The 113,597-nt window shown below is 67.0% G+C and carries 107 protein-coding genes, 1 tRNA gene, 1 pseudogene and 1 riboswitch (2 of these 110 only partly in view); of the genes and pseudogenes, 39 read left to right on the top strand and 70 right to left on the bottom strand.

The features are described from left to right. Window positions 1-497: the 5' portion of an isochorismatase family protein gene (locus tag NF681_14915; protein ID UST53589.1), read on the bottom strand. The gene continues 103 nt to the left of window position 1, outside the view; 497 of the gene's 600 nt are visible here — the first part of the coding sequence; its start codon is at window positions 495-497; its stop codon lies beyond the left edge, outside the window. Between the two features lie 116 nt (window positions 498-613). Between NF681_14915 and NF681_14920 the strand changes: the two genes are divergently transcribed. Next, window positions 614-1,393, top strand: coding sequence for a lysophospholipase (locus NF681_14920; protein ID UST53590.1), 780 nt, complete (start codon window positions 614-616; stop codon window positions 1,391-1,393). A gap of 54 nt (window positions 1,394-1,447) precedes the next feature. Here the strand turns inward: NF681_14920 and NF681_14925 are convergent, their stop codons facing one another. Next, a complete protein-coding gene (locus NF681_14925; protein ID UST53591.1) occupies window positions 1,448-2,524 on the bottom strand; it encodes a PQQ-dependent sugar dehydrogenase in 1,077 nt (358 codons plus the stop codon). Between the two features lie 294 nt (window positions 2,525-2,818). On the opposite strand from NF681_14925, the gene NF681_14930 reads away from it, so the two are divergent. Continuing rightward, the gene (locus tag NF681_14930) at window positions 2,819-3,406 is read left to right on the top strand and encodes a C40 family peptidase (protein ID UST53592.1); all 588 of its coding nucleotides are present in this window, start codon (window positions 2,819-2,821) and stop codon (window positions 3,404-3,406) included. A gap of 129 nt (window positions 3,407-3,535) precedes the next feature. Here the strand turns inward: NF681_14930 and lpdA are convergent, their stop codons facing one another. From lpdA to aceE, 3 genes are read right to left on the bottom strand one after another with little or no spacing between them, the layout of a single operon-like run. Beyond that, entirely contained in the window at window positions 3,536-5,395 is a 1,860-nt protein-coding gene (gene lpdA / locus NF681_14935) for a dihydrolipoyl dehydrogenase (GenBank protein ID UST53593.1), read from the bottom strand. Window positions 5,396-5,416: 21 nt separating this feature from the next. Beyond that, a complete protein-coding gene (gene aceF, locus NF681_14940) occupies window positions 5,417-7,111 on the bottom strand; it encodes a dihydrolipoyllysine-residue acetyltransferase (GenBank protein ID UST53594.1) in 1,695 nt (564 codons plus the stop codon). A gap of 48 nt (window positions 7,112-7,159) precedes the next feature. Continuing rightward, a complete protein-coding gene (aceE, locus tag NF681_14945; protein UST53595.1) occupies window positions 7,160-9,889 on the bottom strand; it encodes a pyruvate dehydrogenase (acetyl-transferring), homodimeric type in 2,730 nt (909 codons plus the stop codon). Window positions 9,890-10,108: 219 nt separating this feature from the next. Between aceE and NF681_14950 the strand changes: the two genes are divergently transcribed. From NF681_14950 to NF681_14970, 5 genes are all read left to right on the top strand, one after another. Beyond that, window positions 10,109-12,649 carry a PAS domain-containing sensor histidine kinase gene (locus NF681_14950; GenBank protein UST53596.1) on the top strand — a complete coding sequence of 847 codons (2,541 nt, stop codon included), beginning with the start codon at window positions 10,109-10,111 and terminating at the stop codon, window positions 12,647-12,649. Beyond that, window positions 12,646-13,281, top strand: a complete 636-nt coding sequence (locus tag NF681_14955; GenBank protein UST55795.1) for a response regulator transcription factor — start codon at window positions 12,646-12,648, stop codon at window positions 13,279-13,281. The genes NF681_14950 and NF681_14955 overlap by 4 nt, the downstream gene beginning before the upstream one ends. Before the next feature lie 88 nt (window positions 13,282-13,369). After that, window positions 13,370-14,227, top strand: coding sequence for a bifunctional methylenetetrahydrofolate dehydrogenase/methenyltetrahydrofolate cyclohydrolase FolD (folD, locus tag NF681_14960; GenBank protein UST53597.1), 858 nt, complete (start codon window positions 13,370-13,372; stop codon window positions 14,225-14,227). 31 nt (window positions 14,228-14,258) lie between these two features. Further along, complete coding sequence (locus NF681_14965; GenBank protein ID UST53598.1) at window positions 14,259-16,325, top strand: M3 family metallopeptidase; 2,067 nt, start codon at window positions 14,259-14,261, stop codon at window positions 16,323-16,325. A 98-nt stretch (window positions 16,326-16,423) separates the two neighbouring features. After that, the gene (locus tag NF681_14970) at window positions 16,424-17,083 is read left to right on the top strand and encodes a glutaredoxin family protein (protein ID UST53599.1); all 660 of its coding nucleotides are present in this window, start codon (window positions 16,424-16,426) and stop codon (window positions 17,081-17,083) included. On the opposite strand, the gene rpiA is transcribed toward NF681_14970, so the two are convergent. After that, window positions 17,084-17,785, bottom strand: coding sequence for a ribose-5-phosphate isomerase RpiA (gene rpiA / locus NF681_14975; protein UST53600.1), 702 nt, complete (start codon window positions 17,783-17,785; stop codon window positions 17,084-17,086). It abuts the gene before it with no gap. A gap of 55 nt (window positions 17,786-17,840) precedes the next feature. Here rpiA and NF681_14980 point away from each other — a divergent pair, with 55 nt between their 5' ends. Next, entirely contained in the window at window positions 17,841-18,902 is a 1,062-nt protein-coding gene (locus NF681_14980; GenBank protein ID UST55796.1) for a quinone-dependent dihydroorotate dehydrogenase, read from the top strand. 50 nt (window positions 18,903-18,952) lie between these two features. Here NF681_14980 and NF681_14985 read toward each other — a convergent pair whose 3' ends face one another. The 14 genes and pseudogenes from NF681_14985 to aceA form a co-directional block, all read right to left on the bottom strand. After that, on the bottom strand, window positions 18,953-19,264 hold the full coding sequence (locus tag NF681_14985; GenBank protein UST53601.1) for a DUF883 domain-containing protein: 312 nt from the start codon (window positions 19,262-19,264) through the stop codon (window positions 18,953-18,955). 89 nt (window positions 19,265-19,353) lie between these two features. Then, entirely contained in the window at window positions 19,354-20,457 is a 1,104-nt protein-coding gene (locus NF681_14990) for an NAD(P)/FAD-dependent oxidoreductase (GenBank protein ID UST53602.1), read from the bottom strand. 41 nt (window positions 20,458-20,498) lie between these two features. Continuing rightward, entirely contained in the window at window positions 20,499-20,789 is a 291-nt protein-coding gene (locus tag NF681_14995) for a hypothetical protein (GenBank protein UST53603.1), read from the bottom strand. Window positions 20,790-20,928: 139 nt separating this feature from the next. After that, window positions 20,929-21,075 (bottom strand): DUF2256 domain-containing protein, encoded by a 147-nt coding sequence (locus tag NF681_15000; GenBank protein UST53604.1) that lies wholly within the window; start codon window positions 21,073-21,075, stop codon window positions 20,929-20,931. Between the two features lie 227 nt (window positions 21,076-21,302). Further along, a tRNA-Pro gene (locus tag NF681_15005) sits at window positions 21,303-21,379 on the bottom strand. A 310-nt stretch (window positions 21,380-21,689) separates the two neighbouring features. Beyond that, window positions 21,690-21,968, bottom strand: a pseudogene (locus NF681_15010) (MerR family transcriptional regulator). 65 nt (window positions 21,969-22,033) lie between these two features. Beyond that, window positions 22,034-22,429: an integration host factor subunit alpha gene (locus NF681_15015; protein ID UST53605.1), complete on the bottom strand. Its 396-nt coding sequence runs from the start codon at window positions 22,427-22,429 to the stop codon at window positions 22,034-22,036. Then, the gene (gene pheT / locus NF681_15020; GenBank protein ID UST53606.1) at window positions 22,426-24,864 is read right to left on the bottom strand and encodes a phenylalanine--tRNA ligase subunit beta; all 2,439 of its coding nucleotides are present in this window, start codon (window positions 24,862-24,864) and stop codon (window positions 22,426-22,428) included. Before pheT ends, NF681_15015 begins: the two co-directional genes overlap by 4 nt. 52 nt (window positions 24,865-24,916) lie before the next feature. Continuing rightward, a complete protein-coding gene (gene pheS, locus NF681_15025) occupies window positions 24,917-25,993 on the bottom strand; it encodes a phenylalanine--tRNA ligase subunit alpha (protein ID UST55797.1) in 1,077 nt (358 codons plus the stop codon). A 110-nt stretch (window positions 25,994-26,103) separates the two neighbouring features. Continuing rightward, window positions 26,104-26,463, bottom strand: coding sequence for a 50S ribosomal protein L20 (rplT, locus tag NF681_15030; protein UST53607.1), 360 nt, complete (start codon window positions 26,461-26,463; stop codon window positions 26,104-26,106). Window positions 26,464-26,487: 24 nt separating this feature from the next. Next, a complete protein-coding gene (rpmI, locus tag NF681_15035; GenBank protein UST53608.1) occupies window positions 26,488-26,691 on the bottom strand; it encodes a 50S ribosomal protein L35 in 204 nt (67 codons plus the stop codon). A gap of 157 nt (window positions 26,692-26,848) precedes the next feature. Next, the gene (gene infC / locus NF681_15040; GenBank protein ID UST55798.1) at window positions 26,849-27,460 is read right to left on the bottom strand and encodes a translation initiation factor IF-3; all 612 of its coding nucleotides are present in this window, start codon (window positions 27,458-27,460) and stop codon (window positions 26,849-26,851) included. Window positions 27,461-27,537: 77 nt separating this feature from the next. After that, window positions 27,538-29,445, bottom strand: coding sequence for a threonine--tRNA ligase (gene thrS / locus NF681_15045; GenBank protein UST53609.1), 1,908 nt, complete (start codon window positions 29,443-29,445; stop codon window positions 27,538-27,540). Between the two features lie 242 nt (window positions 29,446-29,687). Then, window positions 29,688-31,007: an isocitrate lyase gene (aceA, locus tag NF681_15050; GenBank protein ID UST53610.1), complete on the bottom strand. Its 1,320-nt coding sequence runs from the start codon at window positions 31,005-31,007 to the stop codon at window positions 29,688-29,690. Between the two features lie 407 nt (window positions 31,008-31,414). On the opposite strand from aceA, the gene NF681_15055 reads away from it, so the two are divergent. From NF681_15055 to NF681_15070, 4 genes are all read left to right on the top strand, one after another. Then, window positions 31,415-32,311 (top strand): DMT family transporter, encoded by an 897-nt coding sequence (locus tag NF681_15055; GenBank protein UST55799.1) that lies wholly within the window; start codon window positions 31,415-31,417, stop codon window positions 32,309-32,311. Between the two features lie 193 nt (window positions 32,312-32,504). After that, on the top strand, window positions 32,505-32,882 hold the full coding sequence (locus NF681_15060; protein UST53611.1) for an SWIB/MDM2 domain-containing protein: 378 nt from the start codon (window positions 32,505-32,507) through the stop codon (window positions 32,880-32,882). A 178-nt stretch (window positions 32,883-33,060) separates the two neighbouring features. Next, window positions 33,061-33,217: riboswitch (FMN riboswitch) on the top strand. 98 nt (window positions 33,218-33,315) lie between these two features. Then, on the top strand, window positions 33,316-33,837 hold the full coding sequence (locus NF681_15065) for a 6,7-dimethyl-8-ribityllumazine synthase (protein ID UST53612.1): 522 nt from the start codon (window positions 33,316-33,318) through the stop codon (window positions 33,835-33,837). A 72-nt stretch (window positions 33,838-33,909) separates the two neighbouring features. Beyond that, window positions 33,910-34,968 (top strand): metal-dependent hydrolase, encoded by a 1,059-nt coding sequence (locus tag NF681_15070; GenBank protein UST53613.1) that lies wholly within the window; start codon window positions 33,910-33,912, stop codon window positions 34,966-34,968. Window positions 34,969-34,981: 13 nt separating this feature from the next. Here NF681_15070 and NF681_15075 read toward each other — a convergent pair whose 3' ends face one another. Both NF681_15075 and NF681_15080 read right to left on the bottom strand, forming a co-directional pair. Next, complete coding sequence (locus NF681_15075) at window positions 34,982-35,743, bottom strand: sulfite exporter TauE/SafE family protein (protein UST53614.1); 762 nt, start codon at window positions 35,741-35,743, stop codon at window positions 34,982-34,984. Further along, window positions 35,740-37,014 carry an MFS transporter gene (locus NF681_15080; protein UST53615.1) on the bottom strand — a complete coding sequence of 425 codons (1,275 nt, stop codon included), beginning with the start codon at window positions 37,012-37,014 and terminating at the stop codon, window positions 35,740-35,742. Before NF681_15080 ends, NF681_15075 begins: the two co-directional genes overlap by 4 nt. A gap of 92 nt (window positions 37,015-37,106) precedes the next feature. Between NF681_15080 and NF681_15085 the strand changes: the two genes are divergently transcribed. Then, window positions 37,107-38,039, top strand: a complete 933-nt coding sequence (locus tag NF681_15085; GenBank protein ID UST53616.1) for a helix-turn-helix transcriptional regulator — start codon at window positions 37,107-37,109, stop codon at window positions 38,037-38,039. Continuing rightward, complete coding sequence (locus tag NF681_15090) at window positions 38,036-39,814, top strand: SulP family inorganic anion transporter (protein ID UST53617.1); 1,779 nt, start codon at window positions 38,036-38,038, stop codon at window positions 39,812-39,814. Before NF681_15085 ends, NF681_15090 begins: the two co-directional genes overlap by 4 nt. On the opposite strand, the gene arfB is transcribed toward NF681_15090, so the two are convergent. From arfB to clpB, 11 genes are all read right to left on the bottom strand, one after another. Continuing rightward, on the bottom strand, window positions 39,783-40,196 hold the full coding sequence (arfB, locus tag NF681_15095) for an aminoacyl-tRNA hydrolase (protein UST53618.1): 414 nt from the start codon (window positions 40,194-40,196) through the stop codon (window positions 39,783-39,785). The two genes, NF681_15090 and arfB, sit on opposite strands and share 32 nt — an antisense overlap. Window positions 40,197-40,250: 54 nt before the next feature. After that, the gene (locus tag NF681_15100; GenBank protein ID UST53619.1) at window positions 40,251-41,603 is read right to left on the bottom strand and encodes an amidase; all 1,353 of its coding nucleotides are present in this window, start codon (window positions 41,601-41,603) and stop codon (window positions 40,251-40,253) included. Then, on the bottom strand, window positions 41,600-42,328 hold the full coding sequence (locus NF681_15105) for a DUF2848 domain-containing protein (protein ID UST53620.1): 729 nt from the start codon (window positions 42,326-42,328) through the stop codon (window positions 41,600-41,602). The genes NF681_15100 and NF681_15105 overlap by 4 nt, the downstream gene beginning before the upstream one ends. Before the next feature lie 23 nt (window positions 42,329-42,351). After that, the gene (locus tag NF681_15110; GenBank protein UST53621.1) at window positions 42,352-43,752 is read right to left on the bottom strand and encodes a TRAP transporter large permease; all 1,401 of its coding nucleotides are present in this window, start codon (window positions 43,750-43,752) and stop codon (window positions 42,352-42,354) included. Beyond that, the gene (locus NF681_15115; protein UST53622.1) at window positions 43,749-44,369 is read right to left on the bottom strand and encodes a TRAP transporter small permease subunit; all 621 of its coding nucleotides are present in this window, start codon (window positions 44,367-44,369) and stop codon (window positions 43,749-43,751) included. Before NF681_15115 ends, NF681_15110 begins: the two co-directional genes overlap by 4 nt. Next, window positions 44,369-45,454: a TRAP transporter substrate-binding protein gene (locus tag NF681_15120; GenBank protein ID UST53623.1), complete on the bottom strand. Its 1,086-nt coding sequence runs from the start codon at window positions 45,452-45,454 to the stop codon at window positions 44,369-44,371. Before NF681_15120 ends, NF681_15115 begins: the two co-directional genes overlap by 1 nt. Before the next feature lie 86 nt (window positions 45,455-45,540). Further along, complete coding sequence (locus NF681_15125) at window positions 45,541-46,287, bottom strand: putative hydro-lyase (GenBank protein UST55800.1); 747 nt, start codon at window positions 46,285-46,287, stop codon at window positions 45,541-45,543. A 71-nt stretch (window positions 46,288-46,358) separates the two neighbouring features. Then, window positions 46,359-46,751 carry a cupin gene (locus NF681_15130; GenBank protein UST53624.1) on the bottom strand — a complete coding sequence of 131 codons (393 nt, stop codon included), beginning with the start codon at window positions 46,749-46,751 and terminating at the stop codon, window positions 46,359-46,361. Between the two features lie 126 nt (window positions 46,752-46,877). Beyond that, a complete protein-coding gene (locus NF681_15135; GenBank protein UST53625.1) occupies window positions 46,878-47,795 on the bottom strand; it encodes a LysR family transcriptional regulator in 918 nt (305 codons plus the stop codon). Between the two features lie 69 nt (window positions 47,796-47,864). After that, window positions 47,865-48,203 carry a hypothetical protein gene (locus NF681_15140; GenBank protein ID UST53626.1) on the bottom strand — a complete coding sequence of 113 codons (339 nt, stop codon included), beginning with the start codon at window positions 48,201-48,203 and terminating at the stop codon, window positions 47,865-47,867. A gap of 8 nt (window positions 48,204-48,211) precedes the next feature. Beyond that, on the bottom strand, window positions 48,212-50,833 hold the full coding sequence (clpB, locus tag NF681_15145) for an ATP-dependent chaperone ClpB (GenBank protein ID UST53627.1): 2,622 nt from the start codon (window positions 50,831-50,833) through the stop codon (window positions 48,212-48,214). Between the two features lie 164 nt (window positions 50,834-50,997). On the opposite strand from clpB, the gene NF681_15150 reads away from it, so the two are divergent. Further along, on the top strand, window positions 50,998-52,017 hold the full coding sequence (locus NF681_15150) for a Bug family tripartite tricarboxylate transporter substrate binding protein (GenBank protein ID UST55801.1): 1,020 nt from the start codon (window positions 50,998-51,000) through the stop codon (window positions 52,015-52,017). A gap of 26 nt (window positions 52,018-52,043) precedes the next feature. Here the strand turns inward: NF681_15150 and NF681_15155 are convergent, their stop codons facing one another. The 7 genes from NF681_15155 to NF681_15185 all read right to left on the bottom strand — a co-directional run bounded on the left by NF681_15155 (window position 52,044) and on the right by NF681_15185 (window position 58,778). After that, on the bottom strand, window positions 52,044-52,532 hold the full coding sequence (locus NF681_15155) for a molybdenum cofactor biosynthesis protein MoaE (protein ID UST53628.1): 489 nt from the start codon (window positions 52,530-52,532) through the stop codon (window positions 52,044-52,046). 2 nt (window positions 52,533-52,534) lie between these two features. Beyond that, entirely contained in the window at window positions 52,535-52,786 is a 252-nt protein-coding gene (locus NF681_15160; GenBank protein UST53629.1) for a MoaD/ThiS family protein, read from the bottom strand. Window positions 52,787-52,836: 50 nt separating this feature from the next. Further along, window positions 52,837-54,099, bottom strand: coding sequence for a molybdopterin molybdotransferase MoeA (locus tag NF681_15165; GenBank protein ID UST53630.1), 1,263 nt, complete (start codon window positions 54,097-54,099; stop codon window positions 52,837-52,839). Continuing rightward, the gene (mobB, locus tag NF681_15170; protein UST53631.1) at window positions 54,092-54,637 is read right to left on the bottom strand and encodes a molybdopterin-guanine dinucleotide biosynthesis protein B; all 546 of its coding nucleotides are present in this window, start codon (window positions 54,635-54,637) and stop codon (window positions 54,092-54,094) included. Before mobB ends, NF681_15165 begins: the two co-directional genes overlap by 8 nt. A gap of 31 nt (window positions 54,638-54,668) precedes the next feature. Continuing rightward, window positions 54,669-56,096 (bottom strand): threonine synthase, encoded by a 1,428-nt coding sequence (thrC, locus tag NF681_15175; protein UST53632.1) that lies wholly within the window; start codon window positions 56,094-56,096, stop codon window positions 54,669-54,671. Further along, window positions 56,096-57,421, bottom strand: coding sequence for a homoserine dehydrogenase (locus NF681_15180; protein ID UST53633.1), 1,326 nt, complete (start codon window positions 57,419-57,421; stop codon window positions 56,096-56,098). The genes thrC and NF681_15180 overlap by 1 nt, the downstream gene beginning before the upstream one ends. Before the next feature lie 118 nt (window positions 57,422-57,539). Beyond that, window positions 57,540-58,778, bottom strand: coding sequence for a pyridoxal phosphate-dependent aminotransferase (locus NF681_15185; GenBank protein ID UST53634.1), 1,239 nt, complete (start codon window positions 58,776-58,778; stop codon window positions 57,540-57,542). A gap of 66 nt (window positions 58,779-58,844) precedes the next feature. Here NF681_15185 and NF681_15190 point away from each other — a divergent pair, with 66 nt between their 5' ends. The 3 genes from NF681_15190 (at window position 58,845) to NF681_15200 (ending at window position 62,015) form a co-directional block, all read left to right on the top strand. After that, a complete protein-coding gene (locus tag NF681_15190; protein ID UST53635.1) occupies window positions 58,845-59,231 on the top strand; it encodes an Mth938-like domain-containing protein in 387 nt (128 codons plus the stop codon). A 141-nt stretch (window positions 59,232-59,372) separates the two neighbouring features. Next, a complete protein-coding gene (locus NF681_15195; GenBank protein ID UST53636.1) occupies window positions 59,373-59,849 on the top strand; it encodes a peroxiredoxin in 477 nt (158 codons plus the stop codon). 147 nt (window positions 59,850-59,996) lie between these two features. After that, window positions 59,997-62,015 (top strand): PhoH family protein, encoded by a 2,019-nt coding sequence (locus NF681_15200; GenBank protein UST53637.1) that lies wholly within the window; start codon window positions 59,997-59,999, stop codon window positions 62,013-62,015. Between the two features lie 109 nt (window positions 62,016-62,124). Here the strand turns inward: NF681_15200 and dnaB are convergent, their stop codons facing one another. The 6 genes from dnaB to ppsA all read right to left on the bottom strand — a co-directional run bounded on the left by dnaB (window position 62,125) and on the right by ppsA (window position 67,738). Further along, on the bottom strand, window positions 62,125-63,534 hold the full coding sequence (gene dnaB / locus NF681_15205; GenBank protein ID UST53638.1) for a replicative DNA helicase: 1,410 nt from the start codon (window positions 63,532-63,534) through the stop codon (window positions 62,125-62,127). Between the two features lie 226 nt (window positions 63,535-63,760). Continuing rightward, window positions 63,761-64,213, bottom strand: a complete 453-nt coding sequence (gene rplI / locus NF681_15210; protein UST53639.1) for a 50S ribosomal protein L9 — start codon at window positions 64,211-64,213, stop codon at window positions 63,761-63,763. Between the two features lie 16 nt (window positions 64,214-64,229). Further along, window positions 64,230-64,511 carry a 30S ribosomal protein S18 gene (gene rpsR / locus NF681_15215; GenBank protein UST53640.1) on the bottom strand — a complete coding sequence of 94 codons (282 nt, stop codon included), beginning with the start codon at window positions 64,509-64,511 and terminating at the stop codon, window positions 64,230-64,232. A 21-nt stretch (window positions 64,512-64,532) separates the two neighbouring features. Beyond that, a complete protein-coding gene (gene priB, locus NF681_15220; GenBank protein ID UST53641.1) occupies window positions 64,533-64,847 on the bottom strand; it encodes a primosomal replication protein N in 315 nt (104 codons plus the stop codon). A 4-nt stretch (window positions 64,848-64,851) separates the two neighbouring features. Then, a complete protein-coding gene (gene rpsF, locus NF681_15225; protein ID UST53642.1) occupies window positions 64,852-65,235 on the bottom strand; it encodes a 30S ribosomal protein S6 in 384 nt (127 codons plus the stop codon). A 109-nt stretch (window positions 65,236-65,344) separates the two neighbouring features. Next, window positions 65,345-67,738: a phosphoenolpyruvate synthase gene (gene ppsA, locus NF681_15230; GenBank protein ID UST53643.1), complete on the bottom strand. Its 2,394-nt coding sequence runs from the start codon at window positions 67,736-67,738 to the stop codon at window positions 65,345-65,347. Window positions 67,739-67,973: 235 nt separating this feature from the next. Here ppsA and NF681_15235 point away from each other — a divergent pair, with 235 nt between their 5' ends. Then, entirely contained in the window at window positions 67,974-68,795 is an 822-nt protein-coding gene (locus NF681_15235) for a kinase/pyrophosphorylase (GenBank protein ID UST53644.1), read from the top strand. Window positions 68,796-68,882: 87 nt separating this feature from the next. Here NF681_15235 and ahpF read toward each other — a convergent pair whose 3' ends face one another. Together ahpF and ahpC are read right to left on the bottom strand one after the other, a co-directional pair. Next, window positions 68,883-70,472, bottom strand: a complete 1,590-nt coding sequence (gene ahpF, locus NF681_15240; protein UST53645.1) for an alkyl hydroperoxide reductase subunit F — start codon at window positions 70,470-70,472, stop codon at window positions 68,883-68,885. A gap of 87 nt (window positions 70,473-70,559) precedes the next feature. Beyond that, on the bottom strand, window positions 70,560-71,123 hold the full coding sequence (gene ahpC / locus NF681_15245) for an alkyl hydroperoxide reductase subunit C (GenBank protein UST53646.1): 564 nt from the start codon (window positions 71,121-71,123) through the stop codon (window positions 70,560-70,562). A 209-nt stretch (window positions 71,124-71,332) separates the two neighbouring features. Here ahpC and bfr point away from each other — a divergent pair, with 209 nt between their 5' ends. From bfr to NF681_15275, 6 genes are all read left to right on the top strand, one after another. Continuing rightward, window positions 71,333-71,812 carry a bacterioferritin gene (gene bfr, locus NF681_15250; protein ID UST53647.1) on the top strand — a complete coding sequence of 160 codons (480 nt, stop codon included), beginning with the start codon at window positions 71,333-71,335 and terminating at the stop codon, window positions 71,810-71,812. Between the two features lie 224 nt (window positions 71,813-72,036). Next, window positions 72,037-72,309, top strand: a complete 273-nt coding sequence (locus NF681_15255; protein ID UST55802.1) for a (2Fe-2S)-binding protein — start codon at window positions 72,037-72,039, stop codon at window positions 72,307-72,309. A 104-nt stretch (window positions 72,310-72,413) separates the two neighbouring features. Further along, window positions 72,414-73,115 (top strand): energy transducer TonB, encoded by a 702-nt coding sequence (locus NF681_15260; GenBank protein ID UST53648.1) that lies wholly within the window; start codon window positions 72,414-72,416, stop codon window positions 73,113-73,115. 23 nt (window positions 73,116-73,138) lie between these two features. Further along, complete coding sequence (locus tag NF681_15265) at window positions 73,139-73,849, top strand: MotA/TolQ/ExbB proton channel family protein (protein ID UST53649.1); 711 nt, start codon at window positions 73,139-73,141, stop codon at window positions 73,847-73,849. A 4-nt stretch (window positions 73,850-73,853) separates the two neighbouring features. Beyond that, window positions 73,854-74,270, top strand: a complete 417-nt coding sequence (locus NF681_15270) for a biopolymer transporter ExbD (GenBank protein ID UST53650.1) — start codon at window positions 73,854-73,856, stop codon at window positions 74,268-74,270. Window positions 74,271-74,381: 111 nt separating this feature from the next. Then, a complete protein-coding gene (locus NF681_15275) occupies window positions 74,382-74,600 on the top strand; it encodes a hemin uptake protein HemP (GenBank protein UST53651.1) in 219 nt (72 codons plus the stop codon). 204 nt (window positions 74,601-74,804) lie between these two features. Here the strand turns inward: NF681_15275 and NF681_15280 are convergent, their stop codons facing one another. Next, window positions 74,805-75,212: a heme-binding protein gene (locus tag NF681_15280; GenBank protein UST55803.1), complete on the bottom strand. Its 408-nt coding sequence runs from the start codon at window positions 75,210-75,212 to the stop codon at window positions 74,805-74,807. Window positions 75,213-75,372: 160 nt separating this feature from the next. Between NF681_15280 and NF681_15285 the strand changes: the two genes are divergently transcribed. Continuing rightward, window positions 75,373-76,074, top strand: coding sequence for a Bax inhibitor-1/YccA family protein (locus tag NF681_15285; protein UST53652.1), 702 nt, complete (start codon window positions 75,373-75,375; stop codon window positions 76,072-76,074). 135 nt (window positions 76,075-76,209) lie between these two features. On the opposite strand, the gene rlmD is transcribed toward NF681_15285, so the two are convergent. The 4 genes from rlmD to surE all read right to left on the bottom strand — a co-directional run bounded on the left by rlmD (window position 76,210) and on the right by surE (window position 80,242). Continuing rightward, the gene (rlmD, locus tag NF681_15290; protein UST53653.1) at window positions 76,210-77,715 is read right to left on the bottom strand and encodes a 23S rRNA (uracil(1939)-C(5))-methyltransferase RlmD; all 1,506 of its coding nucleotides are present in this window, start codon (window positions 77,713-77,715) and stop codon (window positions 76,210-76,212) included. Window positions 77,716-77,782: 67 nt separating this feature from the next. Further along, a complete protein-coding gene (locus NF681_15295) occupies window positions 77,783-78,697 on the bottom strand; it encodes a peptidoglycan DD-metalloendopeptidase family protein (GenBank protein UST53654.1) in 915 nt (304 codons plus the stop codon). Between the two features lie 13 nt (window positions 78,698-78,710). Continuing rightward, complete coding sequence (locus NF681_15300; protein UST55804.1) at window positions 78,711-79,427, bottom strand: protein-L-isoaspartate(D-aspartate) O-methyltransferase; 717 nt, start codon at window positions 79,425-79,427, stop codon at window positions 78,711-78,713. 56 nt (window positions 79,428-79,483) lie between these two features. Further along, complete coding sequence (gene surE, locus NF681_15305) at window positions 79,484-80,242, bottom strand: 5'/3'-nucleotidase SurE (GenBank protein UST53655.1); 759 nt, start codon at window positions 80,240-80,242, stop codon at window positions 79,484-79,486. Window positions 80,243-80,368: 126 nt separating this feature from the next. On the opposite strand from surE, the gene NF681_15310 reads away from it, so the two are divergent. Beyond that, a complete protein-coding gene (locus NF681_15310) occupies window positions 80,369-81,355 on the top strand; it encodes an NADPH:quinone oxidoreductase family protein (protein ID UST53656.1) in 987 nt (328 codons plus the stop codon). A 70-nt stretch (window positions 81,356-81,425) separates the two neighbouring features. On the opposite strand, the gene NF681_15315 is transcribed toward NF681_15310, so the two are convergent. The 5 genes from NF681_15315 to NF681_15335 all read right to left on the bottom strand — a co-directional run bounded on the left by NF681_15315 (window position 81,426) and on the right by NF681_15335 (window position 87,529). Beyond that, complete coding sequence (locus NF681_15315; GenBank protein ID UST53657.1) at window positions 81,426-81,782, bottom strand: H-NS histone family protein; 357 nt, start codon at window positions 81,780-81,782, stop codon at window positions 81,426-81,428. A gap of 327 nt (window positions 81,783-82,109) precedes the next feature. After that, on the bottom strand, window positions 82,110-83,768 hold the full coding sequence (locus NF681_15320) for a bifunctional diguanylate cyclase/phosphodiesterase (protein UST53658.1): 1,659 nt from the start codon (window positions 83,766-83,768) through the stop codon (window positions 82,110-82,112). Window positions 83,769-83,775: 7 nt separating this feature from the next. Next, window positions 83,776-85,227 carry a GGDEF domain-containing protein gene (locus tag NF681_15325; GenBank protein ID UST53659.1) on the bottom strand — a complete coding sequence of 484 codons (1,452 nt, stop codon included), beginning with the start codon at window positions 85,225-85,227 and terminating at the stop codon, window positions 83,776-83,778. A gap of 23 nt (window positions 85,228-85,250) precedes the next feature. Beyond that, on the bottom strand, window positions 85,251-86,507 hold the full coding sequence (locus NF681_15330) for a cation:proton antiporter (protein ID UST53660.1): 1,257 nt from the start codon (window positions 86,505-86,507) through the stop codon (window positions 85,251-85,253). A gap of 86 nt (window positions 86,508-86,593) precedes the next feature. Continuing rightward, window positions 86,594-87,529, bottom strand: coding sequence for a sugar nucleotide-binding protein (locus NF681_15335; GenBank protein ID UST53661.1), 936 nt, complete (start codon window positions 87,527-87,529; stop codon window positions 86,594-86,596). A 41-nt stretch (window positions 87,530-87,570) separates the two neighbouring features. On the opposite strand from NF681_15335, the gene NF681_15340 reads away from it, so the two are divergent. Together NF681_15340 and NF681_15345 are read left to right on the top strand one after the other, a co-directional pair. Continuing rightward, window positions 87,571-88,635 (top strand): CDP-6-deoxy-delta-3,4-glucoseen reductase, encoded by a 1,065-nt coding sequence (locus NF681_15340; protein ID UST53662.1) that lies wholly within the window; start codon window positions 87,571-87,573, stop codon window positions 88,633-88,635. An 11-nt stretch (window positions 88,636-88,646) separates the two neighbouring features. Further along, window positions 88,647-89,624 carry a tripartite tricarboxylate transporter substrate binding protein gene (locus NF681_15345; GenBank protein ID UST53663.1) on the top strand — a complete coding sequence of 326 codons (978 nt, stop codon included), beginning with the start codon at window positions 88,647-88,649 and terminating at the stop codon, window positions 89,622-89,624. A gap of 51 nt (window positions 89,625-89,675) precedes the next feature. On the opposite strand, the gene NF681_15350 is transcribed toward NF681_15345, so the two are convergent. The 8 genes from NF681_15350 to NF681_15385 form a co-directional block, all read right to left on the bottom strand. Continuing rightward, window positions 89,676-90,392, bottom strand: coding sequence for an ABC transporter ATP-binding protein (locus tag NF681_15350; protein ID UST53664.1), 717 nt, complete (start codon window positions 90,390-90,392; stop codon window positions 89,676-89,678). Window positions 90,393-90,394: 2 nt separating this feature from the next. Further along, window positions 90,395-91,165 (bottom strand): ABC transporter ATP-binding protein, encoded by a 771-nt coding sequence (locus tag NF681_15355; protein UST53665.1) that lies wholly within the window; start codon window positions 91,163-91,165, stop codon window positions 90,395-90,397. 34 nt (window positions 91,166-91,199) lie between these two features. Next, window positions 91,200-92,387: an ABC transporter ATP-binding protein gene (locus NF681_15360; protein UST53666.1), complete on the bottom strand. Its 1,188-nt coding sequence runs from the start codon at window positions 92,385-92,387 to the stop codon at window positions 91,200-91,202. 13 nt (window positions 92,388-92,400) lie between these two features. Beyond that, window positions 92,401-93,330, bottom strand: coding sequence for a branched-chain amino acid ABC transporter permease (locus NF681_15365; protein ID UST53667.1), 930 nt, complete (start codon window positions 93,328-93,330; stop codon window positions 92,401-92,403). Between the two features lie 214 nt (window positions 93,331-93,544). Beyond that, a complete protein-coding gene (locus NF681_15370; protein UST53668.1) occupies window positions 93,545-94,849 on the bottom strand; it encodes a replication-associated recombination protein A in 1,305 nt (434 codons plus the stop codon). A gap of 92 nt (window positions 94,850-94,941) precedes the next feature. Next, window positions 94,942-95,574, bottom strand: coding sequence for an outer membrane lipoprotein chaperone LolA (gene lolA / locus NF681_15375; GenBank protein ID UST53669.1), 633 nt, complete (start codon window positions 95,572-95,574; stop codon window positions 94,942-94,944). Between the two features lie 19 nt (window positions 95,575-95,593). Continuing rightward, the gene (locus NF681_15380) at window positions 95,594-98,047 is read right to left on the bottom strand and encodes a DNA translocase FtsK 4TM domain-containing protein (protein UST53670.1); all 2,454 of its coding nucleotides are present in this window, start codon (window positions 98,045-98,047) and stop codon (window positions 95,594-95,596) included. 98 nt (window positions 98,048-98,145) lie between these two features. Then, on the bottom strand, window positions 98,146-98,820 hold the full coding sequence (locus NF681_15385; GenBank protein UST53671.1) for a Crp/Fnr family transcriptional regulator: 675 nt from the start codon (window positions 98,818-98,820) through the stop codon (window positions 98,146-98,148). Between the two features lie 160 nt (window positions 98,821-98,980). Between NF681_15385 and trxB the strand changes: the two genes are divergently transcribed. From trxB to rpmG, 3 genes are all read left to right on the top strand, one after another. Then, window positions 98,981-99,940, top strand: a complete 960-nt coding sequence (gene trxB, locus NF681_15390; GenBank protein ID UST53672.1) for a thioredoxin-disulfide reductase — start codon at window positions 98,981-98,983, stop codon at window positions 99,938-99,940. 147 nt (window positions 99,941-100,087) lie between these two features. Then, entirely contained in the window at window positions 100,088-100,321 is a 234-nt protein-coding gene (rpmB, locus tag NF681_15395) for a 50S ribosomal protein L28 (protein ID UST53673.1), read from the top strand. Between the two features lie 11 nt (window positions 100,322-100,332). Continuing rightward, window positions 100,333-100,506, top strand: coding sequence for a 50S ribosomal protein L33 (gene rpmG, locus NF681_15400; protein UST53674.1), 174 nt, complete (start codon window positions 100,333-100,335; stop codon window positions 100,504-100,506). A 182-nt stretch (window positions 100,507-100,688) separates the two neighbouring features. On the opposite strand, the gene NF681_15405 is transcribed toward rpmG, so the two are convergent. Together NF681_15405 and NF681_15410 are read right to left on the bottom strand one after the other, a co-directional pair. Continuing rightward, complete coding sequence (locus NF681_15405; protein ID UST53675.1) at window positions 100,689-101,903, bottom strand: fatty acid desaturase; 1,215 nt, start codon at window positions 101,901-101,903, stop codon at window positions 100,689-100,691. A gap of 130 nt (window positions 101,904-102,033) precedes the next feature. After that, window positions 102,034-103,305 carry an RsmB/NOP family class I SAM-dependent RNA methyltransferase gene (locus tag NF681_15410; GenBank protein UST53676.1) on the bottom strand — a complete coding sequence of 424 codons (1,272 nt, stop codon included), beginning with the start codon at window positions 103,303-103,305 and terminating at the stop codon, window positions 102,034-102,036. A gap of 102 nt (window positions 103,306-103,407) precedes the next feature. Between NF681_15410 and NF681_15415 the strand changes: the two genes are divergently transcribed. Continuing rightward, complete coding sequence (locus tag NF681_15415; GenBank protein ID UST53677.1) at window positions 103,408-103,644, top strand: DUF1653 domain-containing protein; 237 nt, start codon at window positions 103,408-103,410, stop codon at window positions 103,642-103,644. 13 nt (window positions 103,645-103,657) lie between these two features. Here NF681_15415 and purN read toward each other — a convergent pair whose 3' ends face one another. After that, complete coding sequence (gene purN, locus NF681_15420) at window positions 103,658-104,245, bottom strand: phosphoribosylglycinamide formyltransferase (protein ID UST53678.1); 588 nt, start codon at window positions 104,243-104,245, stop codon at window positions 103,658-103,660. A 130-nt stretch (window positions 104,246-104,375) separates the two neighbouring features. Between purN and NF681_15425 the strand changes: the two genes are divergently transcribed. Together NF681_15425 and NF681_15430 are read left to right on the top strand one after the other, a co-directional pair. Further along, the gene (locus NF681_15425) at window positions 104,376-105,557 is read left to right on the top strand and encodes an acyl-CoA dehydrogenase family protein (GenBank protein UST53679.1); all 1,182 of its coding nucleotides are present in this window, start codon (window positions 104,376-104,378) and stop codon (window positions 105,555-105,557) included. 10 nt (window positions 105,558-105,567) lie between these two features. Continuing rightward, entirely contained in the window at window positions 105,568-106,680 is a 1,113-nt protein-coding gene (locus NF681_15430; protein UST53680.1) for an acyl-CoA dehydrogenase family protein, read from the top strand. A gap of 36 nt (window positions 106,681-106,716) precedes the next feature. On the opposite strand, the gene NF681_15435 is transcribed toward NF681_15430, so the two are convergent. Beyond that, complete coding sequence (locus NF681_15435; protein UST53681.1) at window positions 106,717-107,274, bottom strand: HNH endonuclease; 558 nt, start codon at window positions 107,272-107,274, stop codon at window positions 106,717-106,719. A 176-nt stretch (window positions 107,275-107,450) separates the two neighbouring features. On the opposite strand from NF681_15435, the gene NF681_15440 reads away from it, so the two are divergent. From NF681_15440 to NF681_15455, 4 genes are all read left to right on the top strand, one after another. Further along, entirely contained in the window at window positions 107,451-108,500 is a 1,050-nt protein-coding gene (locus NF681_15440) for a bifunctional riboflavin kinase/FAD synthetase (protein ID UST53682.1), read from the top strand. Between the two features lie 144 nt (window positions 108,501-108,644). After that, window positions 108,645-111,512 (top strand): isoleucine--tRNA ligase, encoded by a 2,868-nt coding sequence (gene ileS / locus NF681_15445; protein ID UST53683.1) that lies wholly within the window; start codon window positions 108,645-108,647, stop codon window positions 111,510-111,512. 80 nt (window positions 111,513-111,592) lie between these two features. After that, complete coding sequence (gene lspA, locus NF681_15450) at window positions 111,593-112,054, top strand: signal peptidase II (protein ID UST55805.1); 462 nt, start codon at window positions 111,593-111,595, stop codon at window positions 112,052-112,054. A 91-nt stretch (window positions 112,055-112,145) separates the two neighbouring features. Beyond that, window positions 112,146-113,597: the 5' portion of a Na/Pi cotransporter family protein gene (locus tag NF681_15455; protein UST53684.1), read on the top strand. The gene runs 210 nt beyond the window's last position; 1,452 of the gene's 1,662 nt are visible here — the first part of the coding sequence; it begins with the start codon at window positions 112,146-112,148; its stop codon lies off the right edge, out of view.

The following is a 113,597-nucleotide window of genomic DNA, read 5'->3' on the forward strand; positions in this document are numbered from 1 at the left end:
GCCAGACGGTCGAACGCGGCGTCGCGGTTGCGTTCGGTGCGCGAGCTGCAGGCGTCGGTCACGACCCACACTTCGAACTCGTCCTCCAACAGGTCGAGGGCCGTCTGCAGCAGGCAGACGTGCGCCTCGCACCCGGCGATGACGATGGTGTTGCGCTCGTCGCCGCCCGTCGGCTTCTGCAGGTGCTTGGGCAGGCTCCTCGCGTTGCCCTGGGGCGCCTTCGCCGGCGCGCGCAGCCATTCGCCCAGGCCTTCCTCGACACCACTGAAATGCATCTTGGCCAAGGTGCGACGGCACAGGGATCGCAGTTCGGCGGGGTTCTCGCCGAGCTTCGAAGGATTCTGTTCGGTGCCCCACACGGGCACGTCGACCAGCGCGGCGATCTTCGCCAACCGCACCGCGTTGGCCGCCGCGGCGTCGCCCTCGAAGATGGCGGGCATCAGGCGGGACTGGTAGTCGACCAGCACGAGTTGGGATTGGGAGGCGTCGAGCAGCATGGGATCGGAGGGATTTGAAGGAAAGGGAAGGAAGGACGACCGGCACTGCGTTCCGGCCCGCAGGCCGAACCGTACCACCGCGCCGGCGCGGCGCGTGCCGCGCATAGACTGGACCGATGTTCAAGCGAGCCGCCATCCTGACCGTGTCGTGTGCCCTGTTCGGTGCCGGTTGCGCCTCGCGTCCGGCCACCGCCCCGATGCCCACGCGCTTCGACGCCGGAGCGTGTCCGGCGGCGACCGACACCCTCCTCGTGCTCCTGCCCGGCGCCCGCTCGCCGATCGACGAGTTCGAGCGTGAAGGCTTCGTCGACGCGGTGCGCGAGCGTGGGCTGGCGGTGGACGTGGTGCGCGCCGACGCGCATCGCGGCTACTACGACGCGTCGCTCGCCGTCGTGCAGCGGCTGCGCGAGGACGTGATCGCGCCGGCACAGGCACGCGGGTATCGCTCGATCTGGATCGCGGGCATTTCCCTGGGCGGCCTTGGCGGCGCGCTCTATGCGCAGGCGCACCCCGCCGATGTCGCGGGGCTGGTGCTCATCGCGCCCTATCTGGGCGAACGCGCGACGGCCACCGAGATCGACAACGCGGGCGGCCTCGTCAACTGGCAGGCACCGACCGGGCCGCTGCAACCACCACAGCAAGCAGCGCGCGAATTCCGTGACCCGGCGCTCTGGCGATGGCTCCAGACCCGTGCGGCGCAACCGCAGGATGCGGGTTCGCCACCGCTCTATCTGGGCTATGGACGAGAGGATCGCTTCGCCTTCAACCATCGCCTGCTCGGAGCCGCCCTGCCCGCCGCTCGCGTGGCGACCACCGCAGGCGGTCACGACTGGCCGGCGTGGCGGCGTCTGTGGCAATCCCTGCTGTCGACGCTTCCCTTGCCGCGCTGCGGCTGAACGAGGCCCCGACACAGGGCATGCCCCGGCCGGATTCGCCTCGACAGGTCGAATCTACTCGGGCCGCAGCCGGATGAGCTGGCCGCCGCGCGACGCGTCGGTCAGCACGTAGAGCAGGCCGTCGGGCCCCTGCTTCACATCGCGGACGCGGGCCCGACCGTCCTCGAGCAGCTTGTGCTCGGCGATCACCTTGCCGTCCTTCAGTTCGATGCGGTCGAGGTAGCCGAATTTGAGCGAGCCCACGAACAGGTTGCCCTTCCAGCCCGGATCGTAACGATCGCTGGTGAGGAAGGCCATGCCCGAGGTCGCGATCGAAGGCACCCAGTGATGCACCGGCTGCGCCATGCCGTCCTTGGCGGTGAGGCCGTCGCCGATCCTGCCGCCACCGTAGTTCTCGCCGTGGGTGATCACGGGCCAGCCATGGTTGACGCCGGCTTCGGGCACGTTGATCTCGTCACCCCCCTGCGGCCCGTGTTCGGTCATCCACAGCCGACCGTCGGGCGCGAGCGTCGCGCCCTGGCCGTTGCGATGGCCGTAGCTCCAGATCTCGGGCAGGGCACCGGCGCGCTTCACGAACGGGTTGTCGGGCGGCACCGTGCCGTCCTTGCGGATGCACACGATCTTGCCGATGTGGTTGTCCAGCTTCTGCGCGTCGTCCTTGCGACTGAAACGATCGCCCAGGGTCAGGAACAGCGTTCCGTCACGGGCCTCGACGATGCGGCAGCCGAAATGAGCGGAACTGGCGACCTTGGGCTTCTGGCTGAAGATCACCCTGACCGATTCGAGTCGGGTGCGATCGGCCGACAGGCGTGCGCTGGCCAGGGCCGTGCCGTTGGCGGGGCCGGAGGCCGAGGGTTCGGAAAAGCAGAAATAGACCGTGCGGTTGTCGTTGAAGCCCGAGTCGGACAGCACGTCGAGCAAGCCCCCCTGCCCGCCGGTCGCGATCGGCGGCAGGCCCTGCAGTGCCATGCCGATCGCACCGCCGGGTTCCACCACGCGCAAGCGACCCGCCTTCTCGCTGACCAGGAAGCGTCCTTCGGGCAGGAAGGCGATGCCCCAGGGACTTTCAAGCTCGGACGTCACCACCTCGCTGCGTGCCTGCCCCGCGACCGCTCCCGCGAACGTCGCCAAGGCCAAGGCAAGTGCACAGGTTCGAAGACCTTTCTTGGACGCTCCGGGCGTGCGATTCATGATCATCCCCTGAAAAAAGACAAATCTTATTTTTAATAAAAACGTCTACGATTTCACTTAAACCATTAAACTTTTTCATTACATGAGCATTGACAACGCCGAACCTGTTGATCAAAGATTCAAGTCGCAATTGCTCGAAAAATAAAAAACCTGATTTGAAACAACAACTTACGCAAGGTAAGTGATGTCGCTTCGAGGTTGACACTCACTGTCGTCGTCAATATCCTACGCGGCATGCGTTTTACCGTCCTACTTGCCGCCCTCGTCCTGGCTTCGACTGCCCATGCATCGCCACCCCAGGACCGGTCGGAAGCCATGGAGCGGATCCTGCTTGAACGCGGTCTGATCGGCCACTTGCAGCATGTCCGCCAGACCGTCGTCGACCGCACGTCGGATCTGGTCGATACGGCCTTCGGCTTCCTCGGAGTGCCTTACCGCCGTGGTGGCAACAGCGCGGAAACCGGGTTCGACTGCAGCGGCTTCGTTCGTGCCATCTACACGCAGACCATCGGCCATCTCCTGCCGCGCCGTGCCGAGGAACAGGCCGCTGCCACCGAGAAGATCGACCGCGTCGACCTCAAACCCGGCGATCTGGTGTTCTTCAACACGATGCGCCGCGCCTTCAGCCATGTCGGGATCTACGTGGGCGATGGCAAGTTCATCCATGCGCCGAAGCCGGGCGCGACGGTGCGCGTCGAGAATTTCGAGGGCAACTACTGGCAGCGCCGTTTCGACGGCGCACGGCGCGTGCAGGGCTCGGTGGCGGTGGAGGGTCGACCCTCGGCCGACAGCGACACGGCCGTGACGGCTGGCGGCGAGTAAGGGGCAACCGCGCCCCACGGCGCCGGGCAAGGCCGCGCCACACGACCGACCAAACAAAAAACCCGCCGCGGCGGGTTTTTTGCTGTCCGGAAGAGACGAAACGCCGGGTGGTCGTCCCGGCGGCTCCGCTCACTTCTTCTTGACGGGCGGCAGGTCGGTGCAGCTGCCGTGCGCCACTTCCGCCGCCATGCCGATGCTTTCACCAAGCGTCGGGTGCGGATGGATGGTCTTTCCGATGTCGATGGCGTCCGCGCCCATCTCGATCGCCAAGGCCACCTCGCCGATCATGTCGCCGGCATGCGTGCCCACGATGCCACCGCCGACGATGCGATGGCTTTCATCGAACAGCAGCTTGGTGAAGCCTTCGTCGCGCCCGTTGGCGATGGCGCGTCCCGACGCGGTCCAGGGAAACAGGCCCTTGGTGACCTTGATGCCCTCGGCCTTGGCCTGGTCCTCGGTCAGACCGACCCAGGCCACCTCCGGATCGGTATAGGCGACGCTCGGGATCACGCGGGCATTGAAGGCCGCACTCGCGAGCTCCTTGTTGCCCTGCTGCTCGCCGGCGATCACCTCGGCCGCCACGTGCGCCTCGTGCACCGCCTTGTGCGCCAGCATCGGCTGACCGACGATGTCGCCGATGGCGAAGATGTGCCCGACGTTGGTGCGCATCTGGATGTCGACCGGGATGAAGCCGCGATCGCTCACGGCCACGCCAGCCTTCTCTGCACCGATCTTCTTGCCGTTGGGACTGCGTCCCACGGCCTGCAGCACCAGATCGTAGACCTGCGGCTCCTTGGGCGCGTTCTCGCCCTCGAACGTGACCTTGATGCCTTCGGGCGTCGCCTCGGCGCCGACGGTCTTGGTCTTCAGCATGATGTTGTCGAAGCGCGGCGCGTTCATCTTCTGCCAGACCTTCACCAGGTCGCGGTCGGCGCCCTGCATCAGACCGTCGAGCATCTCGACCACGTCGAGCCGCGCGCCGAGCGACGAGTACACCGAGCCCATCTCCAGGCCGATGATGCCGCCGCCCAGGATCAGCATGCGCTTGGGTTCCACGGCCAGCGCCAGGGCGCCGGTCGAGTCGACCACGCGCGGGTCCTTGGGCATGAACGGCAGGTGCACGGCCTGCGAGCCCGCCGCGATGATGCAATGGCGGAACTTCACGGTCTGCGCCTTGCCGGTGGTGTCGCGCCCGTTGCCCGAGGTCTCCTGGACCGTGACGTGGTAGGGGTCGACGAACTCGCCGACGCCGCGCACCACCGTCACCTTGCGCATCTTGGCCATGGCGGCCAGGCCACCGGTCAGCTTGCCGACGACCTGTTCCTTGCGGCCGCGCAGCTTGGCGCGGTCGATGACCGGCTCGCCGAAATCCACACCGATGTCGGCGAAGTGCTTGACCTCGTCCATCACGGCGGCCACGTGGAGCAGCGCCTTCGACGGGATGCAGCCGACGTTCAGGCAGACGCCGCCGAGCGTGGCGTAGCGCTCGACCATCACGACCTTCAAGCCGAGGTCGGCGGCGCGGAAGGCGGCCGAGTAGCCACCGGGGCCGGCGCCGAGCACCAGCACGTCGCACTCGACGTCGACCGGCCCGCCGTAGGAACCCGCGGGGCGCGGCGCGGCCGGCGCCTGGGTCTGGGCGGCAGCGGCCGGCGCGGGCGCCGGTGCCTGGCTCTCGCCCACGGTGGCCGGCTTGGCGGCGGCATCGTCGGACGCGGCCGGCGCGGGCGCGGGCGCTGCGTCCGCCACACCGGCGCCTTCGAGCACCAGCACGACCGATCCTTCCTTGACCTTGTCGCCGACCTTCACCGACAGCGACTTCACCACGCCCGCGCCCGACGACGGGATCTCCATCGAGGCCTTGTCCGACTCCACCGTGATCAGCGACTGCTCGGCCTTCACCGTGTCGCCCACCTTCACCAGCACCTCGATCACCGCGACTTCATCGAAATCGCCGATGTCCGGCACCTTGATCTGTTGTTCGCTCATCTCGTCGTTTCCTTGGTTCTCTTAGAGCAGCACACGACGGAAGTCGGCGAGCACCTGGCCCAGGTACGCGTTGAAGCGCGCGGCCAGGGCACCGTCGATGACCCGGTGGTCGAACGACAGCGACAGCGGCAGCATGAGGCGCGGGACGAACTGCTTGCCGTCCCACACCGGCTTCATGGCACCCTTGGACAGGCCCAGGATCGCCACTTCGGGCGCATTGATGATGGGCGTGAAGTGCGTGCCGCCGATGCCGCCGAGCGAACTGATCGAGATCGAGCCGCCCTGCATGTCGGCCGCGCCGAGCTTGCCGTCGCGCGCCTTCTTGGCGAGTTCGCCCATCTCCTGGCTGATCTGCATGACGCCCTTCTTGTCGGCGTCCTTGAGCACCGGCACGACCAGCCCGTTGGGCGTGTCGGCGGCGAAGCCGATGTTGAAGTACTGCTTGTAGACCAGCTGGTCGCCGTCCAGGCTGGTGTTGAACTCGGGAAACTTGCGCAGTGCCGAGACCATCGCCTTGATCACGAAGGCCAGCATCGTGACCTTCACGCCCGACTTCTCGTTCTCCTTGTTGGTGGAGACACGGAAGGCCTCGAGCTCGGTGATGTCGGCCTCGTCGTTGTTGGTGACGTGCGGGATCATCACCCAGTTGCGGTGCAGGTTGGCGCCGCTGATCTTCTTGATGCGCGAGAGGTCCTTGCGCTCGACGGCGCCGAACTTCGCGAAGTCGACCTTCGGCCACGGGATCAAGCCCAGCCCGGCGCCGTCTCCGCCACCCGATGCCGCCGGCTTGGCGGACGCTGCGGCGGCCTTGGTGGTCGTCTGGCCGCTCATCACCGAGCGGGTGAAGCCCTGGATGTCTTCCTGCGTGATGCGGCCCTTGGGACCGGTGCCCTTGACTTCCTCGAGCGGCACGCCGAGTTCGCGTGCGAACTTGCGCACCGATGGCGACGCGTGCGGCAGGTTGCCCGAGGGCGCGACCGTCGGGTTGTGCGCGGCGGGCGCTGGAGCCGACGCGGAAGCCGGCGATGCGGCCGGCGCCGCGGCAGCCGGTGCCGGCGCGGACGCGACGGGCGCCGCAGCCGGTGCGGCGGGCGCAGGCGCCGCAGCCGGAGCCGAGCCACCACCCACGCCTTCGAGCATGGCGATCAGGTCGCCGATGTTGACGGTGTCGCCGACCTTGACCTTGAGTTCCTTGAGCACGCCGGCATGCGAAGAGGGAATCTCCATCGACGCCTTGTCGGACTCGACCGTGATGAGCGACTGTTCGGCCTTGACCGTGTCGCCCACCTTCACCAGCACCTCGATGACCGCGACGTCCTTGAAGTCGCCGATGTCGGGCACCTTGACCTCGACCGGGCCAGCGGCCGCGGCGGGGGCCGAGGCCGGGGCCGGGGCCGCCGCAGCGGGCGCCGCCGCCGCCGGGGCGGCAGACGGGGCCGGCGAGGCCGCGGCGGGCGCGGGCGCCGCAGAGCTCCCACCCTCGGCCTCCACGATCAGCACGACCGAGCCTTCCTTGACCTTGCCGCCCACGGCGACCTTGATCTCCTTGACGACGCCGGCCGTCGACGACGGGATCTCCATCGAGGCCTTGTCCGACTCCACCGTGATCAGCGACTGCTCGGTCTTCACCGTGTCGCCCACCTTCACCAGCACCTCGATCACCGCGACTTCATCGAAATCGCCGATGTCCGGCACCTTCACTTCCACTGCTGCCATGTCTGTTGTCTCCCGCCCGTGGGCGCGTCGGTTGTGGGTTGCGCTTGGTTATGCGTAGAGCGGGTTGGTCTTCTCGGCGTCGATGCCGTACTTGGCGATGGCCTCGGCGACCTTCGATGCCGGCAGCACGCCGTCCTCGGCCAGTGCCTTGAGCGCGGAGACGACGATGAAGTGGCGGTTGATCTCGAAGTGCTCGCGCAGCTTGGTGCGGAAGTCGCTGCGGCCGAAGCCGTCGGTGCCCAGCACCTTGTAGTTGCGGCCCTTGGGAATGTAGGGACGGATCTGTTCGGCGAACGCCTTCATGTAGTCGGTCGAGGCGACCACCGGACCCTCGCTGGCCGCGAGCTGCTGGCCCACGAACGACACGCGCGCCTCGCTGGTCGGGTGCAGCAGGTTCCAGCGATCGGCGTCCTGGCCGTCGCGGGTCAACTCGTTGAAGCTGGTGCAGCTCCACACCGCGGCACTGATGCCCCAGTCCTTCTCCAGCAGTTCCTGGGCGAAGAAGCTCTCGCGCAGGATGGTGCCGCTGCCCAGCAGCTGCACGGTCGGCACCGACTTCGCGCCCTTGGGCGGCGTGATCGACGGCGCCTGGCGGCACAGGTACATGCCCTTGATGATCTGTTCCTCGGTGCCGGGCTGCAGACCGGGCATGGCGTAGTTCTCGTTGAGCAGCGTCAGGTAGTAGTAGACGTTGTCCTGCTTCTCCACCATGCGCTTCAGGCCGTGGTGCAGGATCACGCCGACCTCGTGCGCGAAGGTCGGGTCATAGCTCACGCAGTTGGGAATGGTGTTGGCCAGGATGTGGCTGTGGCCGTCCTCGTGCTGCAGGCCTTCGCCGTTGAGCGTGGTGCGCCCCGACGTTCCGCCCAGCAGGAAACCGCGCGCCTGCATGTCGCCGGCCGCCCAGGCCAGGTCACCGATGCGTTGGAAGCCGAACATCGAGTAGTACACGTAGAACGGCACCATGATGCGGTTGTTCGTCGAGTACGACGTGGCCGCGGCGATCCAGCTGGACATGCCGCCGGCCTCGTTGATGCCTTCCTGCAGGATCTGACCGGCCTTGTCCTCCTTGTAGTACATCACCTGGTCCTTGTCGACCGGGGTGTACTGCTGGCCCGCGGGGTTGTAGATGCCGATCTGGCGGAACAACCCTTCCATGCCGAAGGTGCGCGCCTCGTCGACCAGGATCGGCACGACGCGCGGACCCAGGGCCTGATCGCGCAGCAACTGCGTGAGGAAGCGCACGTAGGCCTGCGTGGTGGAGATCTCGCGGCCTTCGGCCGTCGGCTCCAGCACCGACTTGAAAGTCTCCAGCGCCGGCACGGTGAAGCTCTCGTCGGCCTTCACGCGACGGTGCGGCAGGTAACCGCCAAGCGCCTTGCGGCGTTCGTGCAGGTACTTCATCTCCGGCGTGTCGTCGGCCGGCTTGTAGAACGGAATGTCGGCGAGCTGGCTGTCGGGGATCGGGATGTTGAAGCGGTCGCGGAAGGTCTTGATGTCCTCGTCGGCCAGCTTCTTGGTCTGGTGGACGTTGTTCTTGCCTTCGCCGATCTTGCCCATGCCGAAACCCTTGACGGTCTTGACCAGCAGCACGGTCGGCTGACCCTGGTGCTTGACGGCCGCGTCGAAGGCCGCGTAGACCTTCTGCGCGTCGTGGCCCCCACGGCGCAGCGCCCAGATGTCGTCGTCGCTCATCTTGGCGACCATCTCCAGCGTGCGCGGATCGCGGCCGAAGAAGTTCTTGCGCACGTAGGCGCCGTCGTTGGCCTTGAACGACTGGTAGTCGCCGTCGTTCGTCTCCATCATCAGCTTGCGCAGCGCGCCTTCCTTGTCGCGGGCCAGCAGCGGGTCCCAGCCGGAGCCCCAGATCAGCTTGAGGACGTTCCAGCCGGCACCACGGAATTCGCCTTCGAGTTCCTGGATGATCTTGCCGTTGCCGCGCACCGGACCGTCCAGACGCTGCAGGTTGCAGTTGATGACGAACACCAGGTTGTCGAGCTTCTCGCGCGCGGCCAGACCGATGGCGCCGAGCGACTCGACCTCGTCCATCTCGCCGTCGCCGCAGAACACCCAGACCTTGCGGTTCTCGGTGTTGGCGATGCCACGGGCATGCAGGTACTTCAGGAAACGCGCCTGGTAGATCGCCATGAGCGGGCCCAGGCCCATCGACACGGTCGGGAACTGCCAGAACTCGGGCATCAGCTTCGGATGCGGATAGCTGGACAGGCCCTTGCCGTCGACCTCCTGGCGGAAGTTGAGCAGCTGCTCCTCGGTGAGGCGGCCTTCGAGGTAGGCACGGGCGTAGATGCCGGGGGAGACGTGACCCTGGATGTAGAGGCAGTCACCGCCATGGTTCTCGCTCTCGGCATGCCAGAAATGATTGAAGCCGGCGCCGAACATGCTGGCGAGCGAGGCGAAGGAACCGATGTGGCCGCCCAGGTCGCCGCCTTCGGGCGGGTGCAGGCGGTTGGCCTTGACCACCATCGCCATCGCGTTCCAGCGCATGTAGGAGCGCAGGCGCTCCTCGATCTCCAGGTTGCCCGGCGAGCGCTCTTCCTGGTCCGGCTCCAGGGTGTTGATGTAGGCGGTGTTGGCCGAGAACGGCTTGTCGATGCTGTTCTGGCGCGCGTGCTCGAGCAATTGCTCGAGCAGGAAGTGCGCCCGCTCGGGGCCCTCGCTCTGGATGACTGCGGACAGCGCGTCGGTCCATTCACGGGTCTCTTGTGCATCCGCGTCGTTCGCGGCCGAGCCGTGGGTGTTCTCGGGATTTGCCGACATGCTTGTCTCCTGTTGGGGTGCGTGGCTTGAAAAATTAGGCGGAAATGTCTCACATAACCTGTCGAATTTCAAATGGTGTTTTATGTTTTCTTCATGTGAAATCTACTCGGTTGATGTGAACCGTCGTCGACTCGGGCCGAACAGGGGCCTGCCAGTCTGAACGGTTTTTCCAGGGGCGTCGTGACAGGTGCATTAGGGGCTTCCCCTACACTCGCCCGAATGCCTCCTTTCAGCCCGCTCGCCGCTGCCCGAAGCGCCGTGAAGACGTCGCCTTTGTCGTGGTGGCGCCGCTGGTGGCGCCGGCAGACGCCGATGCTGCAGGACGCGGTCGCCATGCTGGCGCCGCTGGCTGCCGTGGTGCTTTTCCTGGCGGCCATCGTCTCCGCTTTCTGGTACCTGCGTGCCGAGGAAGTCGAACGCGAGCAGGAGTCGGTCAAGCGCGACGTCGAATATGCCCAGCAACGCCTGCGGCTGAGGCTGCTGGAACGCCAGGAGCAGCTCATGCGCCTGGCGCGGGATGCTTCCAATCGGGAAATCGACGGCCCCGAATTCACCAGCCGCGCCGAATCGCTCATCAGCCAGTATCCCGAACTGCAGGCGCTCAGCTGGATCGACGACCGGCGCCGCTTCAAGGCCAGCCATGCCGCACCCAGCGTCCATCCCGCGCAGCAGCATCCGATCGACGACGTGCTGCGCCCCGGCGAGATCGAGAGCAACTACGCGCTGGCCCGGGAACTGAGCCAGCCGGTCTATTCCCAGCCGATGAAGGGCGACGATCCCAACGGCATGCTCCAGTTGCACATCCCGCTCTACGACCAGGGACTGTTCGCCGGGGTGGTGCTCGGCGAGTTCTCCATCGACAGCCTGCTGCGCTATGGCGTGCCGCCCGAGGTGGCCGCGCGGTACGCTGTGGCGCTGCTCGACGGCAAGGGTGGCCTGCTCGCGGGCAGCACGGTCAATCCGCGCGAGAGCGACGCACGCATGCTGCCCTGGGCCGAGCGCATCAACGAATACGAGGTGCCGGTTTCGCCCGTGGGCAACGGCCTGGTCCTGCGTGCGCAGGCCTACCGCACCTCGCCCGGGCTGGTGGGCAACGGACTGTTCTGGCTCGTCGGCGCGTTGAGCGTGCTCACCGCCTGGATGCTCATCGGCACGTGGCGCCACACGAGGCGGCGGCTGCAGACGCAGCAGGCGCTGGTGGCGGAGACCAATTTCCGTCGCGCGATGGAAAATTCCATGCTGACGGGCATGCGGGTGCTGGATTTGGAAGGCCGAATCACCTACGTGAACGCCGCCTTCTGCGCCATGACCGGCTGGAGCGAGGCCGACCTCGTCGGCAAGAAGCCGCCTTTTCCGTACTGGCTGGAATCCGAGCGCGAGGTCATGAACGAGCGCCTCGAGGAGGAGATCCACGGCCGCGCCCTGCCCGGCGGCTTCCAGGTGCGGGTGCGGCGCAAGAACGGCACCGTCTTCAACGCCCGCCTCTACGTCTCGCCCCTCATCGACGCCCGTGGTCACCAGGCCGGCTGGATGACGTCGATGACCGACATCACCGAGCCCACCCGCATCCGCGAGCAGCTCTCCGCGTCCTACGAGCGTTTCACCACCGTGCTCGAGGCGCTCGACGCGGCCGTGTCGGTGGCGCCCATCGGCAGCGAGGAGCTGCTGTTCGCCAACAAGCTCTACCGGCTCTGGTTCGGCTCCGACACCATCGGTCACCTGGGCATGGTGGCCCAGGCGGGCGTGCCGGCCTCGGCCGCGCACGACGACGCGCTCGACGATGTCGACCCGTTCGCCGGTCTGCCCATCGATACCCTGACCGCGGCCCAGCCAGCCAACAACGAGATCTTCGTTCCCCAGCTGGGCAAGTGGCTGGAAGTGCGATCGCGCTACCTCACCTGGGTCGACGGTCGGCTGGCGCAGCTCGTCATCGCCACCGACATCACGCCCCGGCGCGATGCCGAGGAACTGGCCGCCGCCCAGGCCGATCGCGCACACGCGTCGAGCCGGCTCATCACGATGGGCGAGATGGCCTCCAGTGTTGCGCACGAGCTCAACCAGCCCCTCACGGCCATCACCAACTACTGCAACGGGATGATGTCGCGCATCCGCAACCAACAGATCGACACCGATGCGCTGCTCGCCGCGCTCGACAAGACCTCCAAGCAGGCGCAGCGGGCCGGCCAGATCATCCAGCGCATCCGTTCGTTCGTGAAGCGCAGCGAGCCCAACCGCACGCCCTCGGACGTGGCGACGATGGTGAGCGAGGCGGTCGAGCTCGCCGGCATCGAGCTGCGCCGCCACAACGTGCGGCTCAACCACTACGTCGCGGCGCGCCTGCCCATCGTGCGGGTCGACCCGATCCTGATCGAGCAGGTGCTGGTGAACCTGCTGAAGAACGCGGCGGAGTCGATCGACAACGCCGGACGGCCGCTGGCGCGGCGCAGCGTCGAGTTGCGCGTGCTGCCCAAGAGCATCGAGAACCAGCCGGCGGTCGAGTTCTCGGTCCAGGACACCGGTCGCGGCCTGGCGCCCGAGGTCATGGACCGGCTCTACGAGGCGTTCTTCTCCACCAAACCCGAAGGCATGGGCATCGGACTGAACCTCTGCCGCACCATCGTCGAATCGCACCGCGGACGCATGCAGGCGGAGAACATCTACAATGGATCGGATGTGGTCGGATGCCGTTTCTCCTTCTGGATTCCGGTGATGGACGCTACGAATTCCATAGCAAACGACGAGGCGAAGGTACCCGCATGAGCTTGATTCCGAAGAAGGGCACGGTCTACGTCGTCGACGATGACGAAGCGGTCCGCGATTCGCTCCAATGGCTGCTCGAAGGCAAGGACTACCGGGTCCGCTGCTTCGATTCCGCGGAGTCCTTCCTCTCTCGCTACGACCCGCGCGAAGTCGCCTGCCTGATCGTCGACATCCGCATGGGCGGCATGTCGGGCATCGAACTGCAGGACCGCCTGATCGAACGCCGCTCGCCGCTGCCGATCGTCGTCATCACCGGTCATGGCGACGTGCCGATGGCGGTCGATTCGATGAAGAAGGGCGCGATGGATTTCATCCAGAAACCCTTCAACGAGGACCAGCTCGTGACGCTGGTCGAGCGCATGCTCGAACATGCACGCGAAGCTTTCACACAGCATCAGCAATCGGCCAGCCGCGACGCCTTGCTGTCCAAGCTGACCGGCCGCGAGGCTCAGGTGCTAGAACGCATCGTCGCGGGCCGCCTCAACAAGCAGATCGCCGATGACCTGGGCATCAGCATCAAGACGGTGGAGGCGCACCGCGCCAACATCATGGAAAAGCTCAACGCCAACACCGTCGCCGACCTGCTGAAGATCGCGCTCGGACAGGTCCAGCCGGCGGCCAAGACACCCTGACCCCCGCCCCTGCTATCGCACGGATAGCGACAACCGCTCGGAACGCCTGCGCAAGCGGGCGTTTCCACTTGGAAAATCGAACCCTCCCATGACAGCCCAACTCATCGACGGCAACGCCCTTTCGCTCACCCTGCGCGCCGATGTGGCCGCACGCGCCGCGGCGCTCCGGGCCCGTGGCACCACACCCGGGCTGGCCGTGGTGCTGGTCGGCGACAGCCCCGCCAGCCAGGTGTACGTGCGCAACAAGGTGAAGGCCTGCGAGGACAACGGCCTGCATTCCGTGCTGGAGAAATACCCGGCCGACCTCGGCGAGGCCGAACTGCTCGCGCGCGTGGAGGCCCTCAACGCCGACCCCGCCATCCACGGCATCCTCGTGCAACTGCCCCTGCCCGCGCACATCGACGCGCAGAAGGTGATCGAGACGATCGCACCGCACAAGGACGTCGACGGCTTCCACGTCGCGAGCGCTGGCGCGCTGATGACCGGCGCGAGCGGCTTCTGGCCCTGCACGCCCTACGGCTGCATGAAGATGCTCGAGTCGATCGGCTGCGATCCGCGCGGCAAGCACGCGGTGGTCATCGGCCGCAGCAACATCGTCGGCAAGCCGATGGCGCTGATGCTGCTGGCCCGGCACGCCACCGTCACCGTCTGCCACAGCGCCACGCCCGACCTCGGCGCCTTCACCCGCCAGGCCGACATCGTCGTGGCCGCCGTCGGCAAGCGCAACGTGCTGACGGCCGACATGGTCAAGCCCGGCGCCGTCGTGATCGACGTCGGCATGAACCGCAACGACGAGGGCAAGCTCTGCGGCGACGTCGACTTCACCGGCGTGCGCGAGGTGGCCGGCTGGATCACGCCGGTGCCCGGCGGCGTCGGCCCGATGACGATCACGATGCTGCTCGTCAACACGCTCGAAGCGGCCGAACGTGCCGCCGTACCGACTTGAACTTGCCGCCTCGCGGCGCCAGATGACGACCATGAACCAACCCTTCGCCACGCCGAACCCGCTCCTCGACTTCACCGACCTGCCGCTGTTCGACCGCATCCGGCCCGAACACGTCTCACCCGCGGTCGACGCGCTCCTCGCCGAGTCCGAGACCGCGCTGCAGACCGTGACCGCGACGGATTTTCCGGCCGACTGGCTGGCCATCTCCAAGGTGCTGGACGTCGCCTCCGAGCGTTTCGGCCGTGCCTGGGGGGCCGTCGGCCACCTGAATGCCGTGGCCGACACGCCCGAGCTGCGTGCCGCCTACAACGAAGCGATGCCGCGCGTCACTGCGTTCTGGACGCGCCTGGGTTCCGACGAACGGCTGTTCGCCAAGTACAAGGCCATCGACCCCACCACCCTCAATGCCGAACAGCGGCAGGCCCATCGCAACGCGGTCCGCAATTTCGTGCTCGGCGGCGCGGACCTGCAGGGCGAAGCCAAGGAACGCTACGCCCGAATCCAGGAGCGCCAGGCCGAACTGAGCCAGAAGTTCAGCGAGCACGCGCTCGACGCGACCGATGCCTTCGCCTATTACGCCGATGCGAGCGAACTCGAGGGCCTGCCCGAGGACGTGGTCAGCGCCGCACGCGCGGCCGCCGAGGCGGAAGGCAAGGCTGGCTACAAGCTCACCCTGAAGATGCCTTGCTACCTGCCGGTGATGCAGTTCGCCAAGCGCAGCGACCTGCGCGAGCGTCTCTACCGTGCCTATGGCACCCGTGCCAGCGACCTCGGCGACCCCGCCTTCGACAACACCGCGCTCATCGCCGAGATCCTCGCGCTGCGCGAGGAAGAAGCCCGCCTTCTGGGTTACCGGAATTTCGGCGAACTCTCCGTCGTGCCCAAGATGGCCGATTCGCCCGAGCAGGTCGTCAAGTTCCTGCGCGACCTCGCGATCAAGGCACGGCCGTTCGGCGAGCGCGACCTCGCCGACCTGCGCGCCTTCGCGTCCTCCGAACTTGGTCTGGACGATCCGCAACCCTGGGACTGGAGCTACATCGGCGAGAAGCTCAAGGAGGCACGCTATGCCTACAGCGAGCAGGAAGTGAAGCCGTATTTTCCGGCGCCCAAGGTCATGGCCGGGTTGTTCAAGATCGTCGAGACGCTGTTCGAGGTCGCGATCCGCCGCGACAGCGCGCCGGTCTGGCATCCGACGGTCGAGTTCTACCGCATCGAGCGCGCGGGCGAACTCGTGGGGCAGTTCTACCTCGACCCGTCGGCGCGCCAGGGCAAGCGCGGCGGTGCATGGATGGACGATGTGCGCGGACGCTGGGTCCGCCCCGACACCGGCGCGCTGCAGACACCCGTCGCGCAACTGGTGTGCAACTTCGCCGAGGGCGTCGGCGGCAAGCCGCCGCTGCTCACGCACGACGACGTGACCACGCTGTTCCATGAGTTCGGCCACGGCCTGCACCACATGCTCACGCGCGTGAACGAACGCGACGTCTCGGGCATCAGCGGCGTCGAATGGGACGCGGTCGAACTGCCCAGCCAGTTCATGGAGAACTTCTGCTGGGAATGGGACGTCCTGCGCCACATGACCGCACACGTCGATACCGGCGAGCCGCTGCCGCGTGCGCTGTTCGACAAGATGACGGCGGCCAAGAACTTCCAGAGTGGCCTGCAGACCTTGCGCCAGATCGAGTTGTCGCTCTTCGACATGCTGCTGCACACCGAGTACCAGGCCGCGAACGCGCCGGCCGGCGGCGTGCTGGGCCTGCTCGCCGACGTGCGCCGCGAGGTGGCCGTGATGCCATCGCCGTCCTTCAGCCGCACGCCCAACACCTTCAGCCACATCTTCTCGGGCGGCTACGCGGCCGGCTACTACAGCTACAAGTGGGCCGAGGTGCTGAGCGCCGACGCCTATGCGGCCTTCGAGGAGACGGTTGGAGACAATGGCGAGCCGAGCGTCGAGACCGGTCGCAGGTACCGCCAGGCGATCCTCGAGGCCGGCGGCAGCCGCAGCGCCATGGAGTCGTTCAAGGCTTTTCGTGGCCGCGAGCCCCAGCTCGACGCGTTGCTGCGCCACCAGGGGATGGCGGAGGCGCAACCCGCCTGAGGGCAAGGCCCGCGGCGCGGGGGTCGCACGGGTGGTCCGGGCAACGGCGACGTCCTGACATACTCGGGGCCGTCTCCCGCGCATGGAAGCCCGCCCTCATGAAGCTCCCTTTCCCGACCGCCCTGAAGCTCGCCATCACCCTGCTGGCGACGACGGTCACTGGCACCCCCGCCGTCCTCGCCCAGACGATCTATCGCCATGTCGACCGCAACGGTCAGGTCGTGTTCTCCGACCAGCCTCCCGCAGCCAACGCGCCGACGATCGCGTCGCCGGGCCCATCGGTCATCGAGGCCAGCACCGCCAGCATGCCCTACGAGGTTCGCCAGGTCATGCAGCGCTACCCGGTCACGATCTACACGCGCGATGCGTGCGAACCCTGCGACGCAGGACGCGCATTCCTCGAAGCGCGCGGCATCCCTTTCGACGAGCGCCAGGTCCGGACGGCCGCAGACGGCGACGCGCTGCGGCGCCTGAGCGGTCAGGACGCCCTGCCGCTGTTGGCGATCGGCACGCAGCAACTCAAGGGCTTCGCGGACACGGAATGGTCCCAATACCTCGACGCGGCCGGCTATCCGAAAAGCATCGCCTTGCCGCCGGGTTATCGCCGTCCCCCGGCACAGCCCCTGGTGGCGCTCACCGCCGCGCCGCCGGCCACCACGGCCAGCCGCGATCCGTTGCCGAGCCTGAACGCACCCGCGCCCACCACGCCCCCGCCACGCGGCCCGACACCGCAGAACCCGGCGGGAATCCAGTTCTAGTCAGTCGTCCGTTGCGTCGAAGCGCAACGTCCGTACACCGTCCGGCGTGGCCAGCAGACACACGTGGGCACGCTGGTGGGCGAACACGCCGACGGTCACCACGCCGGGCCACTGGCTGACCTGGGTCTCGAAGCCGAGCGGGTCGGCGATCCTCAATCCGGTGACGTCGACGATGTGCTGGCCGTTGTCGGTGACCAGCGCCGTGCCATCCTTCTCGCGCACCTGGGCGACCCCGCCCAGGCGTTCGAACTGCCGCATCACACGCCGCGCCGCCATCGGAATCACCTCGACCGGCAGCGGGAACGCGCCGAGCACGTCGACCTGCTTGGACGCATCGGCGATGCAGACGAAGCGACGCGACTGGGCCGCCACGATCTTCTCGCGCGTGAGCGCGGCGCCACCGCCCTTGACCATGAAACCGCGGCCGTCGATCTCGTCGGCCCCGTCGATGTAGACGGCGAGTTCGTCGACCTCGTTGCTGTCGTACACGCGGATGCCCAGCGCGCGCAGCCGCTCGGTGGAGGCCAGCGAACTCGACACGGCGCCCTCGATGTCGTCCTTGATGTCGGCCAGCGCCTCGATGAACTTGTTGACGGTGGAGCCGGTGCCCACCCCGACGATCGCGCCTCTCACGACATGGTCGAGGGCGGCACGACCGACTTGCGCCTTGAGTTCGTCCTGGGTCAAGCGGGGTGTGGTCATCGGGGAGAATCCTGGGTTGTTCCGAACATTCGAAGCCGGGAATTATCCGATGCCACTGACCTCGTCCCTCTATGGACTCGCCCGCCCGCTGCTCTTCGGGCTCGATCCCGAGCATGCCCACGAAATCACCCTGGGCGCTCTGGAACGCAGCCAGAACACACCGCTCGAGCGGATCTACCGAACCCGGCGCATCGAGGACCCCGTCACGCTGGCCGGGCTGACCTTTCCCAACCGCGTCGGACTCGCCGCCGGGCTCGACAAGAACGCACGCTGCATCGATGCCTTTTCGGCGATGGGGTTCGGCTTCGTCGAGGTCGGCACCGTCACGCCCCGCTCGCAGCCGGGCAATGCGCGACCCCGCATCTTTCGCCTGCCGGCGCGTCAGGCGTTGATCAATCGCCTTGGTTTCAACAACGACGGACTCGACGCCTTCGTCGCCAACGTGCAGCGTGCCCGCTTCCGCCGCCGCAGCGGAACGCTTCCGATGCTGCTGGGCCTGAACATCGGCAAGAACGCTTCCACGCCGATCGAGGACGCCACGCAGGACTACCTGACGTGCCTGGAAGGCGTCTACCCGCATGCGGATTACGTGGCGATCAACGTCTCCAGCCCGAACACGGCCAACCTGCGATCGCTGCAGGGCGACGAAGCACTCGATGGTCTGCTCGGCACGCTGATGGCGCGGCGCGAGCGGCTCGCGCAGGCCCAGGACCGGCGCGTGCCCCTGTTCCTGAAGATCGCGCCCGACCTTTCGACGGACCAGGTCGACGTGATCGCCACGACCCTCCGGCGCCATGGCGTGGACGGCGTCATCGCGACGAACACCACGCTGTCGCGCGAAGCGGTCCAGGGCATGCCGCATGCGGACGAGACAGGCGGGTTGTCGGGCGCGCCGGTGCGCGAGGCCAGCAACCGGGTCATCGCGCAGCTGCGCGGCGCGCTCGGACCGGACTATCCGATCATCGGCGTGGGCGGCATCCTGGACGCGGCCGACGCGATCGCCAAGGTGCGCGCGGGCGCCGACGCGGTTCAGATGTACACCGGGCTCATCTACCGGGGACCGGGTCTGGTCACGCAGTCGATCCAGGCCCTGCGCGATTCGTCACGGGCGCGTTGAAAGAACCTCGGTAGACCCGGCAAGCGCCTGGGCCGGTTGCACGATCGCGCTCAGCGTCTCGTCGAGATCAGCAGGCCCACCAGCACGCCGACGGCCATCGCGCCGGCCGCGATCTGCCAGGGTTCGTCGTGGGCATAGGCATTGGCGGTGTTGGCGGCCTCCTTGGCCTTCTGCGCCGCGAGCTTGGCCTTCTCGGCGGCGAGTTCGCGCGCGACGCCGATCTTGGCTTCCAGGCGCTGGCGCAATGCCTTGATCTGGGGATTCGCTTCGAGGTCCTTGCCGCCCAGCACGACCTTGAGTTCGCTGGCGATGTCTTCGATCACCGCGTTCGACGCTGCTTCGAGGTTGTTGGCTGCACTCATGGGAGAACGTTCCTTGGCATGAAATGCCGGCGAAGTGCCGGCGACTGCGCACGTCCGCAAACGACGTGCCACTTCATGTTACAGACGATTCAGGCTGCTTCCAGCATTCGCGCCACATGCGCTCCGATGGCCAGACTGCTGGTCAGGCCAGGTGACTCGATGCCGAACAGGTTGACCAGACCGGGAATGCCATGCCCGTCCGGGCCCTGGATGCGGAAATCCTCGGCTGGCTCGCCGGGTCCCGAAATCTTGGGACGCATGCCGGCATAGGCTGGCACGAGGCTGTCGTCCTTCAGTGCCGGCCAGTAGCGACGCACCTCGGCATAGAAACCGGCGCATCGCGCCGGATCGACGACCAGATCGTCGGGCGACGACACCCATTCCACGTCGGGTCCGAAACGGGCTTGACCGCCCAGATCGAGCGTCAGGTGTACACCGAGCCCGGCCGCCTCGGGCACGGGATAGATGAGCCGCTCGAAGGGTGCCCTGCCGGCCAGCGTGAAGTAGCTGCCTTTCGCGTAATAGGGCGTCGGAACGAGGTGCGGAGGCATGCCCGCCAGTCTCGTTGCCAGCAAGGGCGCATCGAGACCGGCGGCGTTGACCAGCGTCTTGCAACGCACGACCGTGCCATCCTCGAGCGTCAGTTCGATGCCGCCCGGCTCGCAGCGACCTTCCAACACCGCCGCATGGAACACCACCATGCCACCCATGCCCTCGATGTCGCCCTGGTAGGCCAGCATCAGCGCATGGCTGTCGATGATGCCGGTGCTCGGCGAATGGAGCGCGGCGCGACAGGCGAGTTGGGGCTCCATCGCCATGGCCTCGTCGGCCGTGAGGAGCGACAGGTCGCTGATGCCGTTGGCAACACCGCTGGCCATGATTTTCTGCAGGTAGGCGACCTGGGATTCGGAGGTCGCGACGATGAACTTGCCGCATCGCCGATGCGGCACACCGCGCTCCGCGACGTAATCGTAGAGCAGGCCGCGGCCTTCCACGCAGAGCCGCGCCTTGAGCGAACCCTGCGGGTAATACATCCCGGCATGGATCACTTCACTGCTGCGGGAACTGACACCGGTGCCAATCGAAGCGGCGGCCTCGAGCACCATGACTTCGCGTCCCTGCAGGGCCAAAGCGCGTGCCACGGCCAGCCCGACGACACCCGCACCGACGACGACACAATCTAGATCATTCATGCGGCCGGATTATCGCAAGCCCGCATGAAAGCGAGCGACTCCTAGCCTCGCGACAACGACGCGTTGACCGCCGGCCAGCGAAAAGTCGCTGCCCGCATAAAGAGCCGATTGGCTGTAAAACGGGTTGTCATCGCATGAGGAGACAGCCGCATGCGTGTCGAAGTTTTGAGCGAAGTCAGCAGGCTCGCGAGGCTCAGGGGCTTGGCGGGGTTGGCCGGATCGAGTTCGGGCTCGACGGGCAATTGGGTGGGGTCGGACTCGACGGGGTCCGGCAGGGTGATTTGTGTCGGCAGATCGGGTGCCGGCAGGGTGGTGCTATAGACGATGGTCATTGTGGAACTCCTTGAATGACTTCGTTCTAGGAGCTGTCGTTCGGCAGCGCGCAAGCAGCCAAGCCCATTCGACGTCGGTGCCGACCGACACCGGAAACCCACACCGTGCAGGCGCGCGGGACGGGCCCGCGAGCAGGTCTCACGCGCCCTCACGCGCATTGCGACAGCGCTCCGAGCAGTACTTCACATCGTCCCATGTCTTGCTCCACTTCTTGCGCCAGGCAAAGGGCAAGCCACAGCGACAGCAGATCTTCTGGGGGAGATCGGCTTTCTTCCGCATCTTCATGGGGGTGTCCGAAACGTGTCGAATGAGTTGACCGGGAAGATCACTCGGCTTGGGCAGCCCAGTGTCGTCCAGTCCGCTTCTCTCATGGAGGGAAATGTCGGTCCGCTGCGCGCGATGCCGGCGTCAATGCCCCGCACACCGAACGGCACGACGGACACGCGACATGCCGCCCGAGCCCCAAAAAGGAAAAAGGGTCAGCAACTCAACGTTGCTGACCCTTTTCATGTTGGTCGGTGTGAAAGGATTCGAACCTTCGACCCCTTGCACCCCATGCAAGTGCGCTACCAGGCTGCGCCACACACCGAAGCCCGCGATTATAGCTGGCGATGACCTGGGTCGAGAACCAGAAGCATGCGAATTTCGAACAATTCGCGTCGCAGCTCTTCCCATCGGAGGTGACGCTTTTCGTCGAGCGCAGGCAGCTTCGTTTCGATCGAGGTCCCATGCTTCCCGATTTCCGGGGAAAAGGGCTCCTGCACCGCCGCATCCCATACCTCGCGATCGATGTCCGTCGCTTCGACCCCGGCCACGCCCTGATCTTCCTCGTCTTCGTCCAGACCTGGCTCGACGCGGTCGTCCTGAACCCGAACCGTCGTGACGCCTTCCACCACCGCCCTGCGTCGCTCGCGCTCGGACTGTGCCAGTTCCTGGAGCTTGTTGCGGGCGCCGCTGATCGTGAAACCCTGGTCGTACAACAAGTCGCGGATCCGCCGGATCATGAGCACTTCATGGTGCTGGTAGTAACGACGGTTGCCCCGACGCTTCATGGGGCGCAATTGCGTGAATTCCTGCTCCCAATAACGCAGCACGTGCGGCTTGACACCACACAACTCGCCGACCTCACCAATGGTGAAGTACCGCTTCGCAGGAATGGGTGGGAGCATTTTCTCCATTGAAATCAATACGGTGCAAGCCAAACCTCGAAGGTTACTCCACGCGCGTACGGCCGACCAAGCACTTATTCGGCACCCACCCGCCAGACCTCGACCTCGGTCACACCACCCTCCGACAGCCCCTCGTCGGGCCCGCCGCCATTCTGGATCTGTTCCTTGAGCTTGGCGCTGGCATGGAAGGTGGCCACCCGGCGCTCGCCGATCGGTATCGCTTCACCGGTGCGGGGATTGCGGCCTGGACGGGGCGCCTTCATGCGGATCTGGAAATTCCCGAAGCCGGAGATCTTGACGTCGGTTCCTTCGATCAGGCTGGTCGCGACCAGTTCGAAGAACGCTTCGATCATGTCCTTCGACTCGCGCTTGTTCAACCCGATCTGCTCGAACAGCAGTTCGGCGAGATGCGCCTTGGTCAGTGCGGGCGTTTCCAATGCTTCGAGCGTGAAATCCATGATCTTGTTCATCCTCGCTGTCGAGCGCCCAGGGTCGATGCCAGACGCTCGACGATGACGCGAACGGCCGGCTCGACCTGCTCGTCGCTCAGGGTGCCGTGGTCGGACTGGAAGCTGAGACGCACCGCCATGCTCTTGTCGCCCTGAGAAAGGCCGGGCGCACCGGAAGCGACGACATCGCGCAGCGGCTGAGGCCGATAGATGTCGAACAAGGCCGCATCGCGCAGCAGGCCCTGGGTCGGAGAATTTTCGATGACGTCCAGCAATGCCCGATGCGTGACCGCTTCGCCGACGACCACGGCGATGTCGCGCTCGACCGCCTGATGTTTGGGCACGGGCCGGGCCACCGGCACGGACCGCGCGGTGACCGCTTCCAGTTCGAGTTCGAACAACATCGGCGCCTGCGCGAATTCCCAGCTCTGGCGCCAGCGCGGATGCAGTTCGCCGACAACGCCGACGGCGCGGCCGTCCACGATCACGCGCGCCGCCCGGCCGGGATGCAGGGCCGGGTGCTCCACCGGCTCGAAGGTTGCCGAGCGCGGTGCGAGCAACGCCTCGACATCGCCCTTGACGTCGTAGAAATCGATCCGCCGTGGTTTGCCGTCCCAGCGCGAAGCGGCATCGTCGCCCCAGGCCAGGCCGGCCAGGCGCATCGGCTGATGGATGCCCTGCACGGTGGTGTCGGTCGTCGCGACGCTCGCGTCGCGCAGGAACACGCGGCCGAGTTCGAACACGCGCACGCCCGGCGCCTTGCGGTCGAGGTTGAACCGGAGCACCTGCAGCAGCGATCCGATGAGGGAGGAGCGCATCACGCTCATCGGGCTGGCGATCGGGTTGAGCAGTCTGATCGGATCGTCGTTGCCCGCGAGTTCGCGCTCCCAATGCGCCTCCACGAAACTGAAGTTGATCGTCTCCTGGTAGCCGAGGTCGGCCACGCGATGGCGCACGTCGAACCGTCCGCGCCGATCTTCCGGACGGATGCGCGCGGTGATGGGCGCGAGCGGCGCGGTCACGGGCAGGTTCTCGTAGCCGATCAGGCGAGCGACTTCCTCGATCAGGTCCTCCTCGATCTTCAGGTCGAAGCGATGCGGCGCGGGCGTGACGACGATGACACCGTCACCCTCCTCCATCGGCAGACCGAGCCGCCCAAGGACTTCCACGCACTGCGCCTGCGTGACCGGCATGCCGATGACACGGGCCGCGCGGGCCACGCGCAGGGTGACCGGCCTGGCCTCGGGCAGCCGCAGGACCCGATCGTCGACCGGCCCGGGCGAGCCGCCGCAGATGTCGACGATGAGGCGCGTGATGCGCTCGACGATCTCCACGGTACGGCTCGGGTCGACGCCGCGCTCGAAGCGATGACCGGCATCGGTCGAGAAATTGAAACGCCTCGCGCGGCCCTGGATCGCCTCGGGCCACCAGAAAGCGGCTTCGACATAGATGTGCCTGGTGGCATCGGACACCGCGGTGGCATCGCCGCCCATGATGCCGGCGAGCGACTCGACCCCGTGCGCGTCGGCGATCACGCCGACCTTTTCGTCGAGCGTCACGGTGCTGCCGTTGAGCAGTTTCAATTCCTCTCCCGCACGGCCCCATCGCACCGCGAGACCGCCCTGGATCTTGTCGAGGTCGAAGATGTGGGTCGGCTGGCCGTACTCGAACATCACGTAGTTCGAGATGTCCACCAGCGGCGACACGCTGCGCTGCCCGCAGCGCGCGAGCCGATCGACCATCCAGGCCGGCGTCTTCGCCGTCGTGTCGACGTCGCGCACGATGCGCCCGGAGAAGCGTCCGCAGAGTTCGGTCGCCTCGACGGCGACGGGCAGCGTGTCGGCCACCGTGGCCGGCACGACCGCGATGGCGGGCGTTTCCAGGGCGGCACCGGTCAGGGCCGACAGTTCGCGCGCGATGCCGTAGACGCTCAGGCCGTGGGCCAGATTGGGCGTCAGCTTGAGGGTCAACAGCGCATCGTCGAGGGCGAGCACGTCCCGCACGTCGGCGCCAAGCGGCGCGTCGGGTGCCAGCTCGAGCAGCCCCCCATGGTCTTCGCTGAGCTTCAGCTCGCGCGCCGAGCACAGCATGCCCTGGCTCTCCACGCCACGCAGTTTGCCGACCTTGATGAGGAAGGGCTTGCCGTCGTCCCCGGGCGGCAGCTCGGCCCCCACCAGCGCGCACGGCACCCTGATGCCGACGCGCGCGTTCGGCGCGCCGCAGACGATGTTGAGCGGCACGGCCTGGCCGACATCGACCTGGCACACGCGCAGACGGTCGGCATTGGGGTGCTGGACCGCTTCCTTGATCTCGCCGACGACGACGTGGCTGAAGGGCGGCGCCACGGGACGGCGCTCCTCGACCTCGAAGCCACCCATGGTGAGCGTCTCGGCCAGCTCGATGCCGGACAGCGGCGGGTTGCAGAACTCGCGCAACCAGGATTCGGGAAACTGCATTCGTTGTTCTTTCAGGAATCGATGGATGGCACGGAGGATCGGTGGTTCGGGGTCACTGGAATTGCGAAAGGAAGCGCAGGTCGCCGTCGAAGAACAGGCGCAGGTCGTTCACGCCGTAACGCAGCATCGTGAGGCGGTCCGGACCCATGCCGAAGGCGAACCCGATGTAGCGCTCCGGATCGAGTCCCATGTTTCGCACCACGTTGGGATGCACTTGGCCCGAGCCAGCCACCTCCAGCCAGCGCCCGGCCAGTGGTCCGCTCTGGAACTGGATGTCGATCTCCGCGCTCGGCTCGGTGAACGGAAAGAAGCTCGGCCGGAACCGCAGCACCAGGTCATCGCTCTCGAAGAAGGTGCGGCAGAAGTCCGTGAAGACGACCTTGAGGTCCTTGAAGCTCACGTTCTCGCCGAGCCAAAGCCCTTCGCACTGGTGGAACATGGGCGAATGGGTCGCGTCGCTGTCGACGCGGTAGGTGCGGCCCGGCGCGATCACGCGGATCTCGGGTGCTTTCACGGTCCCGGTCGGGTCCTGTGCCGCGGCCTCGAAGGCGGCCGCATGTTTCTTGACGTGCTGATGGGCATGGCGCACCTGCATCGGGCTGGTATGGGGACGCAGGTTGTAGGCGACGCCGTCCTCGCCCTGGATGTCGACATAGAACGTGTCCTGCATCGAGCGCGCCGGATGATTGGGCGGATTGTTCAACGAAGTGAAGCTGTGCCAGTCGCTCTCGATCTCCGGACCGTCGGCCACGTCGAAACCCATGCTGGAAAAAATGGCCTCGATGCGTTCCATGGTGCGGCTCACCGGATGCAGCCCGCCGCTCACGCGTCGCCGACCGGGCAGGGTCACGTCGAGGGCTTCGGCACGCAACTGGGTCTGCAATTCGAGATCGGCCAGTTGCTGGCGGCGCTCCGACAGCAGGGTCTCGATCGCCTGCTTGGCGACATTGATCGCCGCGCCACGGGCCTTCTTCTCGTCGACCGGCAACTGCGCCATGCCCTTCATCAGCTCGGTGATGCGGCCGGCCTTGCCGATGAAGCGCGCCTTGGCGTTTTCGAGATCGGCCGGCAACGCGGCATCGGTGAAGGCGACTCGCGCGGTCTCGACCAGGGAATCCAGCTCGTTCATGAAGTTCTTCGAGGGAGAAAATAAAAAAGGGCTGGAGCTCTTTTCAAGCGCCAGCCCTCGTGCCGTGAGCGCGACGAACGGCCCGCAGGCCGTCGATCGACAGGCAAAAATCAAGCTGCCAGCTTGGCCTTGACCTGGTCCACGATGCCGGCAAAAGCGGCCTTGTCATGCACGGCGATATCGGCGAGGACCTTGCGGTCGATCTCGATGCCAGCCTTGCGAATGCCGTTGGCGAACTGGCTGTAGGTCAGACCCAGTTCACGCGAAGCCGCATTGATGCGCGCGATCCACAGTTGGCGGAACACGCGCTTCTTGGTGCGGCGATCACGGTAGGCATACTGGCCAGCCTTCATCACCGCCTGTTTGGCGATGCGGAAGACGTTGCCACGGCGACCGCGGAAACCCTTGGCGAGCTTGAGAACTTTCTTGTGGCGGGCGCGAGCCGTTACACCACGTTTGACGCGAGGCATGTGTTTGCTCCTTGTTCGTCTGAATTAAATGCCCATGCCGGGCAGCATCGCGGCCATCGAAACCATGTTGGTCTCGTGGACGGTCACCGCACCGCGCAGATGGCGCTTGTTCTTGGTGGTCTTCTTGGTCAGGATGTGACGCTTGAAGGCTTGACCGCGCTTGACGGTGCCACCGGGACGAACGCGAAAGCGTTTCTTCGCGCTGCTCTTGGTCTTCATTTTGGGCATGTGAATGCTCCTTTAATTTGTGCTCGTGAGGCGCCGCAGATGATCCGCGGACTTGTTGGCCCCGAGACACTTCTTCTTTCGCATGGGTCATGCGCCGAGGCATGAACCACTCGAAACCTTCCAAAACTCTGAAGGCATCACGCCTTCGCTCGATCCGTCAAACCGTCGCGGGTGACGAACTCGCGGATTCGTTCGCCGGCTTGGCAGCCCCGGCCTTCTTGCGACCCGGCGCGATCATCATGATCATCTGGCGCCCTTCCAGCTTGGGAAACTGCTCGACCATGATGGTGTCGCCCAACTCGTCGCGGATGCGTTGCAGCAGCGCCAGACCAAGCTCCTGGTGCGTGATCTCCCGGCCGCGAAATCGCAGCGTGATCTTGCACTTGTCGCCCTCTTCAAGAAAACGCCTGATATTGCGCATCTTGATGTTGTAGTCGCCATCATCGGTGCCAGGACGGAACTTGATTTCCTTGACCTCGACGATCTTCTGCTTGGACTTGGCCTCGGCCGCCTTCTTCTGCTCGTGGTACTTGAACTTTCCGTACTCGATGAGGCGGCACACCGGCGGATTGGCCGCCGCAACGACTTCCACCAAGTCGACGTCCTGGTCCCCGGCCAAACGAAGGGCCTCCATGAGACTCACGACGCCCAACGGCTCGTTCTCGGGCCCGATCAGGCGAACTTCCGGGGCCATGATTTCCCGGTTAAGGCGGTGTTGGCGTTCCTCGCGGTGGCGGCGGTCGCGAAATGCAGTAGCGATGGTCAGGATCCTTCAAACAGTTTGCAGTCGAAATGACCGCGATCGCCGTGAAGATTGCGCCCACAAGCCGTTTTTCAATCGAAAAGTCAGCGCTTGTGTTGGATGTCGTCTGCGTTCTTCTGCAAGAACGCCTCGATCGACATGGCACCGAGGTCAACATTGCCCCGGGCGCGCACTGCGACGGCCCCTGCTTCCTTTTCCTTGTCGCCCACGACAATGATGTAAGGAAGCTTTTGCAACGAATGCTTGCGTATTTTATACGTTATCTTTTCGTTGTGCAGGTCGAGCTGTACCCTAAGCCCTTGATTCTGCAGCGTTTTAGCCACGGATGCTGCGTATTCAGCCTGTCCTTCGCTGATGTTGAGCACAGCGACCTGCACGGGTGCCAGCCAGGAAGGCAAGGCACCGGCGTGGTGCTCGATCAGCATGCCGATGAACCGCTCCAGGCTGCCAACGATGGCGCGATGCAGCATGACGGGGTGAGCCCGACCGCTGGACTCCGTCACGTATTCGCCACCCAGGCGCTCGGCCATGTTGAAGTCGACCTGCATGGTGCCGCATTGCCACTGACGGCCGATGGCATCCCTGAGCGTGTACTCGATCTTGGGGCCGTAGAACGCGCCATCGCCCGGGGCGATGACGAAATCGACACCCGATCGGCGCAGCGCCTCCATGACGGCATGCTCGGCCTTGTCCCAGAGGGCGTCCGATCCGATGCGGTTGTCCGGCCGCGTGGCGACCTTGTACAGAATGTCGGTGAAGCCGAAGTCTGCGTACACCTTCTGCAGTTGCGCGGTGTAGTTCACGCACTCCTCCAGGATCTGGTCCTCGGTGCAGAAGATGTGACCGTCGTCCTGCGTGAAACCGCGCACCCGCATGATGCCGTGCAGCGCGCCGCTGGGCTCGTTGCGGTGGCACTGGCCGAACTCGCCGTAGCGCAGCGGCAGGTCGCGATAGCTGCGAAGGTCCGACTTGAAGATCAGCACGTGGCCCGGGCAGTTCATCGGCTTGAGCGCGTATTCGCGTTTCTCCGATTCCGTGACGAACATGTTGTCGCGGTAGTTCTGCCAGTGGCCCGTCTTCTCCCACAGGGTCTTGTCGAGGATCTGGGGGCCCTTGACCTCCTGGTAGCCGGTGTCCTTGTAGACCTGGCGCATGTACTGCTCGACCGCCTGCCACAGCGCCCATCCCTTCGGATGCCAGAAGACGACGCCCGGCGCGACCTCGTCGATGTGGAACAGATCGAGTTCCTTGCCCAGGCGACGATGGTCGCGCTTCTCGGCCTCCTCGATGCGCTGGACGTACTGGTCGAGCTGCTTCTTGTCGGCCCAAGCGGTGCCGTAGATGCGCTGGAGCTGTTCGTTCCTGGCGTCGCCACGCCAATAGGCGCCGGCGAGCTTGGTGAGCTTGAACACCTTCAGGAAGCGCGTGTTCGGCACGTGCGGGCCACGGCACATGTCGACGTACTCCTGGTGGTAGTAGAGGCCCATCGCCGTCTCGTCGGGCATGTCCTCGACCAGACGGATCTTGTAGTCCTCGCCACGTGCCGCGAACACCTCCAGGACCTCGGCGCGCGGCGTGACCTTCTTCACCACGTCGTAGTCCTGCGCGATCAGCGCCTTCATGCGCTCCTCGATCGCCGTCACGTCCTCGGGCGTGAAGGGGCGCTCGTACGAGATGTCGTAGTAAAAGCCTTCGTCGATCACCGGCCCGATGACCATCTTGGCCGTCGGATAGAGCTGCTTCACCGCATGGCCGACCAGGTGCGCCGTCGAATGCCGGATGATCTCCAGCCCCTCGTCGTCCCTGGGCGTGATGATCTGCAGCCGGGCATCGTGGTCGATGATGTCGCTGGCGTCGACCAGCTTGCCGTCGAGCTTGCCGGCCACCGTCATCTTGGCGAGGCCGGGCCCGATCGACCGGGCGACGTCGACGACCGAAACCGGGCCGGGATACTCGCGCTGCGAGTTGTCGGGAAGCGTGATTTGAATCATGTGAAACCTTGAGCCTGGAAAAAACAAAAAAGCGCGGTGGTGACCGCGCTTTGCTGGTGGACTGACGGCGATGCGCCGACGTGCGCGGTTCTACCGGCGCGTTTCCTCGATGGGAGCGCCGTGGCGTGCGTCGGACGTAGTTCGCGGTGTCATAACCAGGATGCCTTTCTCGCTCTTGTTGCTGTGGGCGGAGCCGGGGATTCTATCCGCCCGCCCCGCCCTGGCAGCCCGGGGTTCCTCGATCAGTGGAACTGCTCTTCCTCGGTCGAACCGGTCAGGGCCGTCACGCTCGACTTGCCGCCCTGGATCACGGTGGTGACTTCATCGAAGTAGCCGGTGCCGACTTCCTGCTGGTGCGACACGAACGTGTAGCCACGGTCGCGGGCCGCGAATTCGGGCTCCTGGACTTTCTCGACATAGGCAGACATGCCGCGCGCGGCGTAATCCTGTGCCAGGTCGAACATGTTGAACCACATCGAATGGATGCCGGCCAACGTGATGAACTGGTACTTGTAGCCCATGGCACCGAGTTCGCGCTGGAACTTGGCGATGGTCGCGTCGTCGAGGTTCTTCTTCCAGTTGAACGACGGCGAGCAGTTGTACGCCAGCATCTTGCCCGGATGCACCTTGTGCACGGCCTCGGCGAACTTGCGGGCGAACTCCAGGTCGGGAGTGCCGGTCTCGCACCACACCAGGTCGGCGTAGTGGGCATACGCGACGGCGCGGCTGATGGCCTGGTCCATGCCCTTCTTCGTGCGATAGAAGCCCTCGGCCGTGCGCTCGCCGGTGATGAAGGGCTTGTCGTTCTCGTCGTAGTCGCTGGTGATCAGGTCAGCGGCTTCGGCGTCGGTGCGGGCGATGACCAGCGTCGGCGTGCCGCAGACGTCGGCGGCCATGCGCGCGGCGATCAGCTTCTGCACCGCCTCGGTCGTCGGCACCAGGACCTTGCCGCCCATGTGGCCGCATTTCTTGACCGACGCGAGCTGGTCCTCGAAATGCACGCCGCCGGCGCCGGCCTTGATCATGGCCTTCATCAACTCGAAGGCGTTGAGCACGCCGCCGAAGCCGGCTTCGGCGTCCGCCACGATCGGCGCGAAGTAGTCGATGTAGCCCGCGTCGCCCGGGTTGGTGCCCTTGGACCACTGGATCTCGTCGGCACGGCGGAACGTGTTGTTGATGCGCTCGACCACCGTGGGCACCGAATCGACCGGGTAGAGGGACTGGTCGGGATACATCGATGCGTAGCTGTTGTTGTCGGCGGCGACCTGCCAGCCCGACAGGTAGATCGCCTTGATGCCGGCCTTGACCTGCTGCATCGCCTGGCCGCCGGTCAGGGCGCCCAGGCAGTTCACGTACGGCTCGTCGTGCACGAGGTCCCAGAGCTTTTCGGCGCCGCGGCGCGCGAGCGTGTGCTCGATGGGGAAGGAGCCGCGCAGGCGGACCACCTCGGCGGCGGTGTAGCCGCGCTTGATGCCTTTCCAGCGGGGGTTGGTCGCCCAATCCTTTTCGAGGGCGGCAATCTGTTGTTCACGGCTGAGTTGTTCGGTCAGGGTCTGGGGCATGGTCACTCCGTAAGGTGGTTGATCGAGGGTCGGGTGGCATCGAGCCGCATTCGGCCGCGTTGCCATGACATGACTTTAACGCCTTTGACTTGTCTTATGTCTTATATAAGACTTATTTTTTCTTCATTAAAAACAATGGTTTGCGAGACAATTTTTTCAATGTGAAAACAGATGTCTCATATTGAGAAAATATACCGCACCGCAGCAATCCTCTTTTTCACGATGCGAAGTGGCTTTCCGACTGTGAAAAAGCCCGCTGTCCGAGATGCAGCCACCGTTCCCGGGCGCCGCTCCGGCATCATCGACCGCCCTGCCGCATCGGACGCCTACCCGGCCCCCCACCCCCCTTGACTTCCCTCGCTCGCACTTCCGGCCGTTGGGTCGCCTATGGCTGCCTCGCCCTGAGCATGTCGCTCGTGGGCACCTACGTCGCGCTGTCGAAGCCGCTGGTCGCGGCCTTTCCGGTCCTGCTGCTGGCGTGGCTGCGCTTCGGCATCGCCGCCCTCGCCATGCCGCATTGGCTGCGCCGTCCCGCGAACGAACCCCCCATGGATGGCCGCACGCGCGGCCTGGTGTTCCTCGAGTCGTTCTTCGGCAACTTCCTGTTCTCGGTGTGCATGCTGTTCGGCGTGAGCCTGACGAGCGCCGTGTCGGCCGGCGTGATCATGGCGTCGATACCCGCCGCCGTCGCCATGGCGAGCTTCGTCTTCCTGCACGAACGCATCACGTGGCGCACGGCGCTGGCGGTCGGTTGCGCGGCCGTCGGCATCGCGCTGCTGGCCTGGGTGCCTGCGGCGCCGACAACGCCGACAACGCCCCTGGGAAACGGCGAAGGCACGCGGTCCACGCTGCCGTGGCTGGGCAACGCGCTGGTGTTCGGCGCGGTCCTTTGCGAGGCCGCCTATGTGGTCATCGGGAAGTCGCTCACCGGCCGCATGGGCGTGAAGCGGATTTCATCGCTCATCAACCTCTGGGGCTTCGCGCTGTCGACGCCTTTCGGCCTGTGGCTGGCATGGCGTTTCGATTTCGGCGCCATCGCCGGCGTGACCTGGCTGCTGCTGGTGTTCTACGCCCTGGCCGCGAGCATCTGGACCGTGTGGCTCTGGATGACCGGCCTGGCCGAGGTACCCGCCTCGCAGGCCGGCGTGTTCGCGGTCCTGCTGCCCATCGGCGCGGCGTCGGTGGGCGTGCTCGCGCTCGACGAGAAACTGTCCATCGGGCAGTTGCTGGCCTTCGCGGTGGCCCTGCTCGGAATCATTCTGGCGACCTGGCCGCGCCGCGATGCCGCGGGCGCGTCGCGCTGACGCGGGGGGTTCCGCGGCACCTCGAACGCAAGGGAAGACGGACGTTCCGTCGACGCTCGGAAAAAAAGCAACAGCCCGGTGAAAAGTCCCTTTTTCCCTTGGAAACGTGTTTCTTCTCCTTTAGCATCCGACCTTCCAGTGGAGACCCGATTTTTCATTGGTGAGACCTCCAAATCCAACAAGGAAATCAACCATGGCAACTGCAAAGAAGGCTCCGGCCAAGAAGACCGAGGCACCGAAGGCCGCGGCACCCGCCAAGAAGACGGCCGCGCCCGCAAAGACGGCCGCAGCCGGCAAGAGCGCCGCCGCGCCGGCCAAGAAGCGCACGCCCAATGCCGCCTTCATGAAGGAACTGACGCCCAGCGCGGAACTCGCGGCCGTGGTCGGCTCGACGCCCCTGCCGCGCACCGCGGTGGTCAGCAAGCTGTGGGACTACATCAAGAAGAACAACCTGCAGGACAAGGACAACAAGCGCAACATCAACGCCGACGACAAGCTCAAGGCCATCTTCGGCAAGTCGCAGGTGTCGATGTTCGAACTCGCCGCGCTGATCGGCAAGCACGTGAAGTAAGCGAGCCGTGTCGCCAGCGAGCGCCCGATGCTCGCGACACCTGGAAGGAAAACCGGCTCGGCCGGTTTTTTTTCGCCTGCACGATCCCGCAGGACGCCACGGGTCGTAGCACCGGCGACAAGGCACGGCACCGGGTCCTGCCTAGAATCGCTCCCGCTCCGGTCAGGCCGGAGCATCCAAGCGTTCTCAGGGCGGGGCGGAAATCCCCACCGGCGGTGATGGCGACTCGTTCGCACGAGCCCGCGAGCGCCCGCCACGCCCCGCGCGTGGCGGGGTCAGCAGACCCGGTGCGATTCCGGGGCCGACGGTCACAGTCCGGATGAAAGAGAGCGCGAACCCGTGGCCCCCATGCATTTCCATGCAGGAGCGGCTGCGGGCTTCGTGCGCCCTGATTCAGGAAAACCCGCTTCCTTGCGGAAGCACGAGGCCCACCATGAGTCAGATCAACGACCTTCCCCGTTCCGCCATTCCCACGACCGGCGACGCCGGCACGCGACGCGTCGCCTTCGTCCAGGCGCAATGGCATGCCGACATCGTCCACCAGGCGCGCGACGCCTTCCTCGCCGAGATGGCGCGCCAGGGCTTCCCGGACGGGCAGGTCGACGTCATCGACGTGCCGGGCGCCTTCGAGATCCCGCTGCATGCCCGGCGCCTCGCGCTGTCGGGCCGCTACGCCGCCATCGTCGGCTGCGCGCTGGTGGTCGACGGCGGCATCTACCGCCACGAGTTCGTCGCCGCCACGGTGGTGGACGCGCTGATGTCGGTGCAGCTGCACACGGACGTGCCGGTGCTGTCCGCGGTGCTCACGCCGCATCATTTCCACGAGCACGTGGAGCATCGCAAGTACTTCCACCAGCACTTCGCGGTGAAGGGCACTGAGGTGGCCGACGCCTGCATGAAGACGATGGCCAGCCTGAACGCGATCGAAGCCCTGCGGACGCCCGTCGCGGCCTGACACCGGCGGGTCTGCGCGCCCGCGCGACGCAGCCCGGGCGTCCGCCGCCGGGTGGCGGCTAGCATCGCCCGCATGGATTCCCTGACCCAGATCGTGCTCGGCGGCGCCGTGGCCGCCGCCATCGCCCCGGCGCGTCACCACCGCGCCGCCCTCCTCGCCGGCGCCGCGCTGGGCACGCTGCCCGACCTCGACGGGCTGCTGATGAAGCCGTTCACCAACGACCCGGTGACCCTGATGACGATGCACCGCAGCTTCAGCCATTCGCTGCTGGTGCTGCCCCTCGTCGGCGCGCTGGTCTGGTGGCTGTCCAGGCGCCGCGGCCGGCGCGTGGCCGAGGCGCCGGGGCGCTGGTTCTGGGCCATCCAGCTCGCGCTGATCACGCACCCGCTGCTGGACGCCTTCACGGTCTACGGCACGCAGCTCTGGTGGCCACTGCCGACACCGCCGGTGTCGTGGTCGAGCGTCTTCATCATCGACCCGGCCTACACGCTGTGGCTGCTGGCCGCCTGCATCGGAGCCTGGTGGGCCGCGGGCGATGCCCGCACGCGCCGACCCCGGGCGATGCGCCGGGCGCAGCACGCGCTCGTGGGCGCGCTGGCGATCAGCAGCGCCTACCTGGGATGGTCGCTGCTGGCGCGGCACGCGGTCGAGCGCGAGGCCGATCGCGCGCTGGCGGCCATGGGCCTGGCCGACGCGCCGCGCCTGGCGGGACCGACCGCGTTCAACACCCTGCTCTGGCGCGTCGTCGCGATGACGCCGACGGGTTACCTCGAAGGCGAGCGCTCGCTGGTCGCCGACCATGGCCCCATGACGTTCCGCGCCCATGCGTCGGACGTGCGGGCATTGGCCGACGCGCGCGACGTGCCGGCGGTGCGGCGTCTCTCGTGGTTCAACGGCGGCTTCATGCGCGCGCAGCAGACCCCCGGCGGCGTGCTGGTGCTGTCGGACCTGCGCATGGGCCAGGAACCGAGCTACACCTTCCAGTTCGAGGTGGCACGCCGCGAAGGGGACGGCCCCTGGCGCGCGATCCCACCCCGCCAGCAGCCCTGGAAGGCGCCGCTCGACGGCCTGGGCGCGCTTTGGCGGCGCATCTGGAACGAACCCGCGCGCACCGGCGGCGCGGCGCGCTGAACGCGTCTGCGTCTCAGCGGGCCAGCAACGCCGGCAGCGATCCCGCGAGCAGCGCGATGCCCGAAGCCGTCAGCAGCGCCAGCACCAGTTGGCGGAACGCCGCGTCGCTGATGCCGATGTAGAGTCGAGCGCCCAGCAGCACCGGCACCAGCACGCAGACCCCGACGAGCGCGAGCAACGGCAGCATGGCCACCGTGACGTGTCCCGCCGCGGCATGGATCGCGAACGACACCGCCAGCATCGCCAGGTTGAAGTTCTGCACGATCGAGCGCTGCGCGTCGCGCTCCAGGCCGCGCAGCGTGCACCACAGGGTCGGAATGGGGCCGGTGAAGCCGCCGATGCCGCCGCACACACCGCCCAGCAGTCCCGAGACGCCATCGGCGAGGCGTCCCCCCCAGCGCACGCGCGGCAGGCTGCGCGCCACCAGCATCGCCGTGCACCACACCACCAGCAGGGCGCCCAGACCGGCCTTGAACACGACGGCGTCGATGCGGGGCAGGAGCCAGACGCCGACCGGCACACCCGCGAGGCCGCCGACGATGAACGGCAGCAGCGCCTGCCGGTCGAAGCCCCGCCGCACGGTGACGGCGGCGATCACCTGGCCCGTCAGCGCACCGAAGACCGCGAGCAGCGCCGCGAGCTGCGGCTCGACCGTCCAGGCCCAGAACGACATCGCCACCAGTCCGAAGGCGAAACCCGACAGTCCCTGCACGAAGCCCGCGACCGCCGCGCCGAGCGCGACGACCAGATAGAGCGCGAGGGGAAAGGTGCTCATGCCGACACGGACGCCGGCGCCAGGGCCTCGCGGCGCACGCGGCGCACGTTGAAGGCGCTGGCGATCAGCACCGCCTGGACCACCGCCAGGCCCACGATCACGCTGCGGTACCGGCCCTGGTCCATCAGGCCGCCGAAGAGCAGCGGCGCGGTCGCCTGCCCGATGTCGAGGCCGGCGTACACGACGCCGTAGACGCGGCCGGTGGCGTTGGACGGGGTCGAGCGCTTGACCAGCAGGTCGCGCGACGGCCCGGCGATGCCCGAGGCGAAGCCCATCGCGCCGAAGATCACCGGCACCATGAGCGGCGCGAAGTCGGCGAAGGCCAGCACCAGCGCCAGCGCGGCGGCGATGCCGAAGCCCGCGCCCACGATGCGCTCGCAGCGCGACGGGTCCGACGCCAGGAAGCCGCCGAGCACCATGCCGGCCGCGCTCGCGCCCATGTAGATCGTCAGGCACATCGCCACCAGCGCCACGGGCACATCGTGCAGATGCCCGGCGGCCACCGGCGCGAAGGTCTGGACGATGCTGATGACCATGGCGTAGAAGAAGAAGAAGCCGAAACACATCCAGACCGCCGGGATGCGCAGGAAGTCGAATTGACCCGTGATGGCCGCGTGCGGCGCGCCCGGCACGCCCTGCCCCGTCGCCTTGAGCACCGACTTGACGTCGAGCGAGAGCACGCCGCGATACAGCCACAGCAGCACCAGCACCGCCAACGCCACGCCGCCCGCCGCCGCCAGCGCCACGCGCCACGAGTACGCCATGGCCAGCGGCACGACGAACGCCGGCGCCAGCGCCCAGCCCAGGCTGCCGGTGATGCCGTGGACGCTGTAGGCGTGGCCGAGGCGCGTCGGCGCCACCTTGCGGTTGAACAGCGTGTAGTTGACCGGATGGAACACCCCGTTGCCCACGCCGCCGACCACCGCGCTGGCCAGCAGCATCCAGTAGCTCTGCGCCATCGCGTAGCCGAACGACCCCAGCGCGAGCATCGTCAGACCGACGAACAGCACCGGTCGCGGCCCCAGCTTGTCGACCACGAAGCCCGAGGCCGCCTGCACCAGGCACGACACCACGAAGAACACCGTCAGCACCGCGCCGAGCTGCGTGTAGCTGACGTCGAAGGCCTCCTTCAGCCAGGGAAACAGCGGTGCCAGCACGAGCTGGCTGAAGTGGCTGACGGCGTGCCCGAGCCCGACGAGGCCGATCAACTGCGCGTCGGCCCGGAAGGTGGGCGCGGCCGGAGGTGCGGAGGAAGCTTGGGAGGCAGGCATGATGGCGGGTGGGGAGAAAAACCGGAAGGCCCTGATCGTAGGTCGCGCACCGACGTCAGAATGGCGATAGAAGGACAACCTATGTCGAAACCATGACAGTCGATTCCGTCGATCCGGAGCAGGCCCCGGACGGGTCCGCGCCGGCGTCCCCCTCCCGCCGGCGCAATCACCTGCGACTCGCGGCCACCGGTTCGACCACGCACGTCGGCCCCCTCACACCCCACCTCTACGCGCCCGACGCCGTGCGGCCGCTGCGGGCCAAGGAGCATTTCCTCAAGGCCGACACGCACGTCGACCTGCACGTGCACCCGTGGCCGCAGCTCACCTTCTCCACGCGCGGCGTGATCCGCCTGAGCACGCGCGACGGCAGCTACATCGTGCCGCCCTCGCGCGCGCTGTGGGTGCCGGCGAACGTGCCGCACAGCATCACTCTGATCGAGGACGCCGACCTGCGCACGGTCTACCTCCACACCTGGCTCGCGCCGGGCTGGGAACATTGCGAGGTGCTGGAGATCAGCCCGCTGCTGCGCGCGCTGATGCTGGCCCTGGACACCACGCCCGACGGCCGGCCGCCGGCCGACGGCCACGCGCCGCAGCGCGAACGCATGATCGCGCCGCTGCTGATCGACGAACTCGGCCGGGCCACGCAGATCCGCATCGACGTGCCGCTGCCGGCCGACAAGCGCCTGCGCCAGCTGTGCGAGACGCTGCTGCGCAACCCGGCCGGGCGGGCCACGCTGGCCGAGCGCGCGGACGCCATCGGCGCGAGCGAACGCACCGTGGCGCGGCTGTTCCGCGACCAGCTCGGCATGGGCTGGCAGCAGTGGCGCCAGCACGCGGTGATGGCGCACGCCCTGCCGCTGCTCGCGCGCGGCATGCCCGTCAGCCAGGTGGCCAGCGCCAGCGGCTACGCCACCGACAGCGCCTTCTGCGCCATGTTCAAGGCCGCCACCGGCCGCTCTCCCACCACGTTCCAGCACCGCAAGCCCCGGCTGTCGTCGTCGAACAAGCCCCGGGACCGATGAGGACGCGCCCCACCCGCGCTCACCTGGCGCGCTGGCTGCCCTTCCTGGCGTGGCCCCGCCCCGACCGCGCGACGCTGCGCGGCGAGGTCGTGGCCGGCCTGACGGTGGCGATGTTCGTGATCCCGCAGGCCGTGGCGTATGCCGCGCTCGCCGGCATGCCGCTGGTCACGGGCATCTACGCCTCCTTCGTGCCGGCGCTCGTCGGCGTGCTGTGGAGCGCCTCGGCGCGGCTGTCGGTCGGGCCGACCGCGCTGACCAGCCTGCTCATCGGCGCCTCGCTCGCACCGCTGGCCATCCCGGGCAGCGCCGAGTGGGTGGCGTTGGCGGCGTGGCTGGCGCTGCTGTCGGGCGCGATCCAGCTGGTGCTGGGCGTGGGGCGATTCGGCTGGCTGCTCAAGCTGGTCAACTCGCCGGTGCTCATCGGCTTCACGCAGGGCGCGGCCCTGCTGATCGTGATGTCGCAGCTGCCCGCGCTGCTGGGCTTCACGGGGCGGCCGATCGCGCGGGTGCTCGACGGGCCGCCGCCGGACTTCGTCGCCATCGCCTTCGGCCTGGGCACGATGGCCGCGCTGTGGCTGGCCAAGCGGCACTGGCCCCGGCTGCCGGCGGCGATGGTGGTGGTGGTCGTCGGCGCGCTGGCGAGCGCGGCGTTCGGCTATGCGCTGCGGGGCGGGGCGGTGGTGGGCGCGCTGCCCGGCGGTCTGCCCGCGCCGTACTGGCCCGGCGCGATCTCCCTGGGCACGCTGGGCACGCTGCTGCTGCCGGCCTGCATGATCACGCTGGTGAGTTTCCTGGAGACCGCCTCGAGCGCCAAGATCGACAACGGCCGCGCCGGCACGCTCTGGAACGAGAACCAGGACCTGATCGGCCAGGGACTCGCGAAGATCGCCTCGGGCCTGTCGGGCGGCTTCGCGACCAGTTCGTCGTTCTCGCGCTCGGCCATCAACCTGTACGCGGGCGCGAAGACCGGCTGGGCCACGATCGTGTGCGCCGCGCTGGTGGGCCTGGCGCTGCTGTGGCTGATGCCGCTGCTCTACCACGTGCCGCAGGCCGTGCTCGCGGGGCTGGTGGTCACGGCCATCCTGGGGCTGATCAAGCCGCGCGCTTTCGTGCAGCTGTGGCGCGTCTCGCGCGTCGAGGCGGTCACGGCGGGCGTGACCTTCGCGCTCACGGTCGTGACGGCGCCCGACATCTACTGGGGCGTGCTCGCCGGCCTGCTGATGAGCCTGAGCCACTACATGTTCCGGCACCTGCACCCGCGCATCATCGAGGTCGGCCTGCACGCCGACGGCAGCCTGCGCGACCGCCACCTGTGGCACCTGCCGCCGCTGGCCCCCGACGTCTATGCGCTGCGCATGGACGCCGAGCTCGACTTCGCCTCGGCCAGCACGCTCGAACGCGCCATCGGCGAGCAGGTGGCGGCGCGGCCGGGCCTGCGCGCGGTGTGCCTGTTCGCGCAGCCCATCAACCGCATCGACGTGACCGGCGCCGAGGTCTTCGGCTCGATCCGCCAGGGCCTCGCCGCGCGTGGCATCGCGCTGTTCCTGATCGGCCTGAAGCTGCCCGCGCAGACGGTGCTGGAGAACGCCGGCCTGCTCGCGCCGGATCCGCTGCTGGCGAGCTACCGCACGGATGCCGAGGCGCTGGCGGCGCTGGCGGCCCTTCGGGACCCGGATGGACCGGCCACCGTCCGCGGTCCGCGCGAGGTGGGCGGAACCCGCGTGGTGGCCGACGCGCGCGCTCCTAGTCCTTCACCCGCCCCCGCAGGCTCTTGATCTCCGAGCGCTGGCTCTTGCCCTCCAGCCGCCGCTGCTTGGAGCCATACGACGGCTTGGTGGCGCGCCGGATGCGCGGCGGCACGGCGACGCTGTCGACCACCGCCTGCAGCCGCGCCAGCGCGTCGGCGCGGTTCATCTCCTGGGTGCGGTGCTGCTGCGCCTTGAGCACCAGCACGCCCTCCTGCGTGATGCGGCCGTCGCGCAGGGCCAGCAGCCGCTCCTTGACGTCCGGCGGCAGCGAACTGGCCGGGATGTCGTAGCGCAGGTGCACCGCGCTGGACACCTTGTTGACGTTCTGCCCGCCCGCCCCCTGAGCGCGGATGGCGCTCAGCTCGACCTCGTCGGGGTCGATGGGGATGGAGACGGCGCGCGGGTTCATGCGGCGATTGTCCCGGAACCCGGGCCGCCCGGCCCGCCGGACGGCCGCCGCGCGTCAGGCCGCCGCCAGCGCCCCTTCGACCGCCAGCGCGACCGCCGCCAGCCGGGCGTCGTCGCCGCGCACCGACGACAGCATCAGCCCGACCGGCAGTTCGCCCGCGCGCTGGCACGGCAGGCTGAAGGCGCAGCCGTCGAGGAAGTTGATCGCGAAGGTGTTGCGCAGCAGCAGGCCGTTGGCCTGGAAGAAGGCCTCGTCCGTGGCCAGCGCGTCGATGGCGGGCGCGACGATCGGCACGGTCGGGCACAGCAGCGCGTCGAAGCCCTCGAGCGCACCCTCGACGCGGCCGATCCAGTCGCGGCGGCGGTCCTGCATGACGATGTAGTCGGCCGCGGCGACCGACATGCCCAGTTCCACGCGCGCGGCGACGCGCGCGTCGAAGCGGTCGCGGTGCGCGCGGATGCGGTCGCGGTGCACGGCAGAGGCCTCCACCGGCGAGAAGCCGCCCGGCGCGTTGATCCGCGCGATCTCGGCCAGCTCGGCCAGGGGCACGTCGACCACCTCGGCCCCGGCCGCCGACAGGGCGCTCGTCGCGCGATCGAAGGCCGCTGCCACCGCCGGCTCGATGCCGTCGAACATCATCGTGCGGGGCACCGCCAGGCGCAGGCCGCGCAGCGACCGGCGGCGCACCGCGAGCGGCGCGTCGGCGATGACGGCGTCGACCGCGAGGCAGTCGGCCACGCTGCGCGTCATGGCGCAGACCGTGTCGAGCGAGCGCGCCAGCTCGAAGGCGCCGGTGCGCGGCACGCGGCTCTGGGTGCCCTTGAAGCCCACCAGCCCGCACAAGGCCGCCGGGATGCGGATCGAGCCGCCGGTGTCGGACCCGAGACCCGCCACCGCCAGGCCGAGCGCCACCGACACCGCCGCGCCCGACGACGAGCCGCCCGGGATGCGCGCCACCTCGGCATCGGCCGGGTTGCGCGGCGTGCCGTGGTGCGGGTTGATGCCGACGCCGGAGAAGGCGAACTCGGTCATGTTGGTCTTGCCGAGGATGGCCGCGCCGGCGCCGCGCAGGCGCGCCACGGCCACGGCGTCGGCCACGGCGGCGGGCTCGCCCTCGCACACGACGGAGCCGGCCAGCGTGGTCTCGCCGGCGACGTCGTAGAGGTCCTTGACCGTGACCGGCAGGCCGGCGAGCGCCGGCGGCGTCACGCCGGCACGCCGCAGCGCGTCGGCGTGGCGCGCGGCGGCGAGCGCCGCGTCGGCGTAGAGGCGGGTGAACACGTGCCGCGCGGGAGCCGTCGCGGCGTCCTCGAGCGCCCGCGCCACCACGGCCTCGTGCGACAGTTCGCCGCGCGCGATGCGCGCCTGCAGGGCCGCGATGCCGTGCGTGGCCGCGCCGCCGCTCATGCCACCACCTCCAGCGCCTGCACGGCGTAGCGGTGCACGATGCGGCGCCCGTGGCGCGGGTCGTGGATCTCCAGCTCCATCTCGGCCGCCGGACGGATGCCCTCGCCGCGGGCGTTGGGAATGGCACCGAGCGTGCCGCAGGTCATGAAGCGCCCTTCCTCGCCGCCCTCGGCGGCATAGATGCCGTCGCGCAGGCCGGCCAGCGGACGGATCGAGGCGAAGGTGCCGGCCTGGTAGTCGACCCAGCGGCCGTCCTCCAGGATGCGCGAGCGCAGCTGCAGTTCGTCCTGGTGCCCGACGACATCGCGCCAGCGCCAGGCGGTGGTGGCCACCGGCTTGGCGCACATCTGCTTGGAGACGGCCACCGAGTAGGTCTCGACCTGGCGGTCGGTGTGGTCGGAGGCGACCGTGAGCCACCACTCGCCATCGGCGAAGAACAGCATCGGCTCGGCCTCGCCGGAACTGTTCGGCCCCAGCGCCTCGATGGCATCCGACTGCGTGAGCAGGCCGGCGCCGACGCGGTAGTACAGCGGCACGCTGGAGGGCCGGGGCACGCCGATGGCCTCGAGTTCCTCGATGTGGTGGGCGATGGCGGCGGCGTCGCGGCCGGTCCAGCCGGCGATCACCAGCCGGCGCGGCACCACGTTCAGGAGGCGCGTCGCGCGCGTGCCGTCGGCGGCCACGGCTTCGCAGGCGAAGGAGAGATTCGGGGGGGTCGATGACATGGAAGGGGCTCCGCGAGAGGGAATCACATCAGGTAGGCCGGCAACCACAGCGCGATGGCGGGGAACACCATCAGCACGACGATCGCAAGCATGTAGACGAACATGAAGGGGAGCACGCCGGCGAAGACGTCCGTGATGGGTCCGGGCTGGCGACGCATGCCCTGGAGCACGTAGAGCACGGTGCCGTCGGGCGGGCTGATCATGGCGATCTCCACCAGCATCGTGATGACCACGCCGAACCAGATCGGATCGTAGCCCAGCGCCGTGACCACCGGGAACAGCAGCGGGATGGTGGTGATCACCATCGACATGCCCTCCATGAAGGTGCCCAGCGCGAGGTAGAAGCCGATGATCACCAGCATGATCACCCAGCCCGGGAACGGCAGCCCGGTCAGGAACTTCGCCAGCATCTGCGGGATGCCCAGCGAGGACAGGATGTAGTTCAGGAAGTACGCGCCGAACAGGATCAGCGCGATCATCGACGTGGTGCGCGCGGTCGCCTTCATCGACTCCGAGAGCATCTTCCACTTCAGCTTGCGGTCCGCCGCCGCCAGCACCAGGCTGCCCGCCACGCCGAGCGCGGCGGATTCGGTGGGCGTGGCCCAGCCCGCGTAGATGGTGCCCAGCACCAGCCCGATCAGCAGCGCCGTGGGCACCAGGTCCGACAGGCTCGCGATGCGCTGTCGCCACGTGACGGCCTTGGCCGCGGCGTCGCCGTGGAGCTTGAGCTTGTGGCTGTAGTACAGGATCACGGCCGTGAACAGCGCCACCACCAGGATGCTCGGCCCCACCGCCGCCAGGTACAGCGCGCCCACCGAGGTCTCGGTGATCAGGCCGTAGATGATGAAGGTGATGCCCGGCGGGATCAGGTTGCCCAGCGCGCCGCCGGCGGCCAGCGATCCCAGCACCAGCTTGGGCGGGTAGTGGCTCTTCTCGAAGTACGGCAGCGCGACCGAACCCATCGTCGCGGCGGTCGCCACGCTGGAGCCGGCGACGGCGGAGAACACGCCGCACGAGATGATGTTGGTGTGCAGCAGGCCGCCGGGCAGCCGGCCCATCCAGATGTTGAGCGCCCGGTACAGCCGCTCCGACAGCCCGGCGCGCAGCATCACCTCCCCCATCAGCAGGAACAGCGGCACCGACACCAGCACGAAGTTGGTCGACGGGCTCCAGATCATCTCGCCGATGAAGTTCCAGAACGGCCGCTCCGACAGGCCGAAACCCGCGAGCAGCGACAGCAGCGCGAGCGCCGCGCCCACGTAGATGCCGCCGGCGAAGAAGCCCACGAAGGCGACCAGCACGCTGGCCAGCGCCCACCACGGCACGCTGGCCGAGGCGGCGGCGGCCGTCGGGCCCTGCACGCCGAAGAGCGAGGCGCCCCCGATCAGCAGGCCGATGGCGACGATGAAGACGATGGCGATCATCGGGCGACTCCCGCGGCGGCCGGTCGCACCACGGGCGACTGCATGCCCTGCTGCGCCTCGGCCACGGCCTCCAGCGTCTCGGCGGCCTCGTCGACGTAGGTGCGCGCCATGAGCATGCGGTCCATGCCGTCGGCATCGCCGGTGGCGAGCTGGCGCACGGCGCGCGCGGCCAGCGCCACCACCGCCAGCAGCATCAGGCCCAGGCCGGCGGCCCACAGGCCCTGCGGCACGGCCAGCGGCGTGTGCAGCGCCGACAGGTCGGTCGAGCCGAAGTCCCACGAGTCCCTGGCGAGCGAGAAGGCGCCCCAGGCGAAGAAGCCCGAGGCGATCAGCAGCGCGACGAGCGAGGCCAGGTGCAGCCACACGCGCACGGCCAGCGGCATCTTCTGCACCAGCACGTCGATGCGCACGTGGCCGCGCTCGAACAGCGTGCCCGCCAGCCCCCAGCTCATGCCGATGGCCATCAGGTAGCCGGTGACCTCGGTGGTGGCCTCGGTGGAGAAGCCCAGCAGCCGCCGCGCGGCGATGTCGAAGCAGATCAGCAGCGTGATCACCAGGTAGCACCAGCCGGCGATGGTCATCGCCTTGGCGCTCACCCATTCGAGCGTGCGGAACATCACTTGGCCGTGTAGGTGATGCCGGTGATCGGCGCGATCACCTGGGCGTAGGTCGTGGCGCAACGCTCGCCGCAGCGCTTGATCCAGCCGGGCAGCACGTCGTCGGCCACGTGCTTCTGCAGCGCGGCGGCGACGCCCGGCTCGGCTTTGGCCTCGACCATCGGCTTCTTCATCAGCGTGTGCAGCTTGCAGCCGTCGGCGCGGCCGACGTTGCAGGCGACGCCGTCGTTGGTGGCCTCCAGGCCGAGCTTCCACTGCGCTTCCTGCACCTCGCCCATGGTCTTCTCGAACTGGGCGCGGATGGCCGGATCGAGCTTGTTCCACCAGGCCAGGTTGACGAAGTAGCCCGAGGTCGACCACGACAGCGGCAGCGTGTAGAGGTGCGTCGTGACCTCCGGCCACTTCACGCCGTTGCCCGAACCGGCGCCGGTGATGCCGCAGTCGACCGTGCCGCGCTCCAGCGCCGTGTAGACCTCGCCGAAGGCCAGCGAGACCGGCTGGCCGCCGAGCGACTTGATGAGGTCGGAGGACGACGGGCCGTTGGTGCGCACCTTCAGGCCCTTGAGGTCGGCCAGGCTCGCCACCGGCTTGCGGCAGAACAGCATCTGGCCGGAGAACGGGTAGGTCGCCACCAGCTTGATGCCCAGGCGCTCCAGGTCCTTGTTGGCCACCGGCACCATCGCGTCGGCCACCTTGCGGGCCTGGGCGATGTCGGCGTTCATGCCCGCGAGGTCGACGCCGTCGAGCATCGGCACGTCGCCCGAGACGGTGGTCAGCGGCGCGGCGGCGATGTCGACCTGGCCCGAGCGCACCAGGCGCAGCACCTCGGGGCCGTTGACGTTGCGCTCCGGCCAGGACGACAGCGTCACCTCGACCCGGCCACCGGTGGCCTTGGCCATGCCGTCGCGCAGCAGCGGCTGGTCGACCCGCGTGTACTGCGGCAGGTTCGGCGAGACCTGCGTGATCGCCTGCACGGCGACCTTGGGGCCGGCCGGCACCTGCGCGGCGGCGGGGCCCGACAGCAGCAGGGCCGCGGCGGCGCTCACGGACGCGACGACGGCGAGGGAAGACGGGAAGCGCTTCATGGATGGACTCCTGGGGGGACGAAAGGCGGATGGGAAAAGCAAGCGGAAAGAGACGGGGCGACCGCGACCGTCGGCGGACGGTGGCGCTAGAAGCTGGCGATGCGGTGGTTGAGCAGGTCCGTGACCAGCATGCAGCCGGGCGCGTGCGTGATGCACAGCGGCGGCTTCGCGGCCATCACCACCGACTGCGGCGTCACGCCGCAGGCCCAGAAGACGGGCAGCTCGTCGTCGCGCACGTCGACCGGCTCGCCGAAATCCGGTGCGCCGAGGTCGGCGATGCCGATCAGGTCGGGCCGCCCGATGTGCACCGGCGCGCCGTGCACCTGGGGAAAGCGCGAGGTGACCTGCACCGCCCGGATGGCGTCGGCCGCGTTCATCGGCCGCATCGACACCACCAGCGGGCCCTGGAAGATGCCCGCCGGCGCGGTCGGCACGCTCGTGCGGTACATGGCGACGTTGCGGCCCTCGGCCACGTGGCGCAGCGGCACGCCGGCCTCGAGCAGCGCCTCCTCGAACGAGAACGAGCAGCCGATCACGAAGCTCACCAGGTCGTCGCGCCACAGGGCGGCGATGTCCGTCGGCTCGTCGACCAGCACGCCGTCGCGCCAGACCCGATAGCGCGGCAGGTCGCTGCGGATGTCGATGCCCGCGCCCAGTCCGGGCAGCGCCGGATCGCCCGGTTCCGACACCGCCAGCAGCGGGCAGGACTTGGGATTGCGCTGGCAGAAGCGCAGGAAATCGTCGGCCTGCGCCTTCGGCAGGATCGCGAGGTTGCCCTGCACGTGGCCCGGCGCCATGCCGGCGGTGTGGCCGTCGTGACGGCCCTGGCGCATCAGCGCGCGGGCGGCGCGGCCGGTGGGCGCGAGCGCGGCCAGGGAAGCGGTGGCGGTGGCGGTAGCGGTGTTCATGCGTAGTACTGGAATTCGAGCAGCACGCAGCCCGCGCGTGAGACGAAGGGGCCGTGCACCGCGCCGGGTGGGCGGCAGGCGAAGGTGTAGGCGCCGAATGCCTCGCCGCCCTCGCCTTCGGCGTCGCAGCCGACCACCAGTTCACCCTCGACGATGAAGACTTCCTCGTGGAAATCGTGGACCACCGGCCGATCGATCAGCGCCCCGGCCGACCAGCGCGCGAGCCGCGTGCGCGAGCCGGTGCCGGCGGCCGCGTCGAGGTCGTCGGCCAGCACGATCTCCTCGATGCGGCCGGCCGAGCACGCCACCGGGGACCAGGCGGTGGCGGCGTCGTCGGGACGGATCGCGAAGAACTCGCGATGTCGCTTGGCGGTCATGGAACGTTGCATGGCGCGCAGTGTTGTCGCGCCCGTCCGCAGGGTCAAACGGGAAATTCTTTCGATGACCGATAGGGTTTCGTGATGCACGGCCGTGGCGCACCGGACCGCCCCATCATCGGGCGCGCGTGGGCCGGATCAGGGCGCGCGCGCGTCGTCGCGACAGGTCGCGAGGAACCGGTCGCAGGTCGTCTGCGCCATGCCGACCAGCGCTTCGGCCAGCGGCGAGGCGGGTTCCAGCCGCATGCTGGCGACCAGCGGCAGCGCCAGGGGCGCCGGGTCGACGTCGAGCACCACCAGGCGGCCTTCGCCCACGTCCTTCTGGATCACCGCCAGCGGCAGCAGCGCCGTGCCGAAGCCCGTGCGCGCCAGGTCGACCATGGCGCCGAGCGAGGAGAAATAGCTCACCCGCAGGTTCGTGCAGCCGCTCGCGTTCTGCGCGATGTTGCGGTAGACGCTCGACTCCCGGTTGAAGGAGATGATCGGCTGCTCCGCGAGGTCGGCGAAGGACAGCCGGCTGCGCGACGGGAACTTCAGCGCCAGCGACGGACTGGTGACCCAGCGCATCGCGAGGTTGGCGATGCGGCGGTTGTCGATGAAACCCTGCGTGATCTCCTCCGACAGGATCGCGCAGTCCAGGGTGCCGCGCAGCAGGTCGTCGCGCAGCCGCGGCGTGATGTCGGAGACCAGCTCCAGGGTGGTGTTGGGATATTTTTCGGCGAAACGCGAGAACAGCTCGGGCAACCAGGTATGGGCGACGGTCTCGATGACCCCGATGCGCAGCATGCCGGAGAAGACGTCGGTCTGCCCCATCGCGGCGATCATGCGCGCCTGCAGCTCGATCATGCGTTCCGCATGGGGCATGAGCTCGGTGCCGTGGTAGGTGAGCAGCACGCTGCGGTGCTCCCGGTCGAACAGCCGCACACCGAACTGGGCCTCCAGCGTCGCGATGCGGCTGGAGATGCCGGCCTGGGTCGTGTGCATCTTCTCGGCGGCGGCCTTGAAGCTGCCCAGCTTGGCGACCCAGACGAAAGCCTCGAGAAAGCGCACGTTCATGCGCGCAGTCTATCGAGACGGAAACGCGCGGGCGGCACGTCGGCGGCGCACGCGCCGCGCGCGCTGGCGCTAGTCGGCCCGTGCCGCCGGCCGTGCCCGCACGTCGGTCACGTCGTCGGCGCGGCCGAGCGCGACGGGACTGCGCGCCGATTCGCCCCGCGCGCGGGCACCCACCACGTCCGCCGCGCTGGGCGCGGCGGCGCGGCCCGCGGCACGGAATCGCTCGAAGCCGGTGCGCGGATCGAAACGCCCGGCCATGGCGGCCCAGGGCGACACCGGCTTGCCGGTCAGGCGCGCCCAGCCGTAGCGCAGCCCCCAGACCGCGGCCAGCACCGCCACCAGGAACAACAGGCCCGTCGCCACGATCAGGCCCAGGAGAAACAGAACGACGCGAATGAAAAAGTTCATCATCGGCATTAGGCCCGCGCACCGTTCGATGGTTCCCCTCCCCGCGTGAACGTGAACTGCCCCGGCGACTGGATCGGATCGGTGGCCACGTGGATCGTGTCCTTCGGTGCGAAGCTGCCGTCGAGCAGCAGCTTGGACAACGGGTTCTCGATGCGCTGCTGGATCGCCCGCTTGAGCGGCCGCGCGCCGAACACCGGGTCGAAGCCGACCTTGGCGATCTCCGCCAGCGCCGGCGCCGACACGTCCAGGAACAGGTCCATCTTCGCGAGCCGCGCCTGCAGCACCTTCAGCTGGATCGCCGCGATCGACTCGATGTTCTTCGCGTCGAGCGCGTGGAACACCACCGTCTCGTCGATGCGGTTGAGGAATTCCGGGCGGAAGTAGTTCTTCAGCTCGTCCCACACCGCTTCCTTGATCTCCTCGGCCGGCTGGCCGACCATCGACTGGATGATGGGCGAGCCGATGTTGCTGGTCATGACGATCACGGTGTTCTTGAAGTCGACCGTGCGGCCCTGGCCGTCGGTCAGGCGGCCGTCGTCGAGCACCTGCAGCAGCACGTTGAAGACGTCCGGATGGGCCTTCTCCACCTCGTCGAGCAGCACCACGCTGTAGGGCTTGCGCCGCACCGCCTCGGTCAGGTAGCCGCCCTCCTCGTAGCCGACGTAGCCCGGCGGCGCGCCGATCAGCCGCGCGACCGAATGCTTCTCCATGAACTCGCTCATGTCGATGCGGATCAGGTGGTCCTCGCTGTCGAACAGGAAACCGGCCAGCGTCTTGCACAACTCGGTCTTGCCCACGCCCGTGGGGCCGAGGAACAGGAAGGAGCCGGTCGGCCGGTTCGGGTCGGACAGGCCCGAGCGCGAGCGGCGGATGGCGTTGGACACGGCGGAGATCGCCTCGTCCTGTCCCACCACGCGCTCGTGCAGCTTGCCTTCCATCTGCAGCAGCTTCTCCTTCTCGCCCTGCATCATCTTGGCCACCGGGATGCCGGTGGCACGGCTGACCACCTCGGCGATCTCCTCGGCGCCCACCTGCGTGCGCAGCAGCGTCGGCTTGCTGGACTTGCCCTTGTCGGCCTCGGCGTCCTGCGCCTCCCTCAGACGCTTCTCCAGGGTCGGCAGCTGCCCGTACTGCAGCTCGGCCACCTTGTTGAAGTCACCCTTGCGCGTGAACTCCTCGATCTGGAACTTGAGCTTGTCGATCTCGCCGCGCACGTCGGCCGAGCCCTGGGCCTGGGCCTTCTCGGCCTGCCAGATCTCGTCGTAGTCGGCGATCTCCTTCTGCAGCGCCGTCACCTCCTCCTCGATCAGCGCGAAGCGCTTCTGCGAGGCGTCGTCCTTCTCGCGGCGCACCGCCTCGCGCTCGATCTGCAGCTGGATCAGGCGGCGGTCGAGCCGGTCCATCACCTCCGGCTTGGAGTCCATCTCGATCTTGATCTTGGCCGCCGCCTCGTCGATCAGGTCGATGGCCTTGTCGGGCAGGAAGCGGTCGGTGATGTAGCGGTCGCTCAGTTCGGCCGCGGCCACGATGGCCGGGTCGGTGATGTCCACGCCATGGTGGACCTCGTACTTCTCCTGCAGGCCGCGCAGGATCGCGATGGTCGCCTCCACGCTGGGTTCGCCCACCAGGATCTTCTGGAAGCGGCGTTCCAGCGCGGCGTCCTTCTCGATGTACTTGCGGTACTCGTCGAGCGTGGTGGCGCCCACGCAATGCAGCTCGCCGCGCGCGAGCGCCGGTTTGAGCATGTTGCCCGCGTCCATCGCGCCCTCGGCCTTGCCGGCGCCCACCATGGTGTGGAGTTCGTCGATGAAGACGATGGTCCGGCCCTCGTCCTTGGCCAGTTCGTTGAGCACCGTCTTCAGGCGCTCCTCGAAGTCGCCGCGGAACTTGGCACCGGCCAGCAGGGCGGCCATGTCGAGCGACAGCACGCGCTTGCCCTTGAGCGATTCGGGCACCTCGCCGGCGACGATGCGCTGCGCCAGGCCCTCGACGATGGCGGTCTTGCCCACACCGGGCTCGCCGATGAGCACGGGGTTGTTCTTGGTGCGGCGTTGCAGCACCTGGATGGCGCGGCGGATCTCCTCGTCGCGGCCGATGACGGGGTCGAGCTTGCCGCGGCGGGCGCGCTCGGTGAGGTCCATGGTGTATTTCTTCAGGGCCTCGCGCTGGCCCTCGGCATCGGCGCTGTCGACGCCCTGGCCGCCGCGCACGGCGTCGATGGCGGCCTCGAGCGACCGGCGCGTCAGCCCCTGGCCGCGCGCGAGTTCGCCGATGTCGGCCTTGCTGTCGGCGAGCGCCAGCAGGAAGAGTTCACCGGCGATGAACTGGTCCTTGCGCTTGATGGCTTCCTTCTCGGTCGCCTGCAGCAGCCGGTTGAGTTCGGGGCCGACCTGCACGGCCTCGCCGCCCTGGACGTGCGGCAGCTTCTTGATCGCGGCCTCGGCGGCCTGCGACAGGCCGCCGACGTTGACGCCGGCGCGCTCGAGCAGCGCGCGCGGTCCGTCCTCCTGCCGCAGCATCGCCGCGAGCAGGTGGGCCGGCTCGATGTAGGCGTTGTCATTGCCCAGGGCGAGCGACTGGGCGTCGACGAGGGCTTCCTGGAATTTGGTGGTGAGTTTGTCTTGGCGCATGGCGAATGTTTCCTTGGCTCGAAAATAGGACCATGGCGCGGCGATTCAAGGGCCGGCCGGGCGACGCGCCGGCTCCGGCGCCGGTCCGGGCACGATCCTGCGCGCGGCGCGCTCCCCGATTTCCACACTTTCTGAAGCGGACACACATGACATCGACGATGCGGATTCCTTCTTCACGGCGCGGCATCCTGGCAGCCGGCCTGGGCGGCCTCGCGGCCCTGACGCCGGCGACGGGCACGGTCGGTGCCCTGGCGGCCCTGGCCACCGGCGCGGCGCGCGCCCAGGGCGGCGGCGCGCCCATCCGCCTGCTGGTGGGTTTCCCGGCCGGCGCCGGCAGCGACGCCATCGCGCGGGCACTGGGGGAGAAGCTCAAGGACGAACTCGGCGTGCCGGTGGTGGTGGAGAACCGCGCCGGCGCCGGCGGCCAGATCGCCGCCCAGGCGCTCAGGGCCGCGCCGGCCGACGGCCACACCCTGCTGCTCACGCACGACCACACGATCTCGATCCTGCCGCAGGTGGTGCGGAATCCGGGCTTCGATCCGGCGGCCGACTTCGTGCCGGTGGCGGGCTTCGCGAGCTTCGCCAACGTGCTGGCCGTCTCGGGCGGCACGCCGGCGCGCAGCCTCGACGAGTACGTCGCCTGGGTTCGGAACCGGCGCGGCGGGCGCGACACCATCGGCGTCCCGGCGCCGGCGTCGATCCCCGAGTTCCTGGTGCGGATGATCGCCGACCGGACGCGGCTGGACATCCAGGCCGCGCCCTACCGCGGCAGCGCGCCGATGATGGCCGACATGCTGGGCAACCAGATCGGCGCGGGCATCGCATCGGTGCCGGACTTCATCGAGAACCACCGTGCCGGCAAGGTCCGCATCGTCGCCGCCATCGGCGCGAAGCGCCAGGCGCTGCTGCCGCAGGTGCCGACCTTCGACGAACTCGGCTTCGCCAACCTCGACGATCTGCCTTACTACGGCATCTTCGCGCCGGTGGGCACGCCGCAGCCGTTCATCGAGCGCTTCGGCGCCGCCCTGGCCAAGGTGCTGGCCCTGCCCGACGTGCGGCAGAAGCTCACCGCGATGGGCCTCGCCGTCGGCTACGAGCCGCAGGGCCAGTTCGCCGGGCGGGTGCGGACGTACACGCAGTCGTGGCAGCGGATCATCCGGGCCAACGGCTTCAGGCCCGCCTGAAGCGCTCCGGCGCCGGCTGGCGCCGTTCAGGCGTTGGACGCCTCGATGCCCCAGCGCGCGAGCGCGGCGTCGTCGGCGACGCGGGCATCGACCCAGCGCGCGCCTTCGGGGGTCTGCTCCTTCTTCCAGAACGGCGCCTGGGTCTTGAGGTAGTCCATCAGGAACTCGCAGGCCCGGAAGCTCTCGCCCCGGTGCGCCGACACGACCGCGACCATCATGATGCGCTCCGTCGGCTGCAGCAGCCCGACGCGATGGACCACGCGGGCGCCGACGATGTCGAAGCGCGCATGGGCCTGGTCGATCATGGCCTCGATCGCCCGCTCGGTCATGCCGGGGTAGTGCTCCAGTTCCATCGAGGCGACGTCGCTGCCGTCGTTGCGGTCGCGCACGGTGCCGACGAAGCTGCAGATGGCGCCCACGCGCGCGTCGGCGCCGTGCAGCGCGTCGATCTCGCGCTGCAGGTCGAAGTCGTCGGCCTGGACCGAGACGCGTGGCGTGCGGGCGTCGGCGTGCACGCTCAGCCTCCGGTGACGGGCGGGAAGAAGGCGATCTCCGCGCCGTCGTCCAGCGCCGCGTCCTCCCGGCTCATGACCTGGTCGCGCGCCATGCGCACGGCCTTGCCGCGCGCGAGGGCCGTGGCGTGCGCGCCGCCGCGCGCGATGAGTTCGTCGCGCAGGCCGGCGAGCGTCGCGGCCTCGGTCCGCACGGTCTCGCCACTGCCCAGGGCTTCGCGCACGGAGGCGAAATAGCGGATTCGGATGGTTTTCATGGCGATCGGAGGAATCGGGTCGTCGTTCGTCGGCGGGCACGACCGGCGGATCAGGCCAGCAGGGCGTCGAACGGGATGAACCGCACGGTGTCGCCGCGCCGGAACGGCTGGCCGGCGGGCGTGTCGATCACGCCGTCGCCCCAGACCATCGAGGTCAGCACGCCGGAACCCTGGTTGCGAAAGAGGTCGAGCCCGCCCGCCGCGTTGCGTCGTGCCCGCAGGAACTCGCGGCGCCGGTCGGCGCGCGGCCAGTCGGCATCGACGCGCATCGGCACGGCCGGCGGCGCCACGTGGTCGACGCCCTGCAGGCGCAGCACGAAAGGCCGCACCAGCAGGAGGAAGGTCATGAAGCTCGACACCGGATTGCCCGGCAGGCCGGTGACGTGCGCGTCGCCGATGCGGCCGTACGCGAACGGCTTGCCGGGCTTGATCGCCAGCGACCACAGCGAGAGTTCGCCGAGCGACTCGATCGCGACGCGGATGTGGTCCTCCTCGCCGACGGAGACGCCACCCGTGGTAACGATCAGGTCGTTCGAAGCCGCCGCCGTGCGCAGGGCCTCGGTGGTGGCGTCGAGCCGGTCGGGCACCAGGCCCAGGTCGTCGACCGTGCAGCCCAGGCGCGTGAGCAGGGCCCGCATGAAGAAGCGGTTCGAGTTGTAGATGGTGCCGGGCTTCATGGCCTCGGGCGCGACGTCGCCGGGCATCACCAGTTCGTCGCCGGTCGACAGAAGCGCGACGCGCGGGCGCCGCGTCACACGCAGGCGATCGAGGCCGACGCTGGCCGCCAGCCCGAGCGCGGCGGGATCGAGGCGCAGCCCGCGGGACAACACGACGTCGCCACGGGCGACGTCCTCGCCCGCGCGGCGGATCCACTGGCCGGGCACCGGCGCGCGGCCGATGCGCACGCGGTCGGGGCCGTCGGCGGCGGCGTCTTCCTGCATCACGACCGCGTCGGCGCCCTGCGGAACCGGTGCGCCGGTGAAGATGCGCGCGACGCTGCCGGCCGCGAGCGGCGCGCCGACGCTGCCCGCCGGGATGCGCTGCGACACGGGCAGCACGGCATCGGCCGCGCTGCAGTCGGCACTGCGCACGGCATAGCCGTCCATCGCGCTGTTGTCGTGCGGCGGCACGGTCAGGCCCGAGACCACGTCCTGCGCGAGCACGCGGCCATCGGCCTCGAAGGTCGCGACGTCCTCGGTCGCCGGCAGCGGCACGGCCCGCTCCAGGAGCGTCGCCAGCGCGGTCTCCAGCGGCATCAGGGCGGGTCGCGCGAGGGCAGCGGCCGAGGCGGCGGAGGAAGTCGGTTCAGGCATGGTGGGCAAGCTTGTAGTCGAAGCGGTCCGCCTGCGCGAGCAGCCAGGCCACGACCGCGTCGGCGTCGTTGACATCGAGCACCGGCAGCGCGGTCGGATGCGGCAGGCGGCGCGGTGCGTCCGTGGCGATGGCGACGACGTGGGCGTCCTCGGCATAGTGCGGCGGGCGCGGCGGCGCGTCGGGGGCGGGCTCGCGCCAGACCTCGACCTTGGGCAGGTCGGCGTGGCGGAAACCCTCGACCAGCACCCAGTCGACGCCGGCGTCGAGTTCCGCGATCAGGTCGTGCACCGACAGCGCCAGCGGCCGCTCGAATTCGCGGATCAGCGCCAGGCGCCGGTCGGAGGCGACGACGACCTCGAAGGCGCCCGCCTCCCGATGCCGCCAGGTGTCCTTGCCGGGGTGGTCGATGTCGAAGCGATGGTGCGCGTGCTTGACCACCGACACGCGCTGCCCCCGCGCCTTGAGCAGCGGGATGAGGCGCTCGACCAGCGTCGTCTTGCCGGCGCCCGAATAGCCCGCGAAGCCGATGGCCTTCATGCGGCGCGCCCGCCCGTCCGGCTCGACCGGCTCACGCGCTCGCCGCGTCGCAATGCTGCGCGATGTACGCCTTGACGGCCCGCGCGTCGGCGGCGAGCCTGTGCACGCGCTTGGGCAGGGCCTCGATGCCCTCGAACCGCGCCGGGCGGTCCGGCTCGTGGCCGAGGGCCTCGACGATCGTGGCGGCGAACTTGATCGGCAGCGCCGTCTCCAGCACGATCATCGGCACGCCGGGCGCGAGGTGCTCGCGCGCGGCCTTCAGGCCGTCGGCGGTGTGCGTGTCGATCAGCGTGGCGAAGCGCCGGTCGGTGTCGCGGATGGTCGCGAGGCGGTCGGCGTGCGTGCTGCGGCTGCTCGCGAAACCGAAGCGCGTCGCGGCCTCGGCGAAGCGCGGATCGGCGCTCAGGTCGAAGAAGCCGTGGCGGCCGAGCTCGCCCTCGAACAGGTTGCGCGTGAGGGCGCCGTCGCGCCCGAGCAGATCGAAGGCGAAGCGCTCGAAGTTGCTCGCCTTGCTGATGTCCATCGACGGGCTGGAGGTCTCGTGCGTGTCGGCGGCCGAACGCACGCGGTAGACGCCGGTGCGGAAGAACTCGTCGAGCACGTCGTTCTCGTTGGTGGCCACCACCAGCGTGCGGACGGGCAGGCCCATCATGCGCGCGACATGGCCGGCGCAGACGTTGCCGAAGTTGCCCGAGGGCACGGCGAAGCTGACCTGCCGGTCGTTCGACGGCGTGGCCTGGAAGTAGCCCGCGAAGTAGTAGACGACCTGCGCCAGCAGGCGCGCCCAGTTGATCGAATTGACCGTGCCGATGCGGTACTGGCGCTTGAACGGCAGGTCGTTGGAGACCGCCTTCACGATGTCCTGGCAGTCGTCGAACACGCCCTCGATGGCGAGGTTGTGGATGTTGGCGTCCTGCAGGCTGAACATCTGCGCCTGCTGGAACGGGCTCATGCGCCCGTCCGGCGAGGTCATGAAGACGCGGATGCCCTGCTTGCCGCGCATCGCGTACTCGGCCGCGCTGCCGGTGTCGCCGCTGGTGGCGCCGAGGATGTTGAGCGTCTCGCCGCGGCGGCCCAGTTCGTACTCGAACAGGTTGCCCAGCAACTGCATCGCCATGTCCTTGAAGGCCAGGGTCGGGCCGTTGGACAGGGCCTCGAGGTAGGTGCCGTCCTCCAGCTCGCGCAGCGGGACGATCTCGGCGCTGCCGAAGACCTCGGCCGTGTACGTCTTCGCGCACAGGGCGCGCAGATCGTCGGCCGGGATGTCGTCGATGTAGAGCGACAGGATCTCGAAGGCCAGCTCGGCATAGGACAGCGCGCGCCAGCGCCCGAGCGTGGCCGCGTCGACCTGCGGGTAATGCGCCGGCAGGTACAGGCCGCCGTCGGGCGCCAGGCCCTCGAGCAGGATGTCGCAGAAGCGGCGCGGCGTGGCGTCGCCGCGTGTGGAGAGGTAGTGCATCAGCTCAGTTCTTCCTTGCGCAGCCGCACGATCGGCGCGAGCACGGTCGGCAGGGCCTGCAGCTGCGCGATGGCGTCGTCGAGCGTGCCCTCGCGCGTGTCGTGGGTCAGGATGATGACGTCGGTCTGGGTCGAGCCCTCGCCGCCGATCTCGTCGGCCTCGCGCTGGAGCACGGCGTCGATGCTGATGCCGGCCTCGGCGAGCAGGCCGGTGACCTTGGCCAGCACTCCTGCCTCGTCGGCCACGCGCAGGCGCAGGTAGTAGCTCGTGACGACCTCGCGCATCGGCACCACGTCCAGGTGGTCGTTCATGGCGTCGGGGTGGAACGCGAGGTGCGGCACGCGCTGGGCGGCATCGGCCGTGTGCAGGCGCGTGATGTCCACCAGGTCGGCGATCACGGCGCTGGCCGTGGGCTCGCTGCCGGCGCCCTTGCCGTAGTAGAGCGTGGTGCCGACGGCGTCGCCGTGCACCACGACCGCGTTCATCGCGCCCTCGACGTTGGCCAGCAGCCGCTTGGCCGGCACCAGCGCCGGGTGCACGCGCAGCTCGATGCCGCCGGCGGCGCGGCGCGTGATGCCCAGCAGCTTGATGCGGTAGCCCAGCTGCTCGGCGTACCTGATGTCCTGCGCGGCGAGCTTCGTGATGCCCTCGACGTGCGCCTTGTCGAACTGCACCGGCATGCCGAAGGCGATGGCGCTCATCAGCGTGATCTTGTGGGCGGCGTCGACGCCCTCGATGTCGAAGGTCGGGTCGGCCTCCGCGTAGCCCAGGCGCTGCGCCTCCTTGAGCACGGTCGCGAAGTCGAGCCCCTTGTCGCGCATCTCCGAGAGGATGAAGTTGGTGGTGCCGTTGATGATGCCGGCGATCCACTGGATGCGGTTGGCCGTCAGGCCCTCGCGCAGCGCCTTGATGATCGGGATGCCGCCGGCCACGGCCGCCTCGAACGCGACCATCACGCCTTTCTGCTGGGCCGCGGCGAAGATCTCGGTGCCGTGCACGGCCAGCAGCGCCTTGTTGGCCGTCACCACGTGCTTGCCCGCGGCGATGGCCTCGAGCACCAGCTGCCGGGCGATGCCGTAGCCGCCGATCAGCTCCACGACGATCTCGATGCCGGGGTCGGCGATGACCTCGCGCGCATCGGCGACGACGCGCGTGCCCTCGCCCACGGCGGCACGGGCGCGCTCGACGTCGCGGTCGGCCACCATCGTGATCTCGATGCCGCGGCCGGCGCGCCGCTGGATCTCTTCCTGGTTGCGGCGCAGCACCTCGAAGGTGCCGCTGCCGACGGTGCCGATGCCCAGCAGGCCGACTTGGATGGGTTTCATGGATGCAGGAGTCATGTCGAAGGAACGGACGGAACGGGACGGAGGCGGCGAGCGGACCGGCGCGCGCATGGAGGCGGAGGCGAGCGGCGCGGGAAGCGGTTGGGGTGGGGGATGGGGCTCAGGCGACAGCGGCCGTGCGCAGCCGGGCGCGATAGCGTTCCAGGAACTTCGCGATGCGACCGATCGCCTCGCGCAGATCCTCCTCGTGGGGCAGGAAGACGATGCGGAAGTGGTCGGGCGTCCCCCAGTTGAAGCCGGTGCCCTGCACCAGCATCACCTTGGTCTCCTTGAGCAGCTCGAGGAAGAACTGGCGGTCGTCCTCGATCGGGTAGACCTTGGGATCGAGCCGGGGGAACATGTAGAGCGCCGCCGCCGGCTTGACGCAGGTCACGCCCGGGATCGCCGTGATGAGTTCGTAGGCGAGGTCGCGCTGACGGCGCAGGCGGCCGCCCGTGCCCACCAGGTCCTTGATGCTCTGGTAGCCGCCGAGCGCGGTCTGGATCGCCCACTGGCCCGGGACGTTCGCGCACAGGCGCATGTTGGAGAGCATGTTGAGTCCCTCGATGTAGTCGCGCGCCACCTTCTTGTCGCCCGATACCACCAGCCAGCCGGCGCGGTAGCCGCACGAGCGATAGCTCTTGGACAGGGAGTTGAAGGTCAACGTGAGCACGTCGTTGGACAGGCTGGCGATGGCCGTGTGCCGCACGCCGTCGTAGAGCACCTTGTCGTACACCTCGTCGGCGAAGATCACCAGGCCGTGCTCGCGCGCGATGTCGATGATGCCGCGCAGCAGACCCTCGGAATACAGCGCGCCGGTCGGGTTGTTGGGATTGATGACCACGATGCCCTTGGTGCGCGGCGTGACCTTGGCGCGGATGTCGGCGAGGTCGGGCATCCAGCCGTTGTCCTCGTCGCACAGGTAGTGCACCGGACGGCCGCCGGACAGGCTCGTGGAGGCGGTCCACAGCGGGTAGTCGGGCGTCGGCACCAGCAGCTCGTCGCCGTCGTCGAGCAGCGCGTTGGTGGACATGGCGATCAGCTCGCTCGCGCCGTTGCCCAGGTAGATGTCGTCGAGCGTCACGCCCGCGATGCCCTGCTTCTGGGTCTCGTGCATGACGGCCTTGCGCGCCGCGAAGATGCCCTTGCTGTCGGAATAGCCCGCCGACGCCGGCAGGTTGCGGATCATGTCCTGCTGGACTTCCTCGGGGGCATCGAAGCCGAACACGGCGAGGTTGCCGATGTTGAGCTTGATGATCTTCTGGCCCTCTTCCTCCATCTGCTTGGCGGCATCCATGATGGGGCCACGGATGTCGTAGAGCACGTTGGCCAGCTTGGCCGATTTCTTGAGCTGCTTCAAAGTCCCTCCGGGAGCCGCCCACATAGGGGAAAACCTATAATTTGACCACAGTTCCAGCGCGCCCAAATGAAGCTCCAGCCCGACAAATCCGAGGTCCAGACAATCACCGCCTACGGTCCGGGGTGGATCGCGATCAACCACGAACGGTTGGAGACCAGCATGATCGTGGGCTCCGGTGGCGAGCGCCTGACCTGGAACTGCACCGGCTTCGAGACGCTCGGCGCCGAGCACTTCGCCCAGCTGGCCTCGCTGGACGCGGAAATGGTGATCTTCGGCAGCGGCACGCGACTGCGCTTCCCGCATCCGTCATGGCTGCAGCCGCTCATGGCGCGTCGCGTGGGCGTCGAAACCATGGACACGGCAGCGGCCTGCCGCACCTACAACATCCTGGCCGCGGAAGGGCGACGCGTGGTGGCGGCGCTGCTGGTGGAGCGTCCCATGGATGGAATGTGAGAAACATTTGGCGTTAAAATGACAGGCTTGCGACTTGGCGATCCGCCTGCCCGATCCGCCCTCATAAGTGAGCAACGACCAATCCCCCATCGCCCCAGCGGCGCGGCCCCGCGATGGAACCTTACGGAGAAAACAAGTTTCATGGCGATCGTTGTCAACAAACCCATCCCCGAATTCGAATCCACTGCCACCGGTGGCCTGAAGGTCTCGAACACCTCGCACCTCGGACACGTTCTGGTGATGTATTTCTATCCCAAGGACAACACGCCGGGCTGCACCACGGAGGCCATGCAGTTTCGCGATCGGTACAAGGATTTCGTCAAGGCCGGCGCCACCGTCTTCGGCGTGTCGCGCGACAACATGAAGTCGCACGAGGAATTCAAGACCAAGCTTGAATTGCCCTTCGAACTCATCGCCGATACGGAAGAGAAGATGTGCCACATGTTCGGCGTGGTCAAGAACAAGATCATGTACGGCAAGAAGGTCAAGGGCATCGAGCGCAGCACTTTCCTGGTTGGCGCCGATGGCATCCTGAAGGCTGAATGGCGTGGCCTCAAGGTTCCGGGCCATGTCGACGACGTGCTCAAGGCTGTCAAGGCACTGAAGAAACCCGCCTGATCCCGTGCCCTGCCCGGGGTGGGCGCGATGTGCATAATGACTTTATGCCTTTGAGCGCCACGACTGCATTCTCCGAACAAAGCCGCTCTGGTTTCCAGGCGGCTTTTTCGCTTTCTGGTCCTTTTCATTTCGCGAGCAGAACGACTCATGCCCTTGCCTCCCGCACCCACGAAACGCGCCGCTCTTCTGTCACCCGACGCCATCGAGACATCCACGCGTTCTCCGCACAAGACTTCGCGGCGCGGCAACGGCGCGCGAGCCATTGAGGAAGTCCGTTCCGACGATCCGCGCAACCTCGCCCTGCCCGACCGGCAGGCACCCACCGAAGACGATCGCGACGGCATGGCCATGGCGGTCGCGTCGACCACACCGCGTGCCTTCGGCCATGTGATGGGTGCCGAACCGGCACAACAGGTCGAGACCAAGTCGCGTCCGGCACCTCAGCCGGCGATGGCCACCGACGCCGTCGACGAGGAGCCCGCCGCAACCGGCGTGGAATCGACCGACGTGCAGCCACAGGAGCGCACCACGGCACGTGGCGCTTCGCGCAGGCGCAACAGCCGCGCGGCAGGCCCGACACCGGTGACGACGGAAGCGTCGCAAGCGCCGGCGGTCGCCGAAGCCCTCCAGGCACGCGCCCCGGCACCGAGTCTGCCCGAGCCTTCGTCCGCGCCGGCACCCACGACGCGTGCGCGCGTGGAACGCGGCAACGCACCGGATCCCGCCCGCTCGCGTCGCACGGCGCGCCAGGGCGGCGCCTCCAAACTCTTCGTGCTCGACACGAACGTGCTCCTGCACGACCCGATGTGCCTGTTCCGTTTCGAGGAGCACGACGTCTTCCTGCCGATGATCGTGCTGGAGGAACTCGACGGCCACAAGAAGGGCACCACGGAAGTCGCGCGCAACGGCCGCCAGACCAGCCGCACGCTCGACGCCCTTGCCGGTGCGCAGGGTGCGGACATCGCCAAGGGGCTGAAGCTCGACACCACCGGTCATCGCGAGGCCGGTGGAAAGTTGTTCTTCCAGACCTCGCCGCTGGACTATTCGTTGCCCACCAGCCTGCCGCAAGGCAAGGCGGACAACCAGATCCTCGGCGTGGTCCAGGCCTTGAGCGAACTCCATGCCGAAGACCGCCCGGGCCATCCCAGGCGCGACGTGGTGCTGGTGTCCAAGGACATCAACATGCGCGTCAAGGCGCGTGCGCTGGGCCTGGCCACCGATGACTACCAGAACGACAAGACGCTGGAGGACGGCGACCTGCTCTATGCCGGTTCGCTGGCCCTGCCACCGGACTTTTGGACACGCCAGAGCAAGACCGTCGAAAGCTGGCAGAGCGGCAGCAGCACGTTCTACCGCATCAGCGGACCGATCGTGCCGAGTCTGCACATCAACCAGTTCGTGTTCTTCGAGGCACCGGGCGAGCCGAGCATGTACGCACGCGTGACCGAGATCCGCGACAAGACGGCGGTGCTCAAGACGCTCAAGGACTATGGCTCGGCCAAGAACGCCGTCTGGGGAGTGGCGACGAAGAACCGCGAGCAGAACTTCGCCATGAACGTGCTGATGGACCCGGACATCGACTTCGTCACGCTCGCCGGCACGGCCGGTACCGGCAAGACGCTGATGGCCCTGGCCTCGGGCCTGACCCAGGTGCTCGACGATCGCCGCTACACCGAGATCATCATGACGCGCGCGACCGTGAGCGTGGGCGAGGACATCGGCTTCCTGCCCGGCACCGAGGAAGAGAAGATGGGCCCATGGATGGGCGCGCTCGACGACAACCTCGAATTCCTCGCCAAGGGTGACGGCGGCGGTGCCGGCGAATGGGGGCGTGCCGCCACCAACGAGTTGATCCGCAGCCGCATCAAGATCAAGAGCATGAACTTCATGCGAGGACGCACCTTCCTGAACAAGTACGTGATCATCGACGAGGCTCAGAACCTGACCCCGAAGCAGATGAAGACACTCATCACGCGCGCCGGACCAGGCACCAAGATCATCTGCATGGGCAACTTGGCGCAGATCGACACGCCCTACCTCACGGAGGGCTCGTCGGGCCTGACTTTCGCGGTCGACAAGTTCAAGGGTTGGCCGCACAGCGGGCACATCACGCTGGCGCGCGGCGAGCGTTCGCGGCTGGCGGACTTCGCAAGCGAAGTGCTCTAGTCACGCCCGAGCCGACGCCGGCTCGCACGGAACGAAGCCCGCGTGTCGCCAGACATCGCGGGCTTTTTTCCACCTTGCGCCGCTTGCCGGGCGCCCTGCGCGGACCCCGTCAGTATTCGCTGCCGTAACTGCCGCTGGCCAGGCTCTCGAACTTGGTGATGGGTTTCAGGAACGCGAGCTTGACGGTGCCCGTGGGGCCGTTGCGCTGCTTGCTGATGATGACCTCGGCGACCCCGGGCTCCTTGGAGTCCTTGTTGTAGTAGTCGTCGCGATAGATGAACATGATCACGTCGGCGTCTTGCTCGATGGCGCCGGACTCGCGCAGGTCGCTCATCATGGGACGCTTGTCGGTGCGGCTCTCGACGCCACGACTGAGCTGGGACAACGCGATCACCGGGCACTTCAATTCCTTCGCCAGCATCTTGAGACCGCGCGAGATCTCGCCGACCGCCGTGGCGCGGTTCTCGTCATTCATGCTGGTCGACACGCTCATGAGCTGCAGATAATCGACCACGATCAGGCCGAGTTGTCCGCAGGTGCGCGACAGTCGCCGGGCGTTCGCGCGCAGTTCGCTCGTCGTGAGACCGGGTGTCTCGTCGATGTGCAGCGAGATGTTGCGCAGCTTCTCGATGGCTTCGGTCAGGCGAGGCCATTCCTCATCGGTCAGCTTGCCGGTGCGAAGGTGGGTCTGATCGATGCGGCCGATCGAGCCGACGATCCGCACGGCGAGTTGCGACGCCCCCATCTCCATCGAGAAGACCGCCACGGGCAGGCCTTCGTTGAGCGCGACATGCTCCGCGATGTTGATCGCGAGCGCGGTCTTGCCCATCGAGGGTCGCGCCGCCAGCACCACCATGTCACCGGCCTGGAAGCCCGAGGTCATGCGGTCGAGATCGATGAACCCCGTGGGCACGCCCGTGATGTCGTTTGGGTTGTCGGCCATTTCGGTCACGCGGTCGAGCAGGTCCACCACCAGGGAATCCATGCCCTGGAAGCCCTGCTTCATCCGCGAGCCCTCCTCACCGATGTTGAAGATCTTCTGCTCGGCCTCGTCGAGGATCTTGTCGACCGCCTTGCCCTGGGTGTTGAAGGCGTTGGTGGCGATCTCGTCAGCCGCCGATACCAGCTTGCGCAGGATCGAACGCTCCCGCACGATCTCCGCGTAGCGCCGGATGTTGCTCGCGCTCGGCACGTACTGGGCGAGCGAGTTGAGGTACATCAGGCCGCCGGTCTCCTCGGACTTTCCGAGGTTCTTCAACTGCTCGAAGACCGTGATCACGTCGGCCGGCTTGGAGGCGTTGATCAGCGCACCGATGGCCGCGTAGATCAGCTTGTGCTCGAAACGATAGAAATCGCCGTCCACCAGCAGATCGCCCATGCGATCCCACGCGCCGTTGTCGAGCAGCAAACCACCCAGCACGCTCGACTCCGCCTCGATCGAATGCGGTGGAATGCGCAACTGGGCGACCTGACGGTCGTTCGACGAATCGTTCTCGGCGTGGGAAAAGACAGCGGACATGGAATCCTTGAGGGCAGGCAGCCTTCGATGCTACGGCGCGCAGGTGCCAGCGTCACGGGATAACGCTGTGGATAAGCGGTGGCTTTCCGGTGCACAGCGCGGGATGGTCCGACCGCAGTTCAAAAAAACAAAACCGCCCGAAGGCGGTTTGGTGAGGAGACGACACACGGATCGACCGCCCCGCCTCCCGGTTCGACGGGCCCACGGGCACCATCGAACAGGACGATCAGGCGGTTTCGCCGTAGACCGTCACGGTGATGTCGACGACCACGTCGGTGTGCAGCGAAACGCTGACCGTGCTGTCGCCCGTGACCTTGATCGGGCCGTTGGGCAGGCGGACCTGCGACTTCACGACCTTGTAGCCTTGCTTGTTGAGCTCGTCAGCCACGTCATGGTTGGTGACGGAACCGAACAGGCGGCCGTCGACGCCGGCCTTCTGCGTGATCTTGACGCTGGTGCCGGCGAGCTTCTCGCCCTGGGCTTGCGACTCGGCGAGCTTGGCAGCGGCGGCTTTCTCGAGTTCGACGCGCTTGGCTTCGAATTCCGCCTTGTTCGCTTCGGTGGCGCGGCGTGCGCGGCCCGAGGGAATCAGGAAATTGCGTGCGTAACCGTCCTTGACCTTCACGATCTCGCCGAGCGAGCCGAGGTTGACGACCTTGTCCAGAAGAATGACTTGCATGATGGTGCTTTCTTTCTCAGACGCGATGCTGGTCGCTGTACGGCACCATCGCGAGGAAGCGTGCGCGCTTGATCGCGGTGTTGAGCTGACGCTGATAGATCGCGCGCGTGCCGGTCAGGCGGGCGGGAATGATCTTGCCGTTCTCGCCGATGAAGTCGCGCAGGGTGTCGATGTCCTTGTAGTCGATCTCTTCGACGCCAGCGACGGTGAAGCGGCAGAAGCGCTTGCGCTTGAACAGCAGCGACTGGGTGTTGCGCTTCGGGCGCTTGTCTTTGTTGAATTTCTTGAACGTGGCCATTTCTGGACCTCTCTTCGAAAATTAATCTTGCTGAAAATCCTGGATGTTCATCACGGGATGCTTGGCGTTGCCCGGTGTCGCGAGGAATCCCCGGAAACACCAATGACTGCCCATGGTCTGTCTTGCGAGTCGTTCGGCCACTGCACCGAACGCGACGGCCTTGAGGACCGTCTTTACCTGCCGGGATTTTCCGGCTTCATCGAGGGTCGACTCGTGTTCGAGCCGCAGGTCGATGGCCGGCAAGCCGGCTGGGGTGAATCGCAAGACACCGAGTTCAGCGACGCAGGCGGTCAGCAGGAGCTGATTGATCGCCGTGGACGCCGCCGCGCTCGTCACATGCTCAGTTGTTGCTGTTGTTGGCAGCGGCGTACTCTGCCTGCTGGGCCTTGCGGGCTTCTTCGCGCTCGACCGTCTTCATCATGGACGACGGGCCGGTGTCGGCCTTCTTCTTGACCACGGTGAGGTGGCGCAGCACGGCGTCGTTGAACTTGAAGGCATGCTCGAGTTCAGCCATCACGGCCTGCTCGGCCTCGATGTTGACGCACAGATAGTGCGCCTTGCTGAGCTTGTTGATCTGGTAGGCCAACTGACGGCGGCCCCAGTCTTCCACGCGATGAACCTTGCCGCCACCCGTGGTGATCAGGCCCTTGTAGCGTTCCAGCATGGCCGGAACCTGCTCGCTCTGATCCGGATGGATCAGCAAAATGATTTCGTAGTGACGCATTGGCGCTCCTTGTGGATCTTCCGAAGAAGGATTGAAGCCACCCGCAGCGTCGGCGCGGTGTGGCAAGGCAAAGCCGGCGATTATAGCGCGCCAGCAGAGTCGCTGGGTTTCAGCGCTTGGAAAGCTGCTGCCAGGTGTCGATCACGCTGTCGGGATTCAGCGAGATCGACTCGATGCCCTGGTCGGCCAGCCACAACGCGAAGTCGGGATGGTCGCTCGGGCCTTGGCCGCAGATGCCGACGTACTTGCCCTTGGACTTGCAAGCCGTGATGGCGCGGCTGAGCATCGCCTTGACGGCCGGATCGCGCTCGTCGAAATCGGCGGCCAGCAGTTCGAGACCGGAGTCGCGGTCCAGGCCCAGCGTGAGCTGCGTCAGGTCGTTCGATCCGATCGAGAAACCATCGAAGAATTCCAGGAACTCGTCGGCCAGGATGGCGTTGCTGGGCACTTCGCACATCATGATGATCTTGAGTTCGTTGGCGCCGCGCTGGAGGCCCTGCTCGGCTAGCAGGCCGGTGACGCGCTCGGCCTGCTTCAGGGTGCGCACGAACGGCACCATGATCTGCACGTTGGTCAGGCCCATGTCGTTGCGCACGCGCTTGAGTGCCTCGCACTCCATCAGGAACGCCTCGCGGAACTCCTCGCTCACGTAGCGCGCCGCGCCACGGAAACCGAGCATCGGGTTTTCTTCTTCCGGCTCGTAGCGGCTGCCGCCGATCAGCTTGCGGTATTCATTGGACTTGAAGTCCGACAGGCGAACGATCACCGGCTTGGGCCAGAAGGCCGCGGCGATGGTGGCAATGCCTTCGGCCACCTTGTCCACGTAGAAGGCGCGCGGCGAGGCGTGGCCACGGGCCACCGACTCGACCGCCTTCTTCAGGTCGGCATCGACGTTCGGGTAGTCGAGGATCGCCTTGGGGTGCACGCCGATGTTGTTGTTGATGATGAATTCCAGGCGCGCCAGGCCGACGCCGTGGTTGGGCAGCTGCGCGAAGTCGAAGGCCAACTGGGGGTTGCCGACGTTCATCATGATCTTCAGGTCGATCGGCGCCATCTCGCCGCGCACGACCTCGGTCACCTCGGTTTCCAGCAGGCCGTCGTAGATGAAACCGGTGTCGCCTTCGGCGCAGCTCACGGTGACGAGCGTGCCCTCCTTGAGCAGGTCGGTGGCGTCGCCGCAGCCGACCACCGCCGGAATCCCGAGCTCGCGCGCGATGATGGCCGCATGGCAGGTGCGTCCACCACGGTTGGTCACGATGGCGCTGGCGCGCTTCATGACGGGCTCCCAGTTCGGATCGGTCATGTCGGTGACGAGCACGTCGCCGGCCTGGACCTTGTCCATCTCGCTGATGTTGTAGACCAGGCGCACGGGGCCGGTCCCGATCTTCTGACCGATCGCGCGACCTTCGGCCAGCACGGTGCCGCGACCCAGTAGCTTGTAGCGCTGCTCGGGCTTGCCCTGCTGCTGGCTCTTCACCGTCTCGGGACGTGCCTGCAGGATGTAGAGGTGGCCGTCGGTGCCGTCCTTGCCCCATTCGATGTCCATCGGGCGACCGTAGTGCTCCTCGATGACCAGCGCGTACTTCGCCAGTTGTTCGACATCGGCGTCGGACAGCGAATAGCGGTTGCGCTGCTCGGTCTTGACGTCGGTGGTCTTCACGAGCTTGCCGGTCGCGGCCTTCTCCTCGGGCGTCGCGAACTCCATCTGGATCAGCTTGGAGCCGAGGTTGCGGCGGATGACCGCGCGCTTGCCGGCCTTGAGCGTCTGCTTGTGGACATAGAACTCGTCCGGGTTGACGGCACCCTGCACCACCGTCTCGCCCAAGCCATAGCTGGACGTGATGAAGACGACGTCCTCGAAGCCCGACTCGGTGTCGATGGTGAACATCACGCCGGCGGCACCCAGGTCGGAACGCACCATGCGCTGGACGCCGGCCGACAGGGCCACCACGTCGTGCGCGAAGCCCTTGTGCACGCGGTAGCTGATGGCGCGGTCGTTGTAGAGGGAAGCAAAGACCTCCTTCATCTTGTGCAGGACGTCGTCGATGCCCACGACGTTCAGGAAGGTCTCCTGCTGGCCGGCGAAGGAAGCGTCGGGCAGGTCCTCGGCCGTGGCCGACGAGCGCACGGCGAACGAGGCGGCGGGGTTGCCGGCGCTCAGCGTGGCGAAGGCGTCGCCGATGGCCTGCTGCAGGTCGGCGGGAAAGGGCTGGGCCTCGACCATGCCCCGGATTTCGGCGCCGGCGACGGCCAGGGCGCGCACGTCCTCGGTGTCGAGTGCGGCCAGGCGCTTGCTGATTCGATCGGCCAGACCGTCATGGGCCAGGAACTCGCGGAACGCATGGGCCGTGGTGGCGAAACCCGTGGGCACGCGAACGCCCTGGGGCAGCTGCGAGATCATCTCGCCGAGGCTGGCGTTCTTGCCGCCGACCGACTCGACGTCGGTCATCCTCAATTGTTCAAACGGTACGACCAGGGCGGTCGCTTCGAAGAGTGCAGACATGGGAAGCTCCAGAAGTTGAAAACGTGGCTGCATGCCGGGCGTCCCGCACGATCGTTGTCGTTGCTTTGGGTGCAGGGGCGCAGGGCATGGAGAAAAATGGGGTGTGGGACCGGGGGGCGTGGGGTCGGGCGTGAAACGAGCCGAGAAGGGCTGACCGGGCCGGACCGAATCCCGATAATGCTTTCGATTGTAGGCGCCACACCCCCGGAAACGCCTCACGACAAGGCTGCTGAATATGACAACTCGTTCCGTTTTCTTCGTCTCTGACGGCACCGGCATCACGGCCGAGACCTTCGGCAATGCCGTCCTGGCCCAGTTCGAGTTCAAGCCACGCCACATCCGGCTGCCTTTCACGGACACGGTCGACAAGGCGCACCAGGCGGTGCGGCAGATCAATCACACGGCCGAAATCGAGGGCCAACGGCCCATCGTCTTCACCACGCTGGCCAACATGGAGGTGCTGGAAGTGATCGAGACCGGCTGCAAGGGCATGCTGCTCGACATGTTCGGCACCTTCGTGCGGCCGCTGGAGATCGAGCTGGCGATGAAGTCGAACCACCGAATCGGCCGTTTCAGCGACGTGAGCAAGAGCAAGGAATACAACGACCGCATCGCCGCGATCGACTTCAGCCTGCAGCACGACGACGGACAGAGCAACCGCGATCTCCAGGGCGCCGACGTGATCCTGGTCGGGGTGAGCCGCAGCGGCAAGACGCCGACCTCGCTCTACCTGGCGATGCAGCATGGCCTCAAGGCCGCCAACTACCCGCTGATTCCCGAGGACTTCGACCGCCGGCAACTGCCCCCTGCCCTCCTTCCACATCGCAAGAAGATGTTCGGCCTGACCATCCAGCCCGAGCGTCTGAGCGAGATCCGCAACGAGCGCCGCCCCAATTCGCGCTATGCGAGCATCGAGAACTGCCGCCACGAAGTGAGCGAGGCCGAGGCCATGATGCGGCGCGCCGGCGTGCGGTGGCTCAGCACCACCACCAAGTCGATCGAGGAGATCGCCACCACGATCCTCCAGGAGTTGCAGCCGCAGCGGCTGACTTACTGAAAAGACGAAGGCCGCGCACCGGAAGACTTCCGGTCGCGGCCTTTCGACGGGAGAAGCGGCATGGCCGCTTCTCCCTGCGCCCCGAGATCAGGCGACGGCTTCCGCCTCGTGCACCTGCGACGCCGGCGCCGGCGTGCGGATCAGGTGATCGAACGCGCTCAGCGCGGCCTTCGCGCCATCGCCCGCCGCGATGATGATCTGCTTGAACGGCACCGTCGTCGCATCGCCGGCGGCGAACACGCCGGGCACGGAGGTCTGGCCCTTGGCATCGACCAGGATCTCGCCATGCTTGGACAAATCGACCGTGCCCTTGAGCCAGTCGGTGTTGGGCACCAAGCCGATCTGGACGAACACCCCTTCGAGCGCCACGCTGCGGCTTTCGCCGGAGACACGGTCCTTGTAGACCAGGCCATCGACCTTCTGGCCGTCGCCGGTGATCTCGGTCGTCTGCGCGTTCAGATGCACCGTCACGTTGGGCAGGCTGGTGAGCTTGCGCTGCAGCACGGCATCGGCGCGCAGTTGCTTGTCGAACTCGATGAGCGTGACATGCCCGACGATCCCCGCCAGATCGATCGCCGCCTCGACGCCCGAGTTGCCGCCGCCGATCACCGCCACGCGCTTGCCCTTGAAGAGCGGACCGTCGCAGTGCGGGCAGTAGGCCACGCCCTTGTTCTTGTATTCCTGCTCGCCGGGCACGTTGACGTTGCGCCAGCGCGCGCCGGTCGAGATGATGACCGTGCGGCTCTTGAGCGACGCCCCGCTCTCCAGCTTGACCTCGACGTAGTCGTCCGCCGGCACCAGGGCCGCCGCGCGCTGCAGGTTCATGATGTCCACGTCGTAATGGCGGACGTGTTCCTCCAGCGCATGCGCGAATTTCGGTCCCTCTGTCTCCTTGATGGAGATGAAGTTCTCGATGCCCAGGGTGTCGAGCACCTGACCCCCGAAACGCTCCGACGCCACGCCGGTGCGGATGCCCTTGCGCGCGGCGTACACGGCCGCCGCAGCGCCCGCCGGCCCGCCGCCGACGATCAGGACGTCGAACGGGGCCTTGGCGCTGATCTTCTTCGCCTCGCGCTCGACACCGCTGGTGTCGATCTTGGCCAGGATCTCCTCCAGGGTCATGCGACCCTGGCCGAACTCCGTGCCGTTGAGGAACACGGTCGGCACCGCCATGATCTGGCGTTCCTTGATCTCGTCCTGGAAGGTGCCGCCTTCGATCATCGTCGCGCGGATGCGCGGGTTCTGCACCGCCATGACGTTGAGCGCCTGGACCACGTCCGGGCAGTTGTGGCAGGTCAGCGAAACATAGATCTCGAAGTCGAAATCGCCGTCGAGCGCGCGGATCTGCTCCAGCACGGCGGCATCGACCTTCGGCGGATAGCCTCCGACCTGCAGCAGCGCCAGCACCAGCGAGGTGAACTCGTGGCCCATGGGAAGGCCTGCGAAGCGCGGACCATGGTTTTCGCTGGGTCGATTGATCGAGAACGATGGCTTGCGCTGGGTGTCGTCACGGCTCTCCGTGAGCGTCACCAGCGTCGAGGACGCCGCGATGTCCGCGAGCAGCGAACGCACGTCGCTCGACGCTTTGCTGTCGTCGAGCGAAGCAACGATCTCGATCGGCTGCGAGATGCGTTCGAGGTAACTTTTCAACTGGCCCTTGGTGGCGGCGTCGAGCATGACGGTCTCACTTCCTGATGAATCGATACGGTTGGAATGGAAAAAGCCCGGACGCCTCCGCACCCGGGCTCGGACTTGGGAAGCCGCTTAGATCTTGCCGACGAGGTCGAACGACGGCTTGAGCGTCTCGGCGCCTTCGGTCCACTTGGCCGGGCAGACTTCACCCGGGTGGGCAGCGACGTATTGCGCGGCCTTGACCTTGCGCAGCAGGTCGCTGGCGTCGCGGCCGATGCCTTCGGCGGTGATTTCCAGCGCCTGGATCACGCCCTGCGGGTCGACGATGAACGTGCCGCGGTCGGCCAGACCTTCGGCTTCGCGCATGACTTCGAAGTTGCGGGTGATGTTGCCGGTGGGGTCACCGATCATGGTGTACTGGATCTTGCCGATCGTCTCCGACGAGTCGTGCCACGCCTTGTGAGTGAAATGCGTGTCGGTCGACACCGAGTAGATTTCCACGCCGAGTTTCTGGAATTCGGCATAGTGGTCGGCAACGTCGCCGAGCTCGGTCGGGCAGACGAAGGTGAAGTCGGCCGGATAGAAGAAGAACACGGCCCACTTTCCCTTCACGTCGGTGTCGGCCACCTCGATGAACTTGCCGTTCTTGTAGGCGCTGGTCTTGAAGGGTTTGATGGCGGTATTGATGACGGACATTCGGATGCTCCCGGTGAGTTGATGGAAAGGTAACGACAGGGTCGATTATACATATCGTTTACCCTTACTCAATAGTTACAAGCTATTTAGAAGATGCGAACGCCTATCGCCCTCACACGCATGCAGAGTGGCACCGAAAGGGCTTGGCTTGCTCGTCACTGGAGGGCCACCCACAATCGTGGAATTCATAAGAAAACCAAGGAAAGATCATGAAGGGCGACCTCCAAGTCATCGAACATCTGCAAGCCCAGCTCAAGAACGAGCTGACCGCCATCAACCAGTATTTCCTGCACTACCGGATGCTCAAGCACTGGGGCTTCGACAAGCTGGCGAAGAAGGAATATGCCGAATCCATCGGAGAAATGAAACATGCCGACTGGCTGATGGACCGCATCTTCATGCTGGACGGCCTGCCGAACCTGCAGGATCTGGGCAAGCTGAACGTTGGCGAGGACGTTCCCGAGATCCTGTCCTGCGACCTCGGGCTGGAATATGGTGCCCAGGCGACGATCAAGGCCGGGATGGCGCATTGCGAGACCGTGCGCGATTACGTCTCGCGCGACCTGCTCCAGAAGATCCTGGACGACACCGAGGAGCACATCGACTTCCTGGAGACGCAGATCGACCTGCTTGGCAAGGTCGGCCTGCAGAACTACTTGCAGTCGCAGATGGGCGAAATAGAGGCTTGATCCGATCGCCGCGGATTCATGCCGCAGGCGGGGTCATCCGGATCGGCGAAGGATCGCGCTCAGGCGATCCATGAATGGCGGGGTGACGACCCCGCTTTTTTTCGTCCGGAAACGCATGGAAGCTGGCGTCAATGAACGACCCGGAGACCGATAGGTATTGCAAATGCGAAGAATTCGTATTTATAATCACGCTTTGCCCATCAGCCAGCCAAAGCCTTCACGTCATGATCGTCTGCGTTTGCCGCCGAGTGTCCGACCGAGAAATCGCCCGTCATGCGCGCGCCGGAATGACCTTCGATGAAGTCCAGTTCGAACTGGGCGTCGCAACGCAGTGCGGGCGCTGCGAGAGCTGCGCGCGCGACGTCGTCGCACAGTGCAGCGCGTCCCACCCCGTTGCAGCCATCCATCGCGACGATGGCGCAAGGACCATCCAGCTCGCCAAATCCATCCAGGAAAGCAGCGCATGGAATTCTTCTGGGCGCTCGCTGGCAGTCTGATGCTCGTCGCCGGCTCGGTGTGCTGGATCTTTAGAAGGTAGTTCGCGGTCCGTGCTGCCAAGTGGTACGTGTCCCCACGTACCCCGTCCTCTCAATGGTGATCTGTGTCCGACCGTTTCTCTCGTCCTCCTTCCACCACGTTCGGCCTGTCGCGCACGGTGGTCATCACCGGCAGCGTCATCCTCTTCCACGCGGCCGCGCTCTGGGCGTTGCAGAGCGGGCTGATTCGCAAGGCGGCCGAGGTGGTGATCCCGGTGGTCCTGCTGAGCGAATTCATCGAGCCTCCCAAGCCCAAGGCGCCTCCTCCACCGCCACCCCCGCCGCCGCCGGCAGCACCCCGACCCCAGATCACCAAGGCACCACCACCGCCACGTCCGGTGGCCGTGCGCACGCCGGCTCCCGCGCCCGCAGCCCCGGTGGGTGTCATCGAACCCCAGCCGCCTGCGCCACCCCTGGCGCCGCCCGCCCCGCCGGCACCTCCCGAACCTCCAGCACCCCCGCCGGCCCCACCCGCTCCACCGGCGGTGACCTTGCCATCGTCGAATGCCGAGTACCTGAACAACCCCAAGCCCGTCTACCCAGCCATGAGCAAGCGGCTCGGCGAACAGGGCAAGACCATCGTGCGCGTACTGATCGGCGTGGATGGCCTGCCGCGCAGCGCCACCATCCGGCAATCGAGCGGCTATGAGCGGCTCGACGAAGCCGCCCGGACGGCGGTGATGGGCTGGCGGTACGTGCCGGGCAAACGCAACGGCGTCGTCGAACCCATGGAGTTCAACGTGCCGGTGAACTGGGTTCTCAACTGATTTTTCTCTGGAGCTTTTTTCGTATGGATTCCCACTTTGGCCTGATGAACGTATGGAGTCAGGGCGACTTCGTCACCAAATTCGTCGCCGTGCTGCTGATCGGCATGTCGCTCGCGAGTTGGATCGTGATCATCCTGAAGGCGCTCGATGTCATCAAGTACAAACGTCTCTCGAGGAACTCACAGGATTTCTGGCACAGCGAGGATTTCGCCACCGCCCTGAACAAGCTCGGCAACGACGAGAGCAATCCCTTTCGGAACCTGGCGCTCGAAGGCCGAGAGGCAGCGGCGCATCATCGCAACACCAAGGCCCACCTGCACGATTCGCTCGACGTGAGCGACTGGATCACGCGCGCATTGCGCAACGGCATCGACGAATTCACCGCACGGCTGCAGTCGGGTCTGGCGATCCTGGCTTCGGTGGGTTCGACCGCCCCTTTCATCGGCCTCTTCGGCACGGTGTGGGGCATCTACCACGCCTTGATGAGCATCGGATCCGCAGGACAGGCCACGATCGACAAGGTCGCCGGCCCGATCGGCGAAGCGCTCATCATGACGGCGCTCGGGCTGGCCGTGGCGATCCCAGCGGTGCTCGGGTACAACGCGCTGGTGCGTGGCAACAAGTTCGTCCTGACCAAGCTCAACAGCTTCGCCCACGACCTGCACGCCTACTTCGTCACCGGGGCACGCGTGCAGTCCACCGATGCGACGATCGTTCCCTTGAAGAAAGGCTGACGCCATGGCCTTCGGAACCCAAGACGAACCCGACGAGGTGATGAACGAGATCAACATGACGCCCCTGGTGGACGTCATGCTGGTCCTCTTGATCATCTTCATCATCACCGTGCCGGTGATGAAGCATGCGGTCAACATTGATCTGCCCCAGGCCACAAGCGAGCCCGAGCAGACCAAGCCACAGAACATCCTCTTCACGGTGGCGGCCGACGGCAGCTACTACTGGAACGAGAACCGGATCGAGGACAGCGCGCTCAAGACCCTTCTGGCCGAACAGGCCGCCAAGGAACCCCAGCCGGAATTGCACATCCGGGGTGACAAGGCGGTTCGTTACGAACGCGTGGCCCAGGCGATGTCTGCCGCTCGCGAAGCCGGCGTGCGCAAGATCGGTTTCATCACGGAACCCAATCCGTCGAACTGAAGCCCGGGAAACTGGATTTTTCACTCATACCAACGTACAAACGAAAAAACTCGTTGACTTCTCATTGAGAATAATTATCATTAAGATAACGATCCTCAAGGAGCCCGCAAAATGCAAGCGAACTACGACGACACCTTCTCAGTGCTGAATCATCCATCCCTGGATCAGTCGGGCAGTGGCCGGGCAGCGGTTCCCACGGCAGTTGCCAAGGAGATCTCGATCGAGAGCACCGAACTGCTCCGTGGCAGCAAGACGCTCGAGATCCGCCACAACGGTTCGCTCTACCTCCTGCGAACCACCAAACTCGGCAAGCTGATCCTCACCAAGTAGCGCATCAGCCGCCCCTCGCGCAGGTTTCATCGTGGGGCGACTCCAGGAGAGCCATTCTCCGAAGGGTCGTTTTTTGCTAGCCAACGGTTTCGACCGACTAGCCAAGCTTTTTTTCCCCCGGTGCGATTTCTGCAGTTTTCGTCGATCGATCGGAACGCCGGTTCGCGTCATGCGAGCCGGCGTTTTTCGTTGCGTCGCGACCGTTCAGAGCCCGAGTGCCGCCACGCCGGCCTTGGCGACCTGCGCGTCCTCGTTCGCCTTCACACCGCTGACGCCGACCGCGCCGATGACGTGACCGTCCTTGACGATCGGGACGCCGCCTTCGAGCAGCCCCTGGACGGTCGGTGCCGACAGGAAGGCAGTGCGTCCGGCATTGATCATGTCCTCGTAGCCCTTGCTCTCACGGCGGCCCAGCGCAGACGCATGCGCCTTGGCGGGCGCGATGTGGGCGGAAATCGCTGCGGCGCCATCGAGCCGCTGCAACCAGAGCAGGTTGCCCCCATCGTCGGCAATGGCGATCGTCACGGCCCAGTTGTTCTTGATGGCTTCGGCTTCGGCGGCGGCTGCGACGAGCTTGACGTCGGCGAGTTCGAGAAAGGATTTGGTTTGCATGGTACGGACCGTCGGGTAGTTGGAAAGACGGGCGAGCATACTTCGAGCACTGTCGAGCTTCAGGCCGGCACATGCCGCCACGACGATCGACACGGTCGCGGCGACAGGTTCTAAAATGTCTTTTCTGGCCACAGTGGCTGCAATTCCCAGGAGTCTTGTCATGAACGATCGCGTCACCACGACGAACATCGCTGCCGATCATGGGCAGACGCTTGCGCCGACCGACCGCCAACGGGTCCTGCGCAATACCTATTGGCTGTTGGCGCTGAGCATGTTGCCGACGGTGCTGGGCGCCTGGGTCGGCGTCGAAACCGGCATCACCCGTTCATTGACCGGTGGCTTGGGTCTCGTCGTGTTCATGGTGGGTGCGTTCGGATTCATGTTCGCCATCGAGAAGACCAAGAATTCCGGCCTGGGTGTGCCGGTCTTGCTGGCCTTCACGTTCTTCATGGGACTGATGCTGTCACGTCTGATCGCCATGGTGCTGGGTTTCAGGAACGGTTCCGAACTGATCATGACGGCTTTTGGCGGCACGGCCGGGGTCTTCTTCGTGATGGCCTCGCTGGCAAGCGTCATCAAGCGCGACCTTTCGGGCTTGGGAAAGTGGCTGTTCGTCGGCGCCCTGGTGTTGATGGCAAGTGCGGTCATCAACGTCTTCGTGGGCTCCACGGCTGGCGTGATGATGATCTCGGTGCTGGCGATCGGCATCTTCTCGGCCTTCATGCTCTACGACCTGAAGCGCATTCTGGACGGCGGAGAAACCAACTACATCAGCGCCACGCTGGCGCTCTACCTCGACCTGTTCAATGTTTTCCAGAGCCTGCTGGCGCTGTTGGGCATCATGGGCGGAGAGCGCGACTGAGCTCGTCATCCGTCCCGAAGGGCCGGAAAGAGCAAAGAGGCCCTGCGGGGCCTTTTTGCTTGGTGAGCACGGTTGCCATCTGCTCGCGCCACGGAGATCGTCCGGCCTGTCATGTCCTCGGAGACGCGGCTTCTCTCAGGGGAGGTCGAAAACAGCGATCGATTCGACGTGCGATGTGTGCGGAAACATGTTCACCACCCCGGCGAGTGTGCACACATAGCCGGCCTGATTGACCAGCAGGCCGGCATCACGGGCGAGCGTCGACGGATTGCAACTAACATAGACGATTCGCCGTGGCGGCGACCAACCCGCCCCGACCGCATCGTGCGGCATGCCGTCGTCCCCTTCCTCAACCCGCCGTTGCTGAAGGTCGACCAATGCCTTGACCAGAGCGAACGCGCCTTCGCGGGGTGGATCGACGAGCCATTTGTCGGCCGTGCCGTCGGCCACGAGCATGTCGGGTGTCATGTCGAACAGGTTTCGCGTCACGAAAGACGTCGGCGACAGTGGGCCCCGTCCCGAACGGCCCAAAAGACCTGCCGGCCGATTGCGTTCGTAGTTCGCGGTGGCGCGCGCAACCAGCGTGTCGCTGCCTTCGATGCCCAGCACCTCGCGCGCGCGCGTGGCCAGAGGCAGGGTGAAATTCCCCAGGCCGCAGAACCAGTCGATGACACGCTCGTGCGACCGCACCTCCAGCAGGCGCAGCGCGCGTGCGACAAGCACCCGGTTGATGTGGGGATTGACCTGTGTGAAGTCGGTCGGCCTGAATGGCATGTTGATGCCGAATTCAGGCAACTCGTAGGCCAGTGGCATGTGGTCTTCGTCGAGCAGCCTGACGGTATCCGGTCCCTTGGCTTGAAGCCACCACTGCACGCCTTCGTGCTGGGCGGCAAAGTCGCGCAGGCGCTGGATGTCGCTGCCCGACAATGGCACGAGATGACGCAGCACCAGCGCGATGACGCCCAATTTCGCCGACGCGGTCGCGCTGCCATCGGCGGCGGACGGCGCATCCCCGCAGGCCAGTTCGATCTGCGGACAGCTGTCGCGGGCTTCCAGCGCACCAATCAATTCGCGAAGGGGCATGAGCATCGCGCTGACGGCCTGCGGAAGCACCGGGCAGACCTGCATGTCGGCGAGGTAGCGGCTCTTGCGCTCGTGAAAGCCGATCAGCACCGTGTTCTTCTTGGCCACGTAGCGCACGGAAAGGCGAGCGCGATAGCGGTAGTGCCAAGCCGGCCCTTCGAGCGGTCGAAGCAGCGTTTCGGCACGTACCTTTCCCAGGTGCCACAGGTTGTCCTCGAGCACGCGCTGCTTGATGGCCACTTGGGCGGTCGCGTCAAGATGCTGCATCTTGCAGCCACCGCAGGCACCCGGATGCAGCCCGAAATGGGGACATCCGGGCCGTACCCGCTGCGATGACTCGCGTCGGATGGACCGGACGGTGCCCTGCTCCCAGTTGTTCTTGCCACGCAGGACGTCCACCTGGACCTCCTCGAATGGCAGCGCGCCTTCGACGAAGACCACCATGCCATCGGGCTTGCGCGCCACGCCCTGTGCCTCGAGATCGAGCGATCCGACTTCGAGCCATTCGTCGAAGGCCGCGGGAGCCGCGTTTTTTCTGCTTCTCTTGGAATCCGTCATGACCGATGTGTTTCTGGGCCGGCGTGGTGGCCGGCCTCGGGAGCGGCCGCCGTGGGGCCCGCCGGGTTCAGCGCGACGGCAGGTACCGCGCGGGATCGACGGGCTTGCCCTGCCGACGGATCTCGAAGTGCAGCTTCACCCGATCGGCATCGCTGTTGCCCATCTCGGCGATCTTCTGGCCCTTCTGCACCGACTGGTCTTCCTTGACCAACAGCGTCTGGTTGTGCGCATAGGCCGTGAGGTAGGTGTTGTTGTGCTTGAGGATGATGAGATTGCCGTAGCCACGCAGGCCGGCACCGGCATACACCACGCGGCCATCGGCCGCGGCGATCACCGCGTCGCCAGCCTTGCCACCGATGTCCAGGCCCTTGTTCTTCGCCTCGCTGAAACCGGCGAGCAGAGTGCCCTGGGCAGGCCAGATCCAGCCGACGTCCTCGTCACCGGTCGATGGCGTCGATGGCTTGGCAACGGCAGCTGGCGCCGCAGCGGACGCGGCCGCGCCCGTCGGGCCGGCCGCGATGGCGGGCTGCGGCGCCACCGGACGCGTGACGACACCGGTGGCCGGGTCGATGCTGCCGCCCGCCGTCGTCGGTGCGCCACCGACCGGATTGGTCCCTGGCGGGATCACCCGCAACACCTGACCGACTTCGATGATGTCGGGTCGCTCGAGGTTGTTCCAGCGCACGAGGTTCTGCCAGGTCTGGCCGGTTTCGACACCGATGCGGCGGATCGTGTCGCCCGGACGGACCGTGTAGTAGCCGGGCTTGCCATAGTTCTCGATCCCAGGCAGCGGCTTGCCATAGGGATCGGTGGTCAGCATGGGGCCACCGGACGACCCTGCGGACGCACCCGGAGCGCCGACCATCGTGCCGCGATCCTCGACCGGCGCGGCGGGTCTGCTGGGTGCGGCGCATCCCGCCACCACGAGCGTCGCCGCCAGCGTCATGCCGACGAGCCAGCTCCCGTTGCCAAAACCGTGCATGTGTTCCATTCCTTCAAGCAATCCCCGATTTTAGGGGGACGAAGTGGACGGCCTCCAAGGCCTGACGCCGCACGCCCAGATGGGTCCGATCGATCACCACCAGGACCTGCTGCCCGCTGGCCGATCGGGTGGGCGCCACGATACGGCCGCCGGGCGCCAGCTGATCGATCCATGCCTCGGGAACAGCGTCTCCACTGGCGGCCGCGATGATGCCGGCATAGGGAGCGCCCCTGGCATAGCCGAGCATGCCGTCCCCCAGCAGCAGGTGCACCGTGGCGAGGCGGAACGGGCGCAAGTTGGTGCGAGCGCGTTCGTGCATGCCGCGCACGCGTTCGATGCTGTAGACCTCGCTCGCGATGTGACTCAGGAGCGTCGCTTGGTAGCCGCAGCCGGTGCCGATCTCGAGGATGCGGCCGAGACGGCCATCCGGCTTGTTGGCCAGCGCGGGCGCGCCGAGCAGCAACTCGACCATGCGCCCCACGACATTGGGTTTGGAGATCGTCTGTCCGAAACCGATCGGCAGGCTCGTGTCCTCGTAGGACTGGCTGGACAAGGCGCTGTCGACGAACCGGTGCCTTTCCACGGCGGCCATCGCGCGCAGCACCCGATCGTCCGACACCCCCTGGGCTGCCAGGCGCTGCACCATGCGCGAACGCATGGCATCGGATGACATCGTGGATGCGGGCATGACGCCGGGAAGTCCGATCGCCGCGGCGTTCCGCGCACCCATCCCGGGACCCAAGGACGGCGGCGACGCCAACCGGACCGGAAAACCCGGACGTCGGGTCATCCGAGCAGACGCACCACGGTTTCGCGCCACTGTCCCAGGTTGTCGTGGTCGGTCAGGTCCACCTGCAGGGGCGTCAACGCCACATGGCCCTGTGACGTCGCATGGAAATCGGTGCCCTCCCCGCTGTCCCTGGCACCGCTCGCGCCAGCGATCCAGTACATCTTGTCGCCCCGCGGGCTGTCCTGGACGATGACGCGCTCGGAAGCGTGGCGACGTCCCAACCGGCAGACCTTGACTGGCCGGAGTTCGTCGAACGGCAGATTGGGGATGTTGACGTTGAGCAGCCAAGCCGGACCCTCGAGCATCCGTTCGCGCTCGATCTGCTGGACCAGCCGGCGCGCGACGCGTGCGGCGTCCTCGATGTGCGCCCACCCCTTGTCGACCTGGGAGAACGCGATGGCCGGAACACCGAAGAGGTAGGCTTCCATCGCCGCTCCGACCGTGCCGGAATAGATGGTGTCGTCGCCCATGTTGGCGCCGTTGTTGATGCCGGAGACCACCAGGTCAGGCCGGTAATCCAGCAGGCCCTTGAGGGCGATGTGCACGCAGTCGGCGGGCGTTCCCGTCACGTAGCGAAAACCGTTGTGGGCCGGGTGCACATACAGCGGCGAAGACAGCGTGAGGGCGTTGGACTTCGCGCTGTTGTTGAGTTCGGGCGCGATCACCTCGACCTGCGCCACGTCCTTGAGCGCTTCGTAGAGCGCGACGATGCCTGGCGCCTGGAAACCGTCGTCGTTGGAAATCAGTATCTTCATGGCTGCTGGAAGTGGCCGCGATTGTAGGGCGCGCCTCCGTCACGGCTGAGACAACTGCGTCGCAGGAGGCACACCTATCATCGCGCGCGCTCGCGCCCTGTCCGCGACCGCTGAAGGAGACGTTGCATGCATGCCTGGCTTTGCGAGAACCCCACCGGCGTCGACGCGCTGGTCTGGAAGGAATTGCCCACGCCCGAACCCGCGACCGGCGAGGTGCTGATCGAAATCGAGGCCGCGAGTCTGAACTTTCCCGACCTCCTGATCGTCCAGAACAAGTACCAGATGAAGCCGCCGCTGCCGTTCGTGCCCGGGTCGGAATACGCCGGAGTGGTGCGCAAGGTGGGGCCGGGCGTCCAGAACCTGACGATCGGCCAGAATGTCGCTTGTCTCTCGGGCACTGGCGGCTTCGCCACCCATGTGGTCGCATCGGCCGCACAATGCATGCCCTTGCCCGTCGAACTCGGTCACGTGGACGCAGCGGCATTCATCATGACCTACGGAACCTCGTGGCATGCGCTCATGGACCGCGGCCAACTCGAGGCCGGCGAGACCGTTCTGATACTGGGCGCAGCAGGCGGTGTCGGCACGGCGGCCATCCAGATCGCCAAGGCCGCCGGCGCACGGGTCGTCGCGGCGGCCTCGACGGAGGAGAAATGCGAACTCTGTCGCTCGATCGGCGCCGACGCGGCCATCAATTATTCGGCGCATCCGGTGCCCACGGCGTTCCGCGATGCCATCAAGGCTGCCACCGATGGAAAGGGACCTGATGTGATCTACGACCCGGTCGGTGGAGATTTCGCCGAACCGGCTTTTCGCTCGATCGGCTGGCGTGGTCGCTACCTGGTCGTGGGTTTCGCCGCCGGTGCAATCCCGGCACTGCCATTGAATCTGATGCTGCTCAAGGGTGCTTCGCTGGTCGGCGTTTTCTGGGGAGATTTTGCCCGACGGGAACCGTCGGCAAATGCCGACATGCTGGCTGAATTGGCCAAGTGGTACATCGAAGGCAAAATCAAGCCGGTCATCGATCGCGTTCTTCCGATGACGCAATTGAAGCAGGCCTACGCGCACATGGGATCGCGCGGCGTCAAGGGCAAGGTCGTGATGACGAAGTGATCAATCCGAGGGGTGTCGAGCATTGAAAAAGCCCGCATTCGCGGGCTTTCCTGCTGCTTTGCATCGCGCTTTACTTGATCTCGAAATCAGACAGCGATTTTCCGGCGGCGAGCGCTTCCGTCACCCAGCGGGGCTTGCGGCCACGGCCACCCGACCAGGTTTCGCCGCTTTCACTGCGGTATTTGGCCGCCGCCTTGACGGGCGCTGCCGTGACGCTGCGCTTGTTGCCAGCCGAGGCAGCCGAGCGACCGCCCGACAATTTCAAGTCGGCCGCCGTCAGGCCGTATTCAGCAATCTTCTTGCGAACATCGTCGATCACACCAGCGCGTTCACGATTGCGCAGCTCGTCGGCCTGCTTGCGCAATTGAGCAATGTGCTCTTCGTTCTTCTGGATCTGCGAATTGATGTCTTCGAGGGTGGAGGCCATTCGAGGGAGTCCGTCGGACTGATAAAAAGTAGAAAGAAAATTCTAATTGAAAAATTGATTCCACATCAACCCGTCCGAACAAAAATCGCTTCCCTCGAGAGAATTGGATATTAATTTCTTACGATTTCGTGGAACTTTCAACAATTTCCTGCGACATGCAGCCGGCGGGAATTGCGAAAACCGGGTGGAGATCCCGAGCAGTTCGACACTGCCAGAACCGTCGGATGCCAATGCCGTGAAACCTCTCGGGCAGCATGACCTGAATACCTCCGTATATCCCAGCGCGACGCGACCCGGGAAACCCGAAAATTTCAGGGATGACCGCGCTCAGCGGCAATCGGAGGCGGGGTTCCAGAGCGGATTCTTTTCGAAATCGAGGATCCATTGCGGCACGTCCGCGGGCGGCATGGGCCGGGCGATGCCGTAGCCCTGCCCCAGCGTGCACCCCAGCGCCATCAGAGCCTCGCCGTGCGCCACCGACTCGACGCCTTCTGCGATGGCCTTGCGTCCCAGGCCTTCGGCCAGGAGCAGCACACCTTTGAGGATCGCCCGGTCCTGGACGTTGTCGATCACGCCGCGCACGAACGACTGGTCGAGCTTGAGCGTGGCCACCGGCAGTTGCCGCAGGCAGGTCAGCGACGAATAGCCGGTTCCGAAGTCGTCCATCGCGACCGGAACGCCCAGCGTCTTGCAGGCTTCGATGAACTGCGCCGCGGCGGCAAAATCCTTGATGGCGGAGGTTTCCAGGATCTCAAGCTCGAGGACGCCCGGCGGCAATCCGGGCCAGTGCGCGAGGTGGGCCTCCAACCGGTCGAGAAAGTCGGGACGCTGCATGTGGCGCGGGCTGATGTTCACGCTCACCACGGTCGCCACGTCGCGTGCGAGCCATGTCGACAGCTCGCGCAAGGCCTCGCCGATGGCCCAGTCGCCCAGGTGTTCGACCAACTCGTCGTCTTCGATCAGGGGGATGAACGAGGCGGGTTGCAGCAGACCGCGCTCGGGATGCTGCCAGCGGATCAGCGCTTCGAAACCGATGACCCGGCCGCAGCGCATGTCGACCTTGGGCTGATAGGCCAAGCGGAATTCATGGCGGACGAGGCCATCGGCGATGCGCTGGCGCGCTTGCACGCCCTGCTGCTCCTCCATCGCCTGCTCGGCGTCGAAGAAGTGGATCTGGCTGTTGCCGGCGCGCTTGGCGAAGAACACCGAGCGCTGGGCATGCTGCAGCATCACCTCGGTGGGCTGCTCGCCATGCGTCATGAGCGCGACGCCGATGCTCGCGCGGATGCGTGCCAGCCGGTCCTGCAGCCGGATCGGATGTTCGATGCGGGCGAGGATCTGACGCAGCAGCATCTCGCACTGCGACCGGCCCGACACCGGCATGACGAGCGCGAATTCGTCCCCCCCCACCCGGGCCACGCCCGCGTCGTGCGGCATCGCGCCGCGCAGGCGGCGGGCCACCTCCCTCAGGACGGCATCGCCCCCGATCGGGCCGAACTCGTCATTGACGTCGCGCAGCCGGTCGATGTCTAGATAGCACACGGCCAGCAGGCGTTCGACGTCCTCGGGATGGTTGCGCACGGGCATGTCGTCGAACGACGGCACCCGGTTGGGCAGGCGCGTGAGGGCGTCCCGTCGCTCCAGCAGGCCCAGGCGTTCGGCGCGCAGACCGGTGGCGGCGGGAACGAGCGTCCACAGGATGCAGCGGTCGTCCATGCGCTCGCCGCGCAGGTCCACGAGCAGCGAATGGTCCGTGCGCGTGCGAAGCGCGATGCGCGAGCGCTGGGTCGCGCCGAGGGCCGGCACCGGCATGTCGCCACCCGTGCCGGGCTCGCCGTTGCCGGCCGGCACGGCGCAGACGTCGGCGAACGGCATGTCGATCAAGGCGCCGACGGCATAGCCCAGCAGGTTGTGGGCATCCTCGTCCGCCCACAGGATCTGACCGTCGCAGGTCTTGAGATGGCCGAAAGGCGCGCGCAGGGTCATGGCCGTCTCACCGCCTGCGCTCGGCGCCCTGCGCCGCGTAGTGCTGGACCTTGTCCTGGTACATGGATTTGTCCGCGCGCATGAGCGCGGCATCGATCGACTCGCCGCTCGCGCACGTGGCAGTGCCGATGGCGAAGCTCAGCGTGTGCCCGCTGCGCCCGGCATAGAACTGGTTGTTGAGTTCGAGCAGCGATGCCAGGCGCTCGCGCATCGCCTGGACGCCGCGCTCGTCGGTCGCCGGCAGCAGCACGACGAACTCGTCTCCTCCGATGCGCGCCGGCCAGGCCGGCGCGTCCACGGCCTTGGACAGCACCTCGCCCGCGCGCCGCAGCAAGGCGTCGCCCGCGGCATGGCCTTCCTCGTCGTTGATCTGCTTGAGGCCGTTGAGGTCGACCGACATCACCGACACCGGCCATGGACCCTTGCGTTGCAGGCGGTTGAGTTCCTCGGTGTAGAACGTGCGGTTGCGGAGTTGCGTGAGCACGTCGTGCTTGCCGAGGTATTCGAGGTAGGCCTCGGCCTTCTTGCGCGCGGTGATGTCCATGAGCGAGACGAGCACCATGCTCCAGTCGTCCTGGTGGTCCTCGAGCACCGAGAACTGCATGTGGATGTGCACCGGCTCGCCGTTGAGCGAGTAGTTGCAGACCTCGCGCTGCTGCTGCGTCTTGCCGGCCCACAGGTCCTGCAGCTGCTCGGCGAACGAGTCGCGCATCTCGTCGCGGAAGATGCGCGGGATGTTCTCCAGCAGCGTCTTCTTGTCGGGCGCCCCGAACATGCGCAGCGTCTCGCGATTGACGTCGATCACGCGGATCTCCTGCATGCAGCGCATCACGAACTCGGGATGCACCTTGAGGAAGGTGTTGAAGTCGCTGATGCCGCGCTCGCGCAGCGCATCGAGCAGACGCCTGACGGCACTGAAATCCTCCACCCACAGCGAAACGGGCGAGTGTTCGAACAGATCGTGCGCATGGCGGGCGCTCTCCTCGCGCTGCCGCTCCGCCTGCACCTGGCGGGTGACGTCGTCGAGCGAGACCAGGGCGCGGTCCCAGGTCGACTCGTGGCCGGGCAGGAGGCGCACGCGCAGCTGCACGTCGAGCCGGCGGCCGTCGAGCGCATAGTTCACGGTGCGGTTCTCGACCAGTGGACAGCCGCGCCAGAACTGGTCGAGCTCGTGGATCACGCTGTCGGCCATGTCGTCGCGGAAGATGCGTTCGAGGTTGTCGACGAGTTCGGCCTGGCTCGACGCGGCGAAGAGCCGCAGCGTGGTCTCGTTGACGCGCAGCACGCGCAACTGCGCCATGCACTCCCTGACGCGGCCGCCGTCGGCCCGCAGGAACGCCACCAGGTCGACCACGCCTTGCGATCGCCAGTGGTCGAACAGCCGTTTCAACCCGCTGTAGTCCTCCAGCCAGAGCGAGACCGGCGCCAGCTCGAACATGGCTTCGAATTCGGTGGTCATCGGCGGGGGGCTGTGGGGTGATGTCATCGGGTCGAGGCTTGCAGGACGGGGACCGGTCGCTCGCGCGTGATCCAGTTGAAGAGGGGCGTGGCCATCAGCGTCGTGACGATGGCCATCAGGACCAGGATCGAGAACAGGCCGCCCTCGATCACGCCGGCCTGCAGGCCGATGTTGATGATGATCAGCTCCATCAGGCCCCGTGCGTTCATGAGCGCGCCGATGGCCATCGCGTCGCGCGGGCTCTCGCCGGAGAAGCGCGCGGCGGCCCAGCAGGCGATGCCCTTGCCACCGACCGACACGGCGACGACGGCGGCCGCGGCCATCAGGATGCCGGGCTCGAACAGCATCGCCATGCGCGTGTTGAGCCCCGAGTAGGTGAAGAACATCGGCAGCAGGAAGACCACCACGAAGGGCTGGAGCTGCTCGCGCAATTTCTGCGTCAGCGCGCCGCGCGGCATGACCGCGCCCAGCAGGAAACCGCCGAACACCGCATGGATGCCGATGGCGTCCATGGCGAAGGCGCTGAGGGCGAACAGCACCAGCACGCTGGCCAGCAGCGTCGAGCCCAGCGGCGCATCGGGCCGCGCATGCCGAGCCAGGCGCTTGAGCCATCGCGATCCGACGAAGATCATGAACAGCGCATAGGCGACGCCGCCACCGATCGCGGCCCAGGCGCCGCCCCAGGCACCCCCGAAGCTGGCGAGCACGATGGCCAGGATGCACCAGGCGGCCGCGTCGTCGACGGCACCGGCCGTGAGGGCCAGCGTGCCCAGCGGCGTGCCGGCGAGCCCGCGCTCGTGGATGATGCGCGCGAGCATCGGAAAGGCGGTGATCGCGATGGCGGCACCCAGGAACAGCGACGCCTCCAGGGGCCGGGTCTTGGCGGCGAACAACCCCGGCACGCCCTGCAGCCAGGGCACCAGCGCGAAGGCGAGCACGAAGGGCACCAGGATGCCGGCGAGCGACACCGTCGCCGCGCTGCGGAAGCGGCTCCTGAAATGATCGCCTCGGAACTCGGTGCCCACCAGGAACATGTACAGGCCCACGCCGAGTTGTCCCGCCACGTAGAGCATGCCCAGGGTTTCCTTGGGAAAGAGCGCGCGTTGCAGTTCCGGCAGCAGCAGGCCGAAGAGCGAGGGGCCGAGCAGCACGCCGGCGATCATCTCGCCCACCACCTGCGGCTGGCCCATGCGCTGCGCCAGCCGCCCGACCAGCCGGCATACCGCGATGATGACGGCGGCCTGCAGGAAGAAATACACGGAAAGCTGGGTCGTGGGCATGGCGTCGATGCGGGTGGCTGGCTCGGCGAACCAGAAACGAAATCGCCCCCGGGCGATTTTCGCGACGCCGGATTATCTGCGCCCCGTCACCGAAAAGTTTGCAATCCGCTCGCCACCGTCGCGTGACGCAGCCGCAGGCGCAACTCGCGCTTCAGGCGCGTGTTGTCCAGGCGTCTCGATTCGCCCATGAAGCTCAGCGTCGATGCCGGCAGTCGCGCCGGCGCTTCCTCGCGCGCGATGCGCGGCGGACGCGGCAGGCCGTAGAGGTCGGCCGCGAAGTCCATGTAGTCGCCCATCTTCAGCTCGGTGTCGTCGCTCGCATGGAACACGCGCTGCGGACCGCCGCGCCACAGCGCCGCCACGCAGGCGCGCGCCAGATCGTCGGCCTGGATGTGGTTGGTGTAGACGTCGTCCTCGGCGCGCAGCACCGGCGTGCCCCTGCGGAGGCGAGCGTGCGGCGTGCCGCCTTCGCGGTCGCTGGCGTAGATGCCCGGGATGCGAAGGATGCGCACCGCGACGCCGGTCACGCGGCCGAACCAGCGCACCGTGCGTTCGGCGTCGACCCGCCGGTGCGCGCGCGGGTTGTGGGGCCGCACGGCCCGGGTCTCGTCGATGCGTTCGCCGCCGCAGTCGCCGTAGACGCCGCTGGTCGAACCATAGACCAGGGCGGCGGGTGGCGAGCGGCGCATCAGCACACGTGCCAGCGCGGTGGTGCGGGCATCGCGCCACCAGTGGCCGGCGGCGTCGCCGGACGGCGGTGGCGCGAGGTGCAGCACGCGCGTGGCGATGCCGGCGAGCCGACGCAGGCCGCCGGGCGCGTCCAGGTCGGCGACCAGGGGCAGGATGCCGGCGGCCCGCAGTTCGGGCACGCGTCCGGGCGACGACGTCAGGGCGATCAGCCGGACGCGCGGATGCAGCAGCGCGGCCGCGCGCAGGCCGACGTCGCCGCAGCCGACGATCAGGATGCGCTGCCTGCGGAAGCGCGCGGGCAGCGCGCCGGAGGGTCGGGCGATTGAAGGCAAAATCCAGGATCCCAGTCGAGAACGAGCCTCCGAGAATACCCATGACCAGCGCATCTCCGCCTGACACCGGCTTCCAGATCACCGTCGAGCCCAGCGGACGCAGCTTCGTGGCGCAAGGCGACGAGACCATCCTGTCGTCGGCCATCCGCCAGGGCATCGGCCTGCCCTACGGCTGCAAGGACGGCGCCTGCGGCTCGTGCAAGTGCAGGAAGCTTTCCGGCGAGGTCACGCACGGCCCGCACCAGAGCAAGGCGCTCAGCGCCGAGGAAGAGATCGCCGGTTTCGTGCTCACCTGCTGCGCCACCGCGCGCAGCGACGTGATGCTCGAGTCGCGCCAGGTCACCGACATCGGCGCCTTCCCGATCCGCAAGATGCCTGCCCGGGTGCTGTCGCTGTTGCGCAAGTCGCACGACGTCATGCAGGTGCGCCTGCAGATGCCTGCGGGCGAGCCGATGCGCTTCCATGCCGGGCAGTACGTCGAGTTCATCCTGCGCGACGGCGCGCGGCGCAGCTATTCGATGGCCAACGCACCGCACACCCTGCTCGAGCCGGGCACCGGCATCGAACTGCACATCCGCCACATGCCCGGCGGCCGCTTCACCGACCACGTCTTCGGCGCCATGAAGGAGAAGGAGATCCTGCGCATCGAAGGGCCCTACGGCAGCTTCTTCCTGCGCGAGGAATCCGCCAAGCCGATCGTGCTGCTGGCCTCGGGCACCGGTTTCGCGCCGATCAAGGCCCTGCTCGAGCACATGCGGTTCAAGAACATCGACCGCCCGGCCACGCTCTACTGGGGCGCCCGCCGGCCCGAGGACCTGTACATGGACGACTGGTTGCAGGCGCAGCTCGCGGAGATGCCCAACCTGCGCTACGTGCCGGTGGTCTCCAACGCCACGCCGGACGACAACTGGACCGGCCGGACCGGCTTCGTGCACCGCGCCGTGCTGGAGGATTTCGCCGACCTCTCCGGCCACCAGGTGTATGCCTGCGGCGCCCCGGTCGTGGTCGAGTCGGCCAAGCGGGACTACGTGGCCGAGGCCGGTCTGCCCGAAGAGGAATTCTTCGCCGACGCCTTCACGACCGAAGCCGACAAGGCGCTCGCCTGATGCGTGACGCCATGCAACGACGCACCCTCCTTTCCCACTTCGCGCTCGGCGCCCTGGCACTGTCGGGCGTCACGGCGCGCGCCCAGCCCGTCGGGCAACCGATCCGACTGATCGTGCCGTACGCGGCCGGCGGTCCCATCGACGTGACCGCGCGCATCCTCGCCGAGCGCGTGCGGGATTCGCTCGGCACGGTCTTCATCGAGAACAAGCCCGGGGCGGGCGGCAACATCGGCGTCGACGCGATCGCCAAGGCCGCGCCCGACGGCCTGACGATCGGCATCGCGGCCACGGCGACGCATGCCGTCAATCCGTGGCTGTACGCCAGGATGCCCTTCGACGTCACGACCGACTTCACCCCCATCACGCAGATGGTGCGCGTGCCCAACGTGCTGGTGATGAACACCGAGGTCGCCCAGCGACTGAAGATCGGCACGCTCGCACAGCTCATCGCCCATGCCAAGGCGAACCCCGGCAAGCTCAACTACGGCAGCGGCGGCAACGGCAGCGCCGGGCATCTGGCCGGCGAGATGTTCAAGAAGGAAGCAGGCATCTTCGCCCTCCACATTCCCTACAACGGTGGCAATCCGGCGCAACTGGCGCTGCTGTCGGGCCAGGTCGATTTCAACTTCGACAACCTGGCCACCGCCGCGCCGAACATCCGTTCCGGCAAGCTGCGCGCCATCGCCGTGACGACCCCGACGCGCAGCGACGCCCTGCCCGGCGTGGCCCCCATCGCCGACACGCTCAAGGGATTCTCGATCGACACGTGGTGGGGGCTGGTGGCGCCGGCGGGCACGCCGCGCGAGACCATCGCCAAGCTCAACCAGGCCTTCGTGGTGGCATTGAACTCGCCCGAGGCACGCAGCCGCTTCGCCGGCCTGCTCGCCGAGCCGGTGCCTGGCACGCCCGAACAGTTCGGCGCCTTCATGAAGAGCGAACTCGCCAAGTACCGCGACGTGGTGAAGGCGACCGGGGCGCGGGTCGACTGAGTCCGCCCCGCCCTGCCCCGCACGGCGTGTCGCGCAGGGCGGGCCTCTCCTTCACTCGCCGAGGTAGGCGGCCCGGACCTTGGGGTCGTCGAGCATCGTCCGGGCGTCGCCCGACATCGTGACGATGCCCGACTCCATCACATAGCCGCGATCGGCGATCTGCAGCGCGCGGCTGGCGTTCTGCTCGACCAGCAGCACCGTCACGCCCTGGCCGTGCACGGTCTGCACGACCTCGAAGATCTTGTCGACCATGATCGGCGACAGGCCCATCGACGGCTCGTCGAGCAGCAGCACCTTCGGGCGCGCCATGAGCGCGCGGCCCATGGCGAGCATCTGCTGTTCGCCGCCGGACATGGTGCCGGCGAGCTGGTCCTTGCGCTCGCGCAGGCGCGGGAAGATGTCGAACATGCGCTGGATGTCGGCCGCGATGCCGGCCTTGTCGTTGCGCACGTAGGCGCCGATCTGCAGGTTCTCGGTGATCGTCATGCGCGTGAAGACGCCGCGACCCTCGGGCACCATCACCAGGCCCTCGCCCACCAGGTCCCAGGCGCCGCGGCCCTTGATGCTGCGGCCCAGGTAGAGGATGTTGCCCTCGACATAGGGCAGCGTGCCGGTGATGGCCTTCATGGTCGTCGTCTTGCCCGCGCCGTTGGAGCCGATGAGCGAGACGAGCTCGCCTTCGCGGACCTCGAAATCGACGCCCTTGACGGCCTGGATGCCACCGTACGCCACCTTCAACCCGCTGACCTGCAGAAGAATATCGCTCATGTTCAATGGCCTCCCGTGCCGAGGTAGGCCTCGATCACCTTTTCGTTGCGCTGCACCTCGGCGGGTGTTCCCTCGGCGATCTGCTTGCCGTAATCCAGCACCGTCAGCCGGTCGCACAGTCCCATCACCAGCTTCACGTCGTGTTCGATCAGCAGGATGGTGCGGTTGTCGGCGCGGATGCGGCTGATGAGCTCGCGCAGCATCACCTTCTCGGTCGCGTTCATGCCGGCGGCGGGCTCGTCGAGCGCGATGAGTTGCGGATCGGTGGCCAGCGCGCGCGCGATCTCCAGGCGGCGCTGGTCACCGTAGCTCAGGGTGCGCGCCTTGTAGTCGGCGAACTTGCCGATGCCCACGTAGTCGAGCAGTTCGTGCGCGCGCTCGGCGATGGCGCGCTCCTCGGCCTTGAAGCCGGCGGTGCGCAGGATGGCGCCGATCACGCCCGAGTGGGTGCGCACGTGGCGCCCCACCATGACGTTCTCCAGCGCCGTCATGTCCGCGAACAGGCGGATGTTCTGGAAGGTGCGCGCGATGCCGGCCCTCGCGACCTCGTGCACCGCCGTCGGCTGGTAGGGCTTGCCGGCCAGCACGAAGCTGCCGCTGTCCGGGGTGTAGAGGCCGGTGATGACGTTGAAGAAGGTCGTCTTGCCCGCGCCATTGGGACCGATCAGCCCGTAGACCTGGCCGCGACGGATGGTGATGCCCACGTCCGACAGCGCCTGCAGGCCGCCGAAACGCTTGGAGATGCCGCGCACCTCGAGGATGGTGTCAGTCATTGTTCGTGTTTCCCTGGCTCGATGTGCGTGGCCGTCACGGATTGATCGACATCGGCCGCGCCGGCGAACCCGGCACCTCGTCGGCGGGACTGCCCACGCCCGGCGCCGCGATCGGCGTGCCCGGCCTGGCGTCGTCCTGGCGCCGCTTGAGCGACTTGCCGTGCTCGGGCGAGGGCCACAGGCCGCGCGGACGCAGCAGCATGATGACGATCATCGCCAGCGCGATGAACAGCTGGCGCAGGATCGAGGCGTCCAGGCGCCCGTCGGTCATGGCCTGCAGCGGGCCGGCGACGTAGCGCAGCACCTCGGGCAACGCCGCCAGCAGCACCGCGCCCAGGATCACGCCGGGCAGGTGGCCGATGCCGCCCAGCACCACCATGGCGACGATCATCACCGACTCCATCAGGCTGAAGGACTCGGGCGAGACGAAGCCCTGGAAGGCCGCGAACATCGCGCCGGAGATGCCGCCGAAGCTCGCGCCCATGCCGAAGGCCAGCAGCTTCATGTTGCGGGTGTTGATGCCCATCGCCTTGGCGGCGATCTCGTCCTCGCGGATCGCCATCCAGGCGCGACCGACGCGCGAGAGCTGCAGCCGGTGCGACACGATCACGGTGACGATCACCAGCGCGAGGAACAGGTAGTAGTAGAGCGAGACCGAGGAGATCGTGTAGTCGCCGATCTTCAGCGGCCGCCCCAGGTTGAGGCCCCAGATGCGGATCGAATCGATCGCGTCGAGTCCCTTCGGGCCGTTGGTGATGTTGACCGGGTGGTCGAGCGTGTTGAGGAACACCCGGATGATCTCGCCGAAGCCGAGCGTCACGATGGCCAGGTAGTCGCCGCGCAGGCGCAGCGTCGGCGCGCCGAGCATCACCCCCAGCACGCCCGCGAGCACGAAGGCCAATGGCAGCACGATCAGCAGCGACGTGTGCACGCCGTTCGGGAACATCGCCTTGAATGCCGGGAAGGTCTCGGCCAGGTGCGGGGAGCCCATCAGGGCGTAGAGGTAGGCACCGATGGCGAAGAACGCCACGTAGCCCAGATCGAGCAGGCCGGCGTAGCCCACGACGATGTTCAGGCCCAGCGCGAGCAGCACGTAGAGCAAGGCGATGTCGACGATGCGCACCCAGGCATTGCCCTGGGTCTGCAGCAGGAGCGGCAGCGCCAGCAGCAGCACCGCGGCCACGAGGAAGACGGCGAGGTTCTTGGCGTTGTTGGATTTCATGGTCGTTCCTGCTTCAGGCGCGATCGGCCACGCGTTCGCCCAGCAGGCCCGAGGGCCGCACCGTCAGCGTGATGATGAGGATGACGAAGGCGAAGATGTCGCTGTGCTGGCTGCCCAGGATGCCGCCGGTGACGGTGCCCAGGTAGCCCGCGCCGATGGCCTCGATGAGACCCAGCAGGAGACCGCCGACGACCGCGCCGGCGAGGTTGCCGATGCCGCCGAAGACGGCCGCGGTGAAGGCCTTCAGGCCGGGACCGAAGCCCATGGCGTGCTGGGCGATGCCGTAGTTGCTCGCATACATGACGCCGGCGATGGCGGCGAGCACCGCGCCGATGATGAAGGTGGCCGAGATCACCATGTCGGGCCGGATGCCCATCAGCGAGGCGACGCGCGGGTTCTCGGCCGTGGCGCGCATCGCGCGCCCGAGCTTGGTGTAGTTCACCAGCCAGGTCAGGATCGCGAGCGAGATCGCGGTCATCACCAGGATCATGATCTGCGTGGGCGAGATCGATGCGCCGGCGACGTCGATGGAGGCGCTGGGCAGCAGCGTCGGATAAGCCTTGTTCGTCGGCCGCCAGATGATCATCGCCAGGGTCTGCAGCAGGATCGACATGCCGATGGCGGTGATCAGCGGCGCGAGCTTGGGGCTGTTGCGCAGCGGCCGGTAGGCGACCTTCTCGATCACGAAATTCAGGCTGGCCGCGACGATGCAGGCGATCACCAGCGCGATCAGCAGCATGAGCCAACCCGGCAGCCACGGCATCGATTCCCGCATCAGGCCGATGATGGTCCAGCTGGTGAGGGCACCGACCATCAGCACTTCGCCGTGCGCGAAATTGATGAGGTTGATGATGCCGTACACCATGGTGTAGCCCAAGGCTATCAAGGCATACATGCTGCCCAACACCAGACCGTTGATGATCTGCTGCAGCAGGATTTCCATAAGTTCGTCCAGTGGGTTGGCACCTTTATCGAGGTGCTTTCAAGATTCGCGGAAGCCGGATCGGCTTTGACGATTCACCAAGCAAAAAACCCGCCAGCATGTGTCGCCGGGAGGGTTCAAGGGCGGGATTGTAGGCATGCGGACGACCCGTCGTGGTGCATGTTCGACGGGGGTTTACCCCCGCGCACGGCCCGCGCCGACGCGCACGGCGATCTCAATCCCCCCGGGCGTCCCGGTCCCGTCGCCGCAGCTGATCGAGCTTCTCGCCGATCCTGATCTCCAGCCCGCGCGGCACGGGACGATACCAGCCGGGCTCGTCGATGCCTTCGGGAAGGTAGGTCTCGCCCGCGGCATAGGCATCGGGTTCGTCGTGCGCGTAGCGGTACGCGTGACCGTGTCCCAGCTCCTTCATGAGCTTGGTCGGGGCGTTGCGCAGATGCACCGGCACCTCCCGGCTGCGGTCTTTCTTCACGAAGGCACGGGCCGCGTTGTAGGCGTTATAGCCCGCGTTGCTCTTGGCGGCGACGGCCAGGTAGATGACGGCCTGGCCCAGCGCCAGCTCGCCCTCGGGACTGCCCAGGCGCTCGTAGGTCAGGGCCGCGTCGTTGGCGATCTGCAAAGCCTTCGGATCGGCGAGCCCGATGTCCTCCCACGCCATGCGCACGATGCGCCGCGACAGGTAGCGGGCATCGGCGCCGCCGTCGAGCATGCGGGTCAGCCAGTAGAGCGCGGCATCGGGATGGGAGCCACGCACGGATTTGTGCAGGGCCGAGATCTGGTCGTAGAAATTGTCTCCGCCCTTGTCGAACCGCCGGCTGTTCAGGGTCAGCGCATCCTGCAGGAATTCCGCCGTGATCGTGGTGATGCCGGAGGTCCTGGCCGCGGTGCTCGCCTGCTCCAGCAGGTTCAGGAAGCGCCGGGCGTCGCCGTCCGCATAGCCGATCAGGGTGTCCCGGGACCGGTCGTCGAACCGGAGATCGCCCAGCGCCTTGTCCCGTGCCCGCTCCAGCAACTGCGCGAGTTCCTCGTCGGTGATCGACTTCAGCACATAGACCTGCGCCCGCGACAGCAATGCCGAATTCACCTCGAAGGAGGGGTTCTCGGTGGTCGCGCCGATGAAGGTCACCAGACCGCTTTCCGCATACGGAAGCAGTGCGTCCTGCTGGGATTTGTTGAACCGGTGGATCTCGTCCACGAACAGGATGGTGTGCTTGCCCATGGCCAGGTTCTGCTGCGCCTGTTCCATGGCGGCCCGGATGTCCTTGACGCCGGAGAACACCGCCGACAGGGCGATGAATTCGCAATCGAAGGCCGAGGCCGTCAGCCGTGCCAGGGTCGTCTTCCCCACGCCGGGCGGACCCCAGAAGATCATGGAATGCGGTTTGCCCGACTGGAACGCCAGTCGCAGCGGCTTTCCCTCGCCGAGCAGATGCGACTGCCCGACCACGTCGTCGAGCGTCTTCGGGCGAAGCGCCTCAGCGAGCGGCGCGACGGGTTCTTGAGAAAACAGATCAGGCATGGCTTCCTTTTGCGTGCGGCGGTTCGCGCGACCCGGACGGTGTCCGTCCGGCCCCGATCGGGCGAAGCCGATGACCGTCCAGCGCGGGCGCCCTACTGCTTGAGCACGTCGGCGCCCGCGGGCGCCTTGAACGCGAAGGCGGCCGCGCCCAGTGCCGGATTGATCTCCACCTTGCCGAACCTGAGCACCGAACGCTGGCCGAAGCTGTCCAGGATCTCGAGCGACGCGAGCGCGTTGCCCTGGAAACCGACCTCGATGGACTGCAGCTGCCCGTCGCGTGCCAGGGGCGTCGCCTTGACCCACTGCAAGCCGTCGCGCTCGGGCGCCGATTCGAGCTTGAAGTCCGCCCGCAGCGCGCGCAGATCGGGCGCCGCGGCGATGAGTGCGGCGGGCGTGGACCCCAGGGCCTGCGCCTGCGAGCGCTGCGTCACCTGGTTGAGTTCGGCATCGTGGAGCCAGAGGGTCTGCCCGTCGGCCACGATGGTCTGGGCGAACGGCTTGCGATAGTCGAACCTGAACCTGCCGGGCCGCTGGAACTCGAAGGTGCCGCTGGACGTCTTCACGCGTCCGGGCTGCCCTTCCCGCGACGGCGCCGTGACGGTCTGGGTGAAGTCGGCGCGGCCTGATTTCACGTCGCGCACGAACGCCTCCAGGCTCTGCAGCCCGTCGGCCCAGGCGCCGGCGGCGGACGCCGCGATCGTCAGCGCGATCAGGATCTTCTTCATCGTCGATGTTTCCGTATGTCTATTCAACGCGTGCGGGCACCAGGATCTCGCGCTGGCCGGCACCGCTCATGGCGCTCACCAGCCCGGCCTTCTCCATGTCCTCGACCAGCCGCGCGGCGCGGTTGTAGCCGATCTTCAGGTGGCGCTGCACGAGCGAGATGCTCGCCTTGCGGTTCTTGAGCACCACCTCGACCGCCTGGTCGTACATCGGATCCTTCTCGTCGTCGCCGCCGTCGCCCGATAGATCACCATCGCCGTCGACGGTTCCGCCCTCGAGCACGCCGTCGATGTAATCGGGTTCGCCCTGGGACTTGAGGTAGGCCACCACGCGATGCACTTCCTCGTCGCTCACGAACGCGCCGTGCACGCGGATCGGCAGGCCGGTGCCGCTGGGCATGTAGAGCATGTCGCCCATGCCCAGCAAGGCTTCGGCGCCCATCTGGTCGAGGATGGTGCGGCTGTCGATCTTGCTGGACACCTGGAACGCGATGCGCGTCGGGATGTTGGCCTTGATCAGACCGGTGATCACGTCCACGCTCGGGCGCTGCGTCGCCAGGATCAGGTGGATGCCCGCGGCGCGCGCCTTCTGCGCCAGGCGGGCGATCAGTTCCTCGATCTTCTTGCCCACGACCATCATCAGGTCGGCCAGCTCGTCGATGACCACCACGATGTGCGGTTCGCGCTTGAGCGGCTCCGGATCGTCCGGAGTCAGGCTGAAGGGGTTGTGGATGAACTCCTCGCGCGCCTTGGCCTCGTCGATCTTGGCGTTGTAGCCCGCCAGGTTGCGCACGCCCAGCTTGCTCATGAGCTTGTAGCGCCGCTCCATCTCGGCCACGCACCAGTTCAGGCCGTGCGCGGCCTGCCGCATGTCGGTGACCACCGGCGCGAGCAGGTGCGGGATGCCTTCGTAGACCGACATCTCCAGCATCTTCGGGTCGATCATGAGCAGGCGGACGTCGCGCGCCTCGGCCTTGTAGAGCAGGCTCAGGATCATGGCGTTGATGCCCACCGACTTGCCCGAGCCCGTGGTGCCCGCCACCAGCACGTGCGGCATCTTGGCGAGGTCGGCCACCACCGGATTGCCCACGATGTCCTTGCCCAGTCCCATGGTCAGCATCGACTTGCCGTCGTTGTAGACCTGCGAGCCGAGGATCTCGCTCAGGCGGATCGACTGGCGCTTGGCGTTGGGCAGTTCCAGCGCCATGTAGTTCTTGCCGGGAATCGTCTCGACCACCCGGATCGACACCAGCGACAGCGATCGCGCGAGGTCCTTGGCGAGGCCGACGATCTGCGAACCCTTCACGCCCGTGGCCGGTTCGATCTCGTAGCGCGTGATCACCGGCCCGGGCGAAGCGAGCACCACGCGCACCTCGACGCCGAAGTCCTTGAGCTTCTTCTCGATCATGCGGGAGGTCATCTCCAGCGTGTCCGAGGACACGGTCTCCTGGCGCAGTTGCGGCGCGTCGAGCAGGTCCACGCGCGGCAGCTTGCCCTCGCCGTTCTCGCGGAACAGCGGCTTCTGGTTCTCCTTGACGACACGATCGCTCCGGGCAACCTCGGTCACGGCCCGCTGGATCGGCACCGGCGCCGGGGGCACGCGCTGGGTGTCCGCGGTCGCGCGTGGCGTCGGTGCCGGGACGGGCGACGCGACTTCCTTGGCCGGACGTGCCTGCGGACGGGTCGCGGTGAAGTCGTCCATCGTCGGCTCGCTGACACGTGCCGCTGGCGACGCCGGCTCCGCGCCTTCCTCCCGCTCGCGCACGGCGCGCCGGCCCATGGCCAGGTCCTCGGCGATCTCGCGTTTCTCGCGACGCGATTCGAACAGCGAGAACACGCGCGAACCCAGCCGCTCGGCCACCTGCGACCAGGAGAAACGGAACACCAGCGCCGAGCCGACGACACCGGCGGCAATGGCGATCAGGGCCGAACCCGTGAAGCCGATCCATTTCACGCTCATGGGACCGACGAAATAACCCAGCACACCACCCCCGTGGCCGGGCAGGCGGAATTCGAGTCGGTAGAGCCGAGACCATTCGAGCATCGCGCTGGCGCACAGCAGCAGCAGCAGCCCGAACCAGAAGGCCAGCCGACCCCGGTCGAGCCGGCCCCACGGCGGCGGCTCGACCGCCACCGGCGCCACTTCGCCACCGCGCAGCCAGCCGGCGAGGGACGAGAGCCAGACACGCAATCCGGCGGCCAGACACCACCAGACCGAATAGCCGGCCACGAAATAGCTGCCGTCGGCGATCCATGCGCCGATGCGTCCTCCCCAGTTCTTGACCTCTCCCCCGGTGCCCGAAGTCGACCACGCCGCGTCGGAGGGCGTGAAGCTGAGCATGGCCAGCAGCCAGAAGAGAAGCGCCACGAAACCGGCGATCAGGGTGATCTCCTGCGCGAAGCGCATCGCGCGCAGGCGGACCGGAGGTGGGTTGGAAGCGTTCGAAGCGTGCAGGGAGTTCAGCGAATAAGTCATGAAAGCGCGGTTCGGCCTGCGATCCAAGCCGTCATCGCACCGAGCCTACAACGGAAAAGGCGCCGCGCGAGCGGTTGCCGTGTCGATCAGGGCGCCCGTCACGTCAGGGAGGACAGTCGCTCCTTCACGATCATGGAGCCATCGGTCTGGGTCTGGACGAAGCCGCGCTCCTCCAGATCCTTCATGACGCGGCTGACCATCTCGCGCGAGGCTCCCACCATCTTGGCCAGGTCCTGGCGCGAGATCTTGTCGCGGATCTTGAGGTTGCCCTGGCCGTCGTCCACGGCGAACTCGATCAGCGAGCGCGCGACGCGGCCATAGACGTCCATGAGTGCCAGCGATTCGATCTTGCGGTCCGCCTGCCGCAGGCGCTGCACCAGGCCGCGCATGATGTTGTACGACATCGAGGCGTTCTCGGGCAGGCAGCGGCCGAAGGCATCGCGGGCCAGCACGAGCACGTCGGTCTGGATCTCGGTCCTGACGGTGGCGGAATGGGGCTCGTCGTCGATCAGGCTCATCTCGCCGAGGTAATCGCCCTGCTGCAGGGTGGCGAGGATCACTTCGCGGCCCCGGGTGTCCGTGCTCATCACGCGGGCTCGACCCGTGAGGATGATGTAGAGGGCATCCGACTTCTTGCCCTGCTCGACGATCACCTCCGCGCGCTTGAATCGCTTCTTGACGATCGCATCTGCGATGCTGGCCGACTGGGCCGGCGTCAGTGCGGAAAACAAGGGAACTCGCCTGAGCAACTCAAGATTGGACAGCATGGACATCTTCGAATCCCGGAAAACGCGCAATTGGAGAACTTATTGCTTAATTACAATCACGCGCATTGAAAACGCCCCTCATCAGGGACGGCCCGCAAGGTGATACTTGAAAATCACCTTCCGGAAAATGTACACGCTGATACAGCAAAATTCAGGTTTTTAAAGAATGTCGAATCAACAACATGCCCAAGTCCTGATTCTGGGTTCGGGTCCGGCCGGCTACACGGCGGCCGTCTACGCCGCGCGGGCCAACCTCAAGCCGCTGCTCATCACGGGCATGGCACAGGGCGGACAGCTCATGACGACCACCGAGGTCGACAACTGGCCTGCGGACGTGCAGGGCGTCCAGGGCCCGGAGCTCATGCAGCGCTTTCTCGAGCACGCCGAGCGTTTCAAGACCCAGGTCGTCTTCGATCACATCAGCCAGGTCGATTTCAGCCGGCGCCCGTTCACGCTCACGGGCGACAGCGGCACCTACACGTGCGACGCACTGATCATCGCCACCGGCGCCTCGGCCAAGTACCTGGGCCTGGAATCCGAACAGCATTTCATGGGCCGCGGCGTCTCGGGTTGCGCGACCTGTGACGGATTCTTCTATCGCGAGCAGGAAGTCTGCGTCATCGGTGGTGGCAACACGGCCGTGGAAGAAGCCCTCTACCTGTCCAACATCGCCAGCAAGGTGACGTTGGTGCACCGGCGCGACCGCTTCAAGGCCGAGCCGATCCTGGTGGACAAGCTGCACGAGAAGGTCGCGGAAGGAAAGATCGTTCTGAAGACGCACAACGTGCTCGACGAGGTGCTGGGCGATGACTCGGGTGTCACCGGCATCCGGTTGAAGCACGTCGACACCGGCGCGACCGAACAGGTCGACCTGAAAGGCTGCTTCATCGCCATCGGCCATCATCCCAACACCGACATCTTCCAGGGTCAGCTGACGATGAAGGACGGCTACATCGTCACGCGCTCGGGCCTGCAGGGCATGGCGACCATGACGAGCGTGGACGGCGTTTTCGCGGCCGGCGACGTGCAGGACAACATCTACCGCCAAGCCATCACGAGCGCCGGCACCGGCTGCATGGCGGCACTGGACGCACAGCGGTACCTGGAAACGAACGGCACGCTATAATCGCAGGCTTTGCCAAACAACGGGCTGTCTTGCAGCCTGTGGCAAAGCCGGGGTACCGCCACCCGGATTCCATGGCGAGGTCAAGCTGCAAAACGCCCACGTTCCCCTGCGGACGGGGCGCCAGCTGTTTCAGGAAAGAGTGTCCACATGGCACGCGTCTGCGATATCACGGGCAAAGGCCCGATGGTGGGAAACAACGTTTCCCACGCCAACAACAAAACCAAGCGCCGGTTCCTGCCGAACCTGCAATACCGCCGTTTCTGGGTCGAGACTGAAAACCGCTGGGTTCGCCTGCGGGTTTCGAGCGCTGCATTGCGCCTGATCGACAAGAACGGCATCGATGCCGTGCTCGCAGACCTGCGCGCACGCGGCCAAGCCTAAGGAGCGCAATCATGGCAACGAGCAAAGGCGGACGCGAGAAGATCAAGCTGGAATCCACCGCGGGTACCGGCCATTTCTATACCACCAGCAAGAACAAGAAGACGACGCCTGAAAAGCTGTCGATCATGAAGTTCGACCCCAAGGCACGCAAGCACGTCGAATACAAGGAAATCAAGCTGAAGTAATTCGGCGCCGATTTCTTTCAGGGCGGATCATCATTCGTCCCGACATCCGACCCGCTCTCACCCAGCGGGTTTTTTGTTGTCCGGTTTTTTGCATCAAACCATTCGGACCGATGGCATGGCCATAAAAAAACCGACCCGGAGGTCGGTTTTTTGACTTTCAGCCTCGAGGGCGTGGAATGCGATCAGACACGTGCCGCGCGCAACCGCGTCGAGAACTCACGCAGCCCGGCGATGCCACTGGCTTCGGCACGGTGGCACCAAGCCGCCAGATCCGATACCAGCTGCTCGCGCGAATGCGAGGTGTTGAGCCACAGCTGGCGGAGTTCCTCGCGCATCGTCACCATCTTGTCGAGCACCGGATGCGCGGCACGTGCCTGCACGATGTGCGTGCGCGCCGCCGGGGGCACCTTGTCGTCGTCCCGATGGAGCCACTGCTTGGCGGCCCGCAGCACCGACAGATCGGCACCCTTGGCCTTGAGTTGCGCCAGTTCGTCGCGGGTCGTGCGGCGCATCTCGCGCGCGAATCCGGCCATCACCTCGTAGCGATTGGCGATCACGGCCTCCAGCGTCTTCTCGTCAGCGACCGGCTGTACATCACCCATCAGCATCTTCGGCGGCAGCTTCTTGACCTTGGCCCAGCCGATCTTCTGCATCAGGCTGATGTAGACCCAGCCGATGTCGAACTCGTACTTCTTGACCGAGAATTTGGCCGACGTCGGATAGGTGTGGTGATTGTTGTGAAGCTCCTCGCCACCGATGATGATTCCCCAGGGAATCAGGTTGGTGCTGGCATCGGTCGCCTCGAAGTTGCGATAGCCCCAGAAATGGCCGATGCCGTTGACCACGCCAGCCGCCCAGAACGGGATCCAGACCATCTGCACCGCCCAGATGGCCAGACCGATGGCACCGAACATCGCCACGTTCAGGATCATCATCAGGCCCACGCCCTGCCAGCTGTAACGCGCATACAGGTTGCGTTCGATCCAGTCGTTGGGCGTGCCATGGCCGAAGCGCTCGACGGTGTCCTTGTTCTTGGATTCCCTGCGATAGAGTTCGGCGCCGCGCCACATGACTTCGTCGAAACCCTTGACCTGCGGGCTGTGCGGGTCGTCCACGGTCTCGCACTTCGCATGGTGCTTGCGATGGATGGCGACCCATTCCTTGGTGACCATGCCGGTGCCCAGCCACAGCCAGAAGCGGAAGAAGTGCGATGGGATCGGACCCAGTTCCATGGCCCGATGCGTCTGCGTGCGGTGCAGGAAGATCGTTACCGCGGCAATCGTGATGTGAGTGGTCACGAGCGTGTAGAGGACGATCTGCCACCACGAGAGATCCCACATGCCGTGAGCGAGCCAGTCGACAGCCGCGTTCAACACGGCAGAGTCAGGAAGGAACATTGAGTCAGGTACTCCATTACCACACGAAGGTGCGGTTCCAGGGGAATCGAGCATTTTAAAGGTTAGCCTCTCCTTGAGGGGCTAAAGCCTTGATCAATCCGGCATTTGCCGTTGTTTTGGAGCGTCCGACCTATTTGCGGTTCCACACGGCCGCGAAAAAACCGTCGGTCGCATGGCGATGCGGCCACAGTCGCAGGTAGCGCCTGCCGTCGTCGCCACCCGCGCAAAGCCGGGTCGCCTCGTCGACCTTCAGTCCATCGAGCAGATCGGCGGCGTCCTGGGGCAGAAAATCAGGGTTCGCCGCGCCGAACGCGGCAGCGATGGCCTCGTTTTCTTCCGGCAGCACGCTGCACGTCGCGTAGACCAGGCGCCCCCCCGACTTCACCAGGCGCGCCGAACTCTGCAGGATGGCGGTCTGTTTGGCGGTGAGCTCCTCGGCCGACTGCTGGGACTGGCGCCATTTCAGGTCGGGATTGCGTCGCAACGTGCCCAGACCGGAGCACGGCGCATCGACCAGCACGCGGTCGATCTTGCCGGCCAGGCGCTTGACGCGCTCGTCGCGCTCGTGCGCGATGGCAGCAGGATGGACGTTGGAGAGCTTGCTGCGCGCGAGCCGGGGCTTGAGCGCATCGAGCCGGTGAGCCGATGTGTCGAAGGCATAGAGCCGGCCGGTGTTGCGCATCGTGGCGCCGATGGCGAGCGTCTTGCCGCCCGCGCCGGCGCAGAAATCCACCACCATCTCGCCACGCTTGGCGTCCAGCAACAGCGCGAGCAGTTGGGATCCCTCGTCCTGGACCTCGATGGCGCCGCGCGCGAAGGCATCCACCTTGGTCAGCGCCGGCTTGCCGTCGATGCGCAGACCCCAGGGCGAGAACGGCGTGGCCACGGCCTTGATGCCCGCGAGGGACAGTTCCTTCTGCACATCGGCACGCTTGTCGTGGAGGGTGTTGACGCGCAGGTCGAGCGGTGCGGGCTGCTGCAGGCTTTCCGCCAGCGCCCAGAACTCGTCGCCGAGTTGCGCCTTCAGCGGCTTGACCAGCCACTCCGGCAGGTTGTGGCGATGGCGCTCCAGCAGATCGCTCTGGCTGACGGCATCGCAGTTGTCGAGCCAGCGTTTCTCGACCTCGTTGAGTGCGCTCTTGAGGAAATCGCGCGGGCCGTGGAAGCCCAGGATGGCCATGCGCCGCTCCTTGGAACCCGTGCCCGAGGGCGACAGGTGATCGAACAACAGCTTCTTGCGCAACACGGTATAGACCGTCTCGGCCAGGGTGGCGCGTTCGCGGGGACCGAACTCGCGGTGATCGCGGAAGAAGCGCGACACCACCTGGTCGGCGGGATGATCGAATTTCAGGACGAGGCCGACCAGATCGGCGCTCGCCTCCAACAGGGCTTTGGGATGCATGGGGGTGATTGTCTCAGCCAGGACCCCCCCGCCCGGGACAATGCTGCTTCGCGCTCCCTGGCGTCCCTTCCGTTTCCGCGCCTTTCCCGGCCCCACTGCCCCATGACAGACGACAACCTTCCGCCCCTCATCGAAACCCCGCCCGGCCTCTACCGTCACTACAAGGGCGGCGAGTACGAGGTCGTCGGCACCGTGCGCCACAGCGAGACCCTGGAGCCGATGACGCTCTACCGTGCGCTCTACGGTCAGCGCGGCCTGTGGGTGCGCCCGGCCGCGATGTTCGGCGAGACGGTGGAGATCGACGGCGTGGCGCGACCGCGCTTCCTGCGGCTCGTCTGAGGGCCGGCGGCGCTCAGCAACGGGCGCCGAGCCAGCTTGCGATCGCCTTCGGGTAGAGCCGGTGCTCCTGGCTGAGCACGCGCGCGGCCAGCACGGCTTCGGTGTCGCCGGGCAGCACGGGCACGACGGCCTGGTCGAGGATCGGTCCGTGGTCGAGTTCCGCCGTCACCTGGTGCACGGTGACGCCCGCGACGCGGCAACCGGCCTCGATCGCGCGGCGGTGCGTGTGGAGCCCCGGAAAGGCCGGCAGCAGCGAGGGGTGGATGTTCAGCAGCCGCCCCGCGTAACGCGCGACGAAGCCCGGCGTCAGGATGCGCATGAAGCCGGCGAGTACGACCAGCACGGGCGCATGGGCATCGATCGCCCCGGCCAAGGCGGCGTCGAACGCCTCGCGCGTAGCGAAGTCCTGGTGCGGCACCACCGCGGTCGCGATGCCCCGCGCCCGTGCGAGGTCGAGCCCCCCGGCGTCCGCCCGGTTGCTGACCACGGCCGCCACGCGCGCATCGAAGCGTTCGGCCCAGCGCCCGGCTTCGGCGGCGCGCACGATGGCGGCCATGTTGGAGCCGGCTCCGGAGATGAGGATGACGATGTTGTGCTTCATGGAAGCGCGGAATTATCCGTGTCGCTGCGAGGACAACTTTTTTCCGCACGACCATGCTAAAACCGATGGCTGACGGAGACACTCCGCCCCGCCCTTCCAGTGCGGCGGCAACCCACACAGCGAGGCACGCATGGATTTGAGCTTCACCCCCGAAGAGCAGGCGTTCAGAGAAGAGATCCGCGCCTGGGTCAAGGACCACCTTCCGGCCGACATTTCGCACAAGGTGCACAACGCCCTCGAACTCACGCGCGAGGACCACCAGCGCTGGGCACGCATCCTGGGCAAGAAGGGCTGGCTGGGCTACGGCTGGCCCAAGGAGTTCGGCGGACCGGGCTGGACCTCGATCCAGCGCCACCTGTTCGAGGAGGAAACCGCGCTCGCGGGCGCCCCGCGCATCATTCCCTTCGGACCGGTGATGGTGGCCCCGGTCATCCAGGCCTTCGGCAATGCCGAGCAGCAACAGCGTTTCCTGCCGGGCATCGCCAGCGGCGAGGTCTGGTGGAGCCAGGGCTACAGCGAACCGGGCTCGGGCTCGGACCTCGCCTCCGTCAAGACCCGCGCCGAGCGCCAGGGTGACAAGTACATCGTCAATGGCCAGAAGACCTGGACCACCCTCGGCCAGTATGGCGAGTGGATCTTCTGCCTGGTGCGCACCAGCAACGAAGGCAAGCCGCAGACCGGCATCAGCTTCCTGCTGATCGACATGAAGTCGCCCGGCGTCACGGTGCGCCCGATCAAGCTCGTCGACGGAAGCGTCGAGGTCAACGAAGTCTGGTTCGACAACGTCGAGGTGCCGGCGAACAACCTGATCGGCGAGGAGAACAAGGGCTGGACGTACGCCAAGCACCTGTTGAGCCACGAGCGGACCAACATCGCGGATGTGAATCGCGCCAAACGCGAACTCGAACGCCTCAAGCGCATCGCCCGGAGCGAGGGCGTCTGGGAAGACGCGCGCTTCCGCGACGAGATCGCCAAGCTCGAGGTGGACGTCGTGGCCCTGGAGATGCTGGTGCTGCGCGTGCTCGCGGCCTCGACCTCGGGCAAGAACTCGCTCGACATCGCCGGCCTGCTCAAGATCAAGGGCAGCGAGATCCAGCAGCGCTACAGCGAACTCATGATGCTCGCCGGCGGTCCCTACGCGCTGCCCCTGGTGCGCGAGGCCATGGAGGCCGGTTGGCAGGGCGACTTCCCCGGCGGCGACGCCGGCCTGGCGCCGCTCACCTCCACCTACTTCAACATGCGCAAGACCACCATCTACGGTGGTTCCAACGAAGTGCAGCGCAACATCGTCGCGCAAACCGTCCTGGGCTGAGGAGACACACATGGATTTCGATTTTTCCGACGACCAGGAACAACTTCGCGACGCGGTGCGCAAGTGGGTCGACAAGGGCTACGACTTCGAGCGTCGCCGTCGCATCGAGGCCGCGGGCGGTTTCTCGCGCAAAGCCTGGGACGAACTCGCCGGGCTGGGCCTGGGCGGCCTCTACATCGGCGAGGAGGACGGCGGCCTGGGCATGGGCCCGGTGGCCGGCATGGTCGTGATGGAGGAACTCGGCCGTGGCATCGTCGCCGAACCCTTCGCCCAGGTGCTCATCGCCGGCGCGGTCCTGAGCGGTTATGCGGCAGGCGACCTCAAGAGCGACTGGCTGCCGCGCATCGCCGGTGGCGAAGCGCTCGTCGTGTTGGCGCACCAGGAACGCAAGGCACGCTACCGCCTGGACGTGTGCGAGGCCCGTGCCGAGCAGACCGGCGACGGCTGGACGGTCTCGGGCACCAAGAGCCTGGTGCCGGCCGGCGACGAGGCCGATGCCTTCCTCGTGCCCGCGCAGATCGATGGAAAGATGGCCCTGTTCCTCGTCGAGCGAAGCGCCAGCGGCGTCGAGGCACGTGGTTACGGCACGCAGGATGGCGCCCGTGCGGCCGAAGTCGTGCTCAACCACGCCGCGGCCCGCCTTGTCACCACCGATGGTCTGACGGCCCTGGCGCACGCGGTCGACATCGGCATCGCGGCCCTGTGCGCCGAGGCGGTCGGTGTCATGGACAAGGCCCTGGCCGTGACCGTCGAGTACATGAACACGCGCAAGCAGTTCAATGTCACGATCGCCAGCTTCCAGGCCCTGCGCCATCGCGTGGCCGACATGAAGATGCAGCTCGAACTGGCGCGTTCGATGAGCTACTACGCGACCCTCAAGCTGGACGCGCCCACCGATGAACGCCGCCAGGCGATCGCCCGCGCCAAGTACCAGTTGGGCGTGTCGATGCGTTTCGTCGGACAGCAGGCGGTGCAATTGCACGGTGGCATCGGCGTGACGGACGAGTACGTCGTCGGCCATTACTTCAAGCGTCTGACCCAGATGGAGATGACCTTCGGCGACACGCTCCACCACCTGGGCGACGTGTCCGCGCGCATGAAGGACACCGCCGGCGTCTTCTGACCCGCGCCCTTCTGGGCCCGCGCGGGCCGTGCACGGCTAGGGATGCAGGCGCGAACTGAGCGGCAGGTGGATCATCAGGAACTCCATCTGATCCGCCAGGATGCGGCGGTTGCGCAGGATGAAGTCTTCCCAGAGGCTGGGCACGTAGGGAGCGTAGAGCAGCGGCATGCCGGCCTGCTCCGGGGTGCGGCTGCTCTTGCGGTGATTGCAGGGGCGGCATGCCGTGACCACGTTCATCCACACGTCGACGCCCTGCTGGGCGAACGGGACGATGTGTTCGCGTGTGAGTTCTTCCTCGTGGAAGTGGTCACCGCAGTAGGCGCAGACGTTGCGGTCGCGGGCGAACAGTTTCGCGTTGGTGAGCCCCGGACGCAGTGCGAAGGGATTGATGCGCGGCACGCCCTTGGTACCGATGATGCTGTTGATCGCGATCTGGGACTGTTGTCCGGTCGCCGCGTTGTGGCCACCCCGAAACAGCGCCACGTGCGCGCCCGATTCCCAACGCACTTCGTCGGCCGCATAGTGGAGGACCGCCTGTTCCAGCGAAATCCAGGATTGCGGCAGCCCTTGGGCCGACAGCTTCAAGACCTTCACGCCACGTCTCCTCGAAGAAAGAAGAACCACGCAGGAATCCGGTGGACGCCGCGCCTTCGGTGAGGACGCCGCTGCCGGGTACTGCGTCACAATATAGCGGCTTTGTGACAAATTGCCCCTTCCACGCGCCGAAGCCCATCCGACGGGCCTGAGGCGCCACAAGAACAGATCGATCCATGCAGGTTTTTCGTGGATTCCGGCACCCCGGCGTGGCGCCAGCCTGCGCATTGACCATCGGCAATTTCGACGGTGTCCACCGTGGCCACCAGGCCATGCTGGCGTTGCTCAACACCGAGGCGCGCCAGCGCGGGTTGCCCAGTTGCGTCCTCACCTTCGAGCCGCACCCGCGCGACTACTTCGCCGCCGTCAGCAGGCGTCCGGAGCTGGCACCCGCGCGCATCGGCACTTTGCGCGACAAGCTCGGCGAACTCGCCGCCTGCGGGGTCGCGCAGACCATCGTGCTGCCCTTCGATGCGCGCCTGGCCGCGCGTTCGCCGCAAGACTTCATCGACCATGTGTTGCTCGATGGACTGGGCGCGCGTTACGTGCTCGTGGGCGACGACTTCCGCTTCGGCGCCCGGCGCGCCGGCGACTACGCGATGCTCGACGAGGCCGGAGCGCGCCACGGCTTCGACGTCGCGCGCATGAACAGCTACGAGGTGCATGGCCTGCGCGTCTCCAGCTCCGCCGTGCGCGACGCGCTGGCCGAAGGCCGCATGGCCGATGCGCAGCGTCTGCTCGGCCGGCCCTACGCCATCTCCGGCCACGTCGTGCACGGCCGCAAGCTCGGCCGGGCGCTGGGCGCTTCGGCGCCGGGGCGCGACGACGGTTTCCGCACGCTCAACCTGCGCTTCAAGCACTGGAAGCCGGCCGCCGGCGGCATCTTCGCGGTGCTGGTGCATGGCCTGTCGCGCGAGCCCCTCGAAGGTGTCGCCAACCTGGGCGTGCGGCCCTCGCTCGACGCCAACGACGTCAACGCCGGGCGCGTGCTGCTGGAGACGCACTGCCTCGACTGGCCCGCCGAACTCGGTCGCGAGGAGGCCTACGGTAAAATCGTCCGCGTGGAACTTCTGCACAAACTGCACGACGAATTGCGCTACGCCAGCCTCGAAGCCCTCACCGCGGGCATCGCGAAGGATGGCCGCGATGCGCGGGCGTTCTTCGCGTCGGCGCCGGCCCGGACGCATGCGGAGACGCACCGGCAGACCACGCGCGACCGAATTTAGCGCTGCACGTTCCGCGCCGCCGCCCCGGAACATGCCTGGGCCCGACGACCGCCCCTCCTCCGCACCTCGATGCGTCCCCGCCCGGGATCGAGCCTGTCGAAGCCTTTCCACGCCCTGCCCCGCATTGCACCGCACCCGCCCACCATGTCCGACGCCGCCGCCCCCACTCCCGACTACCGCGCCACGCTCAACCTGCCCGACACGCCTTTCCCGATGCGTGGCGACATGGCCAAGCGGGAACCGGGCTGGGTCAAGCAATGGAACGACGAGGGCCGCTACCACCGCCTGCGCGATGCACGCCACGGTGCGCCCAAGTTCATCCTGCACGACGGCCCGCCCTACGCCAACGGCCAGATCCACATGGGTCACGCCGTCAACAAGATCCTCAAGGACATGATCACCAAGGCGCGACAGCTGGAGGGCTTCGACGCGCTCTACGTGCCCGGCTGGGACTGCCACGGCCTGCCGATCGAGAACGCCATCGAGAAGAAGCACGGCCGCAATCTCAGCCGCGACGACATGCAGGCCAGGAGCCGCGCCTTCGCCACCGAGCAGATCGCCCAGCAGATGGCGGACTTCCAGCGCCTGGGGGTGCTGGGTGAGTGGGACCACCCGTACAAGACGATGGATTTCGCCAACGAGGCGGGCGAGTTGCGCGCCTTCAAGCGCGTGATCGAACGCGGTTTCGTCTACCGCGGCCTGAAGCCGGTGTACTGGTGCTTCGACTGCGGCTCGTCGCTGGCCGAGTTCGAGATCGAATACGCCGACAAGAAGTCGCAGACCATCGACGTCGCCTTCAAGGCGCACGAACGCGAGAAGGTGCTGGCCGCGTTCGGCGCCGACCACCTGATCCTGGGCGACATCTTCGCCGTCATCTGGACCACCACCGCCTGGACCATCCCGGCCAACCAGGCCATCAACCTGAACCCGGAACTCGACTACTCGCTGGTCGACACCGAACGCGGTCTGCTGATCCTGGCCGCCTCGCTGGTCGAGATGTGCATGACCCGCTACGCGCTCGACGGCCAGGTGCTGGCCACGGTCAAGGGAGAGGCACTCGGCGGGCTGGAATTCGAGCATCCGCTGTACGACGTGCGGGATGAGGACGGCATCCGGGGTTACGAGCGCCTGTCGCCCATCTACCTGGCCGACTACGCCACCGCCACCGACGGCACCGGCCTGGTCCACTCGTCGCCCGCCTACGGCGTGGACGACTTCAACTCCTGCGTCGCCCACGGCATGGCCACCGACGCCATCCTCAACCCGGTGCAGGGCAACGGCACCTACGCGGCCGGTTTCCCGCTCTTCGGCGGCCAGCACATCTGGAAGGCGGTGCCGGAGATCATCGGCGCGCTGCGCGACGCGCACCGCCTGCTGGCCACCGAGACCATCACCCACAGCTACCCGCACTGCTGGCGCCACAAGACGCCAGTGATCTACCGAGCCGCCGCGCAGTGGTTCATCCGCATGGACGAGGGCGAAGGCGTCTTCACCAAGGACAAGGCACCGCAGACGCTGCGCCGGACCGCGCTGGCCGCGATCGAGCAGACCCGCTTCTACCCGGAGAACGGCAAGGCGCGCCTGCACGACATGATCGCCAACCGGCCCGACTGGTGCATCTCGCGCCAGCGCAGCTGGGGCGTGCCGATCCCGTTCTTCCTGCACAAGGACTCGGGCGAACTGCATCCGCGCACCATGGAGATCCTCGACCAGGCCGCCGGCATCGTCGAGCAGGGCGGCATCGAGGCCTGGAGCCGCGTGAGCGTGGCCGACATCCTCGGCACCGAGGACGCACCCCACTACACCAAGAGCACCGACATCCTGGAAGTCTGGTTCGACTCCGGATCGACCTTCTTCCACGTCCTGCGCGGCACGCACCCGAACGTCCACCACGACGCCGGCCCCGAAGCCGACCTCTACCTCGAGGGCCACGACCAGCATCGCGGCTGGTTCCACTCGTCGCTGCTGCTGGCCTGCGCGCTCGAGGACCGGGCGCCGTACCGAGGCCTGCTGACGCATGGCTTCACGGTCGACAGCCAGGGCCGCAAGATGAGCAAGTCGCTGGGCAACGGCATCGACCCGCAGGAGGTCAGCAAGAAGCTGGGCGCGGAGATCATCCGCCTGTGGGTGGCCGCGAGCGACTATTCCGGCGACATCGCGGGTGACGACAAGATCCTTGCGCGCGTGGTGGATGCCTACCGCCGCATCCGCAACACGCTGCGCTTCCTGCTGGCCAACACCAGCGACTTCGACCGCGACCAGGACGCGGTGCCGCTCGACCAGCTGCTGGAGATCGACCGCTACGCGCTCGACCGCGCCGCGCAGTTCCAGGCCGAGGTCCTGGCGCACTACCAGGTCTACGAGTTCCATCCGGTGGTGGCCAAGCTGCAGGTCTACTGCTCGGAGGACCTCGGTGCCTTCTACCTCGACGTGCTCAAGGACCGGCTCTACACCACCGCGCCGGACTCGCACGCGCGCCGCAGCGCGCAGACCGCGCTCTGGCACATCACCCAGGCGATGCTGCGCTGGATGGCGCCGTTCCTGAGCTTCACGGCGGAAGAGGCCTGGACGCTGGTGGGCACCGCCTCGCCCGGCGAGTCGATCTTCACGCAGGTCTACAGCGACCTCGGCACGCCCGACGCGGCGCGGCTGGCCAAGTGGACGCGCATCCGCGAGATCCGCGACGTGGTCAACAAGGACATCGAGGCGGTGCGTGCCACCGGCCGCGTCGGCTCGTCGCTGCAGGCCAACGTCGTGCTGACGGCGCGGCCCGACGACCATGCGCTGCTCGCCGCGCTCGGCGACGACCTCAAGTTCGTCTTCATCACCTCCGTCGTCGACCTGGTCGCGGGCGAGGCGCTGGCCACCGAGGTCACGCCGAGCGCCGACACCAAGTGCGAGCGCTGCTGGCACTGGCGCGACGACGTCGGCGCCGACCCGGCGCATCCGACGATCTGCGGCCGCTGCACCAGCAACCTGTACGGTGCGGGCGAAGCGCGGAGCGTCGCCTGATGACGCGCGGCACGACCCCCTCGCGCACCGGCGCGACCGCCTCGCCGCGTGGCGGCGCCTCGGCGTTTTCCTCGGGCAGCATGTGGCCCTGGCTCGGTCTCGCCCTGGTGCTGTTCATCCTCGACCAATTCACCAAGACGCTGATCCTGGGCTACTACCGCCTGGGCGACGCGACCTACGTGACGAGTTTCTTCAACGTCGTGCGCGCCCACAACACCGGTGCGGCCTTCTCGTTCCTGGCCGACCATTCCGGCTGGCAGCGCTGGCTGTTCACCGGCATCGGCGTGGCCGCCGCGGTGTTCATCGTCTGGATGCTGCGCACGCACGCCGGCCAGCGGCTGTTCAGCTTCGCCATGGCGTGCATCCTGGGCGGCGCCATCGGCAACGTGGTCGACCGGATGATGCACGGCTATGTGGTGGACTTCCTCGACTTCCACCTGGGCGGCACGCACTTCCCGGCCTTCAACGTGGCCGACGCCGCCATCACCCTCGGTGCGGTCTGCCTGATCTGGGACGAGATCCGGCGCGTCCGCCGGCGTTGACGCGCCGGCGCCCGCGGGCACGCGCGGCCCTTCCCCGTCCCCGCGCCGGTGCCGCGCTGTCCAGGGCCCACGCGTATAGTCGTCCGGGCAAATGAAGCATCTGTTGGACCTGCTGGCGGCCATCGCCCTCCTCGTCTGGGGCACCCACCTCGTTCGCACCGGCGTGCTGCGCGTCTTCGGCGCCAACCTGCGCAGCCTGCTCGCGCGCGGCATGCGCAACCGTCTGACCGCCGCGCTTTCGGGCATCGGGGTGACGGCACTGGTGCAATCCAGCACCGCGACGTCGCTGATGACCTCGTCCTTCGTCGGGCAGGGACTCATCGCCCTGCCGGCGGCCCTGGCGGTGATGCGTGGGGCCGACATCGGCACGGCCCTGATGTCGGTGCTGTTCTCCACCGACCTGTCGTGGCTCTCGCCGCTGTTCATCTTCGTCGGCGTGGTGCTCTCGATCACGCGGCCGGCCACCACGGCGGGTCGCTTCGGACGCGTGCTGATCGGTCTGGGACTGATGCTGCTGGCCCTGCGGCTCGTGGTGGAGGCCACCGGGCCGCTGTTCGAATCGGTCGCCATGCGCGCCGTGCTGGCGTCCATCAGCAGCGACGTGCTGCTCGAGGTCACCATCGGCGCGGCCTTCGCGGTCGTCGCCTACTCGAGCCTGGCCGTGGTGCTGCTGGTCGCGGCGATGGCGAGTTCGGCCGTGGTGCCCCTGGACGTCGCGCTGGGCCTGGTGCTGGGCGCCAACCTCGGCAGCGGCGTGCTGGCCGTGCTGACCACCGCCAAGTCGGAGATCGCGGTGCGCCAGGTGACGGTGGGCAATCTGGTCTTCAAGCTGCTGGGCGTGGCGGTGGCCATTCCCTTCATCGGGCTGTACCTCTCGCAGATGCGGCCCTACGTGGCAGACCCGACCCGGCTGGTGGTGCTCTACCACCTGGTCTTCAACGTGGTGGTCAGCATCGGTTTCATCGGGCTGACGGGCTGGGTCGCCAGGCTGGTCAGGCACCTGATGCCGGTGCCCAAGCCATCGGCCGCCACCTCGCGGCCGCAGCACCTCGACCCCTCGGCGCTGTCCACGCCCTCGCTGGCCATCTCCAACGCCGCGCGCGAGGCGCTGCACCAGGCCGACATCGTGGAGACCATGCTCATCGGCATGCTCAACGTCATCCGCCACAACGACCTGCGCCTGGCCGACGAATTGCGCAAGCTCGACGACACGGTCGACCGGCTCTATTCGGACATCAAGTACTACCTCACCAAGATCTCGCGCGAGGCCCTGGGCGAGGAGGAGAGCAAGCGCTGGACCGACATCATCAGCTTCACGATCAACATGGAGCAGGTCGGCGACATCATCGAGCGCGTGATCATCGACATCGAGGACAAGAAGATCAAGCCGAAGCGCAACTTCTCGCCCGCGGGGATGGCCGAGATCGTCGAGCTGCACGAGCGGCTGGTGGCCAACCTGCGCCTGGGAATGAGCGTCTTCCTCAACGGCAACGTGCGCGACGCCCAGAAGCTGCTGGAGGAGAAGGCGCGCTTCCGCGACCTG

This window comes from Comamonadaceae bacterium OTU4NAUVB1, assembly GCA_024372625.1.
Classification (GTDB): Bacteria; Pseudomonadota; Gammaproteobacteria; order Burkholderiales; family Burkholderiaceae_C; genus Variovorax.

Excerpts from the sequence above, each read along its gene's own strand:
- NF681_14920 (UST53590.1), top strand. The coding sequence starts at position 614 with ATGTTCAAGCGAGCCGCCATCCTGACCGTGTCGTGTGCCCTGTTCGGT.
- NF681_14930 (UST53592.1), top strand. The coding sequence starts at position 2,819 with ATGCGTTTTACCGTCCTACTTGCCGCCCTCGTCCTGGCTTCGACTGCC.
- lpdA (UST53593.1), bottom strand. The coding sequence starts at position 5,395 with ATGAGCGAACAACAGATCAAGGTGCCGGACATCGGCGATTTCGATGAA.
- aceF (UST53594.1), bottom strand. The coding sequence starts at position 7,111 with ATGGCAGCAGTGGAAGTGAAGGTGCCGGACATCGGCGATTTCGATGAA.
- aceE (UST53595.1), bottom strand. The coding sequence starts at position 9,889 with ATGTCGGCAAATCCCGAGAACACCCACGGCTCGGCCGCGAACGACGCG.
- NF681_14950 (UST53596.1), top strand. The coding sequence starts at position 10,109 with ATGCCTCCTTTCAGCCCGCTCGCCGCTGCCCGAAGCGCCGTGAAGACG.
- NF681_14955 (UST55795.1), top strand. The coding sequence starts at position 12,646 with ATGAGCTTGATTCCGAAGAAGGGCACGGTCTACGTCGTCGACGATGAC.
- folD (UST53597.1), top strand. The coding sequence starts at position 13,370 with ATGACAGCCCAACTCATCGACGGCAACGCCCTTTCGCTCACCCTGCGC.
- NF681_14965 (UST53598.1), top strand. The coding sequence starts at position 14,259 with ATGAACCAACCCTTCGCCACGCCGAACCCGCTCCTCGACTTCACCGAC.
- NF681_14970 (UST53599.1), top strand. The coding sequence starts at position 16,424 with ATGAAGCTCCCTTTCCCGACCGCCCTGAAGCTCGCCATCACCCTGCTG.
- rpiA (UST53600.1), bottom strand. The coding sequence starts at position 17,785 with ATGACCACACCCCGCTTGACCCAGGACGAACTCAAGGCGCAAGTCGGT.
- NF681_14985 (UST53601.1), bottom strand. The coding sequence starts at position 19,264 with ATGAGTGCAGCCAACAACCTCGAAGCAGCGTCGAACGCGGTGATCGAA.
- NF681_14990 (UST53602.1), bottom strand. The coding sequence starts at position 20,457 with ATGAATGATCTAGATTGTGTCGTCGTCGGTGCGGGTGTCGTCGGGCTG.
- NF681_14995 (UST53603.1), bottom strand. The coding sequence starts at position 20,789 with ATGACCATCGTCTATAGCACCACCCTGCCGGCACCCGATCTGCCGACA.
- NF681_15000 (UST53604.1), bottom strand. The coding sequence starts at position 21,075 with ATGAAGATGCGGAAGAAAGCCGATCTCCCCCAGAAGATCTGCTGTCGC.
- NF681_15015 (UST53605.1), bottom strand. The coding sequence starts at position 22,429 with ATGAACAAGATCATGGATTTCACGCTCGAAGCATTGGAAACGCCCGCA.
- pheT (UST53606.1), bottom strand. The coding sequence starts at position 24,864 with ATGCAGTTTCCCGAATCCTGGTTGCGCGAGTTCTGCAACCCGCCGCTG.
- pheS (UST55797.1), bottom strand. The coding sequence starts at position 25,993 with ATGAACGAGCTGGATTCCCTGGTCGAGACCGCGCGAGTCGCCTTCACC.
- rplT (UST53607.1), bottom strand. The coding sequence starts at position 26,463 with ATGCCTCGCGTCAAACGTGGTGTAACGGCTCGCGCCCGCCACAAGAAA.
- rpmI (UST53608.1), bottom strand. The coding sequence starts at position 26,691 with ATGCCCAAAATGAAGACCAAGAGCAGCGCGAAGAAACGCTTTCGCGTT.
- thrS (UST53609.1), bottom strand. The coding sequence starts at position 29,445 with ATGATTCAAATCACGCTTCCCGACAACTCGCAGCGCGAGTATCCCGGC.
- aceA (UST53610.1), bottom strand. The coding sequence starts at position 31,007 with ATGCCCCAGACCCTGACCGAACAACTCAGCCGTGAACAACAGATTGCC.
- NF681_15055 (UST55799.1), top strand. The coding sequence starts at position 31,415 with ATGTCGCTCGTGGGCACCTACGTCGCGCTGTCGAAGCCGCTGGTCGCG.
- NF681_15060 (UST53611.1), top strand. The coding sequence starts at position 32,505 with ATGGCAACTGCAAAGAAGGCTCCGGCCAAGAAGACCGAGGCACCGAAG.
- NF681_15065 (UST53612.1), top strand. The coding sequence starts at position 33,316 with ATGAGTCAGATCAACGACCTTCCCCGTTCCGCCATTCCCACGACCGGC.
- NF681_15070 (UST53613.1), top strand. The coding sequence starts at position 33,910 with ATGGATTCCCTGACCCAGATCGTGCTCGGCGGCGCCGTGGCCGCCGCC.
- NF681_15075 (UST53614.1), bottom strand. The coding sequence starts at position 35,743 with ATGAGCACCTTTCCCCTCGCGCTCTATCTGGTCGTCGCGCTCGGCGCG.
- NF681_15080 (UST53615.1), bottom strand. The coding sequence starts at position 37,014 with ATGCCTGCCTCCCAAGCTTCCTCCGCACCTCCGGCCGCGCCCACCTTC.
- NF681_15085 (UST53616.1), top strand. The coding sequence starts at position 37,107 with ATGACAGTCGATTCCGTCGATCCGGAGCAGGCCCCGGACGGGTCCGCG.
- NF681_15090 (UST53617.1), top strand. The coding sequence starts at position 38,036 with ATGAGGACGCGCCCCACCCGCGCTCACCTGGCGCGCTGGCTGCCCTTC.
- arfB (UST53618.1), bottom strand. The coding sequence starts at position 40,196 with ATGAACCCGCGCGCCGTCTCCATCCCCATCGACCCCGACGAGGTCGAG.
- NF681_15100 (UST53619.1), bottom strand. The coding sequence starts at position 41,603 with ATGAGCGGCGGCGCGGCCACGCACGGCATCGCGGCCCTGCAGGCGCGC.
- NF681_15105 (UST53620.1), bottom strand. The coding sequence starts at position 42,328 with ATGTCATCGACCCCCCCGAATCTCTCCTTCGCCTGCGAAGCCGTGGCC.
- NF681_15110 (UST53621.1), bottom strand. The coding sequence starts at position 43,752 with ATGATCGCCATCGTCTTCATCGTCGCCATCGGCCTGCTGATCGGGGGC.
- NF681_15115 (UST53622.1), bottom strand. The coding sequence starts at position 44,369 with ATGTTCCGCACGCTCGAATGGGTGAGCGCCAAGGCGATGACCATCGCC.
- NF681_15120 (UST53623.1), bottom strand. The coding sequence starts at position 45,454 with ATGAAGCGCTTCCCGTCTTCCCTCGCCGTCGTCGCGTCCGTGAGCGCC.
- NF681_15125 (UST55800.1), bottom strand. The coding sequence starts at position 46,287 with ATGCGCCAGGGCCGTCACGACGGCCACACCGCCGGCATGGCGCCGGGC.
- NF681_15130 (UST53624.1), bottom strand. The coding sequence starts at position 46,751 with ATGCAACGTTCCATGACCGCCAAGCGACATCGCGAGTTCTTCGCGATC.
- NF681_15135 (UST53625.1), bottom strand. The coding sequence starts at position 47,795 with ATGAACGTGCGCTTTCTCGAGGCTTTCGTCTGGGTCGCCAAGCTGGGC.
- NF681_15140 (UST53626.1), bottom strand. The coding sequence starts at position 48,203 with ATGAACTTTTTCATTCGCGTCGTTCTGTTTCTCCTGGGCCTGATCGTG.
- clpB (UST53627.1), bottom strand. The coding sequence starts at position 50,833 with ATGCGCCAAGACAAACTCACCACCAAATTCCAGGAAGCCCTCGTCGAC.
- NF681_15160 (UST53629.1), bottom strand. The coding sequence starts at position 52,786 with ATGAAAACCATCCGAATCCGCTATTTCGCCTCCGTGCGCGAAGCCCTG.
- NF681_15165 (UST53630.1), bottom strand. The coding sequence starts at position 54,099 with ATGCCTGAACCGACTTCCTCCGCCGCCTCGGCCGCTGCCCTCGCGCGA.
- mobB (UST53631.1), bottom strand. The coding sequence starts at position 54,637 with ATGAAGGCCATCGGCTTCGCGGGCTATTCGGGCGCCGGCAAGACGACG.
- thrC (UST53632.1), bottom strand. The coding sequence starts at position 56,096 with ATGCACTACCTCTCCACACGCGGCGACGCCACGCCGCGCCGCTTCTGC.
- NF681_15180 (UST53633.1), bottom strand. The coding sequence starts at position 57,421 with ATGAAACCCATCCAAGTCGGCCTGCTGGGCATCGGCACCGTCGGCAGC.
- NF681_15190 (UST53635.1), top strand. The coding sequence starts at position 58,845 with ATGAAGCTCCAGCCCGACAAATCCGAGGTCCAGACAATCACCGCCTAC.
- NF681_15195 (UST53636.1), top strand. The coding sequence starts at position 59,373 with ATGGCGATCGTTGTCAACAAACCCATCCCCGAATTCGAATCCACTGCC.
- NF681_15200 (UST53637.1), top strand. The coding sequence starts at position 59,997 with ATGCCCTTGCCTCCCGCACCCACGAAACGCGCCGCTCTTCTGTCACCC.
- dnaB (UST53638.1), bottom strand. The coding sequence starts at position 63,534 with ATGTCCGCTGTCTTTTCCCACGCCGAGAACGATTCGTCGAACGACCGT.
- rplI (UST53639.1), bottom strand. The coding sequence starts at position 64,213 with ATGCAAGTCATTCTTCTGGACAAGGTCGTCAACCTCGGCTCGCTCGGC.
- rpsR (UST53640.1), bottom strand. The coding sequence starts at position 64,511 with ATGGCCACGTTCAAGAAATTCAACAAAGACAAGCGCCCGAAGCGCAAC.
- rpsF (UST53642.1), bottom strand. The coding sequence starts at position 65,235 with ATGCGTCACTACGAAATCATTTTGCTGATCCATCCGGATCAGAGCGAG.
- ppsA (UST53643.1), bottom strand. The coding sequence starts at position 67,738 with ATGTCTGCACTCTTCGAAGCGACCGCCCTGGTCGTACCGTTTGAACAA.
- NF681_15235 (UST53644.1), top strand. The coding sequence starts at position 67,974 with ATGACAACTCGTTCCGTTTTCTTCGTCTCTGACGGCACCGGCATCACG.
- ahpF (UST53645.1), bottom strand. The coding sequence starts at position 70,472 with ATGCTCGACGCCGCCACCAAGGGCCAGTTGAAAAGTTACCTCGAACGC.
- ahpC (UST53646.1), bottom strand. The coding sequence starts at position 71,123 with ATGTCCGTCATCAATACCGCCATCAAACCCTTCAAGACCAGCGCCTAC.
- bfr (UST53647.1), top strand. The coding sequence starts at position 71,333 with ATGAAGGGCGACCTCCAAGTCATCGAACATCTGCAAGCCCAGCTCAAG.
- NF681_15255 (UST55802.1), top strand. The coding sequence starts at position 72,037 with ATGATCGTCTGCGTTTGCCGCCGAGTGTCCGACCGAGAAATCGCCCGT.
- NF681_15265 (UST53649.1), top strand. The coding sequence starts at position 73,139 with ATGGATTCCCACTTTGGCCTGATGAACGTATGGAGTCAGGGCGACTTC.
- NF681_15270 (UST53650.1), top strand. The coding sequence starts at position 73,854 with ATGGCCTTCGGAACCCAAGACGAACCCGACGAGGTGATGAACGAGATC.
- NF681_15275 (UST53651.1), top strand. The coding sequence starts at position 74,382 with ATGCAAGCGAACTACGACGACACCTTCTCAGTGCTGAATCATCCATCC.
- NF681_15280 (UST55803.1), bottom strand. The coding sequence starts at position 75,212 with ATGCAAACCAAATCCTTTCTCGAACTCGCCGACGTCAAGCTCGTCGCA.
- NF681_15285 (UST53652.1), top strand. The coding sequence starts at position 75,373 with ATGAACGATCGCGTCACCACGACGAACATCGCTGCCGATCATGGGCAG.
- rlmD (UST53653.1), bottom strand. The coding sequence starts at position 77,715 with ATGACGGATTCCAAGAGAAGCAGAAAAAACGCGGCTCCCGCGGCCTTC.
- NF681_15295 (UST53654.1), bottom strand. The coding sequence starts at position 78,697 with ATGCACGGTTTTGGCAACGGGAGCTGGCTCGTCGGCATGACGCTGGCG.
- NF681_15300 (UST55804.1), bottom strand. The coding sequence starts at position 79,427 with ATGGGTGCGCGGAACGCCGCGGCGATCGGACTTCCCGGCGTCATGCCC.
- surE (UST53655.1), bottom strand. The coding sequence starts at position 80,242 with ATGAAGATACTGATTTCCAACGACGACGGTTTCCAGGCGCCAGGCATC.
- NF681_15310 (UST53656.1), top strand. The coding sequence starts at position 80,369 with ATGCATGCCTGGCTTTGCGAGAACCCCACCGGCGTCGACGCGCTGGTC.
- NF681_15315 (UST53657.1), bottom strand. The coding sequence starts at position 81,782 with ATGGCCTCCACCCTCGAAGACATCAATTCGCAGATCCAGAAGAACGAA.
- NF681_15320 (UST53658.1), bottom strand. The coding sequence starts at position 83,768 with ATGACCCTGCGCGCGCCTTTCGGCCATCTCAAGACCTGCGACGGTCAG.
- NF681_15325 (UST53659.1), bottom strand. The coding sequence starts at position 85,227 with ATGACCACCGAATTCGAAGCCATGTTCGAGCTGGCGCCGGTCTCGCTC.
- NF681_15330 (UST53660.1), bottom strand. The coding sequence starts at position 86,507 with ATGCCCACGACCCAGCTTTCCGTGTATTTCTTCCTGCAGGCCGCCGTC.
- NF681_15340 (UST53662.1), top strand. The coding sequence starts at position 87,571 with ATGACCAGCGCATCTCCGCCTGACACCGGCTTCCAGATCACCGTCGAG.
- NF681_15345 (UST53663.1), top strand. The coding sequence starts at position 88,647 with ATGCAACGACGCACCCTCCTTTCCCACTTCGCGCTCGGCGCCCTGGCA.
- NF681_15350 (UST53664.1), bottom strand. The coding sequence starts at position 90,392 with ATGAGCGATATTCTTCTGCAGGTCAGCGGGTTGAAGGTGGCGTACGGT.
- NF681_15355 (UST53665.1), bottom strand. The coding sequence starts at position 91,165 with ATGACTGACACCATCCTCGAGGTGCGCGGCATCTCCAAGCGTTTCGGC.
- NF681_15360 (UST53666.1), bottom strand. The coding sequence starts at position 92,387 with ATGAAATCCAACAACGCCAAGAACCTCGCCGTCTTCCTCGTGGCCGCG.
- NF681_15365 (UST53667.1), bottom strand. The coding sequence starts at position 93,330 with ATGGAAATCCTGCTGCAGCAGATCATCAACGGTCTGGTGTTGGGCAGC.
- NF681_15370 (UST53668.1), bottom strand. The coding sequence starts at position 94,849 with ATGCCTGATCTGTTTTCTCAAGAACCCGTCGCGCCGCTCGCTGAGGCG.
- lolA (UST53669.1), bottom strand. The coding sequence starts at position 95,574 with ATGAAGAAGATCCTGATCGCGCTGACGATCGCGGCGTCCGCCGCCGGC.
- NF681_15380 (UST53670.1), bottom strand. The coding sequence starts at position 98,047 with ATGACTTATTCGCTGAACTCCCTGCACGCTTCGAACGCTTCCAACCCA.
- NF681_15385 (UST53671.1), bottom strand. The coding sequence starts at position 98,820 with ATGTCCATGCTGTCCAATCTTGAGTTGCTCAGGCGAGTTCCCTTGTTT.
- trxB (UST53672.1), top strand. The coding sequence starts at position 98,981 with ATGTCGAATCAACAACATGCCCAAGTCCTGATTCTGGGTTCGGGTCCG.
- rpmB (UST53673.1), top strand. The coding sequence starts at position 100,088 with ATGGCACGCGTCTGCGATATCACGGGCAAAGGCCCGATGGTGGGAAAC.
- rpmG (UST53674.1), top strand. The coding sequence starts at position 100,333 with ATGGCAACGAGCAAAGGCGGACGCGAGAAGATCAAGCTGGAATCCACC.
- NF681_15405 (UST53675.1), bottom strand. The coding sequence starts at position 101,903 with ATGTTCCTTCCTGACTCTGCCGTGTTGAACGCGGCTGTCGACTGGCTC.
- NF681_15410 (UST53676.1), bottom strand. The coding sequence starts at position 103,305 with ATGCATCCCAAAGCCCTGTTGGAGGCGAGCGCCGATCTGGTCGGCCTC.
- NF681_15415 (UST53677.1), top strand. The coding sequence starts at position 103,408 with ATGACAGACGACAACCTTCCGCCCCTCATCGAAACCCCGCCCGGCCTC.
- purN (UST53678.1), bottom strand. The coding sequence starts at position 104,245 with ATGAAGCACAACATCGTCATCCTCATCTCCGGAGCCGGCTCCAACATG.
- NF681_15425 (UST53679.1), top strand. The coding sequence starts at position 104,376 with ATGGATTTGAGCTTCACCCCCGAAGAGCAGGCGTTCAGAGAAGAGATC.
- NF681_15430 (UST53680.1), top strand. The coding sequence starts at position 105,568 with ATGGATTTCGATTTTTCCGACGACCAGGAACAACTTCGCGACGCGGTG.
- NF681_15440 (UST53682.1), top strand. The coding sequence starts at position 107,451 with ATGCAGGTTTTTCGTGGATTCCGGCACCCCGGCGTGGCGCCAGCCTGC.
- ileS (UST53683.1), top strand. The coding sequence starts at position 108,645 with ATGTCCGACGCCGCCGCCCCCACTCCCGACTACCGCGCCACGCTCAAC.
- lspA (UST55805.1), top strand. The coding sequence starts at position 111,593 with ATGTGGCCCTGGCTCGGTCTCGCCCTGGTGCTGTTCATCCTCGACCAA.